The organism is Psychrobacillus insolitus, from assembly GCF_003254155.1.
Taxonomy (GTDB): Bacteria; Bacillota; Bacilli; order Bacillales_A; family Planococcaceae; genus Psychrobacillus; species Psychrobacillus insolitus.
The window spans coordinates 1,095,755-1,211,097 of record NZ_QKZI01000001.1 but is presented as its reverse complement, the minus strand read 5'-3'; the positions used below and the strand labels follow the sequence as shown (position 1 = coordinate 1,211,097).

Genomic DNA, 115,343 nt, shown 5'->3' with positions numbered 1-115,343 from the left:
TAAGCAAACTGCATCAATTATTGCAGAAAGTGAAAAAGAGGATCCCGTTTTAGCAGAGTGGATGTATGGATTAGGTAGAACCATTGCTTTTACTTCCGATTCTACTGGTGAGTGGAGCGGTGATTTTGCGAGATGGAATAACTGGGGAGATTTTTGGAATACGGCAGTTTCTAGACTTTTACCGTCCTATAGTGAAGTTCCATTTACGATTCAGAATGCAAGTGATGGAAGTTATACAGTGACTGATCCAAGTGGAAACTCTTCCTTTATCGAAGTAGCTGCAGTTAATGAAAAAGGAGAAGAGCTACCTGTTACGACAGAGCCGCTTGCACCAGGAAAATCGAGAGTTACAGTGGAAAGTGAACCAGGGCTTGTTTTTTTCCGCATATCAAATGAACAAGCTGCTGTTTACCAAACAGGAATTTCTATTCCATATAGTGAAGAATATAAAGTACAAAGACCAAATACAAATTTACTTGAATTGATAGCTAGTCGAACAGACGGGAAAATATTGACGGAAGCAAAGGATGTTTTTAGAGAAATTGATAAGAAAAGCGCTGAAAAACAATCGATTCAACAACAACTAATACTTGCAGCAATCTTTTTGTTTTTCATCGATATTACAATCAGACGATTTGGATTCCAACAATTAATGGCACCTTTTAGTAAATTAAAGAAGAAAAAAGGAATTGCTGAAACGAATATTTCTGTAAGTAATTTGGAGAAGCTTGTGAAAGAGAAAAAGAAGAGGTAATTAGAAAAAGGGATGTAAGTAAATCATGAACTGAGCCCTATAAAGTAGACAATTTAATAAAAAGAGAGTTTGCAGTTTAAGCTGCGATGAGATGGTTTCGGTATGCTTCCGGAGCCATCTTTTTTAAATCCCATTGCTTTCGTTCTGAGTTGTAATAGTCTATATAATTTCCAATCATCTGTTTCAATTCTTCTAAATTTTGTGCGTCTCTATAATCCACTTCATCTTTTAAATGACCAAAAAACGATTCCATTGGTGCGTTGTCTAAACAGTTCCCACGGCGTGACATAGACTGTGTCAGCCCTATTTCCTTTACGCGTTCTTGATAATCTGGATGTGTATAATGAAAGCCTTGATCTGAATGAATCATCGCTTCTGGATGGACGTTACCTGCTAATGCTTCTTCAAGCTTTTGTAAGGTATGCTCGACAATCACCATCTTCAAGCTCGTTGAAAGTTCATACGCCAAAATTTCACGCGTAGCCACATCTTTTACACAAGATAAATAAGCAATTTGCCCGTTTCTGTGTGGTAAATACGTAATATCTGTTAAAAGAACTTTCCCTGGCTCATCTTGATCAAATTGGCGGTTGAGTATATTCGGTACCGTTTTATGAGCTTGCGTTGCTTTTGCCAATTGACGATACGGATTCACACGGCGGACTTTGGCAAAGAAATTGTATTTGCGCATAATGCGAAGAATTTTCTTATGGTTAATCGGGACTTCTAGCAGCTCTGCTAGTTCCATATAAAGCACACGATAACCGGACTTTCCACGGTGTGCATCATACACGCGCTTCACCAATAAATAGTCTTGATAATCTTGTTCCTCTGAAATCGCACGCTTTTCCGTTGTTTGAAGCCATTTATAATAGCCACTTCGACTAACACTGGTTAGCTCACATAAATAGCTCGTTTTATTCTGAAGTTGATATTGGCGAATCACTTCGTTGATGACTTGGTATTTTACATGTGGTGCTAAAATCGTTTCTTCTTCGCCTGCCTTTCCAGTTCGTCGAGCTTTTTTAGGAGCGTTAATTCAGCTTCTAAATATTTAATACGAGCTTCTGCTTTTTCTAATTTTTTATCCGCTGATAGATTCTCCAGCTTTGGACGCCCTGTGCTTGCTTTTCCTCGACGTTCCTCTAAAAAACCCTGTTCTCCTGTTGTCTGAAAGGATTTGCGCCAACGATTCAGTGCACTTTGAGCTTTCTTTAATCCGATAATATCCAAATTGAAACCATTGTCTTCAAAAATCTGTTTAGGACCTTTTCCTGTCTGATTTTCCTTTACCGCACGAATTTTAAATTCCGCTGTATATTGAATAGCTCGATCAGATACAGATGTGACATTCAGATTGGCTTCTAATAAGCGCTGTTGATGTTCGTTAAAAAGTATTTTACTCATAATGATTTCTCCCGTTCAAAGTTTGTAAATTCTAGTATAACGGGGTTTTGAAAAAGAAAAAACCCCGAATAGCTACACTTTTTCTAAAGTGTCTACTATTCGGGGTTCAGTTCATCAATCACTTACATCCCCTTTTATATTTGGCTCAATTAACTAATACAATACAGCTTGTTAGTGGCCATAAAACTTTTCTTAGGCAATGACAGGGTTTTTCTTTTTAATCCATACGAGTGTGATAGCCCAAGAGGTTAATAATATAGCAGAACCAAGTACAAATGGCATATTAATATTAATATCAAATAACAACCCAGCAAGTGCAGGTCCAATCATACTGCCTAAACTCATATAAGCATTATTCATACCTGCCGCAAACCCTTGTTCATTTCCTGCGAGCTTAGAAACTACGGTATTTACTGCAGGACGAATAAGCGTAGTTGCAGTTGAGAATATAGACGCCACGGTCAATACAAGCCAGAAACCATCTACGATGAAGAAAAGTAAAAATGATATTGCAGCGACTACTAAACTTACTAATATTACATTCAGTTCACCAAATCGTTTAAATAACTTATCTACTACGAGTGTTTGAACAATTACCCCTATAAAACCACCTACTGTTAAAACGATTGCTATATCCTGAGGCGTATAGTTGTATTTATGATCTACGTATAAAGAAAAAGTTGTTTGGAAGTTTGCAATACCAAATGAGAATACAAATATAATAACTAACATCATAAAATAAGGAGTTTTAATTGAATTTTTCATTTGAACTAAAATATTTTCACGTTTTTTCGCTTCTTGTGGACCTTCAGCAACTTTATTTTTAATATCAGGTAGGATTAAGAAAGACACTACTGCCGAAATAATTGCAGCTAAAGAAGCCATATAGAAAGGAAATGTTAAACTGACAGTAGATAAGAAACCTCCCAATCCTGGTCCGATCATAAAGCCAAGTGACATAGAAGCCCCAAGGAATCCCATGCCTTTACCGCGTTCTTTGAGAGTGGTAATATCCGCCACAAACGCCATTGTTGAAGGAATTAAAAATGCTCCCCCAATACCAGTGACAAAACGGGCTACATATAACATCCACTCTTCTGTTGCCGTACCAAACCATAATTGAGAAGCAGAGAAGATAACTAATCCAATAATGATCATCTTCTTACGTCCAAAAGTATCGGATAAATCACCGGCTAATGGAGAAAAAAGAAATTGACCTAAAGCAAAGGATGCGATAATCAATCCAAGTGCTTGACCAGCAACTCCAAAAGTTTCAAGGTATTGTGGCATAACTGGAATTACTAAACCTACCCCAGCCATTGTGATGAACATGTTAAACATTAATATATATAATGCAAACTTACTTGTTTTCTGAGCCATAAATTTCCTTCTTTCTATAAATACCATTATTTGTGTCTATCGATTTTACCACATTCATGACAGAATAAAAAACTTTGAATCTCGAATAACACTTAATTATTTATTTTGAATAGTAAAAGCTAAGATCATCTATTTAAAGATGATCCTAGCTCTAATTCATACCCATTTTGAACTCTAAAAACAGCTCATTATATACGCCAAGCATTTCAAGGCCTAGGTTATTATACACTTCTAAATTATCTCGTAACTCTTCAGAAGGATAAAAGCGTTCATCAGACGTAACTTCCTCGTCCATTAAATCAATTGCAGCAACATTTGGTGTAGAATAACCTACGTAATCTGCATTTTGGGCAGCGACTTCTGCACCTAACATGAAGTTAATGAAGGCATGTGCACCTTCCACATTAGCGGCTGTTTTTGGTATAACCATATTGTCGAACCATAAGTTAGAACCTTCTTGGGGAATAGAGAAATCTAGCTCTTCGTTTTCCCACATCATATCAGCAGCTTGCCCAGACCATGTAAGTGCAACCGCGGCTTCCTCATTAACCATCAGCTGTGTCACTTCATCACCAATGATGGCTTTTACATTAGGAGTAAGCTTATTCAATTTATCTAATGCCTCTTGCAATTCATTTTCATCTGTTGAGTTTAAAGAGTAGCCTAAACTATTAAGTCCCATTCCAATAACTTCTCTAGAGCCATCTACTAATAGAATTTGTCCTTTTAAAGAAAGGTCCCAAAGTGCTTCCCAGCTTTCAAATGTTTGACCATCGAGTAAAGCAGGATTATATACGATACCTACAGTTCCCCAGAAATAAGGGACAGAATATTTATTTTTCGGATCGAACGACAAGTCTAAAAAGTAAGGATCAACATTCGTTAAGTTAGGAATTTTTGAATGATCAATCGGTAATAGTAAATCGTTTTCTTTCATCGTTTCAATCGCATATTCGGAAGGGACTGCAATATCGTATGAAGTACCACCTTGTTCAATTTTCGTCATCATCGCTTCGTTAGAGTCAAATGTTTCATACACGACTCGGTAGCCTGATTCTTCTTCAAATTGCGTGAGTAATTCGGGATCGATATATTCTCCCCAGTTGTAGATAGTGACAGCATCATTACTTGCATTTCCTGAGCTCTTATTTAAATAATCATTCACAAAGAATAAAGCAATACATACTAAGATAATGGCAATGACGGATCTTGTAATTTCTTTCATTTTCTAACCCCCAATCCGACAGGTTTTTTACCACGTTGACTAACAAAGTAATAACCGATTACGAGTAACAGTGTAACAACAAAGATAATACCGGTTAAAGCGTTAATAGTTAAGGTAATTCCTGCGCGAGCCATAGAGTATATCTCAACGGAAAGTGTCGTAAAACCATTACCTGTTACGAAAAAGGTTACAGCAAAATCATCCAATGAATATGTTAGTGCCATGAAGAACCCTACAAAAATTCCTGGTTTGATAAATGGAATAATGACGCGAGTTAAGATATCTTTTCTAGTAGCTCCAAGATCAGCGGCTGCATCAATAAGTGAACTATTCATTTCTTGCAGTTTAGGTAAAACCATCAAAACAACAATAGGAATACTAAATGCAATATGCGAGATCAATACAGATGCAAATCCTAATTTAACACCAATCATCGTAAATAAGATTAAGAAAGATGCACCGATTACTACGTCAGGACTAACGATTAATACATTATTTAGGGATAATATAGAATTTCTTAGAGATTTATTTCGCATAAAGACAATTCCAAGTGCCCCGAAAACGCCAACAATCGTTGCTATTAATGCAGAAAGTAATGCAACAATAACGGTGTTGATTAAAATCATAATAAGTCGAGTATCGGAAAATACTGCAGCATAATGTTCCCAAGTGAAGGTGTCAAATGAATTCATCGTGCCACCACTATTAAATGAATACAAAATTAGATATAAAATTGGTGCATATAAAATGATGAAAACGAGGGCTAAATAAATCTTTGCAAACTTACTTGTTTTTTCCATAAGAAGTAGCCCCCTTTTCGCGTTGACCAGTAATGATCATAATAATGACCATGAAGATGATTAAGAATACCGCTATTGTAGAACCCATTCCCCAGTTTTGTGTAACCAAAAATTGTTGTTCAATAGCCGTACCAAGCGTAATAACTTTATTGCCTGCGATTAATCGAGTAATCATGAAGAGAGAAAGGGAAGGGATAAATACCGCTTGCACTCCAGCTTTTACGCCATTAATTGTTAAAGGAAATATTACTTTTGAAAAGGTAGTCCAATTAGATGCGCCTAAATCTTTACTTGCATCGATTAATGATGGGTTTAACTTATCGAGCGCATTAAAAATAGGCAATATCATAAATGGAATAAAGATATATACTGAAACAAAGATAAAGCTGAAATCAGTAAATAATATTTGTTGTTCACTTATACCAAACACTTGTAAAAATGCATTAATGGGTCCGGATAAACCGAAGATCCCGATGAATGCATACGTTTTTAATAATAGATTAATCCAAGATGGGATAATGATTAACAATAGCCATAATTGTTTATGCTTTGTTTTTGTTAAAAAGTAAGCAGTTGGATAAGCAACGATTAAAGAAAATAAAGTGATTAAAAAAGCATACCAAAATGAGCTAAGAGTCAATTTTAAATAAACAGAAGTAAAAAAGTTTTTGTAGTTATCTAATGTGAAATTTCCACTTAAATCTAAAAAGGAATAATAAGCAATTAATGCGATTGGTGCGATAACAAACAATAAAATCCATACAAAGTAGGGTACCGAATAAATGGATTTTGAATTTTTATTTTGCATAAGCTTCTTCTCCGTATGATTCTAAACGTTTATCGAAATCTTCTTCTGTTTCATTAAGTCGCATTACATGAATTGCTTCTGGATCAAAATTTAAGCCAATGGAAGAGCCCACTTCTGCTTCTTTTGTAGAATGAACAAGCCACTCATTACCAGCTTCATCATAAGTAGAAAGTTCGTAGTGCACTCCTCTAAATAGCTGCGTATCAACTTTTACTTTCATTTTTCCATTTTCAACTGATGTAATTTCTAAGTCCTCTGGGCGAATAACAATATCTACTTTTTCATTAGGATTTAATCCTTGATCGACACAATCAAATTCATTTCCATCGATATGTACTCGGAAATCTGCAACCATTGTCCCAGCAACAATATTGGATTCACCGATAAAATCTGCAACAAATCGGTTAATTGGTTCATCATATATATCTTTTGGCGTTCCATTTTGTTCTACTTGGCCCTCATTTAATACGAAAATTTCATCAGACATGGCAAGAGCTTCTTCCTGGTCATGCGTAACAAATATAAAAGTCTTACCTAATCGTTGTTGTAGTTCACGCAGTTCATATTGCATTTCAGAACGCAATTTTAAATCTAAAGCAGAAAGAGGTTCATCGAGTAAAATAATCTCTGGGTCATTGACGATTGCACGTGCGATCGCGACACGTTGTCTTTGGCCACCAGACATTTCTGCAATTTCTCTATTTTCAAAGCCATCTAAGTTAACAAATTTAAGCGCTTCTATTACTTTTTCTTCTATTACCTTTTTCCCCAATTTTTTAATACGAAGGCCAAAAGCAATATTTTCAAATACATTTAAATGTGGAAATAGGGCATAGTCTTGGAATACTGTATTTACTTGACGTTCATTTGCCGGAACATGATTAATCAACTTGCCGTTTAGATAAATATTTCCACTTGATGGCTGCATAAATCCTGCAATTAGTCGTAGAATCGTTGTTTTTCCACAACCAGAAGGTCCAAGTAACGTATAAAATTTACCGCGTTCTAACTCAAAGTTAATATTGTCTAATACAGTAGTTTCTGAATCATAAAATTTTGTCACATTTTCAAATCGAATGATAGGTGCCTCTAACATAATAAACCTCCATTTTTTTAGCTTGATGCTATTTTTTATCTTTGTTCTTCGGAAGCAACCTACCTGTAAGCAGATAAGGCGCTTGCGCTTTTCTTTATAAATAAGATTGTGTAACTACGTAGATTACTTCGGATTGTTCTTCGGAATTATTTTCAAGCAAATGATAATCAGATGCTTCAAAATAGAAGGATTCCCCTTTATTTGCAATATATTGTTGCTTTCCGAGGGTTAGTTGTACACTTCCTTGTACTATGTATATAAATGTTTCGGAAAGAGAAGGTTCAAATTGTTTAAATTGACCTTTTTTTCCGAGAGTAATATAAACAGGTTCCATTTCATTATCATTTGATTTAGAAATAAGCCATCGAAGTTTATAGTTTTTTTCCTCGTCTTCATATAAGGTTTGCTCATCTTTTTCGTAAACTACCTTTGTAAGTGATACATCGTCATCAAAAAAGTCTTTTGGTTTAGAACCTAGTACATTTAAGATAGAAAAAAGGGTTTCGATCGAAGGCGAGTTCAGTTCCCGTTCTAGTTGAGATATAAATCCTTTACTTAGATCAGTTCTTTCCCCAAGTTCTTCCTGCGTTAATCCTTTTTTTAACCGAAGTTGTTTGATTTTTTTTCCTATTTGCATTTCTATTAGCTCCTCTAGCGGTTAAAACTTGAGTTTTAATTTAACACGAAGTTTATTTTAACACAACTTTAAGTTTACTTTAACACTTTCTTTTAGTATTTCAATATTTTTTATTATAAAATCAAAATTCAATTGGAATGCATACACTAACAAAGGAGTTCTACAGTGAAGGAGAGAAGTATTTGAGGTTAAGAGAGGGGTTACCAGAATTTTCCCCAAATTTACAATGGTTAAATGAGAGGGTTACAAGGGAACAATTAGTAGGTGAGTTGCCAATTCTCGTACATTTTTGGTCAGTTAGTTGCCACTCGTGTAAGGGGGCAATGCCAATAATGAATTATTGGAATGAAAAGTATAATGGGAAATTGAACATTGTAAGTGTTCATATGCCTCGGACAATTCAAGATGTAGATGTCCAAATGATTCAAACAATATCTCGGCAGTTAAACATTCAACATCCCATTTGTTTAGATCATCATTTAGAAGTAACTAAAACATATCAAAATAGATTCGTTCCTTCTTACTTTTTGTTTGATAAAAAAGGATTATTGAGACATTATCAATCTGGAGAAAATGGGATGCGAATGCTTGAAAATAAGCTAATCCGTATGATGGATGAATAAAAATTAGCGAATAAGGTACGACTATTCCTATCATCTTTTTATTACAATGTGTTAAACTATGTTCATTCATAGTGTGTGGAGGTTTTAGCGTGAAAAAAGAATTTGTTGTCATTGGATTAGGCCGATTTGGTGGAAGTATTGTAAAAGAATTAATCGATCAAGGTGCAGATGTTATGGCTATTGATATCCTAACAGAAAGAGTGGATGAATTTGCATCTATTGCTACGCAAGCTGTAGTAGCTGATACAACAGATGAAGCGGTGCTGAAGTCTCTTGGTATTCGAAACTTTGAACATGTTATTGTTGCAATTGGTGACAATATTCAATCCAGTATATTAACAACCCTTATGCTAAAAGAAATTGGTGTTAAAAAAATAACGGTAAAAGCTCAAAATGATTACCATGAAAAAGTATTAAGAAAAATTGGTGCAGATCAAGTCGTCCATCCTGAGCGGGATATGGGTATTCGTATAGCGAATAATATTCTTTCCAATAATGTTCTGGACTATTTGGAGCTTTCAGATGATCACTCTATTATGGAAATTATAGTAAATGAAAAAATTTCGTCTAAATCTATTATTGATTTAGATATTCGTGCGAGGTATGGGATTAATATTGTTGCTATTAAAAGAGGGAATAATTTAATGATTTCCCCCGCAGCTGATGAAAAACTACAATTAAATGATGTTTTGATTATTATTGGAGCAGATGTAGATATTATCAGATTCGAAAAGAAAGTGTTGTCCTAGAAAAATAGGTTGTACAATATATGACGTTGGTGAAATTAAATAAATCCTGATCCACACTGATTTCGTTCCGAGCGGACGCTTTCCGTGGGGCGTGCGGTGAGCCTCCTCGCCGCGAAAACCGCGCTCCTGTGGGGTCTCACCTGTCACGCTAATCCCACCGGAGTCGCCGCTCATAACGAAAATCAGATAAGAGAATAGAGGAAACATAAGGTCAAATTGATAAAGAAAACAAGACTTGAAAAACTACAAAAAAACTGCCAAAGGAAATTATTTCCTTTGGCAGTTTTATTTTTTCTTATACTTCCATGATAATTGGTAGAATCATAGGTCTACGTTTTGTTTTTTCGTATAAATAAGGACTTAATACATCGGTAATTTCACTTTTTAGTTCTGACCATTCGGCTGGTTTATCTTGAATCGTTTGACGTAAATGTTTGTTCAACATTTGCTGTGCTTCGTTAATCATTGTACCAGATTCACGCATATACACGAATCCTCGAGAGATGATATCTGGACCAGAAACAATTTTTTTCTTTTCCATATCAGCACTTACTACAACTATAACTAAACCTTCTTCAGATAAGACACGACGATCTCTTAATACGATATTTCCGATATCCCCAATTCCACTTCCATCAATATAAATGTCCCCAGATGGAATACGTCCTGCTACTTTAGCGGAATTTGCACTTAATGCAAGTACATCTCCGTTTTCCATTATGAACGTATTTTCTTTCGGTACATCACAATCAACTGCAAGTTCCGTGTGAATTTTTAACATTCGATATTCACCATGAATCGGCATAAAGAATTTTGGTTTCATTAAACGTAACATCAGTTTTTGTTCTTGTTGAGAACCGTGACCTGACGTATGAATATTATTAAGTGAACCGTGAATTACTTCAGCACCAGCACGGAACAATAAATTTATCGTGCGGTTAACGCTCGTTCTATTACCAGGTATTGGTGAAGAAGAGAAGATCACTGTATCTCCTGGTTGAATTTGAATTTGACGATGTGTACCGTTTGCAATTCTAGATAACGCAGCCATAGGTTCTCCTTGACTACCTGTACAAAGAATAAGCACTTCGTTTGCAGGTAATCGATTTAAGGCATTTACATCCACAAAGGTTTCTTTTGGAGCAGTAATGTAACCTAGTTCACGACCAATAGTGATGGCGTTATCCATACTTCTACCGAACACCGCAATTTTTCGATTAAAATGCACTGCTGCATCGGTTACTTGTTGAAGTCTATGAATATTCGAAGCGAATGTTGCAAATATAACTCGACCATCTACTTTACGGAAGATAGAATCCATCGTTTCTCCAACTTTACGCTCTGAAATTGAAAAGTCAGGTATTTCTGCGTTTGTACTATCAGATAGAAGACAAAGAACACCATCGCGACCGATTTCTGCCATTTTTGTTAAGTCTGCTGGTTCTCCAACAGGTGTAAAATCGAATTTAAAGTCACCTGTATGGACAATATTACCAGGTGGAGTTTTCACTACAATTCCAAAAGCATCTGGAATACTATGAGTTGTTCTAAAGAAACTTACTGCAGTTTTTCTGAATTTAATAACATCATTTTCTTCGACAACAATCATTTTTGTTTGGCGAAGCAAACCATGTTCCTCTAGTTTATTGCGCAATAATCCAAGTGCAAGTTTGCCCCCATAAACTGGAACATTAATTTTCTTTAATAAATAAGGTATTCCACCTATATGATCTTCATGACCATGAGTGATAAAAAGACCCTTAATTTTATCTTCATTTTTTACTAAATAAGTGTAGTCAGGAATGACGTAATCGATTCCTAACAATTCATCATCTGGGAACATAATCCCCGCATCAATTAAAATAATTTCATCTTGAAATTGAACACCATACGTATTTTTCCCGATTTCGCCTAGTCCGCCAAGAGCGAAAACCGCTGTTTGATCATTCTTTACAAATTTCATAGTTTAAAACTTCTCTACTTTAAAATCTGAACTAGCTTGTTCATATTCTAAATGATTACCTTCTAGTAATTGGATTAACTCAATGTTATAAGAGAGATGTTTTAATATTGCTCGGACTTCACGCTCTGAATCGGCCTCTACATATAAACTTTGAGTGTTTTCGCGAACTGGTACCTCTACTGCATTTTCTTGATAATATACTTTATAAATCATTTTATAGTCTCCTTTTTCACGTTCAATATAAATCTATTCTCTTTATATTATCATGCAACTTATCTAAAATAAAGAAAAGCCCTCCAGAAATAAGAAGGGCATAAGTTTTTATGCGATCGTTTTCTTTCTAAGTATTCCACCGAGACGTCTCAACCATTTCCTTTTCAGGCGTTTCAACATGGCTAATCACTCCTTGACTTCATTATATAGACTAGTAAAAGGTATGTAAAGGATTCTAACTGAAAAGTCAAATAATTATAACTATAAAAGGAGATTTATTTATGGAAAATAAAATTTTGTTTTTTGATATTGATGGAACTATTTTAGATCATGAAAAAAATATACCAGATGGTGTAGCTGAAGCTATTTTTAAAGCGAAAGAAAATGGGCATGAAGTAGTTATTTCTACAGGAAGAGCTCCGTTTACTGCTAAAGTGCTATTAGAGCAGCTAAAAATAGATTCATTCATTTGTAATAATGGGCAGATCGTGCAATTTAGGGGACAAATGATTCACAAAGGTATAATTGATAAGAATGAATTACAAGGGATAACGAATTTTGCAACGATTAGAAAACAACCCTTAGTATATATGGATAGCTATGAAATGGTTTCAAATTTACCTAATCATCAAGATGTGTATGAAAGTATTTCGACGTTAAAAATTAAGTTTCCTAGACAAGGGGAAAATTTCTTTTTAACAAATGACATCCATCAAGCACTAATATTTTGTGATGAAGAAGTTCAAAAAGAATATGAAAAAGTATTTCCAAATTTATCATTTATCCGTTGGCACAGAGTTTCTTGTGATGTCCTTCCAAAAGGGGTTTCTAAAGCAACAGGAATTGAAAAACTGTTAAATCATTTAAACAAAAATCCTATAGACGCAATCGCATTTGGAGATGGTTTAAATGATATTGAGATGCTTAACTATGTTGGGACAGGTGTTGCAATGGGGAATGCGGTAGATATATTAAAAGGACACGCTACTTTTGTAACGGATCATGTATCTGAAAATGGGCTAATAAATGCACTCAAGAAATTAGATTTGATTTAACTTCATTGAAATAAGAAAATACTGAGCCACGCTGATTTCGTTCCGAGCGGACGCTTTCCGTGGGGCGCGCGGTGAGCCTCCTCGTCGCGAAAACCGTGCTCCTGTGGGGTCTCACCTGTCACGCTAATCCCACTGGAGTCGCCGCTCGGAACGAAAGTCAACTAAGAGAATATAGGCAACAAGAATTGGAAAACTACAAAAAAAGACAGCCACAAAAAAAGTGTTACTGACTTTCTGGAAAGTCCCGCGACAAATAAATCAATTATAGCCGTCTAAAACTCCTCACCAACGACATTTGACAAAAAACAAAGACTAGCCGAAATTGCTTCTTCGGCTAGTCTTTTAATAATAGAATAAGTAAGTGTAAGTATTTCATCGACTTGGATTGTCGTTTATACGCTTTTCTTATGGGCGATCGTAAGGTTTTGAATTAGGGACCTGGGCATATGGGTCTTCTTGGTTGATATGATCATAGAACATAATACCGTTCAAATGGTCTAATTCATGCTGGAATGCAATTGCAGTAAGTCCTTTTAAACGTTTTTTGAAAGGAGTACCGTCCGGATAAAATCCTGTAGTTGTAATTCTTGCGTGTCTAGGTACATAACCTTCTATTAACTCATCTACTGAGAGACATCCTTCGCCAGCAGAAATATATGTTTGTTCGACCGAATGACTAATTATTTTGGGGTTAACCGCAACGAAGCTAATTTCATTATCATCCTCATCTATTAAATGAAGAGCAAACATTCTTTTTACTTCATTTACTTGAGGAGCTGCAATCCCGATACCAGGGCGTATATTGTATTTTTCTACCATTTCATCATCTTGACTATTTCTCACATACTCTAACAAGTCATCAGCAAGTTGCAGATCTTCTTTAGATAGTGGGAATGTCATTTCAGTTGTTTTCTTTCGAAGAGTAGGGTGGCCATCTCTAACAATGTCTTGCATTAATATCATTCTGATCGTCCTTTCCATGTGCGTCATATTTATTATATCGAATAATCATGATTTACTAAACAAAAAAGAGCAAAATGGGCAGTTGAATTTGCTAACCAGAACAATTATAGTTGAAATGAAATAGGAGGTTGCTCAATGAAAAAAATAATATTCCTTTCCATCTTATGTATGATTACGTTTTTATCAGCATGTTCTTTTGGTGAATCCACTGAAAAAAAGTTATCCAATATATTAACAGAAATCTATGATTCAGAAAAAGAGTATAGAGATGTTCAAGTCAACATAGCGGAGCTTGAAATAAAAGAACAAAGCAGTTTTTTAAGTATGATGGAACTAACACAAGAACAAAAAGAAAATTTGGTACCATTGGTGGAGCAGACAGCAAGTTTACTCGATGAAAGATTACTATTATTAGAAAGAGAGTCTGCTTCTATTAAACAAGCTTCTGAAAAAGTAAGTAATTTAGAAACGCTTATTTCAGAAACAAAAGAAGAAGCAGTTCAAGCTGAGCTATTAAAAATTAAAGAAGCATTGCAATCTCGTTATACTACTTATGAAGATGTAAAAAAAGAATATACGATATTAGCAAACTTACAAAAAGAATTGTATAACATGCTAGTAGAAAAAAATATTGAAGTGAGTTTAATTCAAGAAAAAGTTAAAAAAGTAAACAAGCAAAATGAAATTGTGCAAAAAAATGTACAACAATTTAACGATTTAACAACACAATTAAATCAAGTAAAGAGTGAAGTATTCTCGTCTATTAAACAAGAGAATAACTAACTTTTTAGAGCAAAAGCAGTCTTTTTAAAGACTGCTTTTGTGTTATATAAAAAGGCTTTTTTGATAGACTGATATAATACAGATGGGTTAATTGACTAATACAGTGTGAAGGATTTTTAATATTCATAAAAAATAAAACCCTTATTATATATGATTGACCGCGGATTTAAACTTGAGTATAATAAAAAAGAATCGTAGTTGTATTATTTATTAAAAACATTTTCATGATACAGAAGAGAAGGAGTGTAGCTATTATGGTTGAAAAAAATACGTCGCAGTTAGACCCGAAGAAAACGCTTCAAGAAATTGAAGAAAAGTTTGAAATGTTTCAGATTTTAAACGAGGAAGGTGTAATCGTTAACGAACAAGCAATCCCAAACCTAAGTGATGATGAATTAGTTGAATTAATGAGCCGTATGGTATATACGAGAATTTTAGATCAACGCTCGATTTCATTAAACCGTCAAGGTCGTCTTGGTTTCTATGCTCCAACAGCTGGACAAGAAGCATCTCAACTTGCATCTCAATTTGCATTGGAAAAAGAAGATTTTATTCTTCCAGGATATCGTGATGTACCACAAATCGTTTGGCATGGTCTGCCATTATGGCAAGCATTCCTATTCTCACGTGGACACTTCATGGGTAATCAAATTCCAGAAGGTGTCAATGTATTCCCACCACAAATTATTATTGGTGCACAATTTGTTCAGGCAACTGGTGTCGCTCTAGGTATGCAAAAACGTGGAAAGAAAGCGATTGCAATTTCCTATACTGGTGATGGAGGATCTTCTCAAGGTGATTTCTATGAAGGAATCAACTTTGCAGGTGCTTTCCAAGTGCCAGCTGTATTTATTGTTCAAAATAACCAATTTGCAATTTCTACTCCTCGTGAGTTACAAACAGCAGCGAAAACAATTGCTCAAAAAGGTATTGCTGCAGGGATTCCAAGTGTTCTAGTAGATGGTATGGATCCATTAGCAGTTTATGCTGTAACTAAAGATGCTAGGGATCGTGCGATTAATGGAGAAGGACCAACGCTTATCGAAACAGTGTGTTACCGTTATGGTCCACATACGATGGCTGGTGATGATCCAACTAGATACCGTACTTCTGAAACAGATTCTGAATGGGAAAAGAAAGACCCATTAGTACGTTTCCGTAAATATCTTGAAACAAAAGGTATTTGGAATGAAGAAACAGAAGCTGCAGTAATTGAAAAAGCAAAAGAAGAAATAAAAGAAGCAATTAAAAAAGCAGATGCTGCTCCTAAACAAAAAGTAACAGATTTAATAAATAATATGTATGAAGTAAATCCATATAACTTAGATGAGCAATTAGCTTACTATACAGAGAAGGAGTCGAAGTAACCGATGGCACAATTAACGATGATTCAAGCAATTACGGATGCTCTCCGTACTGAGCTAAAAAATGATGAAAACGTTCTAGTCTTCGGTGAAGACGTCGGCGTTAACGGAGGAGTATTCCGTGCAACTGAAGGATTACAAAAAGAATTCGGGGAAGATCGCGTTTTTGATACGCCATTAGCTGAATCAGGTATCGGTGGTCTTGCAGTAGGTCTTTCGCTGCAAGGATATAGATCAGTTCCTGAAATCCAGTTTTTTGGGTTTGTATTTGAAGTAATGGATTCTATAGCAGGTCAACTAGCTCGTATGCGTTTCCGTACAGGAGGAGCATTTAATGCACCTGTGACTATCCGTTCTCCTTTTGGTGGGGGAGTGCATACTCCAGAAATGCATGCAGACAGCTTGGAGTTACTAATGACTTCTACACCTGGTGTGAAGGTAGTTATCCCATCAACTCCTTACGATGCGAAGGGATTATTAATCTCTGCCATTCGTGATAACGACCCAGTAATTTTCTTGGAACATATGAAACTGTATCGTTCATTCCGTGGAGAAGTTCCAGAAGAAGAATATACAATTCCTCTTGGTAAAGCAGATGTTAAACGTGAAGGAACAGATTTAACTATTATTTCTTATGGTGCAATGGTTCATGAAAGTTTGAAAGCTGCAGAAGAGTTAGAAAAAGAAGGGTATTCAGTTGAAGTGATTGATTTACGTACTATTCAGCCACTTGATATTGATACGATTATAACGTCGGTTGAGAAAACAAATCGTGCAATTGTTGTGCAAGAAGCTCAAAGACAAGCAGGTATTGCTGCGAATGTAATAGCAGAAATTTCAGAAAGAGCTATCCTTAGTCTAGAAGCTCCAGTTTTACGTGTTACTGCTGCTGATACTGTTTTTCCTTTCTCTCAAGCAGAAACAGTTTGGTTACCGAATTCTAAGGATATAGTAGAAAAAGCTAAGATAGTATTAACGTTCTGATTAATTAATTTTACAAGAAAGGGTGAATAATGTGGCATTTGAATTTCGATTACCAGATATCGGTGAAGGTATACATGAAGGCGAAATCGTTAAGTGGTTTGTAAAAGCAGGAGACGAAGTAGACGAAGATGATATTTTATGTGAAGTACAAAATGATAAAGCAGTTGTCGAAATCCCATCACCTGTAAAAGGGAAAGTTACCGAAGTTTTAGTTAGTGAAGGTACCGTAGCAATAGTTGGTGATATCTTGATTAAAATTGATGCACCTGGATATGAAGACCTTCAGTTTAAGGGAGATCATAGCGACGAAGTAAAAGCGGAAGAAAAAATAGAAGCTCAAGTTCAAGCTACAGCTGAATCTGGACAAACAATTGAAAAAGAAAAAACGAATACTTCCGACCAAGTTGTTTCTTCTGAAAAAGTAACTAAACAAGAAGCGAAAGGTAATGTACGTGTTATTGCAATGCCTTCCGTACGTAAATTTGCACGTGAACATGAAGTAGAGATTGAAGAAGTTAATGGATCAGGCAAAAATGGTCGTATTTTAAAAGAAGATATTGAATCATTTAAATCTGGTGACCAGAAATCACCGGAAGTTACTAGTGAAGCTTCTACTGAAACTACGCAAGTATCAGCGCCAAAAGAAAAAGCTGCTGCTCCAGTTTCGTTTGAGGGTGAATTCCCGGAAACTAGAGAAAAACTTTCTCCAATGCGTAAAGCAATTGCTAAAGCAATGGTACATTCAAAACATACTGCTCCGCATGTAACGTTAATGGATGAAGTAGATGTAACGGAACTTGTTGCACATCGTAAAAAATTCAAAGATATAGCTGCTGAGAAAAATATTAAATTAACATACTTACCATATGTCGTAAAAGCATTAGTAAGTACACTGAGAGAATTCCCTCAATTTAATGTTTCGTATGATGATGAAACAAACGAAGTGATTCAAAAACATTACTTCAATATTGGGATTGCGGCGGATACGGACAGAGGTTTATTAGTTCCTGTTATTAAGCATGCGGATCGCAAATCTATATTTGCCATTTCAGATGAAATAAATGCACTTGCTGTTAAAGCACGTGATGGTAAATTAGCTGCTGCTGAAATGAAAGGCGCATCTTGCTCTATTTCGAATATTGGATCAGCTGGAGGCCAATGGTTTACGCCGGTTATTAACCATCCAGAAGTTGCGATTCTCGGAATTGGAAGAATTTCTGAAAAACCTGTAATAAAAAATAGTGAAATTGTAGCGGCACCTGTGTTAGCATTATCATTGAGCTTCGATCATCGAATGATTGATGGTGCAACTGCTCAAAATGCGTTGAATCACATGAAACGTTTGCTTAGCAATCCGGAATTATTATTAATGGAGGCGTAAAAAATGGTAGTAGGAGATTTCCCAATCGAAACAGAAACATTAGTTATTGGTTCAGGTCCCGGAGGATATGTAGCTGCAATTCGTGCTGCACAAACAGGACAAAAAGTAGTAGTAGTAGAAAAAGAAAATATTGGTGGAGTGTGCTTAAACGTAGGATGTATTCCTTCAAAAGCATTGATCTCTGTTGGTCATCGTTTTGAACAAGCTCAACATGCAGATGACATGGGTATAACAGCTACTGACGTGAAAATTGATTTTTCAAAAGCACAAGCTTTCAAAGACAGTGTTGTAAAAAAATTAACTAGCGGTGTTTCTGGACTATTAAAAGGAAACAATATTGAAGTAGTAATGGGTGAAGCTTATTTTGTAGATGCTAATACAGTTCGTGTTATGGATGAAACATCAGCACAAACGTATACTTTTAAAAATGTAATTATCGCAACTGGATCTCGTCCTGTTGAAATTCCAACTTTTAAATATACAAAACGTGTGATTAATTCTACTGGTGCTCTAAGTTTACCTGAAATTCCAAAAAACCTAGTAGTAATCGGTGGAGGATATATTGGGACAGAGTTAGGGTCAGCTTTTGTTAACCTTGGTTCTAATGTAACAATTATTGAAGGCGGCGATGATATTTTAGCTGGCTTTGAAAAGCAAATGACTTCAATCGTTAAAAAAGGCCTTAAGAAAAAAGGCGTTGAAATTGTAGTAAAAGCTTCTGCTAAAGGTGTGGAAGAAACAGAAAATGGCGTAGTAGTAACTTATGAAGTTGGCGGAGAAGAGAAAAAAGTTGAAGCTGATTATGTATTAGTTACTGTAGGTCGTCGTCCGAATACGGATGAAATGGGTCTTGAAGAACTAGGCATTAAGTTTGCTGAACGTGGTTTACTAGAAGTAGATAAGCAATGTCGTACAAGCATTCCTAATATCTATGCTATTGGTGACATTGTTGCAGGACCACAACTTGCGCACAAAGCATCATACGAAGGTAAAATTGCAGCTGAAGCTATTGCAGGACAAACTTCTGTAGTAGATTATTTAGCAATTCCTGCAGTATGCTTTACTGATCCAGAAATGGCTACAGTAGGATTAAATGAAGCTGAAGCGAAAGAACAAGGCTATGAAGTTGTTGCTGGGAAATTCCCATTCGGAGCAAATGGTCGTGCACTTGCACTTAATGCAACAGAAGGTTTTGTTAAGTTAGTATCTCGCAAAGAAGACGGATTACTTCTTGGTGCTCAAATTGTTGGTCAAGGAGCTTCTGATATGATTGCTGAACTTGGTTTAGCAGTTGAAGCTGGTATGACTGTAGAAGACATCGCAATGACTATTCATGCTCACCCAACATTAGGTGAAATTGCAATGGAAGCTGCAGAAGTTGTTATGGGTCATCCAATTCATATTCTAACAAAATAAACTCTCTGAAAAACCTCTCAAAGCTTAATAGCCTTGAGAGGTTTTTTTGGTTCTTTGTCAAATGACGTTGGTGAAATAAAATCCTCTTCTCGGTCGAACAGGAGAAAGGGATGGAATTTCACTAATGTCATTTTTTTATCAATATCTCTGAAGTTAATAAATACTAATCCACGCTGATTTTCGTTCCGAGCGGACGCTTTCCGTGGGGCGTGCGGTGAGCCTCCTCGTCGCGAAAACCGCGCTCCTGTGGGGTCTCACCTGTCACGCTAATCCCACTGGAGTCGCCACTCGGAACGGAAATCAGATAAGAGAATATTGGAATCATCGGTTCAAATAGATATAGAAAACAAGTGACATTCCCTATAGAAGAAACGTTAGCGTATGATCCAGTATTTAAAACGAATTAAGGGCTGATCAAGAACTTTTAAAAGCTATGTCTGAGAAGGATTTCAAGGCGTTAGAGACTTGTTTAACTAGACCTGTTTCCCCTTACAATAACGGAAGAATTGAAGTAAAAGGAAAAACAACCCCGAATTAAGACTTGCTACAGTCTAATTCGGGGTTGTTTTTGTTGAAAAAGTTTGTTTCTAAAAATGGAGTTGTAAGACCTGCTACTAATGAGTCTATTCTAGAAAGAAGATAGCGTGCTAGTTTACTATGATCAAAATTGCTATCACACATAACAATTAATTCAGAATATCCCTTCATTAGCCCTTTTATCATGATGATCATGTCAACAAGATGATTTTCTATGTCTTCTCCATAAATATCGACTAGCAATGTGCTTAGATTATCGTTTAACTGTGTATCCATTTTTTTCATTAATAAAAATAAATCATTATTATCTGGCTTTGTTTGTTCTCTTAATAACATCAGTATAAAGTTGGAGTAATGATCTGTTTCTTCAAATTGGATACGTAGAAAAAGTTCAAGTTTATCTTTTGGAGAAACTTCCATTTGCAAAGCACTAGAAACTTTTTCTGTAAATTTATCTAAGAAAAGTTGGAATATACTTATAAGTAAACTGTTTTTAGATTCGAAATGGAGATAAAAAGCTCCTTTTGAAATTCCACATGCTTTGGTAATATCCTGGACAGAAGTAGATTCGAATCCGTTTTTCGCGAATAGTTCTACAGATTTATCTATTATTAATATTTTCTTTTCGGACATCGTATCACCCACTATTCTTCTCAGTTGACTTATGACCGACTAGTCATTTACTATTATAAAGTAATGTGACTAAACGGTCAAAATATATAATCTTGGGGGAAAAAAATGAGTTCCATAATTAACTTTGTCATGAAGAATAAATTAGCAGTATGGCTAATAACACTTATTATTACAGCTACTGGTATATATGCTGGTACACAAATGAAACTAGAAACAATTCCAGATATTACAATTCCAATAGTTTCGGTTACAACTGTTTATCCAGGCGCAACTCCAGAACAAGTTGCGAAAGATATTTCGGAGCCTTTTGAAAAAGCGGTAAGTAATTTGGAAGGTGTAAAAACGGTTAGCTCCACTTCTTTTCAAAATGCATCTTCCCTCCAAATTGAATACTCATATGGTATTGATATGGATGATGCAGCAAAAGGTGTGCAAGAAGCATTGGACGCTGTAACTAAGCCAGAAGCTGTTCAAGATCCTTCGGTTACACAAATAAGTATCAATGCTTTTCCAGTTATAGCGTTAAGTATAGCTAATACAGAAAAAGATTTAGAAGCATTAACAAAGGATGTAGAGGGTAGTATCGTTCCTCAAATAACAGGAATTGAGGGTGTCTCCTCTGCAGCTATCACTGGACAACAAGTAGAAGAAGTAAGTTTAATTTTTGACCAAGCAAAATTGGTTGAACTTGGACTTGATGAAGCTACTGTGAAGGCAATTGTACAGGGGACAAATTTAACGATGCCTTTAGGATTATTCCAATTTGAGGAATCAGAACAGTCTGTTGTAGTTGACGGAAAAGTTGCTACGCTAGAAGATTTAGAAAATCTAAAAATTCCAGTAGTTAGTCCTACAGGAATGTCTTCTGTCACATTAAAAGAAGTTGCAACAATAGAATTTATTGGTAAAGCAGAATCTATTTCTCGTACAAATGGGCAAGAAGCAATATCCATTCAAATTGTAAAGGCACAAGATGCAAATACAGTGGAAGTTGTTAATGCTGTAAAAGACCTTATACCTGAATTAGAAAAAGATGATGACGGATTGGTCATTGATATCACATTAGATCAAGGTCAACCAATTGAAGCATCTGTTGAAACAATGGTCAGTAAAGCAGTATTTGGTGCGTTATTTGCAGTAATCATAATCTTGTTGTTCTTACGTAACTTTAAGTCAACGATCATTTCGATTATTTCAATTCCATTATCAATATTAATTGCGTTTATCTTATTAAATCAAATGGAAATCACACTAAATATGATGACACTTGGTGCAATGACAGTAGCAATTGCTCGTGTAATTGATGACTCCATTGTTGTAGTAGAAAATATTTATCGCCGAATGAGCTTACCAAGTGAAAAATTAAAAGGAAAAGATTTAATTCGTGAAGCAACGAAAGAAATGTTCATACCAATATTATCTTCTACGTTGGTTACAATCGCAGTATTCTTACCTCTTGGATTAGTAGGGGGAATGGTTGGAGAACTATTTTTACCTTTTGCACTAACGATGGTGTTTGCTTTACTAGCATCTCTATTAGTAGCGGTAACAATTGTACCTATGCTTTCCCATACATTGTTTAAAAAGAATATGGAAAAGGGTCCTGTGTCCCATAAAGAATCACAAGGTAAACTTGCAGCATTCTATAAAAAAATGTTAACTTGGACATTAAACCACAAAGCGATTACATCAATTGTGTCAATTGTCCTATTAGCAGCTAGCTTATTTTTAATTCCTGTAGTTGGTGTGAGTTTCTTACCAGAAGAAGAACAGAAGTTAATGTATGTCACATATACGCCAGATGCTGGAGAAACTTCAGATGATGTCAGTACAAGTGTAGAACAAGTAGAACAATACTTCTTGGACAAAGAAGACGTAGATATTGTTCAAGTGTCAATTGGTGGGGCAAATCCAATGGCTCCAGGTGCTTCTAATGGATCTCTGATGTATGTTACGTTTGATCCAGATACAGAAGAATTTACAAAAGTGAAAGAAAGTGTACTGGAAGATATCCAAGGCTTTGATACTAAAGGCGAATGGAAATCTCAAGACTTCTCTACTAGCGGATCTAGTAATGAAGTAAGTTATTTTGTTTATGGAAATAATGAAAAAGATATTGTTCCAGTGATAGAAAGTATCGCAACTATTTTAGAAGACAGTGATGATATTAAAGATACAGATACAAGCTTATCTAAATCATATAAAGAATTTACTTTTAAAGTAGATGAAGACAAATTAGCGCAATACGGTTTAACAACTGCACAAATTGGGATGAAATTGAATCCAAACGTTCAACGTGAAGTGTTAACGACTATTACAAATGATGAGCAAACAGTAGATGTATATATTGATCAACAAGTTAAGTCCCAAACATCCGTAGATGATTTGTTGGACGAAACTGTTGCCACACCACTTGGCATTGAAGTTCCTATTTCGGAACTAGTAACAGTTGAAGAAGGAACAAGTTCTGATACTGTAAATCGCCGTGAAGGAAAAATCTTTGCGAGTGTATCAGGTACTTTGACTGTTGACGATGTAGCTAGTGCATCTGCAACTATTCAAGAAAAGGTGGATAAATTAGAAATTCCTGCAGGAGTAGAAATTAGTACTTCAGGTGTTACTGCTGATATTACAGAGGCATTTACACAATTAGGATTAGCGATGCTTGCAGCTATTGCGATCGTGTATTTAATCTTAGTTGTTACATTCGGCGGGGGACTTGCACCATTTGCAATTCTATTCTCATTGCCATTTACGGCAATCGGGGCTTTAGTAGGGTTGTTCATAGCAGGAGAAACATTAAGTGTATCCTCCATGCTCGGTTTACTTATGTTAATCGGAATTGTTGTTACAAATGCAATTGTCTTAATCGACCGTGTTATTCACATTGAGAAAGAAGGACATTCAACACGTGAAGCTATTTTAGAGGCAGGAGCAACAAGACTTCGACCTATTTTAATGACTGCACTGGCAACAATAGGAGCGCTAATACCACTTGCTATTGGAGCGGAAGGTAGCGGATTAATATCTAAGGGCTTAGGTGTTACGGTAATAGGTGGTTTAACAAGTTCTACTTTACTAACACTAATTTTTGTACCACTGGTATATGAATTTTTTGCTAAGTTTAGAAAAAACAAAGGTTTAAATAACTAACTATACGTTAAGAAAGCAGTGTAGAATTTCTCTACACTGCTTTCTTTTTCTCATGTTAAAATAATGAGGAAAGGGTTAGGTGATTGAAATGAATTTATCAAAGTGGTTACTGCTTCTTGCTGTATTATTTGTCCTTTCTGCATGTGGAGTTGCCGAGGAGGAACCCGCTGCTCCAAAAGAAAATGGAGAATCAACAGAATCAATGGTTCTTGAGCCTGTGGAGGAAGAAACGATAGAAGTCGTACAGGATCCGGTAATAACTAAACCTGAAATACTTTATGAGTTAAATCCCGCTAATTGGGCGCTTCAGCCGATTGACGATGCTAATCCCAAGGCTGTATTGTTAACGATTGATGATGCTCCAGACAAATATGCCTTTGAAATGGCGAAAACATTAAAAGCACTAAATGCACCAGCGATCTTTTTTGTAAATGGACATTTTATCGATACCGATGAAGAAAAAGCAAACTTAAAAGCAATAGTTGAAATGGGATTTACGATTGGAAACCATACACAAACTCATGCAAATCTCAAAAATAGTACGGAAGAGCAACAAAGAGAAGAAATAATAAAAGTAAATGAAACAGTAGAAGCCATTATTGGTGAAAAACCAATATTTTTTCGCGCGCCTTTTGGAGTAAATACAGACTTTAGTAGAAATCTAGTTCACGAGGAGGGTATGCTACTGATGAATTGGACGTATGGATATGATTGGGAAAAGCAATATATGGATGCTACTAATCTGACAGATATCATGGTAAATACGGAATACCTTACGAACGGTGCAAATTTATTAATGCATGACCGTAAATGGACAGCGGAAGCTTTAACTGGAATCGTAGAGGGGCTTCGTGCAAAAGGATATGATTTAATAGATCCGCAAACTATTAAAGGAGTTAAATAGTTAATGAAACTCTGTGGAATAAGGTGATTTCACAGAGCTTTCTTAAAAGATAAGGAAGTATCTAAAATTGCACAATTTGTCTAGCGTAAGTCGCCTGTGCTCCTGCGCAAAGCTCGGGGCAGTAATAGGCGCTTGCGCTTTTCTTATTTGGTGTGAAATATTTCCTGTTCTTACAACTTAGGAGGGCTTAAAATTAAAAGTACGACTTTTAAAAATATTATTCTATCCAAATATATAAGAATCATCTTTCAAATAGCCATTTTGTTTTTATTTTCATTGATTGGTACGTTTACTGTAGAGTTGTTGGGGATTAACTTTCCGGGATCAATAGTAGGGTTACTATTGCTCTTAATTTTAATGATGTTACATATTATTCCGGAAGCTCTTATTAAAGATGGAGCAGGGTTTATACTTGCATTTTTACCATTATTTTTTATCCCTGCAACTGTTGGCGTAATGAACTTCCCTGAATTATTGTCTTTTCAAGGTTTGTTGTTATTAGTTGCTGTCATTATTAGCACAATATTAACTATTATTCTTTCAGGAAAGTTATGTCAGTATATTGAAGAAAATGAAATTAGAAAGGAGTCCATTTAATTGCTTGCAATTGGTACGGTTTTAGCTACTATTATTGTTTTTCTATTGATGAAAAAGCTTTATGGCAGATTTTCGACTCCGATTCTATTTCCTGTGTTGACGGCCACTATCGTATTGGTAATCCTATTAACATCATTTTCAGTTTCGTATGATACATATATGAGTGGGGCAAAATGGATTGATGCATTCCTTGGTCCAGCTATAGTTAGTTTTGCTTATCCTTTATATACACAAAGAAATTTAATAAAGAAAAACTTATTTTCTATTATTACAAGCGTCACAGTTGCATTAATTTCTGGCATTATTAGTGTCATTCTATTAGCTAAATTGATTGGAGTTGATCAAGAGATAGTAGCTTCTTTATTTTCAAAATCTATTACGACACCTGTTGCGATGAAAATAACGGAATCGCTAGGAGGAATTCCTTCGTTGACTGTGGTATTTGTTATTTTGGCAGGCTTAACTGGTGCTATTTTAGGTCCATACATTTTTAAAATATGTAAAATTAATAATCCTGTTAGCAAGGGTGTTTCGATGGGAAGTGCATCTCATGCTATTGGGGTTGCCAAACTTTCAGAGTATGGGGAACAAACGTTGTCAATGGGAACTGTAGGCATGACGTTAAGTGCCATAATAGGTGCATTTATTTGCCCGTTATTCGCTTGGTTTATGTTATAAGGTGGCAAGGCGCTGGAGCTAGACAGATACTTTCTTATTATGTTAAAAAGGCAGTTCCATATGGATTATTAATCCGATATGGAGCTGCCTTTTTTAGTTAAAATTATCATGAGTATCTTTAATTACATGAATCGTTTGAAGTGTATCGTCTTCTGGACCTTGTACTGGCAGTCCCGCTTCTAAATTCATTTGGATATAATCGATATTTCCTTGCGTGATTATTTCCCCGGGAATAAAGATTGGGATTCCAGGTGGGTATACCATGACAAATTCAGCAGAGATACGTCCACTTGCCTCTGATAGGAAAATTGTTTCCGTCTCTGCGTAAAAAGCATTACGAGGTGACATTGCAAGTAATGGAATTCCTGGTAATGTCACGGAAGGTTCGATTACAACGGCTTCTGATTCATGTGCAATAACCATCCGTTTTAATGCGTTGATTAGTATATTAACTTCTTTTTTTGAATCTCCAAGTGTAATTAAACAAAGTATATTATATAAATCCGATAGCTCGATTTCAATATTTGCTTTTTCTCTTAGCCAAATTTCTGCATCAAATCCAGTAATACCTAAATCTTTTACACTTATTAATAGTTTCGTCGGATCCATATCAAAAGTCGCGGAAGTTTTTAAGATTTCTTTACCGGCACAACGTAAATGAGGGATCTTATTAATGCGCTCACGTGCGTCTTCAGCAAGGTTTACAGCTTCTCCGATTAAATCCTCCCCGTGAATAGCTAACTGTCTTCTAGCGGTGTCTAGTGACGCTAGAAGAGGATAAGATGTAGAAGTTGTTGTGAGCATGGATAAAACAGATTGAACACGTTTAGAAGAGACAAGACCCTCTTTCACGTTTAAAATCGAACTCTGTGTCATGGAACCACCAAGTTTGTGAACAGAGGTTGCTGCCATGTCGGCACCAGCCTGCATGGCAGATATGGGTAGTCTGTCATTAAAGTGGATATGAACACCATGTGCTTCATCCACTACAACAGGTATTCCCCTTTTATGTGTAATGTCCACAATCTTTTTCAAATCAGCAGCAAATCCAAAATATGTTGGATTAATCACAAGTACTCCTTTTGCATCTGGATTGGCAACTAATGCTCTCTCAACAGATTCTGCCGAAATACCATGAGAAATACCAAAATCTTTATCCACCTCTGGGTGAATAAATACTGGAATTGCACCTGCGAAAACTATTGCAGACATAATAGATTTATGAACATTTCGTGGAACTAATAGCTTATCGCCTGGGCCACAAATAGTTAGAATCATAGTCATGATTGCACCGCTAGTACCTTGGACAGAGAAAAATGTCTCATCTGCTCCGAATGCTTCAGCAGCTAATTGTTGTGCCTGTTTAATGACACCTTTAGGAGAGTGTAAATCGTCTAAAGGAGCGATATTGATTAAATCAATAGAAAGTACATTATCTCCAACGAACTCGCGAAATGCAGGGTCCATCCCTTTCCCTTTTTTATGTCCAGGAATATGAAACTGGATAGGATGACGATTTCGATGCTTAAGTAGTGCATCGAACAAAGGAGTTTCTAATTGTGACAACGCTCATACCACCTCTAATATTATTTTTTTTAAAACAAAATGAATTATAGCACTTTCAAAGTTACGTGACTATTAAAATTATTATTAGGAATTGAATGATTGTCTCAACTATATTAAAATTATATCAACAGGAGGGATTATATTGAATTTTCAGACGAGGGTTACTGAATTATTAGGAATAGACTATCCAATTATTCAAGGGGGACTTGCTTATTTAGCTTACTCTGATTTATGTGCAGCGGTTTCTAATGCCGGTGGTCTTGGACAAGTGACGGCCATGAGTTTGAATACACCACAAGAATTGCGCGAAGAAATACAGAAGGTGAGAAAGTTAACAGATAAACCTTTTGGGGTAAACTTTGCAGTAGGTCAAACTGGGAGACCTTATGAACATATGTTGCAAGTAGCAATCGATGAAGAAGTTCCTGTTATTTCAATGACTGGAGGAAATCCAGCAACTATATTAGATAAACTTGCAAATACATCGATTAAAAAGTTGGTTCTAGTAGCGGCAAAACGTCAAGCTCAAAAAGCGGAGCAATTAGGAGCAGATGCTGTTATGGTTGTTGGTCAAGAGGGGGGGGGCCATTTAGGTAGGGATGATATAGGTTCCATGGTTTTAATTCCTCAAGTGGTAGATTCTGTTGGTATTCCAGTAATAGCTTCAGGAGGTATTGCTGACGGACGAGGATGGATGGCAGCGCATGCACTTGGGGCAGAAGGTATTGAAATGGGGACACGTTTTATTGCAACTAAAGAATGTGTTCATGCTTCCGAGGCTTATAAAAATGCTTTAATAGTTGGTCAAGAAATAGATACAACCATTATAAAAAAATCTATAGGTGCGCCCGCTAGAGCATTAAAAAATGAATGGACAGAAAAAATTCTACGAATTGAAAAGGATACTCCGACATATGATGCTTTAAAGGAATACATCAGTGGAGAAGCAAACAAGCAGTTCATTTATAATGGCGATAGCGCAAATGGATTTGGATGGGCTGGGCAATCAGTCGGGCTGATAGGTGATATTCCATCTGTAGATGATCTAATCAAGCGTATGGTAAATGATGCAGAAGAGGTAAGAAAAAAATGGCATGTATAGGAGGGCTAAAAAATGGAATATACTTATCCATTCTCTATTGATTGGTCCACGAGTGAAATAGTGGATGTTGTTCAGTTTTTTGAGGTCATTGAAAAAGCGTATGAAAACGGTGTCAAGAGAGAAGAATTAATTAAAAAATATAGAAGGTTTAAAGAAATAGTACCTTCTATGGCAGAAGAAAAAACTTATTTTCGAGAATTTGAAAAAGAAAGTGGTTATGCAAGCTTTCCAATTATCAAAATGATGAAAGAAAAAAATGATGGTGCAATTATTAAAGTATAAAGAAAATCCCTCCAATAGTTTGTTTTCTACCAAGCAATTGGAGGGGTTTTACTATTTCATATTAATCATCGTTTTATAAATTGGTAAAAGTGCTTCAAAAGTTTCTTCTGTAAGTTTAAAAAATTCTGCTTCGGTAAATTTTACAGCTTCTTCCCGAGGGATATGAACACCGACTAGAAACTCTCCCTTTTTCACATCACGAAGTCGGGTAAGTAATACATCTAACTCATTTTTCTTGGCAACTTTTAAAGGAGTAGCAATTGGTTTCATATGATCTCCTGAAATAATAAAGTGGTCTGGGACTTTATGGAACATCTCTTTAGCATTTAATAATCGTTCTGCAATAGCTACTTTATCAGGTGCTTCATAAATAACTGCAAGAATAATAAATAAATGGCTACCCCATAGACCAACTTGGAAATGTGGTAATGCCTTATAGCCCCGCTTATAAGGGGCAAATGCTACCCAACTATCTTTTGGAGGATTCACAGAGCGCCTAGCGTGCTTGGCAACATGTGCAAAATATTCATTCCCAAGAACACCTGAAAAGTATAGGCTATATTGTTTTCCTAATTCCTCAAACTTAGGACGGACACGTGTAACAAGTGCTTCCATTCTGTTTTCTAAACCGTCTATTTGAAAGACATCAAAATCTGAGTTTTCCCAAAAAGTTTTATTCATTTTAAAACTCCTTTCACTTTATATGTTTATATTATAAGAAAATTGGGTAAAAATCTTGTATATAAGATTTTTTAGTTGACAAAAATTTCTTTTTGGCATAAATTATAAAAAATCTTCAGAATATTCCGATATTAAAAATAAAAGAAGGGGTGTTATTTATGAGACAGGTTGCTCACGTTATTCGTAAAACAAATGTAGAAAAGGAAAGAATTCAAGGGTTGAAATTTGAGTTGGATTATCAATTAGCTTCTCTATTCGATGCCATGACAAATAAAGATGAGAAAGAGATGGAGGAATCCAAAAAACGATTAAACGAAATTTATCAACTGTTGGAGGAATTAAATGCACTGGGCTAAGTTAAAGATTTATATATACACATAAAAAACACCTGCTAATTAACAGACAGCCGGTGTTTTTTTCTTTATAATAAATAAAAAGGCTTTAGAGAGGTGGATGACCTATCAATATACATGTAATGGATAAATTTGCGAAGTCTTTAATTAAAGAAGCAGCTGGTAGAATCAGGAGTTCATTTTCAAGTGAACTGGTTGTAGAATCTAAATCAGCAGCTAATGATTTAGTTACAAATATTGATAAAGAAACAGAACAATTTTTTATAAAACAAATAAAAAAAGAATTTCCAGATCAACGAATTTTGGGAGAAGAAGGATTCGGAGATGAGATCAGCCATTTAAACGGGTACATTTGGATTTTGGATCCTATAGATGGAACGATGAACTTTATCCATCAAAAAAAGAACTTCGCTATTTCACTTGGAATTTATAAAGATGGAGTAGGATTACTTGGATATATTTATAATGTAATGGACGATGATTTAATATCTGCAACACTTGGAGAAGGTGCATTTTTTAATGATATTAGAATTCCACTTTTAACAGATGGATTATTGGGGCAAGCTATTATTGGCATTAATACTAGTTGGGTTTTGCCAAACAAATATTTAGAACATGAAGGAATAGTGAAACTGTTACAGAAGGTTAGAGGAACAAGATCTTATGGTTCAGCGGCAATTGAAATTGGATATGTTGTGACAGGTAGATTAGATGCGTATATGTCTATGAGGTTGTCACCATGGGATATTGCTGGAGGGATGGTCATTGCAAATGAAGTAGGGGCAATTGTCACTACATTATCTAATCATCCAATAAATCTATTAGTGCAAAATACATTTATAGTGGCAAGACCGGTTGTACATAGTGAAATATTAGATGAATATGTGCGCGTAAAATAAAAAAGATTAGCAAGTTTACCTTGCTAATCTAATTCTTATAATAATCCTTGATCACGCATTTTTTTCTTTGTTTTAAAACCGTATCCCATGACTACAAATAATAGGATAATTCCTAGAATGATCAAAAGAATACTTCTGAATGCGACAGCAATTCCTATAAAAGCCATAGAAAGTATTGCACAAAGAGAAAACAATACGAAAATCCATTTAATATCACGCATTTAACTACACCTCCAATAATTTCTAAAAAAACATTATTACTTTAGATTCACTTATGATATAATAGCACAGTTATGGACTCGAAAAAAGAATATGGAGTGGAAAAATGACAAATTTAAGACAAGATTTAAGAAACATTGCAATTATAGCTCACGTTGACCATGGTAAAACAACTTTAGTTGACCAATTATTACAACAATCAGGTACTTTCCGTTCAAATGAACACGTTGAAGAACGTGCAATGGACTCGAATGATATCGAGCGTGAACGCGGTATTACAATTTTAGCTAAAAATACAGCTGTAGATTATGACGGTAAACGTATCAATATCCTTGATACACCTGGACATGCTGACTTCGGCGGCGAAGTTGAGCGTATCTTGAAAATGGTAGATGGTGTTTTACTAGTTGTTGATGCATATGAAGGTTGTATGCCTCAAACGCGTTTCGTATTGAAAAAAGCATTAGAACAAAGATTAACACCAATCGTTGTTGTAAACAAAGTAGATAAAGATTCGGCTCGTCCACTAGAAGTAGTTGATGAAGTTTTAGAATTGTTCATAGAATTAGGTGCAGATGAAGATCAATTAGAATTCCCTGTTGTTTTTGCTTCAGGTGTAAATGGTACTTCTTCATTAGATGCAGATCCTTCTAAACAAGAAGAAAACATGAAATCTCTATTTGAAATGATCATTTCAGCAATTCCAGCACCAATTGATAACTCAGATGAACCATTACAATTCCAAGTAGCATTACTTGACTATAATGATTATCTTGGTCGTATTGGTATTGGCCGTGTATTCCGTGGGACAATTGAAGTTGGACAACAAGTTTCTTTAATGAAACTTGATGGAAAAGTTAAGAACTACCGTGTAACTAAGTTATTTGGTTTCTTCGGTTTAAAACGTGAAGAAATTCAATCAGCTAAAGCTGGAGATTTAATCGCGGTATCTGGTATGGAAGAAATCAACGTAGGTGAAACAGTTTGTCCTACAGACCATCCAGAAGCTTTAGTTCCATTACGTATTGATGAACCAACGTTACAAATGACGTTTTTAACAAATAACTCTCCATTCGTTGGTCGTGAAGGTAAATGGATTACTTCAAGTAAAATTGAAGAACGTCTACGTGCACAATTAGAAACGGACGTATCTTTACGTGTTGAAGATACTGATTCTCCAGATGCTTGGACAGTTTCAGGTCGCGGAGAGCTTCATTTGTCGATTTTAATCGAAAATATGCGTCGTGAAGGTTTTGAATTACAAGTATCAAAACCAGAAGTAATTGTTCGTGAAATTGATGGGAAAAAATGTGAACCAGTTGAACGTGTACAAATTGATGTACCGGAAGACAGCGTTGGTTCAATTATCGAGTCAATGGGTACCCGTAAAGGTGAAATGATTGACATGATCAACAATGGTAGTGGACAAGTTCGTTTAATCTTTATGGTTCCAGCTCGTGGACTAATTGGTTATACGACAGAGTTTATGTCTCTTACTAAAGGATATGGTATTATTAACCATACATTCGATAGCTATCAACCAGTAGTTTCAGGTCGTGTTGGTGGACGTCATCAAGGTGTTCTTGTTTCTATGGAAACAGGTAAATCAACAACTTACGGTATGATGGGTATTGAAGACCGTGGTACTTTATTCGTTGAACCAGGTACTGATATTTATGAAGGTATGATCGTTGGTGAAAATACGCGTGATGCTGACATTACTGTAAATATTGTAAAAGCGAAACAAAAAACAAACATTCGTTCAGCTAATAAAGACCAAACGAACGTTATCAAAAGACCTCGTATTTTAACGCTTGAAGAAGCAATTGAGTTCTTAGGTGACGATGAGTATCTAGAAATTACACCGGTATCAATTCGCCTACGTAAAAAAGTTCTAGAGAAGAGCGAACGTGAACGTGTTACGAAGAAAAAGAAAAGTGCAGAACTTGAATAGGAACTGAAAGGGTGAATAACCTTGGAGGAAAAGCAATTCGTATTTGGTAGAATGTCTAGTATAGCAAGATATATATACGAAACAATGCCTTCATACGCTATGGCAGGTTATGTATTATTTTTAACTATTTTCTTATTATCTGTGCTTGTATATAAGTTAGGATTCGCTAAGAAACTACGAGTTGGTCAGAACTTAGTTATTTATATTTTCTTACTATTGGGATGCTTAATGTTAACATTTTTAGCGTTTTTCCTTCCTGTAGTGGAAGCTTTATTAGTAGCGGCTTTAATATTAATAATTTATAAAATCCGTTTACGAATTGAAAAAAGAAACAGCTCGACTACTTCTTGAGTAGTTGAGCTGTTTTTTTGCAATCCTATAGCCTCTCGGTCGCTTCCTCGTTTATCCTTTTACCATAAATATTATCCAAAGCTAACCGGAAAATTGTATCTGAAGTTCCTCCCAAAGTAATCCGGAAAGAATAGCGCAGAACTTGTCCGTTTTTGTCGATTTTCAAATGGATTTAAAAATCATTCTCTATTAGTCGAGATCGTTTATAAAAAATGAATTTACCTGTAGCTAAACGGGCATTTGTTCTTTCTTCGATACGATCGTGGCATTCTGGACACATGTACGTATGGATAGGTCTATTTCTAAGTTTTTTTGCTAATGGTAAATCATCTGAAATTTCATCGATACGATCGCAAATTACGCATTTTACTCGCATATATTCAACTCCTATTCGATTCGGAAAGCAGTCACGTTTTTAATAGGCGTGTTTATATTAGAACCGTCTTTTTTTAACACATGGACGGGACCATCTTCACGAAGTGGCTTTCCTTTATGACTAAACTTTAGTAAAAGCGAATCTAAATCTTCTAATAAAAATGAATGTTCATCTTCTATAGTTTCTATTACTAATTTAGTTGCGTCTTCTCTTGGTTCAGCGTTTAGAATAAATGGTTTTAGTTCGACTCCAAATGTACTTGTTAATAGTTTTGTACGTTCAAATTTTTTCTCTGATTTTAATGTAGGTGGAACAGTAGAGCCTTCTATAATTTCGCGAGACCAATGAGCTGAAGTAACTTTTGTATATTCAACTAGTTCATCTTTGTAGACATACTCACCAGCAAAAAATTCATCTAAATCAATTCTACGATCATCAAAAATCCAAACAGTTGGATCGAGTGTAATATTAAACTTGACTGCACCTTTAATAGGGATAATAAATTCCAACGAAATTGCCTCCTCTAAACTTTCTAATCGATATAAGTATACCTTTAAATTTGGTACTTCAAAAGAATAATTAATTATTTAGTTAAGAGGAGTAATAGAACACTTGCAATTTCTCAGAGTAAAAGATAAACTTTATGGAGCTAAACATTTTGAAATAATAGATAATGGGGGCGTCCTCATGGATACTTATTTACAACCATCGTATCAAGAGAAAGCTCTCGGGCTTTTGAAGAAAGATGCAGAGAAAATTGGACAATTGATTAAGGTGCAAATGGATAACTTAACAATGCCACAATGTCCACTTTACGAAGAGGTACTTGATACTCAAATGTTTGGTTTATCACGTGAGATTGATTTTGCAGTTAAGCTTGGACTTTTAGAGAGAAGTGACGGGAAAGAGATCCTTGCTTCACTAGAAAAAGAGTTATCAATTTTACATGAAATCCATACAGAAAAATAACTAAAAAACTCAAACAAACACACATGTTTGAGTTTTTTTTCTAGCTTAAGAAATAGAGGTTTATGAAATGATTCTTTATATTAAAAGGTATTTAAAAAACTTTGATTATCCATTATTTTTTACTTACTTCCTACTTTGTTTATTCGGACTAGTTATGATTTATAGTGCGAGTATGGATTGGGCAGTTAGTCGATACGGAAGGGCACCAGATTATTTTTTTGACAAACAAAAGTTTAATTTGTTAATATCAATACCAGCCTTTTTAATAGCCGCACTTTTTCCATATAAACATTTAAAAAACAAAACGATTATGATTTTTATGCTTACGGTCATGTTTATATTACTTGGTCTAGTACATGTTTTAGGAACGGGTGGAGAAAGTGGTTCACAAAGCTGGATTCACTTAGGTTTTGGTAATATACAACCATCAGAGATAGCGAAGATAGTGCTAGTTTTATATTTTGCTGGAATATTTACAAAAAAATATGAAAAAGGCACTTTAGATAAATTTAATGAATCTGTTGGGCCTCCACTTGTAGTATTGGGCTTAGTAGTATTTTCTATTATGATGGAAACAGATGTTGGAAATACGATGATTATTTGTTTTGTTGCTGTTTCTGTCATTGCAGCAAGTGGTTTGAAGTTTAAATCTTTTGCTAAAATGATAGGTTTAATAGGCATTGTTATTTCAATAGCACTTCTAGCTATTTTCTTATTGAAAGATTCAATCCTTACACCTCGTAGACTTGGGAGACTAGAAGCATTCTTTAATCCATTTGAATATGAATCGGATTTTGGATATCAAATTGTTAATGGCTATATAGCTATAGGTTCTGGTGGATTGACAGGGTTAGGTTTAGGGAAATCCAATCAAAAATTTGGCTATTTACCTGAGCCACATACTGACTTTATCATGGCTATAATAGCTGAAGAACTTGGTTTAATTGGTGTATTAATCGTTCTATGTGGATTGTTTTTTATTGTATTTAAAGCTTTATCAATAGCTTTAAATACTTCAGATCCACAAGCACGTATGATAGCAACAGGTATAGGGAGCATTATTGGTTTTCAAACGTTTGTTAACTTAGGAGGCATGTTGGGAATTATCCCACTTACAGGTGTACCACTGCCATTTATTAGTTATGGTGGTACATCCGTTATATTATTATCTGCAGCAATAGGTATATTAATGAATGTCTCAATGTTTGTGAAATTAGAAAAATCGAAAAAATAAAGGGGATTATGTTGTGGAGAAAATCAAAAAAATATTAATTGCAAACAGAGGGGAAATTGCAATTCGAATTTTTCGTGCTTGTACGGAATTGAACCTTCGAACTGTCGCAATTTATTCAAGAGAAGATAGTGGTGCTTTCCATCGATTTAAATCAGATGAATCTTATCTCGTTGGTGAAGGGAAAAAACCAATCGATGCATATTTAGACATTGAAGATATTATTCGAATTGCAAAAGAAAGCAAATCAGATGCTATCCATCCTGGTTATGGTTTTTTATCAGAAAATTTAGAATTTGCAAAACGTTGCGAAGAAGAAGGAATTATTTTTGTTGGACCAACGTCGAAGCATTTAGATATGTTTGGAGACAAAGTGAAAGCACGTGAACAAGCAGTTAAAGCAGGAATACCTGTTATTCCAGGTACTGATGGGCCGGTAGAAAGTGTAGAAGAGGTTCGTGCATTTGGAAAACAAAATGGTTATCCACTAATGATTAAAGCATCTCTTGGTGGTGGTGGTCGTGGAATGCGTGTAGTTCAAACAGAGGATGAACTTGAAAGTGCTTATGAGCGGGCGAAATCAGAAGCAAAAGCAGCTTTTGGATCGGATGAAGTATATGTGGAACGATTTATTTATCAACCAAAACATATTGAAGTACAAATTCTAGGAGATACACAAGGAAATCTAATTCACTTATATGAAAGAGATTGTTCTATCCAAAGAAGACATCAAAAAGTTGTAGAAATTGCTCCATCCAATTCAATAAGTCCAGAATTACGAAATGAAATTTGTGAAGCTGCTGTGAAACTTATGAATAATGTTTCATACATAAACGCAGGTACCGTAGAATTCTTAGTAACAGAAAATGAGTTTTTCTTTATTGAAGTAAATCCTCGTATTCAAGTAGAACATACGATTACAGAAATGATTACAGGCGTAGACATTGTACATGCACAAATAAAAATTGCGGATGGTATTGCTTTAAATTCGGAAGAGATGGGAATTCCAAGTCAAGAAAATATCCCTCTTTTTGGATTTGCTATTCAATCACGTGTAACAACAGAAGATCCATTAAATAATTTCATGCCAGACACAGGTAAACTAAATGTATATCGTTCTAGTGGAGGTTTCGGAGTTCGTCTGGATGCAGGTAATGGATTCCAAGGAGCTGTAATAACTCCTTATTACGATTCACTTTTAGTGAAAGTTTCTACATGGGGGATGTCATTCCAAGAAGCAGCTACTAAAATGGGGAGAAACTTGCAAGAATTTAGAATTAGAGGGATTAAAACAAATATTCCTTTCCTTGAAAATGTAGTTAAACATCCAAATTTCATCTCTGGAGATTTTAATACTAGTTTTATCGATTCTACACCTGAATTATTTATGTTCCCAAAAAGAAAAGACCGTGGAACTAAGTTATTGAATTACATCGGAAATGTTACAGTAAATGGTTTCCCTGGTGTAGAACAAAAGTCGAAACCAATTTTTGAAACTGCAAGAAAACCTATTATCGATACTTCTAACCCACCGCAAGCTGGAACGAAACAAATTTTAGAACAACATGGAGCAGAAGGCGTTGTGAAATGGGTTAAAGAACAGCAAGGTGTTTTGTTAACGGATACTACATTTAGAGATGCACATCAATCATTACTTGCTACTCGTGTTCGCTCAAATGACATGTTTGGTATTTCAAAAGAATCTGCACAGGGAATGCATAATCTATTCTCTTATGAAATGTGGGGAGGGGCAACATTTGATGTTGCTTACCGTTTCTTAAAAGAAAATCCATGGGATCGATTACTTAAAATGCGTGAAATGATTCCGAATGTACTTTTCCAAATGTTATTCCGTGGGGCAAATGCTGTAGGTTATACAAATTATCCGGATAATGTGATTCGGGAATTTGTTCAAAAATCTGCGGAAGCAGGAATTGATGTATTCCGTATTTTCGATAGTTTGAACTGGATTAAAGGTATGGAAGTTGCAATTGACGCAACTAGACAGTCTGGGAAGATAGCGGAAGCAGCTATATGTTACACAGGAGACATTTTAGATGACTCTCGTGCCAAATATACAGTGCAGTACTATAAAGATATGGCAAAAGAATTAGAAGCTGCAGGAGCCCATATTTTAGCGATTAAAGATATGGCGGGATTACTTAAACCAGAAGCAGCATATCGCTTAATCAGTGAACTGAAAAGTACGATAGATTTACCAATTCATCTTCATTCACATGACACTAGTGGTAACGGAATTTACATGTACGCGAAAGCTATTGAAGCTGGGGTAGATATTGTAGATACAGCGATAGGCTCTATGGCGGGTCTAACTTCCCAACCAAGTGCTAGTACGCTTAGCTATGCGATGAGTGGTGGAACTAGAGAAGTTATTGGTGATGTAAAAGCATTTGAAAAAATATCATACTATTGGGAAGATGTTCGTAAATATTATCAAGATTTCGAAAGTGGCATGATGAGTCCACATACAGAAGTTTATGAGCATGAAATGCCTGGTGGACAATATAGTAATTTACAACAACAAGCAAAAGGCGTAGGTCTTGGAGAAAGATGGGAAGAAGTAAAAGAAATGTACTCTCGAGTTAATTTACTTTTTGGTGATGTAGTAAAAGTTACTCCATCTTCAAAAGTAGTAGGAGATATGGCGCTATTCATGGTACAAAATAATTTAGATGAAATATCTGTCATCACTCGAGGAAAAACAATCGACTTCCCAGACTCCGTTATTGAATTTTTTGAAGGATATATTGGACAACCATTCGGTGGTTTCCCTGAAGAGCTTCAAAAAGTAATATTAAAAGATCGTCAAGCGATTACGGTTAGACCTGGAGAGCTTTTAGAGCCAGTAGATTTTAAAGCAGTGGGAGAAAAATTATTTAACCAACTTGGTCGTCCTGTAACAATTCAAGAGATTCTTGCTTATACTTTATATCCAAAAGTATTTGAAGAATATTCTGTAACAGAAAAGAACTTTGGAGATGTCTCTGTATTAGATACACCTACATTCTTGTATGGAATGAGACTTGGGGAAGAAATAGAAGTGGAGATCGAAGTAGGTAAAACTCTAATTATTAAATTAGTATCTATTAGCGAACCGACACATGATGGAAATAGAATTCTTTACTTTGAATTAAATGGACAACCACGTGAAGTATCAATTCAAGATATGAATGTGGAAGTAAGTCATCTATCTAAACCAAAAGCAGATCTTACAAATGAAAAACATATTGGTGCTACAATGCCGGGTACTGTTCTGAAAGTAGCAATAACGAATGGTAGTAAAGTAAAACGCGGGCAACATTTATTAATAACAGAAGCAATGAAAATGGAAACAACTGTACAAGCTCCTTTCAATGGTGTCATTAAAGAAATCCATGTAGTAGCTGGTGAGGCTATTGCAACGGGGGATTTATTAATTGAAATTGAAAGAGAATAGAAAAAAGCTGTTTGACGGATATCCGTCAAACAGCTTTTTTTCTGGTTGTACAATATATAACGTTGGTGAAATAAAGTCCTGATCCACGCTGATTTTCGTTACGAGCGGACGCTTTCCGTGGGGCGTGCGGTGAGCCTCCTCGTCGCGGAAAACGCACTCCTGTGGGGTCTCACCTGTCACGCTAATCCCACTGGAGTCGCCGCTCGTAACGAAAATCAGATAAGAGAATATAGGAAACAAAAGTCTCAAATAGATATAGAAAACAAGACTTGGAAAACTAGAAAAAAAGACTGCCACAAAAAATCAGTTTTACTGACTTTCTGGACAGTCCTGTGACATAGAACCACTTTTCTTATTTTCGTAATTGACTTCTGGACAAGAGGAGAATCATATAGCATAGTAAACCAAAAAGTAGCGAAATAAATAAAGAATGCAATAAAGAGATATATAAATTTAGTTTTGTCAATACGACAAACATTCCACTACAAACTTGTAAAGAGACTAATATTAATGTAGTGATCCAACCCCAATAAATAGCTCTTTGATCTTTATAATTTTTTATAACATGAATCGCAATAACTAAAATCCAAATGAATATTAAACCAGCTGCGGTACGATGTCCCATTTGAACCCATTCGTATAAATTTGTTGGTAATGAAAAATTATCATTTCTACAAAGTGGCCAATCATTACATACTAAACTAGAATTTGTATGACGAACTAATGCACCTGTGTAAATAACAATATAAGAGTAAAGAGTGACTCCAATAGTATGGATTTTTAATGTTTTACCTATGCTAATTTTGTCTGTATCAAACTTTCTATCAACCTCAAAAATAAGCAACGTTAGTAATAATACAGATGCAAATGAAATAAGGGATATACCAAAATGCAGTGCGAGAATGAAATCGCCTTGTCCCCATTTAACTTGAGCAGCTCCAATAAGAGCTTGTAGTACTAGAAAAAATATTGCCATTACAGATAAAAATTTGGTCTCTCGTACATGCCCTAAAGAACGCCAAGCCCAAATAGCTAAAGCTACGATCAATATTCCCACTGCGCCAGTAACAAGTCTGTGTGAAAATTCAATAAGAACTTCTGCTGTTATTACATCAGGTATTAGTTGGCCATTACAGCCAGGCCAATGTCTACCACAACCCATACCACTTTCAGTTTTTGTTACAAGGGCACCACCTAATAAGATAAGTAACATGCCGAAAGAGGAAGCAACAGCTAACCATTTTAAATATTTATTAATGTGCATTAAGCCACCTACTTTATGTATCTTGCTCGTCTAAAAAGACGGTATCTGCATTTAAGATGATATCGAAATATTGATAAAAATACAATGTTTATCCTTAGAAGACTAAAAGAAGTCTGAAGTATTTCACAAATTGTACATAATTTAGTACTCGAACATTCACAAAAGACAATGTAAAATGACTTACTATTGATACTGTTATACATTTGTTTGAGCCTTCTCAGCACTTATTATTTAGAAATTCTCTTTTAACTATAGAAATCTAAAGAGTTTTTCGATATAGTAAAGAATAGCGGAATATGCTTACAACTTTGAAAGGAGGGGCAGCATGTCAAATGGTAATTCAATCACCGCTACAACAAAGACAGAACCTGAAATAGTAAACACAACTTTATTAAAAGACTTTCTATCTCTAATCAAAATCGGAATCGTTAATTCAAATTTAATTACTACGTTTACTGGTATTTGGTTAGCTTTTCAATTTACTAACCGTAATTTTCTTAAAGAGTTAGATTTGTTATTCTTAACTCTTTTTGGGACAGCATTGATCATTGCTGGTTCTGCAGCTATGAATAACTTTATCGATCGTGATATTGACCCTGTCATGAAGAGCAAAAGAACTAGACCTACTGTAACTGGGAGATTTACACCATCAGCCGTGCTGATTACTTCTTTTACATTATTAGTTGTAGGTGAAATTTTGTTATTTATGGCTTCAACTTCTGCGGGGGTTTGGGGACTGGCAGGAATCATTAGTTACGTAGTTTTATATTCGATGTGGTCCAAGAGAAGATATGTTAGTAATACGATAGTAGGAAGTATCTCAGGTGCCATACCACCACTTATTGGATGGGCTGCAGTTGAGCCAACTTTAAGTCTTGGAGCATTAGCTTTATTCTTAATAATGTTTATTTGGCAACCACCGCATTTTTATGCGCTTGCAATGAAGAGAACAGAAGAATACAGATCAGCTGGCATCCCAATGCTGCCTGTAGTAAAAGGATTTGAACGTACGAAAAGATCAATGCTTTTATGGATTATCTTCTTGTTCCCATTACCATTTTTATTAATGGAACTTGGGATTGGCTTCATTGTTTTAGCCACCGCATTGAATATAGGTTGGCTAATACTTTCGATTAAAGGTTTCCGCGTGAAAGATGATTTGAAATGGGCTACTGGTATGTTTGTGTATTCACTAAATTACATGGTCATCCTGTTTGTTTCCATGATTATCTTTTCCATTTTTGTTTAACATTTGGAATTCTTTCTTATTTTTTAGAATTCAAATAGAACAGAACTACAGTCCAAATGCACATGAATACAACAAAGAAAGAGGGGTTTGATTTAGCTATGATGAAAGGGCTTAAAAAGTGGCGACTTTATTCACTATTAGCAGTTTTAACGATTTTCTTATCGGGTTGTGGGGAAGAATACTTATCTACACTTACACCTGCTGGTCAAGTCGGAAAAGAACAATTTAATTTATTACTACTATCTACTGGCATTATGGCAATTGTAATTGTAGTAGTTTTAATTATTTATGTACTTGCAATCGTGAAATTCCGTCGTTCTAAAGTTGGGGAAAATGTTATTCCTAAACAAGTGGAAGGAAGTATGACGCTTGAAATTATTTGGACAGTTATTCCAATTCTTCTGCTAATCGTACTTGCTATTCCAACAGTAGCTTATACATATAAGCACGCTGATGTGTCAGGAATGACAGCAGTAGATGCAGAAGGAAACAAAGAAGCAGTGACTGTAAATGTAACTGCAAAATTATATTGGTGGGAGTTTGAATACCCAGATTTAGGTATTGTAACTTCACAAGAATTAGTAGTTCCTACAAATGAAAAAGTATACTTTAACTTAAAAGCAGCTGATGTAAAGCATTCATTCTGGATACCAACAGCTGGTGGAAAAATGGATACGAACGTAGAAAACGTAAATCAGTTCTACTTAACATTTGACAAAGAATCTGCAGGCTTAAAAGATGGAGTATTCTACGGGAAATGTGCAGAACTTTGTGGTCCTTCACATGCTTTAATGGATTTCAAAGTGAAAACAATTGATCGTAAAGATTTTGATGTATGGGCTGAAACGATGAAAACTACTGAACATGTAGCACAAGGTGAACTTGCTACATCAGGAGAAGAAATCTTCACTACAAGCTGTATCGCATGTCATGCTACTTCAGGTGCTGGTACTGCAGGTGGAGTTGGACCTAACCTTGCTACATTTGGTGATCGTAACCGCGTTGCAGGTTTTATGGATTTAACAGAAGAAAACGTTAAAAATTGGATTAATGATCCAGAAAGCCACAAACCTGGTAACTTAATGCCGCAGCCTGAAGAAATAAACAATGGCGAAAAATTTAGTGAAGAGCAACTTGATGCTCTTGCAGAATATTTAATGGGACTATCTGTTGAAAAATAAGTTCAATAGATAATTATGAAGGAGGTTAAAGTTGTGAGTTCGATTGCAAAGAAAAAAGGCTTTGGCGCAAGCCTGTGGGACTATTTAACAACAGTCGACCATAAGAAAATCGCTATCCTTTATCTCGCTGCCGGTGGATTGTTCTTCGTAATCGGTGGTATCGAGGCGATGCTTATACGTATTCAATTAGCAAAACCGGATAATGATTTTGTTAGTGCTGGTTTATTTAATGAAATTATTACAATGCATGGTACAACCATGATATTCCTTGCGGCCATGCCGTTATTATTTGCTTTCATGAATGCCGTTATGCCTTTACAAATTGGGGCACGTGATGTTGCATTTCCATTTTTAAATGCACTTGGATTTTGGTTATTCCTATTCGGAGGACTTTTCCTTAACTTATCATGGTTTATGGGCGGAGCACCTGACGCTGGGTGGACTTCGTATGCGTCCTTGTCATTAGCCTCTGAAGGACATGGAGTTGATTTTTATGCATTAGGACTCCAGGTTTCGGGTGCAGGGACATATATAGCTGGTATAAACTTCCTTGTAACAATAATTAATATGCGTGCTCCTGGTATGACATACATGCGTATGCCGCTATTTACTTGGACTACATTTGTTGCAAGTGCTTTAATCTTATTCGCATTCCCACCACTTACAGTTGGTCTTTTCTTCTTGATTTTTGACCGTATGTTTGGCGGTAATTTCTTTGATCATACAATGGGTGGTAATACGATAATTTGGGAGCATTTATTCTGGATATTCGGACATCCTGAAGTATATATTTTAATATTACCTGCGTTTGGTATTTTCTCTGAAATATTCTCTTTATTCTCTAGAAAACGTTTGTTTGGTTACTCTTCTATGGTATTTGCAACCGTATTAATCGGTTTCTTAGGATTCATGGTTTGGGCTCACCATATGTTCACAGTTGGATTAGGGCCAACAGCTAATGCGATTTTCTCAGTTGCTACAATGGCAATCGCTGTTCCAACAGGTATGAAAATCTTTAACTGGCTGCTTACAATTTGGGGAGGAAGTATTAAAGTTACGGTTCCAATGCTGTATGCTTTAGGATTCATTCCATCATTCGTAGCAGGTGGAGTAACAGGTATTATGCAAGCTGCAGCACCACTTGATTATCAATTACATGATTCATACTTTATCGTTGCTCATTTCCACTATGTAATTGTTGGTGGGGTAGTTCTTGCGATTTTAGCAGCGGTACATTTATATTGGCCTTTAATGTTTAATCAAATGTTAAGTGAAAAATTAGGTAAATGGACTTTCTGGTTCTTCTTTATCGGTTTCCACTGTACATTCTTTATTCAACATTTCTTAGGTCTAATGGGTATGCCACGTCGCGTATTTACTTTCGGTGCAGATCAAGGTTGGGATACATTCAACTTAATCAGTTCTTTAGGTGCTATTTTGATGGCGATTGGTGTAATCATATTAGTAGTTAACGTAATTATTACAATTGTTAAAAATGAAAAAGTTGGAAATGATCCTTGGGGAGATGGCCGTACATTAGAATGGGCTATTCCACAACCAATTCCTTTCTACAACTTTAAACAAACACCACTTGTACGTGGACTGGATACTTTCTGGATTGAAAAACAAGAGGGGAATAAAGAAGGTATGACATATGCAGAACCACTTTCTGATATTCATATGCCAAACGGTTCTATCATTCCACTTGTTATGTCATTCGGATTATTCGTAGCTTCTTTTGGAGCACTTTACAATGGTGAAAAGGATTGGGCAATTCCTGTATTAGTATTAGGTTTAGCTATTACTTTTGCTTCTATGGCAATTCGTTCTATCAAAGATGATCATGGTTTCCATGTTCATAAAGAAGATATATTGAAAAATGAAGGGGGTAACAAATAATGGACTTTAATACGAAGTACACCCCACAATCTTGGCCAGATCATCCTGAGCAAGTAACATTAGAAGGTAAAAACAAATTTTTAGGTTTCTGGCTCTTTCTAGCTGGAGAAACTGTATTATTTTCAAGTTTGTTCGCTACTTATTTAGCACTTAAAAACAAAGGACCAAGTGGTATGGAGTTTTCTACTCAAACTTTATTTGAATTGCCATTAGTATTTGTTATGACGATGATCTTATTAACTTCTTCATTAACAAGTGTGTATGCAATGTATCATATGAAAAATCATAACTTCAAAGGAATGCAAACTTGGTTAGCAATTACTGTAATTTTAGGTATAGCATTCTTATGTTTAGAAATTTATGAGTTTAATCACTACGTACATTTAGGATTTACTTATGGACAAAGTGCTTTCTCAACAGCTTTCTTTACTTTAGTAGGAACACATGGTCTTCACGTAGCTATTGGTTTAGGATGGATTATTTTATTATTAATCCGTAATGCGAAACGTGGATTTAGTTTGTATAATGCACCAAAATACTATACTGCTTCTTTATACTGGCACTTCATCGATGTTGTGTGGGTATTTATCTTTACAGTAGTATACTTGATGGGAGTTGTAGGTTAATATGTCACATGACGCTCACGTATATTCGAAATCACAAACTGAGTATGAGTATACTCGCCGCGTAAGAAGAGAGGCAATGCGTGGTCAAGTAACAACATTTGCAATTATGATTTTCTTAACTTTAATTGCATTTAGCGCTGTTGCTGCAGGCTTCTCAGAGTATTTCATTGTACCAATCCTTCTTTTACTCGCTGCAATTCAAGTAGTACTTCAACTTTACTATTTTATGCATATGAGTGAAAAGAACCATGGTATGGCAGCATTCTTTTTATACAGTGGTGCAATACTAGGATTTACTCTCTTTTTAACTTTCTTAACAATTGTTTGGTGGAACTAAAAAAACATACAAAGAGCCGATACTAAGATTTTTCTTAGTATCGGCTTTTCTTAAATAATAAGAAAGTATAAGAATTTCACAATACTGGAATACAGTTTGTACAATTTCTTTTAGTCGCTTTGGACAGTATTATTGCTTACAATTTTACTTAAAAGAAAAACAGTGGCTTAAGAAAGCGACTACGTCACTTTCTTAAGCCACTCCTCTTTTTAGTCATCGTGTAGCTTACAACTGTCCGCCGCTCTCCAAAAATAATCGGAATCATTGTGTGAAAGCTTTGGTTAAGAAGAGAGGAGCCGCATGCTTACCTAAAGAGGACGCCAAAGATGCAATTTTGGCTGTCATGTCTCCTCTTACTTGGATGAATGCTACTCCATTCTTTTGAGACACTCCTACACAGAGTCTTATTTACTCCTAGTATCTTTTGTAGAAAAGGATCTCCTCTTTTATTCCCAAAAGTATTTGCCCTATTTTCTTGAATGTTTTTATCGTTTAACCAGTTACCATAAGTTTCGTCCAAAGCGAACCGTTAAAGTCCATATAGAAAAAGGGCGCTTTAGCGGTTTTCTTATATACATATATTTGTCATAGTTCTTACATTGAAGTTATAAAGCTTGACCTATATAATAGGGAGAGTCACTGAAAAGGAGTGAAGAGGCATATGTCTTTAAGTATATTTGGTTTCCAAGCAAATTGGAGTCCAGTGATGATTGGTGTTTTAGTAGTTTTTACGATATTGTATTTTTTGATTACTGTTAAGTGGCGTGGAGATTTTAAAGTTTCAGAACCATTAACTCGTAAAGAGGCAGCATATTTTTTAACAAGTCTAGTAATATTCTATATCATTAAAGGATCACCTGTGGATTTAATGGCTCATATTATGTTTACCTATCACATGACGCAAATGGCAATATTACTATTATTGATACCACCTTTATTAATAAAGGGTATTCCATGGTGGGTTTGGAAGGCAGTTATTGATCTTCCTGTTGTTCGTAAAGTTTTTCCGATTGTAACGAAACCATTATTGGCCCTCATTGCATTTTCTGGTTTATTTTCTTTCTACCACATACCATTAGTTTTGGATTTTATTAAATTAGATGAAGGCTTGCATGGTTCATACACATTCATCCTATTTTTATCTGCAATCTTTATGTGGTGGTCTGTCGTAGATGTGATTAAAGATAAAGCGACATTACATGGTCTTAAAAAGATTGGTTATCTTATCGCAAGTGCTGTATTGATTACTCCAGCTTGTGCACTTATTATCTTCTCTGGAACGGCTATGTATGAAACATATACTAATGGAGATGCATGGTTAAAGGCAATGGAACTATGTGTACCAGCTAGTACGTTAGCAGGTTTAACGCTCTCGGGTCCTGAGTTATTTTCCAATATGACGGCTCTAGCAGACCAGCAATTAGGTGGAATTTTGATGAAAATTATTCAAGAAGTTATTTATGGGGTAGTTTTAGGATCTATTTTCTTCAAATGGTATAAAAATGAACAAGATAATGCGGAAGAAATAACTCAAAAAGCATTAGATGACTTACAATTTCAATCAAAATTATAAAAATTTAATTATGTGATTTGGGGAGAATGAAAATGAATTTACCACTTTTACCGACGATTAGTACATTTTTTATTGTTTTAAGTGCTGTACTAGTAGCAATCGGTTGGATTTTAGTATCAAAGAAAAAAATTGAAGCACATAAAAAAACGATGTTTGCAGCTGCTATATCAGCTTTAACGTTTTTTATCATTTATGTATCCCGAACACTATTCATCGGAAACACCGCATTCGGTGGACCTGATGATATCAAAGTGTATTACACTGTATTTTTAATTTTCCATATTACTTTAGCTACTGTAGGTGCAGTATTTGGATTAGTGACAATATACTTAGGCTATAAAAATAATATTAAGAAACATCGCAAAATCGGACCTATTACAAGTATAATTTGGTTTTTTGTAGCGATTACAGGATTAGCCGTTTATTTACTACTCTATGTGTTTTACGCTGGAGGAGAAACAACCTCTGTCTTTAAAGCGATTCTCGGTGGTTAATTAAATATATAGATAAAAGCCAACACGCCGTAATGTGTTGGCTTTTATACTTTAAAATTCATTTTTATTATTCCTGATTCTTTAGCTGTTATGAACAAAATGACTAAAAGGGGACCTATTAAAAATCCTAATACACCTAATAATTGAGCACCTATAAACATTGCGATTAATATTGCTAGGGGTGATACTCCCATTTGTGAGCCCATAAGTTTTGGTTCAACTGCTCTTCTAATGATTAATAGAACGATCGCAAGTATGGATAATTTTGTTCCCATTGCTACATCTCCTATTAATAAGTAGTAGGTAGCCCATGGAGCAACTATAATGATTGAACCGAGAATTGGAATAAGATCAATAATCCAAATAACAATGGACATCACTAATGCATATTTGGGAATTATAAATAATAGTCCTATAAAGGATGCACCAAGAATGAAGAGACTAGCTAAAAATTGTGCCTTCAAAAAACCAACTATTACTTTTTTTATCCCTGAATACATAAACTTAACTTTTTCAGCAGTATTGTCTGATAAATATTGAAAGAATTTATATTGCAATTTATTTAAGTCAAGCATTATTAAAAACAAGGCAATGATAAATACAATAAAGCTAATTAAGAAATTTGGTATGTATGTGAGAAGTGCTGTAATATTACTATAGCTAATAATATCGAGTAAAGAATCTTTCAGACTACTAATGGTATCTTCAAATTTATTTTGAATGGATACTACGACTTCTGTAGGAAGCCCTTCCGTATATTTAAACAAATTATTTTGAATGTTTATCCAAACTCCAGTTAAGTCGTTCAAATATTGAGGTAAAATGGTAGTTGTATGAATAAGTTGGCTAATTAGTTTCGTGATTGATAAAAATAAAATTGCGGATATAATAACTAAAAAGAATACAAAGTTTGTTATTACTGCTAGCTTCCGTTTCCATTTGAATGTTTTTTGTGTAAATTTAACTAAAGGTTCGATTAATATGGCAACTAGTAAGGCCAACACAATTGGCACAGATATAGGAAGAATAAAATATCCAATTAAAAACAAGATTAAAAACAGTAGAAAGTACTTAATATATTCTTTCTTTAACAATCTCAAAATGTCACCCCCTGGTAAAGATATTTCAACTAGTATAGACTAAATAACAATTTTTGAACACAAGAAAAATGGCGGTGGGTAGGTCTGTTAGTAACGCCAAATCCTCTGGTATAATACACTTGCGGCTGGTCGAACAAGTTCTTTTAAAAGATTATCCACATATCTAATTCTTCTAGTTTTCTAAGTAGTAAAAAACGTTAGAGAGTATATCTCTAACGTTTCCAAACTCATCTTTTTACTTAAGCATTAATTTTAAAACTCGCTAAATCAGTTTTTAAAGTAGCTAAAGTTTGTTCACACGATTTTAATAAATGATTTGGGAATACTTCCCCTTCACCATACTCTACACCATGTGGGTAGTAGTGTTTACCAATTGCAGGTTTTAGTAATGTGATATTAGCATCATGTGCTCCAACATCACCATCTTTTGTGAAACCAAATACTCGAAGATAGAATGTGCCTTCTTTTATTTCAAATTTCTTGTCATAAGTTACACGTTCGTAATCCCATTGACCTGCACGAACTAAACCATTTTTCTTCATAAGGTCATCTAATAAATTTAGATCAATGACAGTGTTTTCAATACCTGTGTTTTCGAAATACAATGAAATGTCCTCCTTCACGTTCAATTACCATTAATATGTTCTTACTAATATTAATTCAAATTTGAAAATGTTGCAATGGTAACATTGTGTCTATACGTAGAAGCTTGTTATACTAGTGTGAAGAGGATTAAACATTAGGGAGTAAAACTACATGAAAAATCTATTTCGAATTTTAGCTACTGTAGCAATTATACTGGTTATTTTTATTTACTTTGATAATCCAGTTAAGGAAAATGAAACCCTTACAGGTAAGAATAATTCGGAACAGGTTATTACTCAAAATACATCTGAAATGGAAGAGTCAAATAATATATTTACTAGACCAAAAACTGGAGTCTCTACTCTTATAGGAAAATCTACAAGTGAGGTTACGAAAACACTAGGGAAACCCACTCGGATTGAACCAACTGTGTTTGGATATGAATGGTGGGTTTATAATAATTCTTTTTCAACATATCAGTTAATAGGAGTTACAGATGAAACGGTTACTCAGGCATTCATTATTGGGGAAGAAATAGACGTAACACCTTATAAAATGGGCCAATCATTAGAAGATATTTATCGATTTACACTCGTGCAATCCGAAATCACCATCTCAATTGATAAAAGTACATATACGTTTACGTTAGGTGAAAATGATTTTAATAATAGAATTCTCGTACAATTTGATGGTCTATTTGCTATGTTATATATCGATGAACAAGACGGGAAATTAGATGGAATAAGATTTTTAGATGCTAAAACACTATTAGTACACAAGCCATATGATATTTCTTATGATGGTGAAATGATTGATACTAGTACACCGACATCTACACTACAAGCTTCAGTAGATAGAGCTATTGAAAGACAAATAGTTGAAATAACAAATGTCTTACGCGTAAAACATAATCTTGCGGTTTTAGAAACGGATGTCATTTTGCAACAAATAGCCAGAACACATAGTGAAGAGATGGCTAATAATAATGTTTTAAATGAATCCTTAGAGGCTTCAAAGTTTAGTGATAAGTTAGATGAATATTCTATTGTTTACGATAGTGCTGGAGGGAATACCGCAGCATTCTATATAGATGCAGGTGAAGCTGTTGCAGGTTGGATTAACTCAAAAGATCATAGGAAAACATTGTTTGGAAAAAATTATACTCATATAGGCGTAGGAGTATATGGAAACTATTTTACACAGAACTTTATTCAGAAGCCTAATACGAATGAACAAACGGAATAGTTATTCAATGATCTTAGTACCATCACTTTCTTTATACAGAGATCGGATGTGCAAGGGAACTTTGTGAAGAGCGGCAAATATTGCTGCTCTTTTTTGAATTATTTCAACTGGTTCGATGATTACTTTGTGTAATTCATTGTAAGTCATACTTGGTATTAACTGGGCACCCTGATTGATAAAAGGATCTGATGTCATCACCCCTGGAACATCCTTATAAAATTCTACAAGTTCTGCATTTAGATGATGACCATAAACTACTGCAGTTAAATCGCTTCCACCTCTACCCAACGTGGTGAAATTAGAAGTATATTCAGAGATACCTTGAAATCCGGGTACAACGATACAAGAGTGATCTTTAAATCCTTCCAATAAATGAAAAGTATCCACTTGTAAAATTTCGGCATTTCCATAATCATCATTTGTAAATATTCCTGCTTTTTTACCATATAAGATAGTAGCTGGAATTCCTTCGTTATTTAGTTCTGAACTCAAAACACTGGACGATATTAATTCACCGCATGCAGATAGCAAATCTGCTTCAACACGATTATTCGCATTAGGCATTAGTTCTAATAATGTATCTGTTGCATAATGAGATCCTCTTCTTCCCATAGCAGAAACAACAACAAGCACTTTCTGATGGTCGTTGATAGCTTTTTGTATATGAGCAATGACTCGTTGCCTACTTGTGTAGTTTTGCATGGCAACACCACCATATTTTTGTACAATCATAATTTCCTCCACCTCATTCGTGACATTTCAATCATACTGTTCATACGATACAGGGAATTCGTTTTAATTTATGCGAAAAAACAAGAATGGTGTAGGAAGGGGATAGCCATTTATCCTTTAGAAAAGTTATTAGAAGGCTTAGAGTATACGACGACGATGGATATAAGTAATTTACAAGTGCGCGGGTGTATTGATCATTCCAAGCAAGTTGAACCTGGAGATTTGTTTATTTCACAAACATTTAATAGAGAATTTGTGGATGAGGCAATTCAAAGAGGTGCAGTAGCTGTCTTATCAGAGTTTTTTATCCAGGATTGTTTGGTTCCTCAAATTATTATTCCATCCCAGATGCGAGATTTTATAGACAGGGTGTCAGTACTTACTTATGAAATGTATGGGAAAGATTTGAAGGTGATTGGTGTTACAGGAACAAATGGGAAAACAACGGTAACATCATTTATTGGACAGCTATTAATGCAACAACAAAAGTCAGTATGTGTTATTGGGACACTGGGTGTGTATGTCAATGGGGTAAGGATATCTAAATTAATGAGAAGTAATACCACGTTGCCGTTTTTTGATTTGATACAAGTAGTGAAATATTGTTTCGAACAGGAAGTTCAGTTTATTGTGTTAGAAGCTTCTTCTCAAGGCTTACTCGATTATCGTTTAGGTGGCTACCCTATTGATATTGGGGTGTTTTTAAATATAGGTAGGGACCATCTTGAATTTCACGGTGGAATGGTTCCATATAAAAAATCTAAAGAATTACTCGCGCATCAGGCTAAACAACTAGTTATTAACGCAAATGATGAATGGTGCCAATCAGTTGCAGACAAAGCCATCCAATCCGTTTATTTTTTTGGCGACGATACTAATAATGATGTCGTATTTGAAACAACTGATTTCAAACAACAAAATACAATCTATTCGTTTTTAGTAAAAAAACAGCAACTAAAAGTGAAGATGAAAAATAGTGGATATTATAATGGACTAAATTTAGCAGCGGCACTCGCGGTATTAGCTTCACTCGACATATTACCTAATGAAATAAAAGACGTGACGCTTCCTAAAGGAAGATTAGAACAAATCGGTAATAACTTTAACGTGGAGGTTTTAGTGGACTATGCGCATACTCCAGATGCGTTAGAAGCCAGTTTATCAGCTGTAGCTTCATTTGCAGAAAAGAATGTGTTTGTTGTTTTTGGTTGTGGGGGAAATCGAGATAGAAAAAAAAGAAAAGAGATGGGAGAGGTTGCTTTAAAATATGCAACAAAAGCAATTATTACTTCAGATAATCCTAGAGACGAACAACCCGAAGCGATTATTGCAGAGATCGTAAAAGGGTTGAACCCAACTAAAATAATGATCGAAAAAGATCGAAAAACAGCGATTATATTAGCATTATCCATTGCAAGAAAAGGAGATATTGTTTTAATAGCAGGAAAGGGACATGAACAAGAACAAATTATTAATGGTCAAGTTGCCCCTTTTTCTGATCAAGAAGTTGTACGGAATTATTTCGAAGAACTTGGTGGTGTAATAACAAAAAATGACCCTGTAGCATGAGCAACCTTTTTTCCATCAGGCTGAGTCACTGTGCAGGTTAATACTAATGTTTGTCTACCTTTATGTAAATATGTAGCTGTTGCAATTAATGATTTAGCAGTGGAAGCACGTAAATAATGAACGGTCATATTGGTCGTAACAGCTCCTTTGCCTTCTGAATGCAAATCCTTATTTACAAGGAATCCCATTGCATTATCTGCTAAAGTTGCAATAATTCCACCATGTGGCATATCGAAATTATTATAAGAAAGTGGAGTTATTGGTAGTGTGATAATGCAGCAATCATCTTCGTATTTTGTATCGAAATCAAAAGTAGCATTTAGATAATTAGGTGCTTCTTTTTGTTGCATTTTTTGTATGCCTTTTAGAAAGTTATTTATTAAATCAAGTTCCACCTGATTAGCATTTTCAGTTACTTCTTGCATCAATGTTTGTAATTTATTCATTAATTTTACTCCTGTCGATAAGATATTTGATTAACAATTATTTTCAATTTCTGTTATTATTAAATGGATCGGGGGTAGTTAAATGATAATGACAAATGAATGGGTAACTATTATGGATCATTCAGATGATCTATGTAAAATGGTGCTTTCCTCTGAACAGTTTAATCAATACTTTCTAGCACATAGTGCTGTATATACAAATTCCAATCTAGTTAGTGAAATTAATCGTTTCTCTAAACTGAAAGACCAATACGAAGAGGTTCAACGATTCGGAAAATATCATCCAGATTACTCAGTAGTTATGAAGGATATTCGAGTAACCAAAAGAAATTTGGATATGGTAGATGAAATTGCAGAGCTAAAAGTTGCTGAAAACGACTTACAGGACTTATTAGATGAAGTAAGTTTATTAGTTGGTAAATCTGTTTCAGAAGGTGTAAAAGTACCAGTAAGTAATCCGTTTTTTGGTTCTAGTGATTCAAGTTGCGGAACTGGATGTGGAACTGGTGGATCTTGTTCTTGTTCTGCTTAAGAACAGTGCTTGATTAAGTTAGTAAAATAAAAGGATGTGTGCAAAAGCTTAATGGCTTTACACACATCCTTTTTAGTCTAGTTTTAATGCTTCGATTGCCAAATCAGGTCGATCTGTAATTATCCCTTTTGCTCCATTCTTTAGTAGCCTTTTCATCATCACCGGATCATTTATCGTCCAGTAATGCACTGGAATATTTAGTGATGATAAAAACTGAATAAAGCTAGCATGATCAAGTGGAAATCCATTTGATTTAATTGGAAGTTGAAAGACATCTGCTTTTGGATGATATAAATGTTTGAACTGACTGGTATAAGCAGTATAAGCCTTTAATACTTCTCTTTCACCTGCACCAAGTGCAACATTATTTTGTGCATACAAATTAAAACGATCAATTTGTTCATCATAGAAGCTTGTTACAATTACTCGTTTAAAAGCTTGTTTTTCTTCTATTAGTCTCCAGAGCTTGGAAGGCATTAAGCTTCCTTCGTAAGTTTGAGGAGAATCTTTTATATCCATACTAATTAGCATTTGTGGGTATAATTCCAGTAAATCATCAAGTGTCATTATTTGTTGGCCTTTATCTCTAAAAGAGTGTTCTCCATCCAAGCTGATAAAGTGATACCCTAAGTCAGCTACTTTCAGTTGTTCCAATGTATAGTCAGCTACTTTTCCTGAAAAGTTTGTTACACGTTCTAATGTTTCATCATGGAAAACAATAATTTCTTCATCTTTTGTCAGTCGTAGGTCAATCTCAAAACCATGGACTCCCAATTTAGCAGCATTTTCAAATGAAATAGGAGAATTTTCGGGAGCAAGTGCCATGCCTCCTCGATGGGCAAGGATGATCGGTTGTTCATATTTTAATGCCTCATGGTTTAAACGACTTCGAGGTTTAGAAATTGCTTTAGAACTAGCCCAAGCTGCTCCAGTAACTGCCGCAATCGCAATGGCTACATTTGTTTTTTTCCCCATTAAACTGTTTTCCTCCTTTTTCATGAAAGGTTTTCCTTATTATATCTAAACGATACATAACTGTCAGCTACTTGTTGTTGCTATCAATTTCAAGCATATGTTATTCTTGAAGTGAAGAAACGAGGGGAAGAAGAATGACAGAAAGGCAAGGATTAGTTGTCTATGTGCATCACTTAAAACAAGCCAAATCACTTAGGAAATATGGACATGTACATTTTATATCTAAAAGATTAAAGTATGTTGTGTTGTATTGTGATCAAGATCAAATAGAAATTGCTAAACAAAAGATGAAAAAGTTACCATTTGTCAAAGAAATATTAGTGTCTTATCGTCCATTTTTAAAAACGGAATATGAAAACAGTAAACCAGATAAAGCAAAAGAATATGACTACAAAATCGGGTTATAATTATTTATTTCTAATGGTGGTATGAAATGATTTAGACGTAAAATGCCTATTAAATATTGATAGAAAAGTTCACTATCTGCAAATGATGAAGAGTGTCTAATATCCAAATGTACTGCTTTCAATTGGAGCTCATCTAAGGTTTCTATAAAATGCGAGAGTCTTTTAGAAATCGGTTGTACATTTGGGATACCTTCGCTACACATATATATTGGGAAAAAGTTAGCGGCATTTGTTGGTTTTAGGGCAATAGCAATGGAATGATATTCCTTACCATCTTTTTTTGATGAAAAGATAAATGCCCGATGAATGCGATCTTTGTTTACCCGAGCTTGTTCGCAAAGTTCATAAATATCTCCGTAGCCTTTACCAAGTTCAATAATTCGTTGAATCAAAAAAAACACATCCTTTCCAAACTATCTTACCACTTTGTTGGAGGACAATTCTATGAAATTTGTTATAAGTTTTTTATTCTTGATACTCGTTGTAGTAAATAGTGTTCTCCTGTTATTTCAATATCAAGTTTATTCCACAAGCTTAGCAGAGGATGAACCGTCTTATTCATATGAACAAGAAATAGAAGTGAAACTAAAAGAAAATAAAATGATTATTAAGCAGCATTTTGCTAATTTACCCAAAGAAGAAATGGATATTTTATGGCCTATTAATAGTGAAAATAGAAGCTGTGAGTTAAATACAAGCGATGGTTGTAATCGCTTAATAGAAGATTTATCTGCTTTTGCAGCGGGAGAGACAAAAAGACAAAGTATTTCGTTTGAAATTCCAATACCAGAAGGGCTTGTAGATGGAAAAGTTTTTTCTGGACTATTCGCCAAACTAGATCAAGGTGGAGTTTCTTATACAACGCTACATATTACGGATGCACTTAAAAGAGGTGGCATGTGGGTAAGCGGTCTTCCGATGGTCGGTACTACATCACTTGAGCTAATTGACTATTCGCTAGCATATGGAACTGGGGCTGTTACGGAATTATTTTGGCAAAAAGATGATGTCCCTTTAATTTATGAAGATGATTATTTTACTATTTATTCAGCAAAAGATATTCCTTCAGAATGGAAGGAGCAGCTAGGAAAAGTACATATTCCAGGTAGTGAGCATGTTTCCGTTTTATTGAATAATAATAATAAAATCAATTCATCCAGAATAGTAACTATTTCTGCGGGTGATAGACCATCCTTAGAAAGAGAATTACTACATCGAAATGTAAGAGAAGTATATGGGTTAGGGAATGATCAAACCATAATAGTAGATGTCATTAGCAGTTTTTTACTTAATCAACCAATAGGATCTGGAAAAGCAACTGCTATGTATGAAGCATTGAATAATTATTTCACTTCTGAACAATTAGCTGAATGGAATATATTGCTAGAGAATCAAAAGAATAGTCAGCTTAATGCAGAACGGTTAGATCAACTTTTAGAAGAAATTTTCGCTTTAAAAACATCTTTCTTTACTCAAAATGTTCAAGAAGGTGTGGAATATTTTCCATTATTGTTTGAAGATTTAAGAGCAGTCTATATAAACGAGTTGAAACAAGAAAAAATAAGTGTAATTTTAAAAGATAGTAAAGTACTATATGATTTAGAACCATTACTTTCTGAACTGGGCTATACTTTAGAAGTGACAGATGATGGACTGTATATACAAAATGATAAAAGAGCATTCCGATTTCCTATTCAAGAGCCTTTTTATGTGTTAAATAAGAAAAGATACGATACGATTTCAGAACCAATTGAAAAAATTGGGTCTCGATTTTATGTGGAAGAAACATGGATGATTCGTTTATTTTTAGTTGAAATTGAAAAACAAGAGAAACAAATCAATATTACAAAAGCTATCTTTTAAAGCTAGGAGAAATCGTATGAGAGTAATAGCAGGATCTAGAAAGGGTTTACCTTTAAAGGCAGTTCCAGGTACAAATACAAGGCCTACAACAGACAAAGTGAAAGAATCTATTTTTAATATGATTGGACCTTATTTTGATGGTGGGCTAGCAGTCGACTTATTTGCAGGAAGTGGTAATTTGGGGATTGAAGCATTGAGTAGAGGGATTGACTCGTGTATATTTGTTGAAAAAGAACAAAAAGCAATGCAAACAATTATGGAAAACCTTAAAAAATGTCGATTAGAAGAATATAGTGAAGTTTTTAAAATTGATGCAATGCGTGCAGTGAAAGCAATTGATAAACGTGAACTTCAAATTGATTTATTATTTATGGATCCTCCATATAACAAGGTGGAATTTTATGATTTTGCAAAAAAGCTAGTAGAGAGTGGTCGCATGAAGGATACAGGAATTATTGTATGTGAGCATGACAAATTTGTTAAACTAGATGAGGATTTCGGGACTTTTGCGTTAGCTCGTAAAGAAACATATAGTGGTACAAATATTTCTATTTACCGCAAACGAATTGAAGAGGAGAATTAATTTGTCTAAACTTGCAGTCGTACCAGGAAGCTTTGACCCAATAACGAATGGACACTTAGATATCATTAACCGAGGAGCAGCCATTTTCGGAGAAGTAAATGTAGTAGTTCTTAATAATTCATCTAAACAATCACTTTTTTCCATAGAAGAGAGAATGAAATTGATTAAGGATGCAACAGCACATTTGCCTAACGTGAAAGTGGACACTTTTTCTGGGCTCTTAATGGATTATGCAGCGAGTGTAAAAGCAAGTGCAATTATCCGTGGCCTTCGTGCAGTATCGGATTTCGAATACGAAATGCAAATTACTTCCATGAACCGTTTGTTGAATCCTGAAATTGAAACATTTTTTATTATGACAAGAAACCAGTATTCTTTCCTAAGCTCTAGTATTGTCAAAGAAGTAGCGAAATACGGGGGGGACATTGGAAAACTTGTCCCACAGCATGTGGAGAAGGCATTAAGGGCTAAGTATGGCACGAACTAATTTTGTAACATGAGAGTGTACAGTTTGTCAGATTACAATTTAATTTAAAAGAGAAATGGCTTAAGAAAGTGACTACGTTACTTTCTTAAGCCATTTCTCTTTTTAGTAATTGTTTAACTTATGGCTGTCTACTACTCTCCAAAAATAAATGTAATCATGTCTAAGAATCAAATGCTCCGAGAGTTTGTGGCTAAAAGAAGAAAGCACTCCTCAAACGAACCTATCAAAAAAATACTTCCAAACCTCAAAAATGCCCAAACCTCACATACGACATATTTTAAAATAAGTACAAAAACAGTAGAAAAGTCTCTTTTGGCACTTATTTTCGGATAAGTCGTGTAGTCATTTTGCTAAATTTTATAAATCATGATTAGAAAATTAAATCGGCAAAGTCCCTGTGGCAAAATGGTGCTTCCGCTTTTCTCATTGTCTAAAACAAAAAGAAAAGCGGGATAATGAGCATGTGTAAAAAACGAAAGAGGATATATGGTCGGATAGAGATTTTTGCTTTTTGGGCAAGAATAATGATTTGCATGTGAATGCTAATTCCACTGAAAGCGACGATTAATGAAATGATTACTGGTAACAGTGATTGACCAGATAATATATCTCCAGCTAGACTAATGCCTCCTGTCATTTCAAAAAAGGAAGCGATAAAAACTAATAACAGAGGAGAAATGCTAGGATAGATTTCTTTAACCGATTCAAACACGATAATACTAATTGTCGTGAAAAAAACAACGGTAGTTCCGATAAGTAAAAGAATTTGAGAAGTTTCCTTAATACTTTCTTGAAAAGGAGAAGTAGATAATTTCACTTGATTTTGATTCATCTGAATTGGATCCGAAAATAAGATGAACAATAAAAGAAATATAATATTAAAGACGTGAATGATGACTAATAATTTCAAACCTGCAACTTCAGCATGAAAAATTTCAATTCCAACAAATCCAATGACAAACATCGGACTAGGTGCGTGACAAATCGCTAGCAACCAACTAGCATTACGGGCATTTAAGCTACCTATTTCTTTTAGAGAGGAAATAATGGCCGCTCCTCCAGGAAAGCCTCCTAGAGTGCTTAAAAGATAGATATTCGCATATAATTTAAGTTTATTATTACTTTTTAAAAAAGTTTTTTGTGTTCGTATAAATAACTGGGTAATTACTAAATAGGGAAGCAAGTATGGGAGAAGAGCAGTAGTGAAAATACGCATACCTTCCATTGCACCTCTGTGTGCTGTACCTGGTTGTAAAAAAAGTAGTACAATTAGTGCCCAACTTGCTACTGTAACAATTTTATGCAACCTACTTCATCCTTTTTATGTCATTAGTTTTGTCAGAAAAATAACGGAGTGTTAAACTAATTTTTACCGAATAGAAAAGTATATGCTTCATACAGAAATACATGAAATGGAGGAAGAATTTATGAAGAATAGAAAGTCAATCCTTGTATTTCTATTGGTACTAATTGCTGCTTTAAGCTTTTATCCAATGGAATCTTATATTTCCAAACCAGGAGGAGCTTATGAACTAACTCCATTTGTAGATGTGGATGGTGGAGACGAAAATGATGAAGGAACTATGAGTTTACTAACTATTGCATTGGCAAAAGCAACTCCTCTTACATATGCATACGCGAAAATGGTAAACAATCAAAAAATTTACGAAGCTAACGAGATTAGAAATGAAGATGAAGATGAAAAAGAATATAATGTTCGTCAATTAAAGCTTATGTCTACTTCGCAATTTAATGCTATAACCGTAGCGTTCAATCGTGCAAATTTGCCTTATGAAGTAATCAATCAAGGGATATTTATTTTTAATGTTGTGGAAGATAGTGCTGCAGATGGTGTTTTAGAAGCAGGAGATAAGCTAGTAACAATGGATAAGTTAAATGATTTGACAGAAGAAAAGATTAAAACTTATTTAAGTGATAAAAAGGAAGGGGACATCATTCAACTAACAATTGAAAGAGATGAAAAGGAATTTGAAAAGGAAGTTACGTTAAAAACGGTTCCTGGAGTCTTGGATAAACCTGGAATAGGGATTTCTTATACGCAAGATAAAATCGTTGAAACTTCGCCAGTAGTACATATAAATTCCGAAGAAATAGGTGGGCCATCAGCTGGACTCATGTTCACATTAGAAATCTTAAACCAATTATTACCAGAGGATATTTCGAAAGGCTATCATATTGCAGGCACTGGAGGAATAGAATCAGATGGAACGGTAGGCCGTATAGGTGGAATTGACTTAAAAGTAATTGCCGCTGACCGAGAAGAAATGGATTTTATGTTTGCTCCAGATGATGAAATTGATTCTGCAATATTAGCGAATAATCCAGGTCTTACATCAAATTATGAAGAAGCATTAAAATCTGCAAAAAAAATAGGCACATCAATGAAAATTGTGCCTGTTAAAACGATAGATGATGCACTTGCGTATTTAGAACAATTAGAACCGAAAACAACTAAATAATTAATTAATAAATGATTGGTTTGGTGCTATAGTCACTTCCAATCATTTGATGACTAATAGTGGATTGTAAACCAGCATAATATAAATTAGCTGCTTTAATGTCCATTTGAAGTAAAGGATCTTTACTTGCAGCTACTCTACTAACTAAAGGGAGCTGCAAGTCTTTTTTTATGGAATTTAAATAAGTTTGTCCATTTTTACTCATTCCTAAAGGTCGTAAATAAGTCGGGAAATTGACTTCCGCTAATTGTTCCCATGTAAATCCTGTGAAAATATGAGTGAGCATTCTTTGAATACGTGTCCATGTATACCGTTTAGATTTAATAGTATGCATAAAAGTCTCAAATTGTTCACATTTAACTGCCGCATTCCAAATGGCATTTTCCATGCCTTCAGTAACTTCCGCATAATTAGCTAGCTGTTCTTTCGAATGTCTTAAAATTGTAAATCGAAGAAGCGGCCAAAATCGGTCCCAGCTTCCAAAGGTGTGGTGAGTATTAGTCCATTCTGTTAACTGTTGAAAACTTGATTCTGGTAAGAATTTCTGAACTTCCTCTAGATGTTGGTTATCCAATATTAATTTTCGGATACCTGTTGCGCTTGCAATGGTTTCATCTACTTGTGCATCCTCATGGTAGTTTGCCACTATTCGCTGAATCGTTTCAGGTTGGATGGAAGTATTAAATAGTTTAGTGGCTTCTAAGTAATGATACCCTAATATATTATTTGGTTGGGTTAAGTCAAGAAGTGGTTGGGTAGACTCCAGAGAAACAAGTTTATATGCTTCATTCAAAGCTTTAGGATAACTAACTCCTTGTTTCATAAAATTTGAAATAGCTGTATTATATTCTTCCTTTTTGGACGATAATAGACTATAGGTGTGTTGAAAGGCGTTTAAAGTGCCCTCTTCGCTACCGAAACAAAATGACTCACATTTCATCGCATCTAGTAATAAAATAGCTCCTTTGGCGAAATCAGTAGCCTGAGCCGTTGCAAAGGCATAAGGTAACTCAATTACTATATCAACTCCAGCTTTTAGTGCCATTTTCGTTCTAGACCATTTATCGACAAGTGCTGGTTCTCCTCGTTGGAGAAAATTTCCAGACATTACTGCAATGACTACTTCACAATTTGTTTTTTGGCGTGATTGATTAAGGTGATGAAGATGTCCGTTATGAAATGGATTGTATTCTACGACAATTCCTGTGGCTTTCATATTGAAATCAAATCCTTTCTCTTATGTGAGTATAGTGTTAAAATAATCTAGTGACAAGAAATTATCTTGACATCTAATTTCAGTCATTATATAATCAACTTTGTTGTCTTGAGGTGATAATCGTATGAAATGGGCAATTCATCAATTCGCTAAGTATCGCCACGACGGGATGATTGTAGATGAATTCGTTAATCTAAATAATATGATCAAACGAAACCCGGACGTTCGTGATATTTCACCCGTTCATGTAAAAGCGCACTGTACTTTTGGTGCTGCACAAATTACTTGTCGTTTTGAGCTGTCAGGTACTTTGATCTTACCATGTGCTCGCACGTGGGATGATGTAGAGTATCCGTTTGAGATTCAATCTGATGAAATTTTCAGCTGGTCTGAAAACGCATCTGCTGACGGATATGATAATTTTCATATTGTCGAAGGCGATGTAGTTCATGTTGACCCAGTACTAGAAGAACTTGTTCTCCTAGAAATTCCATTGCAAGTGTTTAAAGAAGGTTCCGACCAGTTTAGACATGAAGGTGGAAAAGACTGGTCTTACACAACAGATGAAGAACTAACTGATAAGCAAAAAAATGACGAACCAAAATTAGATCCAAGACTTGCTAATTTAGCTAAGTATTTTGATCGAACAGACGAATAATAGATCTGTAAGGAGGTGCCACCGATGGCAGTACCAGCTAGAAGAACTTCTAAAACTGCAAAAAGAAAGCGTCGTACACATTTCAAGTTATCAGTACCTGGAATGGTCGCTTGTCCAAACTGTGGTGAAATGAAATTGGCTCACCGTATTTGTAAATCTTGCGGTCAATACAAAGGGAAAGAAGTATTGAGCAAATAATTCAGTATTTGTTCTATATAGAAGACTATCAAAGAGACCATGGCTCTTTGGTAGTCTTTTTCTCTACATATTTTTAAAGGGGTGGATTTTATTGACATATTCAATCGAAATCAAAAAAGAAATGTTAATTTTTGAAATTAATAGACCTGCTATTCACAATGCCATAAATGGAGATGTGATGGAAGGGTTTAAACAATTAATAAATAATGTAAAAACAAACGAAGAGATTAAGTTAGTTGTAATTACTGGAGCGGGTGAAAAAACATTTTGTTCTGGCGGTGATTTGGCCGTTTTTCACAAGTTAAAAACAGAAGAAGAGTCATATGGTATGTTAAGTGAAACGGCAAAGATTTTGTATGAATTAGCTACTTTACCAGTACCGACAATTGCGCTTGTAAATGGTACGGCAGTAGGGGGTGGTTGTGAAATTGCGACGCTTTGCGATTTTCGTTTAGTGAAGAAGGATGCTAAATGTGGTTTTATCCAAGGGACATTAGGAATAACATCTGGTTGGGGTGGGGGTACCTACCTTTTTGAAAAAGGCATGAGACATGATTATATTTTACAAATGTTAACAGAAGCTGTTCCTTATTCCACAGATCGGTTAATGTCGATTGGATGGGCTACCGAGATTTATGAAGGGGATAAGTTAAGTGCAGTAAACCAGTTTGCGGAGAAGATGATAATTCCTCATGTAAATGTTCTTAAGGCTTATAAACTTCAGGCTATTCGAAAGTGGGAACAAACAAGGTTATATGATCGAATTATGGATGAAGTGGCAACTTGTTCTGTATTGTGGGCACAAGATGCACATCATGAAGCTGTAGATTCCTTTTTATCGAAAAAGAAGTAGTTTTTAGAGTCTATTTTTATTCCTTTTGCATATAGTATAAAAAAGTGCAAAGGGTGAGAGAATTGACGGTGAAAATTAGAAAGGATAGTTGGTCTTCGGAAGAAGATAATCTTTTAAAAGAGTTAGTTTTGAAAAAAATAGAGCAAGGGCATACTCAGCTGTCCGCTTTTCAAGAAGCTAGCGTTCTATTAGGAAGATCTAAACAAGCTTGTGCTTTTCGGTGGAATAAAAACCTGCGTCCTACTTTAGTTCCAAAAGAAGTTTATCCAAGGGAAGTGCCGGATTCAACGTCCTTGCAAAATCATTTGCAGTTAGCAATGAATAGTTATGATGAGATGAAACAATCCTATGAAGAAATTTTGAAGGCCCATATGTCTTTAAAAAAAGAGTATGAATTACTTGAAAACTGGTTGAAACAAGGCATGACATATATAGGGAAAAGATCTTAGCGAACCTCTTGTGAAAGAGGTTCTTTGATTAAATAAGAAAGTAAAAGAATTTTATTGACTTGGAACACAGGTTGTATGATATTTCTAGATTACTTTGGGCGGGTTCTTAGCTTCTACTTAAAACAAAAAATAACAATAGCAGAGAAAGCGATTGCTTCACTTTCTCTGCTATTGTTATTTTTTGTCATCTTATTAAAATAAGCAGTAAACATTTGAGTTAGCGACTAAGTCACCTTCTCGTCCTTTCTGTAATTTTATAGCTCGCGACTGTCCATTAAATTTTTCACACAAAAAGTATGTACATCTGCTAAAATAAGAGATGTGAAAACAAATATTCCACTATTCTATCAATTTGGTAGATAAGTATTACTAGTGGAGTGTTTTCTAAATCCGTTTAGGGGAATGGATGATTAAACAAAGGGAGGAAGTTATAAAATGAAAAATTTAAAATCTACAATGGCAGGTACAGTATTTACAGTAAACGTAGTAGTGGGGGAAGAAGTAGTAGTCGGACAGGTTGTGTTTGTACTAGAGTCTATGAAAATGGAAATTCCAGTAGAAGCAGAGGTAGCAGGGAAAGTGGCTACAATTATTGTGGGTGAAGGCGATTTTGTTAATGAAGGCGATGTATTACTTACATTTGAATAAAACAACATGCATTAAATAATATATAGCAGTTTAATAAATATCTTTCTTGTAATTATATGGGTTACAGGGGTTGCACTTTTCTAATACTGTCTAGCGCAAGCAGCCTTGCCTGTCGGGGCAGGAATAGGCGCTTGCGCTTTTCTAAATAAGGGGGCTTTACAAAGTGGGAGAAAAAAAGGGCTATAATGAAAGATTAGAAGAAAAGTTAACAACTATTTTTGCGGGTGGACACGCTAAGTATCATGAAAAGATGAATGAGCAAAATAAATTATTTGTCCGGGATCGCTTGGCTCTACTATTTGATGACGGGGAATATATAGAAGATGGTCGTTTTGCAAATGTAGAAGCAGGTGATTTACCGGCAGATGGTGTTGTTACAGCAACGGGTAAAGTAAATGGACAAACAGTCTGTGTCATGGCTAATGACTCTACTGTAAAGGCAGGTTCATGGGGTTCACGCACAGTAGAGAAAATAATTCGTATTCAAGAAATTGCAGAAAAAAATAGAGTGCCAATGTTATATTTAGTAGACTCAGCTGGTGCGCGTATTACCGATCAATTAGATATGTTTCCAAATCGTCGTGGTGCAGGAAGAATTTTTCATAACCAAGTAAGGCTTTCTGGATTTATACCACAAATATGCCTGTTATTTGGACCTTCAGCAGCAGGAGGAGCTTATATTCCTGCATTCTGTGATGTAGTAATCATGGTGGAAGGAAATGCGTCTATGTACTTAGGTTCTCCACGAATGGCGGAAAAAGTAATTGGAGAAAAAGTGACGCTTGAAGAAATGGGTGGAGCACGTATGCACTGTACAGTAAGTGGTGTAGGGGATGTTCTAGTAACTTCTGAGGAAGAAGCAATTGCAGAAGCGAAAAAATATTTAGGTTATTTCCCTGCAAACTATACAGAAAAGCCTAATAAAGTAGAGCCAAAGCAAATAAAAGAAGGAAGATCGTTAGAAGCGATTATTCCTGAAAATCAAAATGCGCCATTTGATATGTACGAAGCAATAGATGCTTTGATTGATGAAGGGTCATTTTTTGACGTAAAAAAATTATTTGCTGCGGAACTTATAACGGGATTTGCCCGAATTGAAGGACAAGCAGTTGGGATAATTGCAAATCAGCCAAAAGTAAAAGGTGGGGTACTTTTTGTGGATTCGGCTGATAAAGCGACTAAATTCATCTCACTTTGTGACGCATTTTCAATTCCGTTACTATTTTTAGCAGACGTTCCAGGATTTATGATTGGAACGAAAGTTGAACGGGCAGGTATCATTCGTCATGGCGCGAAGTTAATTGCGGCAATGAGCTCTGCAACAGTACCTAAAATTTCGGTTATTGTACGCAAAGCATATGGAGCAGGGTTGTATGCAATGGCTGGACCAGCATTTGAACCGGATGTTTGTATTGCACTTCCTACAGCACAAATTGCTGTAATGGGACCAGAAGCTGCTGTTAATGCTGTTTACTCGAATAAGATAGAAGCTATAGAGGATCCAAAAGAGCGAATAAAATTTGTCCAAGAGAAACATGCGGAATATAAAGAAGAAATTGATATTTATAAACTGGCTTCAGAGATGATTATTGATGAAATTGTGTCTCCAAGTGATTTACGCGTCGAACTTTCGAAGCGCCTTCACTATTATGAGAACAAACAGATTTCAGTAGCACCTCGAAAACACCCAGTGCTTCCTGTATAATATAATAAAAATAAGGAGTTGTCTCAAGAATGACTTTGAGACAACTTTTTTTATAAAGTTGAGGGGGATTACTTTGAAAATAGGTATTGTTGGAGCAGGTGCAATAGGGATGTTATTTGGTGCCTATCTGTCACAAGCGAAACATGAAGTTACATTTTTAGTTCGTGATATTAATTTAAATAACCGTTTATACATAGAAAAAGATTTGAATAGTACGGAGCAAATTCACTGTAATCTTGCAAATAACATGGAGTTACTACACTCGATGGACTTAATTATTATTGCTGTAAAGTATCATCATTTAAATAAGTTAAAAGCTGATTTGGATAGATTACCAGTACAAATCCCTCTTTTGTTTATTCAAAATGGCTTACTACATTTAAAATTTATAAATCAATTAAACCAGCATCATATTGCAGTGGGTTCTGTTTTGCATGGTGCAACTAAAGTGAATTCAAATACAGTTCGACATTTAGGTGTAGGTATCACAACAATTGGCGTATATAAAGGCCGATATAAAATGACAAATGAGTTTATACAAAGTAGTTCGAGTGACTTTCCTTTGGAGATTACGAATGACATTGAAAAAGTAGTCCTTCGAAAAGTAGTTTTAAATTGCTTAATAAATCCTTTAACAACGATTGCACAAGTCCCAAATGGAGAATTAGTAAATAACGAGTCTTTTCATACAATCATGCGGAATATATATGAAGAGATCATAGAGGCATTCGGTGAGGATTTTGTAGAATTGTCTTGGGATGCTGTGGTTTTACTCTGTGAAAAAACGAAAAATAATCGTTCATCTATGTTAACGGACTATGAGAATGATAGGGTTATGGAAATTGATACCATTGTAGGTGCACTAATTGGAGAAGCGAAGTTGCGAAATAAAAGATTACCGATTTTGCATACTTTTTATTTATTATTAACGGAGATGAATAGAGTGGGTGAAGATCATCATTAAAATGTTACCGCTTTTCATATTATTTCCTGCAGTATTGTTTATCACAACATTTATTGTAGGGAAATACTTCTTACATAAAAGGAAAAAAGCTCTTGGAATTGCTGTGGATGTAACGACAGTTTTACTTTTTATTTCTGTGTCATATGCATTTTTCTTCGTATTTCAAAAAGATATTATTTTATCTTTGATTATTTGCGCTTTGCTAATAGCGACAGTTTTTACATACATAGATTGGAAAACAAAAAAAGAAATTGAACTTGTTCCGCTTTTTCGAAAAATATGGAGAACTCTATTTCTTTTACTATGCTCAATATATGCCTTTGTTTGTACATCTTTAGTTATCCGATACGTTTTGTTGTATATAAGCTAATAATTTTTACCCGGGTTTGCTAAGTGATATAATTTTAAAATGTTAAGTTGGTGTATAGACGCCAATTATATTTGGCAAGTATTTATAGTAAAGAGGTGGAACAATCGTGCGATTAGAGCAGTACACACAACCATTCGCTTCCTCATTTTATAAGAAATATTTAGGAGACGCGGCTTCCTTATCTTCTTTCTTTCATTATGACTGGAATCAAAAGGCACTTAATCATAGGATCAATGAAACTAACTTTAGTAAACACAAGAGAACTGAATTAGTAGAAAATGTTACAAATTACATGAATCAGTTTGGTATTTCGGAAACTGCTCATAAGCATTTAAACGAATTAGAGGATAATGGAGTCGTAATTATTGGTGGTCAGCAAGCTGGATTACTAACTGGACCTATGTATTCTATTCATAAGGCAATTTCTGTAATTGTTTTAGCTAAACAACAAAGAGAAATATTAGGTGTTCCGGTTATTCCAGTTTTTTGGATTGCTGGGGAAGATCACGATATTGATGAAATCAATCACGTGTACATAGAACGAGGAAGAAAGCTGCAAAAGGCCACATATCCGAGTGCTACTAAAGTGAAAAAAATTGCATCAGCATCCGTTTTAGAAAAAGATTTAATGGAATCCTATTTAGAAGAGGTATTTAAAAGCTTGCCAGAAACTCTTTATACAAAAAAAATCTATGAAAAGGTAACGAACCTTTTGCGCGATTATCATACGTATAGTGATTTTTTTGCTGCGCTAATGAATATCCTTTTTGAAGAAGAGGGATTACTTTTAATCGATGCAGCTTATACTCCTTTTAGAAAACTTGAGAGTGAGTATTTTCAAGTAATGATTAAAAATTCTGCTGAACTTGCTCGATTGGTTTTTGAAAAAGAGGCAGAATATGTTGGAAATGGATATGGGACTCCAATTCAAGCGAAAGAAGCTGCAGCGAATTTGTTTTTTGTAGAAGATGGGGAACGTTTTTTACTAGAAAGACAAGACCATTTATTTGTACATGAAGCACAAGGGATATCTTTTACAGAAGAAGAGATGTTAGAAATTGCCAAAAATCATCCTGAAAAGTTAAGTAATAATGTAGTGACAAGACCACTTATGCAAGAAATGGTATTTCCGGTACTTAGCTTTATCGGAGGACCGGGTGAAATAGCATATTGGGGAACATTAAAATCTGCTTTTGAACTATTTAATATGAAGATGCCTGTCATCATGCCGCGTTTAAGTATTACAGTTGTAAATGCAAAAACACAGTCATTGCTAGATAAGTTCTCATTTTCTGTAGAGGATGTTTGGGACGGTACAGTTGATGCAGTTAAACTACAATATATAAACGAACATAGAAACGAAAATATTCCAGAGCTACTAAAATCTATCAAAAATGACTTAGTGTTAAAATATGAAGAGTTAAGTAACTTACTTCATACAGAAGATATTAAATTAGATCCCTTAATTAATAAGAATTTAAATAATCATGAAAAACAATTAAAGTTTATCGAACATGCAATAGAAGATATTTTTCTTGGTAAACTAGATGCTTCTATTAACAGATATGATCGAATCATGTTGGAGCTAGCACCTAATGGTAGCTTACAAGAACGAATTTATTCGCCACTTCAATTATGTAATGAAGTTGGACCGAGTTTTATACAGGAACTATTACAAGTACCGTATGAATTTAATGGAAAGCATCATGTAGTTTTCATATAACAATTATCCTCCACATTAACTTGTGGAGGCTTTTTTTATAGAAAAAGATGCGCATAATATACTGTGAATGCTTTCTCGGCCATTCCACTTTCAAGGATACGAATGATTAAATACTCCTATGAAAAAGTATAAAAGGGTTTCGCTTTGTCTCAACAAGTACTATTTTCGCATTTTGAAAAATAACAGCCCTAATTCTAGAAAATTAGTGGAGCGAAGTGGGGCGTTGTGGTATGCTTGTGACATAAAGTGGGGTGAGTAGCGTGTTTATGGGAGAATATCAACACAACGTTGACACGAAAGGTCGGTTAATCATACCTTCCAAGTTTCGTGAGCACCTAGAAGACTGCTTCGTGTTAACCCGCGGTCTTGACAATTGCTTATTTGGATATCCTATAAATGAATGGCGAAAACTCGAAGAAAAATTAAAAGAACTACCTGTCACTAAAAAAGATGCCCGAGCATTTACTCGTTTTTTCTTTTCAGGTGCATCAGAAGTAGAAATTGATAAACAAGGCCGTATTAATATTCCGGCTAATCTTAGGAATTATGCAAAAATGGACAAGGAATGTATTATTCTTGGCGTATCGAATCGTTTAGAAATATGGGCGAAAGATGCTTGGGAAATTTATATGGAAGATTCAGAGGATAATTTCAACGAGATTGCAGAGAATATAATTGGATTTGATATATAAGTAAATTCAGCGGCGAGTGTATTTATGCCAGTTGAATTTTAAAAAGGAGGAAATAGGCTTGTTTCATCACACGACAGTATTATTAAAGGAAACAGTAGATGGACTTGCCATTCGACCAGATGGTATTTATGTCGACTGCACGCTTGGCGGAGCGGGGCACAGTGAATATTTAGTCCAACAATTAAATGAAAATGGTAGGTTAATCTGTTTTGACCAGGATATGACTGCTATTGAAAACGCGAAAGAAAGACTTGCTCCATATTTAGAGAAGGTAACATTTGTACATGCAAATTTCCGCTTTTTAAAAGAAGAGCTCTCGCATATAGGAATTGAAAAAGTGGATGGTGTTTTGTACGACTTAGGAGTTTCTTCACCTCAACTGGACACACCAGAACGTGGATTTAGCTATAACTACGATGCTCCACTCGATATGCGTATGGACCAAACGAGCGAGTTGACCGCACACCATGTAATAAACGATTGGCCTTATGAAAAACTAGTGAAAATATTTTTCCGTTACGGAGAAGAAAAATTTTCGAAGCAAGTAGCTCGAAAAATTGAACAGGCTAGAGAAATAGCTCCAATCGAAACAACTTTCCAATTAGTTGAATTGATTAAATTGGGGATACCGGCTGCTGCAAGACGTAAAGGTGGACATCCGGCTAAGCGTATTTTCCAGGCAATTCGGATTGCTGTGAATGATGAGTTAGGTGCAGCAGAAGAATCGTTAGAAGATGCAATTAAAGTAATTAAAGTAGGTGGAAGAGTTAGTGTAATCACTTTCCATTCCTTAGAGGATAGAATAACGAAAACGATATTTAAAGAAGCTTCCTCTTTACCTGAGTTACCTCCTAATTTACCTATAATTCCTGCGGGGATGGAACCGATGTTAAAGTTAATCACTAGAAAACCAATTTTACCTTCTGAAGAAGAATTAGAACAAAATAATCGTTCTCGTTCGGCGAAACTAAGAATTGTAGAAAAACTAATTGAAAAGGGGAGTGTTTAAATGGCTTTACACAATTATGATTCTAGCAAATACATAACTCAAGATACTTTTCCGGATCAGCAACAAACTAAAAAACAATCAAAGAAAATCAAGAATTTTTTATCCAAAGGCGAAAAAACATTATTAGTCGTGGTACTTTCTGTTATTACATTACTTGCTGTTATGAATATTCAAGTCCAGTCAGAGGTGCGTTCAACTAGCACAGATACTTATGGGCTGGAGAAAAAAATCGACGCTACAGCCAAAGCAAATACAGACTTGTCCATACAAGTAAGCGAATTGTCTACCTATGAACGCATTTGGGAAAAAGCGGAAGAGCTCGGTTTGAAACTGAATGAGCAAAACATAAAGGTAGTAACTGGACAATGAATAAAAAGTTTCGTTTTCAGTGGGGAGCCTTTCTTATGTTTTTATTATATGGGGGGCTCTTTTTTCTATTGCTTGGTCGGTTTGTATTTATACAAACAACTGGAACTGCTGAAGGACAAGTGTTGGAGACGATGGCGGAAGATAAGTACAGTAAAGAAAGGGTTTTACAAGCTAGTAGAGGTGAAATTCTAGACACCAATGGCGATGTCATAGCTCAGGATACACTCAGTTATAAATTAGTCGCGGTTATTAGTCCGAAAGCTACAGAAAATAGTAGCAGTCCAAGGCATGTTGTGAATCCGGAAAAAACGGCTCAAGTGTTGTCTGGATATATTGATTTGACAGAGCAAGAAATAGTTAATTTACTTAATAAAAATATAAAAGCTGACAAATATCAAGTGGAGTTCGGTAACGCGGGCAGAGATATCAGTCATGCAGATATGCTAGCGATTAAACAATATAATTTGCCAGGATTATTATTTACACAAGATTTAAAAAGACTCTATCCGAATGGACAATTCGCCTCTCATTTAATTGGATTTGCTTTAAAAGAAGATGAGGGTGGAGAAGGGGAAACAGTCGGGAAGATGGGACTTGAATATATCTATAATAAAGATCTAACAGGTATTTCGGGTAAAGTTGTCTATCAGGGTGATAAAAAGGGATTTTTACTTCCAGATGCAGACGAGATGGTCACGGAAGCCCAAGATGGAAATGACATATACTTAACCATTGATAAAACCATACAAAATTTTTTAGAAGATGCATTAAATCGGGTGCAAGAAAAGTATAATCCTGAAAGATTGACTGCAATAGTAGCTAATCCTAAAACAGGTGAAATTCTAGCGATGTCACAAAGACCAACCTTTGAACCTAATACAAGAGCAGGTCTATCAACTAACTGGTTAAATGAAGCAACCGAACAAACGGTTGAACCAGGTTCAACGATGAAAATATTTACTTTAGCTGCCGCAATTGAAGAAGGTGTCTGGGAACCAAATGCAACCTATAAATCAGGGTCATATACACTTTATGATACGACCATTCGAGATCACAATGTAGATGGTTGGGGATACATATCGTATTTAGAAGGTTTCCAACGTTCATCCAATGTAGCAATGGCTTATTTACTTAAAAGAATAGGAGACGAAACATTTATCGACTATTTACATCGATTTGGTTTTGGTAAACCAACCGGTATTGATTTACCTAATGAAGCAAAAGGTATTATTGCCAACAGTGGGCCTGTCGAACGTGTTACAACAACATATGGTCAAGGTTCTACTGTTACAGCAATGCAAATGGTTCAAGGTATGACTGCTATTGCAAACAAAGGTAAGATGATGCAACCATATGTAATTGATAAAATAGTTAATCCTAATACAAAAGAAGTTGTACTAGATCACGAACCAACAGAAAAAAAATCTCCTATTTCAGCCGAAACAGCAGATTTAGTAAAAGAAATTTTAGCGAGTACAGTTACATCTGAACACGGAACTGCCCAACGATTTAAGCTAGACAGTTATACAACAGCTGGTAAAACAGGAACTGCTCAAATAGCGAAACCTGGTGGTGGATATTATTGGGGGAAAAGAGACTTTTTATATGCTTTCTTAGGCATGGCTCCTGTGGAAGACCCACAGTTAATCGTATATGTATCTGTTCAGAAACCTGATCTAGAAGCAACTGAATCAGGTTCTGGTGCTACATCTGAAATATTCAATAGTGTAATGGAAAGAAGTTTAAAATATTTAAATATTCAACCGGAAAATGTATCGTTAGAAAAAGCGATTGAAATGCCAAAAGTAACTGGTGTAAATGTGATTGAAAGTCAAAGTATGCTTGAATCAAAGGGATTGAAAACTGTAATAATTGGACAAGCGGGAAATGTAGAAGAACAATATCCAATTGCCGGTGAATCTATACTTCCGAATGGAACGGTTTATATAAAAGGACATGGAGAGATCCAACTTCCGAACTTTAAAGGCTGGTCGAAAAGGAATTTGATGATTTACAAAACATTGTCCGAGATTCCTATAGAAATTATTGGAGAGGGCTATGTGACTACCCAAAGTCTTGCTGCAGGTTCCAAAGTTTCAGGGGAAACACCAGTAGTTGTCCAACTTGCAACACCTGATGAAATAAATTCTGCACCAAAAAAAGAAGAGACTATAGAAACAGTTCCACAAGATTAAATAAAAGTGATAGAATAGTTAGGGTCATTTTCTCATATGTTATGTAAAACACATAAAAGGGGAAAATGTGATTTTTAAAGTAAAAGAAGTTATGCGGCTACGGACAATTTGGATTTTGACTATTGTACTGTTTATCGTAGTTCTGTTGAAACTAATTCAACTGCAATTTTTTCAATATGAAGAGCTTACTTCAAAAGCAAGAGAAAGTTGGGATCGAGAATTACCCTACGCATCTATCCGTGGAAATATAATAGACAGACATGGGGAAGTAATTGTAGGAAATAAATTATCTCCAACCCTATTTTATATGCCATCACAAAATGATGAACCGGAAAAAGTTGCAGAACAAATCGCACCTCTATTAAAGACGGAGAAAGCAACTTTGTTAGAACAATTGAGTAAAAGAGCTTCTATCATAAAATTGGCTCCAGCTGGAAAGAATATTACTTCCGAACTAGCAATAGAGATACAGGAGAAGAATATTAAAGGCTTATATGCTGGAGTGGATTATATTAGAAACTATCCACATGGAAGTATGCTTTCTAGATTACTAGGATTCACAGGCTATGATGCACAAGGCCTCGCGGGTATAGAATATCAATATGATTCTATTTTAAAAGGGAAAGATTCGGCTATTCGTTTATATACGGATGCAAAAGGCATACCACTTCCTCATGTAGATGATGGGTGGAAAAGTGGCGAAACAGGTAATCATGTACAATTAACGGTCGATTTGGAAATACAACAAGTAGTAGAACGTGAATTGTCGCAAGCGATGGAAAAGTATGAAGCAACTCAAGGTGTTGCCATAGTAATGGATCCTAATAATGGAGAAATTTTGGCGCTTGCTTCTGCACCAAATTTTGATCCGTTATCTTATCAGGAAGTCGATCAAGCTATTTATAATCGGAATTTGCCCGTATGGATGACTTTTGAACCGGGCTCTACTTTTAAAATTATTACGTTAAGCGCTGCGCTAGAAGAAGATGTTGTAGATCTAGAAGAAGAGCATTTTCATGATCCCGGATATGCAATCGTAGATGGAACAAGGCTTAGATGTTGGAAAAGACAAGGTCATGGCGACCAAACCTTCTTAGAGGTAGTACAAAATTCATGTAATCCAGGATTCATTGAACTTGGTCAAAAATTAGGTGAAGACAAATTACAAGACTATATTCGTAAATTTGGTTTTGGAGAATCTACAAAGTCGGGTATGGCAGGAGAATCAACGGGGATTCTATTTAGTAAAGAGAATTTTGGCCCGGTGGAACATGCCACTACGTCGTTTGGTCAGGGTATTTCTGTAACACCAATTCAACAAGTGCAAGCAGTTGCAGCTGCCATTAATGGTGGATACTTATACAAGCCGTATATTATTAAAGATATATTAGATGGTGAAACAAACAAAATCTTATCGAGTTCAGAACCAGAGATGAAGCGTCAAGTTATTAGCGAAGAAACGTCGGCAAAAGTACGTGATGCTTTGGAACATGTTGTTGCTGAAGGCTCCGGCAGAAATGCGTTTCGTGATCAATTACGAATTGGTGGTAAAACTGGGACTGCTCAAAAAGTTAAGGACGGAAGATATATGGATGGCGAGTATATAGTTTCCTTCATTGGCTTTGCACCTGCAGACAATCCAGAACTCATAGTATATGTAGCAATTGACAATCCTAAACATAGCTCTCAATTCGGTGGAGTAATCGTTGCGCCAATTGTTGGTCAAATTTTAGAAGACACGCTTCAAACGACTGGATCCGCTAATCAAATTGAAAAAGAGTATAGATGGGGAGATATCCCTCAAACTAGAGTTCCGAACCTAATTGGTACAAAGAAAAAGGAAATAACTTCCTATATGTATCCATTTTCGATCGTTTGGCATGGAGATGGAGACGAAATTCTAACTCAGCTACCAAAAGAAAATAGTTTAATCCCAATAGACGGGAAAATACATGTCTATACAACGAAATAAATCAGTACATTTACTGCTGCTTGATAGCATTTAAGGAGATTTTTCATGACATTATTTACTACTATTAGCACAATTATTGTAAGCTTTTTAATATCAGTTATCCTTGCACCGATCCTCATTCCTTATTTAAGAAAAATGAAGTTTGGTCAAAGTATTCGTGAAGAAGGACCACAATCACACTTTAAAAAAGCAGGAACACCTACAATGGGGGGACTAATATTTTTAACGTCCATCATTATTTCTACATTAGCTTTATCTTTTTACTTTGACCAATTAACGACTCAATCAATTGTATTACTTATTGTATTAGTTGGTTTTGGAATTATTGGATTCTTAGATGATTTTATTAAAGTAGTATTAAAAAGAAATCTTGGTTTAACATCCATTCAGAAGCTACTAGGGCAAATAATCATTTCCGTTGTTGCGTATTATTTACTGAAGTTAGGGCCGTTTGATACAGATATTGTCATTCCATTTACTAATACTGCTGTTTCACTTGGCCAATTTTATATAGCATTTCTGATTTTTTGGTTAGTTGGTTTTTCCAACGCGATCAATCTTTCAGATGGTCTAGATGGTTTAGTGTCAGGTACAGCATCCGTTGCCTTTGCAACATTTGGGGTACTTGCACTTACTTACCACCAAACGGATATTGCAATCTTCGCATTTAGTGTAACCGGAGCTTTGTTAGGATTTTTATTGTTCAATAAAAATCCTGCTAAAATTTTCATGGGAGATACTGGTTCACTGGCATTAGGTGGAGCACTAGCAATGGTGTCCATTTTAGTGAAACAAGAGATATTACTTTTATTTGTTGGGATTATATTTGTAGTGGAGACATTATCGGTTATTCTTCAAGTAATAAGTTTTAAAACGACTGGAAAACGGATTTTTAAAATGAGTCCGATCCATCACCATTTCGAACTTTCGGGATGGAGTGAAAGAAAAATTGTTACGATATTTTGGGCTATTGGATTTATCGCAGCGATGATAGTTGTAATTTTGGAGGTTTTATAATATGAAACAGTTACCAATTGTTCACCATAAAAAAATTCTAGTGTTAGGTCTTGCGAAAAGTGGAACAGCTGCGGCAGAAATTTTACATGATTTAGGGGCATTTGTAACTGTAAATGATGCAAAATCATTTGACCAAAATGACAATGCACAATACTTGCTATCGAAAGGATTAACTGTGATTTGTGGGAGTCATCCAGAAGATTTGCTAGACGAAGGATTTAGTTTAGTCGTAAAAAATCCTGGTATTCCATATACAAATCCAGTTATTGCAGAAGCAATAAAACGGGGTATTCCTGTTTGGTCTGAAGTAGAGCTAGCGTACCTAATTAGTGATGCACCGATGATAGGTATTACTGGATCAAACGGAAAAACGACGACAACAACGTTAATTTTTGACATGCTTGAAGAGGGAAATAAAAAGCCATTAATCGCTGGAAATATAGGGACAGTGGCAAGTGCTGTTGCATCAAAAGCTAAGAAAGATGAAGTCATAGTAACTGAGTTATCATCTTTCCAGTTAATGGGCATTGAACAAATGAAGCCGAAGATATCCATCTTGTTAAATTTATATGAGGCACATCTTGATTATCATTCAGATTTCAAAGAATATACAGATGCTAAGTTTTCAATCACAAAAAATCAAGATGCAACTGACTGGTTCATTTACAATGCTGAACAGCAACTTGTATCGGACTATGCCTTGAGAAGTCATGCAAGAAAAGTTCCATTTTACGTAAGTAAGAAAACGGAAGATGGAATTAGTGCAGATGATGAGTATGTGTACTGGAATGGAGAAAGACTGTTTGAAAAATCCATCATTGCTCTTCGTGGAAAACATAACCTAGAAAATGTATTAGCTTCAATTGCTGCTGCGTTATTAATGGAATGCCCACTTGAAAATATTGTTCATGTATTATCTAGTTTCAATGGTGTAAAACACCGTACACAATTAGTTCGGGAATGGAAAAAACGTAAATTTTATAATGACTCTAAAGCTACAAATGCACTTGCTACGAAAAGTGCTTTAGAAGGTTTTTCGGAACCAATCATTCTTATAGCAGGTGGAGTTGACCGAGGACATTCATTTGATGAATTAATCCCTTATTTACATAATGTAAAGGCATTGATTCATTTTGGGGCTACTGTAGATCGGTTGCAACAGTTTGGAGAAGAGCAAGCGATCCCTTCAGTTGTTCGAGTTAGTAACCTAATAGAAGCGGTAGAAGAAGCGGTGAAAGCTTCTGCGGTAGGGGATGTCGTTCTTCTTTCGCCAGCTTGTGCTAGTTGGGATCAATATGAAAATTTTGAACTTCGTGGCGATGAATTCATACAACAAGTAATGGCATTAAAAGAATTGTGAAGGGATGAAATAATCGGGAAATAGTAAAATGATTGTTTTTTTATCGTCCGTCTTTTTTTTATCCGTAATCGGTATATTTTTTGTACATTCTGCTGGATCTTATTGGAGTGAAGTACATTATAAGGATTCCTTACCGTTTGCATTTAAACAAGCCAGTTATTTAGGAGTAGGGATTTTAGGGGCTTTATTCATACGAAATAAACAATTTGTGCGACTGCCTATGTTTTGGAATGGACTATACATTATATCTATTCTCTTGCTGATAGGAGTGATGATTCCAGGGGTAGGGGTTGTACGAAATGGTTCTCAGAGTTGGATATCTCTTGGTTTTATGAATTTCCAACCAGCTGAACTTGCTAAAATTGCTGTTTTAGGAAAAATTGCATTTTCTTTATCAAATGAACATAAGAAAAAGGGAATTATTTATTTAAAGTGTGCTCTTTTTTTATTAATACCAATCAGTTTAATCATGATTCAACCTGACTTTGGATCTGCCTTTGTTTTAGTCGTAGCAGCATTTTTTTTACTATTCGCTGCAGGGCTTCCCATGAAGTTTTTTATTAGTATTGGACTTTCTGGAATAATCGCACTAATATTATTGATTGTTTCAGCACCCTATCGACTTGTTCGAATACAAGCCTTTTTAGACCCGTGGCAAGACCCTTTAGGATCTGGCTTTCAGGCAATTCAATCTTTGCTTGCGATAGGTCCTGCGGGATTATTTGGATTTGGTTATGGAAATAGTAGACAGAAGTTCTTATATTTACCTGAACCACAAAATGATTTTATCTTTTCCATATTACTAGAAGAGACAGGATTTTTAGGTGGTTTAATCGTCATATCTGCGTTTGTTCTATTTTTTACTATTGGTTTCTCTTTGGCAATACGTGCGAAAAAAAGAGCTGGTGGATTTATCATTATTGGTTTTATATCATTATTGACCGTTCAAACATTTTTAAATATGGGTGTAGTCACAGGTTTGTTACCAGTTACAGGTGTTACATTACCTTTTATCAGTTATGGCGGGTCTTCATTAGTTACAACTTGGGGTATAATAGGGGTTATATGGAATTTATCGTCCGAATAATTAAAGGAAGGGAGGCAGTAGAATGGAAAAAGTAATAGATATTGAAGATCGTATACCTACTTTAAAAGCGCGTAGGAGAAAAAGAACAAATAAGAAGTTTTCTATTCTACTGTTACTCTTTATTTCAACTTTATTAATTGTCTTATATTTTCAATCTTCTTATAGCCATATTCAATCGGTAAAAATTAAAGGTGCTTCTCTTTTTTCAGAAGAACAATACATAAAGCAAAGTACACTTCAAATTGGAGATTCTATGTGGGGTTTCCGTGACAAGAGGATAGAAGAGAATATAGAGCAATATGATTGGGTAGAATCAGTCCATGTAAAACGGAATTGGCTAACAGGAGTAGAAATTCAAGTTAATGAGTATAAAACAATTGGTTATGCTGAAAATAATGATCGTTTAGATATTGTATTAGAAAATGGAAAATTTGTTCAAACAGTTGGACAAGTCCTTCCTTTAGATGGACCAATATTTTCTGGATTTGGTGAAGAAAAGATTAGAAATCGCATGATAAGGGAATTGAATAGTTTAGATTCGGAAGTAATAATGACTATTTCACAGATAAATTATAATCCTAGTAAAGAGGATGTATACTCCATTCAGGTTTATATGAATGATGGAAATGAAGTTAGAGCACTTATTCCTTCATTCTCTGAAAAAATGAAGTTTTATCCTTCTATAGTGTCTCAGTTAAAGCCTGGAGTGAATGGAATCATTGACCTAGAAGTTGGTTCTTTCTTTCAAACATATCAAAATGAATATAACGAAAATGAAATGGTAGAGGAGGTTAAAGAGGTTGAAGAAGCGACGCCTTAAAATCCCTTCAAAAGGTAGAATACCTATTTCCATCGTAAGTCTAGTTCTAGGATTTATACTTGCTTTTTCTTATAGTATTTCTTCTGAAAATACCGAAGAATTATCGTTGGTATCTAGTCAGTTTAATGAACAAGAAAAGTATAAAGAGGAATTAATACTTCAAAAAGAAAGAAATAAAGAACTAACCGAAGAAATGAATGATAAACAACAAGCAATAAGAGATATTGAACAATCCCTTGTTGATAGTGAAGGAAATATAGAAGGCTTAGTTAATGAGGCTGAAATGCTTAGGCTACTAATTGGAGATATTACTTCTCAAGGCAAAGGTATTGCTGTCTCGTTAGTAGATGGTGCATATGATCCTTCACAAGAAAATCCAAATGATTATATTGTTCATGAGAGTCATGTGTTTAAAGTCATTAATGAATTGAAGATCTCTGGTGCTGAAGCTATTTCCATTAATGGACAACGACTTCACGCTAATTCCTTTATACGATGTACAGGCCCTGTAATAACAGTTGATGGGAATATATTCCCTGCCCCCTTCACTATTGAAGCAGTTGGAGATCCATCCGTTCTGCTTGCTTCAGTGAACCTTGGAGGAGGAATTGTAGACCAGTTAACTAGTGATAATATTGTGGTAATTGTAGAAGAGAAAAGTAAAATAATGATGCCAGCATTGCGTGATGAAACAAGCTAAATTAGGTAGGGAGGCCGAATAATGAAAAAAACCGTCTATATTCGGTTTACATTTATTTTGTTAGTTGTCGGTTTTATGTTGGCAGTTCAATATAATACAGTTCAAAATCCAGAAACTCGAGATACAAGAGATGTATGGGCAATTAGACAAGAATTAGCGAAAGAAAAGTTGCTACACTCTGAATTACTATCTGAAGTAAGAATCTTAGAAGAAACAACCGGTAAATATGAAAATATGATAAGTGATAGTCCAAAGGCTGCCTTAAATGATACGGTTGAACAATTGAAGAAAGAAATAGGATTGACAGAATTTGTTGGGCCAGGTTTGACCATAACTGTAGAACCAGCAATGGAAAGTATAGCAATTGGACAAACTATCGACGAAATTTCTCCAGATTTACTAATTCGTTTAATAAATGAGATTAATCGATTTAAAGCACAGGCCGTCGATGTTGATGGCAAGAGAATAATTTACTCCTCTGCAATAAGAGATGTTAATGGTAATACAACTGTTAATAATCTAGAAGTAAAAAGAGCTCCATTTACTATAAATGTTGGGGTGACCACGGTTGAAGATGCAAAAAAAATGTATAATCAATTAGAAGCTTCTCCTATTGGAGACGAATTCTTTATTGATAACTTAAGATTAGCAATAGGTGATCCAGTAAATGATGTAATAGTTTCTGCTTTTGACCAATCTGTTAGTAATGAATTTTTACTAGAAACTCCAGAAGGAGAGTAAGAAAATGTGGTTGCCATTATTAGGACTGATACTTGGAATTTCACTCGGTCTATTGACAGAAATTCAAATACCTGAAGTATATGAAAGCTATTTATCTATCGCGGTCTTAGCTGCATTAGATACCTTGTTTGGAGGTATTAGAGCTCAATTACAGCGTGTTTACGATGATAAAGTATTTGTATCTGGTTTCTTCTTTAACATCGCCTTGGCAGCAGCGCTCGCGTTTTTAGGGGTACACTTAGGTGTAGACTTATACTTAGCTGCAATCTTTGCCTTTGGAGTTCGGTTATTCCAAAATATTGCGGTCATTCGTCGTATTTTGTTAACAAAGTGGTCTGAAAGAAAAATAAATAGTTAATAATTGTTTTTATGTGTGTAAAATGTACTATTGTTTAGAAAAATTTAGACTTTATAGGTTTTTTACAATAGAATATTAAATAAAGAGTTTTGGGGAGGTGCCACGGGTTGAATCAATCAGAATTATATGTATCATTAGATATCGGTTCTTCATGTATTAAAGTATTAATCGGCGAAATGAATGATAATTCACTACATGTTATAGGTGTAGGAAATGTAAAATCAAGTGGAATCCGTAAAGGTGCCATTGTAGACATAGAGGCTACCGTGCAATCGATTAAAAAAGCGGTAAGTGAAGCCGAAAGAATGATCGGAATGTCCATACATGAAATTGTATTAGGGATTCCAGCAAATTTAGCGAATGTACAACATGTTAAAGGTGTAGTTGCGGTTAATAGAGAAGATCGAGAGATTACAGATGGAGATTTAGAACGTGTTATTGAATCTGCAGAGGTAATGTCGATCCCTCCTGAGCGTGAACTGATCAATATTGTACCTAAGCAATTTATCGTCGATCATTTAGAAGAAATAAAAGATCCAAGAGGAATGATTGGTACTCGTCTAGAAATGGATGGTACTATGATGACTACATCTAAAACAATATTACATAATGTATTGAGATGTGTAGAACGAGCTGGTCTTCAAATTAGAGAAATATATTTACAACCACTAGCTGGTGGTTATTTTGCATTAACTGAAGATGAAAAGAATCATGGAACTGCCTATGTAGATATTGGCGGTGGCTCTACAACAATTGCTATATTTCATGAAGGCCATTTGATTAATACTTCTGTTATTCCCGTAGGTGGAGATCATATTACAAAAGATTTATCTATTGTTTTAAAAACTCCTACAGAACAAGCAGAAATGATTAAAATAAAATATGGTCATGCCTTTTATGATGATGCATCAGATGATGAGCTGTTTGAAGTACCAGTAATAGGAGCAGACATGAAAGAGCAGTACTCTCAGCGATATATTGCAGAGATTATTGGGGTTCGTCTGGAAGAGTTATTTGAATTAGTATTGGAAGAGTTTTATCGTATGGGGCTACAAGACTTACCAGGTGGAGTGGTATTGACTGGTGGTGTCTCTAAATTGGAAGGTATTGGTCAATTAGCAAGACATATTTTACAAACAAGAGTGCGCTTATACACACCGGATTATATAGGTGTACGTGAACCTCAATATACAACTGCAGTCGGACTTATTAGATATGCCTATAAAGAAGATGTTTTCTATGGTAAAATTGGAGATAGCCATGCTTTAACTCAAATGGTTCCAAGTGATATAGTTACAAGCACGAAGAAACAAAAACAGGCTGGTCATGATACAACAACTGATAACAAAGAAAGTGCAATGACAAAAGCGAAGAAATTTTTCGATAAGTTTTTCGAATAAAAAAGCATTCACATAGTAGAGAGATTATAGGAGGCAAGAGCATGCTAGAATTTGAAACAAACGAAGATATGTTAGCCATCATCAAAGTAATTGGAGTAGGTGGCGGTGGAAACAACGCGGTAAATAGAATGATCGAGCATGGGGTGCAAGGTGTTGACTTCATCGCGGTTAATACAGACGCGCAAGCTCTTAATATGTCTAATGCTGATGTGAAATTACAAATCGGTGGTAAATTAACTCGTGGTTTAGGAGCAGGTGCTAATCCAGAGGTTGGCAAAAAAGCTGCAGAAGAAAGTAAAGAGCAAATTGAAGAAGCATTAAAAGGCGCGGATATGGTATTTGTTACTGCTGGTATGGGAGGCGGAACAGGTACTGGTGCTGCCCCTGTAATTGCTCAAATCGCTCGTGATTTAGGAGCACTTACAGTTGGTGTTGTTACTCGTCCATTTACATTTGAAGGACGTAAACGTTCTACACAAGCTATTGGTGGTATTGATATGATGAAAGAAGCAGTCGATACACTAATCGTTATTCCAAATGATAAATTACTAGAAATAGTCGACAAAAGCACACCAATGCTGGAAGCGTTTAGAGAAGCAGATAATGTGTTGCGTCAAGGGGTTACAGGTATTTCAGATTTAATCGCTGTTCCCGGACTTATTAACCTAGACTTCGCCGATGTAAAAACTATTATGTCGAACAAGGGTGCTGCATTAATGGGTATTGGTATATCTGCAGGAGAAAATCGTGCTGCAGAAGCTGCGAAGAAAGCAATTTCAAGTCCACTTCTTGAAACTTCTATTGATGGAGCAACAGGTGTTCTGATGAATATTACTGGTGGTTCTAATTTAAGTTTGTTTGAAGTGCAAGAAGCTGCGGATATTGTGGCATCTGCTTCAGATGAAGATGTAAATATGATTTTCGGTTCTGTTATTAACGATAATTTGAAAGATGAGATTATTGTAACTGTAATAGCAACTGGGTTTAATGCAGAAATTTTGACTCAAAGACAGCCAAGAGGTGCTGGATTTAGTTCACCTAGATCACAACCAGCTGCTACTCCTCAACGTGAACAGCGTGAACAGCGTGATCAACGTGAACCGCGTAAAGAAGAGCAACCTATACAGCCAGTTCACCAAGAAAGACAAACAACAACGCATCAACAAGACGATGCATTAGATATTCCAACGTTCTTAAGAAATCGTCAAAGAAGAAATTAAATTAGAAAAGCGAAAGCACCTATTACTGCCCCGACAGGCAAATGGGGAATCGCGAGGAGGCAGCTCCTCAGCCACCGCAGCTAGACTTTGAAATATTTATGACGTTGGTGAAGAATTTTAGTCGGCTATCATTGATTGATTTGTCAGGGGACTGTCCAGAAAGTCAGTAAAACTGATTTTTTGCGGCAGTCTTTTTTCTATATCTATTTAAGACTTTTGTTTCCAATATTCACTTTGCTGATTTTCGTTCCGAGCGACGACTCCAGTGGGATTAGCGTGACAGGTGAGACCCCACAGGAGCGCGGTTTTCGCGACGAGGAGGCTCACCGCACGCCCCACGGAAAGCGTCCGCTCGGAACGAAAATCAGCGCGGATCAGAATTTTCTTATTTCATCAACGTCATATATTGTACAACCCCAAAAAAGCACAAGCCATCCGGCAGGTGCTTTTTTTGTCGTAAAAAAAGAAGGGATTGTTCCTTTATTTTGACAAGATTTTAACTGAACTCATGCTACCATTTAGTCAGGAAGGAGGAGAGTTATGTACGCTGAAGTAATGATTGCAACCAATACTTTTTTTAACTACACGGTCTTAGCTTTTGCTAATAGAATTGGCTGGATTGAGAACAAAAAAAGATATTTGTTTCTCTCCGCATTAATAGCTGGGACTATAACTGTCGCCTTTTCTAATCATATATTTACTATATTTATGACGTTTTTTTTAATGATTGGAATAGCATTTTGGAAGAAACGCTCTCAGATGCTTAAAGCAATCTCACTGACCTTGCTTGCTACTCTATTTGCTGGGGGATTATTAACAGCGATTTCTCCCATGTATAGCAAAAGTGGAACTCTATTTATGTTAGTGAACTTTGCCTTAATCGTTATTGGAGGATTGTATTTATTAACAAAAAATGTTTTACGCATTCATATAGATCAATCCGACCGAGGTCTAGTCTTTCAATCTAATTTAACTCTCTTTGGAAAGATGAAAGAATTAAGGCTTTTTATAGATTCTGGAAATGTTTGCAAGGAGCCGATTTCTAATGATCCCGTGCATTTTATTGCAGCAGAAGTTTTACAGGATGTAATTCCAAAAGCTTTGTTCGAGGCTGTTACAAAATGGGAATTCGACAAAAATAAAGGAATGGATGAAATCCCTTCAGAGTTCACAAGTAAATTACGTTTAATACCAATAGCTACGGTACAACAAGAAAAAACTTGGGTAATCGGTTTGAAATATGATGATTGGGTTGTACAAGGCCAAGCATTACCTAAGGGATATATTGTCATGACAAAGTTAAGAGAAAAATTTCCACATGGTGCAGAAGGGATTTTACACAGTTCAGCTTACTATCACTTAAAGAAAAGGAGTGTTACATGATGTTTATGAAATTAATACGTCGTTTTTATTATTGGTTACTTTCATTCAAAAGGAGTGGCGTCCATTACATTGGTGGGAATGAATCACTACCAAAACCACTATCTAGAGAAGAAGAAAGAGAAATGCTACTGGCGTTTGCAGCTGGTGATGACCATGCAAGAGATGTGCTAATTGAACGTAATTTGAGACTTGTCGTATATATTGCAAGAAGATTTGATCAGACAAATACTCATATTGAAGACTTAATAAGTATTGGCTCAATTGGACTTATAAAAGCAGTAGAAACATTTAATATTGAAAAGGGCATTAAACTTGCCACATATGCTTCTAGATGTATTGAGAATGAAATATTAATGCATTTAAGAAAAACAAATCGGATGAAATCAGAAGTGTCATTCGATGAACCTTTAAACTCAGACTCGGATGGAAATGAACTACTCTTATCGGATATATTAGGAACTAGTGAAGATTTAATCATTGAAGATGTTGAAAAAAAAATAGAAAGACAGCATGTGTTTGAGGCTATTAATTTACTAGGAAACCGAGAGAAATATATTATGCAATGTCGTTTTGGGTTAAATGGAAATGAAGAGATGACCCAAAAAGAAGTAGCGGATCATCTAGGGATTTCTCAATCCTATATATCAAGACTTGAAAAGAAAATTATCCTAGATTTAAAAGATTTATTAAACGAACCAATTGCATAATGGTTGAAATTGGATGAACTTTCACTAGCATAAACTTTTAACTACCGGACAAACTGACTAAGAACTATTAAAAAGTCCGGAGGAAGGTTCATGACTAGAACAAAAGTAGAAATTTGTGGGATTGATACATCTAAGCTTCCTTTACTAAAGCACGAACAAATGAAAGAGTTATTTAAGCGTTTACAAGCTGGGGAACATGTCGTTAAAGATGAATTGGTTATGGGTAATTTACGATTAGTTTTAAGTCTTGTTCAACGTTTTGCCTATCGTGGTGAACAAGCAGACGATTTATTTCAAGTTGGGTGTATAGGATTGATCAAGTCGATTGATAATTTCGATTTAAAACACAATGTAAGGTTTTCAACGTATGCAGTTCCCATGATCATTGGAGAAATTAAAAGACATTTGAGAGACCATCATTCTGTTCGAGTTTCAAGATCGTTAAGAGATATAGCATATAAAGCAATGAAAGCAAAAGAGCAATTTATAACAGAACATCTACAAGAACCAACACTCGATGATTTATCTAAAATGATAGAGGTACCGGTAGAAGATATATTATTATCTTTGGATGCAATACAAGATCCAGTTTCATTACAGGAACCAATATTTAGTGATGGCGGCGATGCTATTTATATGATGGATCAATTATGTGATAATGATGTGTCAGAAGAACAATGGGTCACTTTTTTTACCGTAAAGGAAAGCTTTCAAAACTTAGATACTAGACAAAAGACGATCTTATCGAAACGAATCTATTCTGGAGCTACGCAAACGGAAATCGCTATGGACCTTGGTTTATCTCAAGCTCAAATTTCAAGGCTTGAAAAAAGTGCATTGTCTACTATTCAGAGTCAGTTAAATCCGAAAGAATAGTAAGAGTTGTCCAACGTAAATTTAATTAAAAAACGCTTTTTCTTTCTAAGAAAAAGCGTTTTTTTCTATTTTGCTCATATAATGTGATAAGGAGGCGAAGTATGAAATTTTCTGATGCACAGCAAAAAGAAGTAATTGAAGCCACAACTGGGCAATTATTGGGTTTTATAGTGGATGCAGAAATAGATAAGGATACAGGTTTTATCATTTCGTTCGTAGTTGAAGCTCAAGGTGCCTATCCATCGTTTTTTAATAAAAAGGGAGAAACAAAAAAAATAGCTGTTCAAAATATAGCTATTATTGGAAAAGATGTCATAATAGTATCCAAAAGTTTATTCGAGGATTGATTCAACATTGATAAAACGGCTTTTCATTGTTACAATAAATAAAAACATAATGATGAAAAGTTGGTTTATACATGACAAATGTTCAAAATAATTTAATGCATATTCAAACAAATATAAATGAAGCTTGTATACGTGCAAATCGTAATCCTGATGTTGTCACGATTATTGCAGTCACAAAAGAAGTGTCTGTTGAAAGAACACAGGAAGTTATAAAATCAGGCGTTATTCACTTAGGTGAAAATCGACCAGAAGGACTTAAAAAGAAATTAGATGCCATTGATGATAAAATCAATTGGCATTACATAGGTTCCTTGCAAACAAGAAAAGTAAAAACAGTTATTAATGAGATAGAGACACTTCATTCACTAGATCGATTAAGTTTAGCGGATGAGATTGAAAAAAGAGCAACACACATAAAGGACTGTTTCGTCCAGGTTAATGTCTCTGAAGAAGAATCTAAACATGGTCTCCCAATCGGTCAAGTAGAATCATTTATACAAGAGCTTGAAAAATATAGTCGTATCCGTGTAATTGGATTAATGACAATGGCCCCAAATACAGAAGATGAATCAATAATCCGTCATGTATTTAGAGAACTAAAAAAACTACAAGTAAAAATCGCAGAGAAGCAATTATCATATGCACCCTGTACAGAATTATCCATGGGGATGTCAGGAGACTATGAAATTGCAATTGAAGAAGGAGCAACATTTATCAGAATAGGTACAGCATTAGTCGGCAAAGAGAGGGAGGAAATTAAATGAGCATGAAAGGCAAAATAAAAAATTTCTTTTACTTAGATGAAGACGATGAATCTTTAGCGGTACAAAATCCTAATAAACCACAGCAAAAAAAAGTAGAAAATCAAGTAAAGCAACAGACTGTTAAATCTACAAATGTGGAGCGTAAATTCAATTCAACAACTAAAGAAATAGCTACTCCTAATCTTGTCAGCATACAAAGTGTACAAAAGTCTTCTAAAGTAATTTTAGTAGAGCCGCGTGTATATGCAGAAGCACAAGATATTTCCGAACACTTAAAGAGTAAAAAAGCTGTTATTGTTAATTTACAGCGAATTGATAAAGAACAAGGAATAAGAATAATCGACTTTTTAAGCGGAACAGTGTACGCTTTAGGTGGAGATATTCAACGAATAGGCACAGATATTTTCCTTTGTGCACCCGATACAGTAGAAGTAGACGGTGCCATTTCGGATTACTATTACAACGACGTAGAATGATAGAGGTGTAAATTATATTATGGTATTTGTTTTATATTTGCTAAGCCAAGCTGTAACACTATATACGTATGCATTAATTATCTATATTTTAATGTCATGGGTGCCTAGCATTCAGCAATCGAGCTTTGGACAATTATTAGGAAAAATTTGTGACCCATATTTAGAAATATTTAGAAAAGTTATCCCACCACTTGGAATGATTGACATTTCTCCGATTGTTGCAATATTTGTATTGCAACTTGCAATGCGAGGAATGATTTCATTAACAACGTTTCTTTAAACCTCACCAACGTGGGGTTTTTACTATATTAGAGGAGATATTCGTTTATGGAAAATGTATTGCAACATTTTAGAAAAGAAGAGCAACCTTTCATTGAACAAGTTGTTAGTTTGATGAGAGAAGTAGAGGATCGTTATGCACCGAAGCTAACTGATTTTTTAGATCCTAGGCAACAATTCATTGTGGATTCGATCCGTAAGCAATACGTAGATATTGATTCAAGTTTAAATGGTGTTTTAGAAGATCCAGAGAGAAAAAGAGTGCTTTTGTATCCGTCTTATTATGTTCCATCTGACGAAGACTTTTCGATGATTGTAGCAGAAGTAAATTATCCTCGGAAATTTGTTACATTGCAACATAGGGATGTATTAGGCTCGATTATGTCACTTGGGATCGATCGAAGTAAATTTGGTGATATTCGCGTAGAAGATGGAAATGTACAATTTGTTATTGCGCAAGAAGTGTTTGAATACGTGCGTACAAATTTTACTGCAATAGGAAAAGTGAAAGTGCAAGTTGAAAAAGTAGAAGATCCTGCAACCTTTATGAAGCAGTCAGAAGAGTGGATTTCAGAAACATTAACAGTTAGCTCTTTGAGATTAGATACTGTAATTGCAGCAATTTTTAATATTTCCCGTCAAAAATCATCCTCTTTAATCCAAGGGGGCAAAGTAAAAGTCAATTGGTCAGAAAAAGATCAAATATCAGTGGAGCTTCAAGAATCGGATTTACTTTCGATTAGAGGGCTAGGAAGAGTCAAGTTAGTAATGATTGAAGGCAGAACAAAAAAGGACAAAATTAGACTTCAAATTGGTCGTTTAGATCAAAAAAGTTAATCAATACACAATTAAATTCTAATTTTTGATGTTTTCACATAGAGCTAAATGTATAATAGATGATAGAAAGTAAAGGAGATGCAGTAGATGCCATTAACACCACTTGATATAAATAATAAAGAATTTAGTAAAGGATTTCGAGGATATAATGAGGACGAAGTAAATGAGTTCTTAGACCAAATTATGAAAGACTACGAAATACTTCTAGGAGAAAAAAAAGAATTGGAATTTAAATTTCAAACGTCGAGTGAAAAGGTTGGGCATTTCACATCGATTGAAGAAACTTTACATAAATCTATTATAGTAGCTCAAGAAGCAGCGGAAGAGGTTCGTCGTAATTCACAAAAGGAAGCTAAATTGATTGTCAAAGAAGCAGAAAAAAATGCTGACCGTATTGTCAATGAAGCACTTACAAAAGCTAGAAGAATTGCTCTTGAAATAGAAGAATTGAAAAAACAATCTAAAGTTTTCCGCAATCGTTTTAAAATGTTGGTGGAAGCACAATTAGATTTAATCAATACGGATGATTGGGATCATTTAATGGAATATAATGTAGACGCTACTGCTATTGACCGGATTTCTGTAACAGAGGACTAATACATTTCTTGACTGTTGGACTTACTTTTTCTATAATAATTTCATATCATATAAATTTGCGTTGAAAAAGACGTCTAATATTGGATTTGGATAAAGCGACTTGGGGTTGGTGAGAGCTCAGGGCAAAAGGTCTTTATTAGATTATCACTTTTGAGCTAGGACACTGAAAGATTAGAGTAAGTGTTTTCGGATTATGCCCCGTTATGGCATACTAAGCGGCGATTTTTAAGTCAAATCGCAAGTAGGGTGGTACCGCGAGCATTTGCTTCTCGTCCCTTTTTGGGATGAGGGGTTTTTTTATTTTTAAAAGGAGGAATAAAGATGGAATACAAAGATACGTTATTAATGCCAAAAACAGATTTCCCAATGCGTGGGAATTTACCAGTGAAAGAGGTAGATATTCAAGCGAAATGGGCTGAAATGGATATTTATAAGAAAGTGCAGGAGAGAACAGCAGGTCGTCCTTTCTTCATTTTACATGATGGACCTCCTTATGCTAATGGAGATCTTCATATGGGTCACGCATTAAATAAAGTGTTAAAAGATATGATTGTTCGCCAAAAATCGATGACAGGTTACCATGCCCCGTATGTTCCAGGTTGGGATACACATGGTTTACCAATTGAGCAAGCACTCACAAACAAGGGTGTAAAACGTAAAGAAATGTCTTTAGCAGAGTTTAGAAAGCTTTGTGAAGAATATGCATATACTCAAATTAATAATCAACGTACTCAATTTAAACGCCTAGGTGTTCGAGGAGATTGGGATAACCCATATGTAACATTAACTCCTGGTTTTGAATCTCGTCAAATCGAAGTTTTCGGTGCAATGGCTAAAAAAGGGTATATCTATAAAGGACTAAAACCAGTTTATTGGTCACCATCAAGTGAATCTGCACTTGCAGAGGCAGAAATTGAGTATCAAGACAAAAAATCACCTTCTATTTATGTGAGCTTTGCAGTAACAGAAGGAAAAGAAGTACTTGATGAAGGTACTAAATTTATCATTTGGACAACTACACCTTGGACTATTCCTGCAAACTTAGGAATTGCTCTCAATCCAAAAGTAGAATACGCAGTTGTTTTGGTAAATGGTACTAAATATGTGGTAGCAAAAGATTTAGTTACATCTGTAGCAACTGAACTAGGTTGGGAAGAATATACGGAAGAACGCACATTAATGGGGAAAGAAATGGACCGTATTGTTGCGAAACATCCACTTTATGACCGTGATTCACTTGTTATCCTAGGGGACCATGTGACAACTGAATCTGGTACTGGATGTGTTCATACAGCTCCAGGTCACGGGGAAGATGACTTCTACGTTGGGAAAAAATATGGTTTAGATGTTTTATGTCCAGTGGATGATCGTGGTGTTATGACTGCTGAAGCTCCTGGCTTTGAAGGATTATTCTATGACACAGCAAACAAAGCAATTACGGAAGCATTAGATGCTGCTGGGGCACTTGAAAAACTAACATTCTTTACGCATTCATATCCACATGACTGGCGTACAAAAAAACCAGTTATTTATCGTGCAACTGCTCAATGGTTTGCATCAATTGAAGCATTTAGAGAACAACTATTACAAACAATTAAAGATACAAAATTTACGCCTTCATGGGGCGAAACTCGTCTATACAATATGATTCGTGATCGTGGAGACTGGTGTATTTCTCGTCAACGCGTATGGGGTGTTCCGATTCCAGTGTTTTATTCAGAGGACGGGGAGCCAATTCTAACTGAAGAAACGATTTCACATGTTTCTAAATTATTCCGTGAACATGGTTCGAATATTTGGTTTGAAAAAGAAGCAAACGAATTATTACCAGAAGGATATACACATCCTGGAAGTCCAAATGGTATTTTCACTAAAGAAACGGATATCATGGACGTATGGTTTGACTCGGGGTCTTCTTATCAAGGAGTTTTAGTAGAAAGAGATGATTTAGTATTCCCGGCTGACTTGTATTTAGAGGGATCCGACCAATATCGCGGTTGGTTTAACTCTTCATTAATTACAAGTACTGCAGTTTACGGCCATGCACCATATAAAGGATTATTAAGTCATGGATTCACTTTAGATGGCAATGGACGTAAAATGAGTAAATCACTCGGAAACGTTATCGTACCCTCGAAAGTAATCAATCAACTTGGAGCAGACATCGTTCGTCTTTGGGTTGCTTCTGTGGATTATACTGCAGACGTGCGTGTTTCAGATGCTAACTTCAAACAAGTAGCAGAAGTATATCGTAAAGTTCGTAATACTTTCCGCTTCTTACATGGAAATATTAGCGATTTCCACCCAGTAAATGATCGGGTAGAATTTAAAGATCTTCGTGAAGTGGATCAATATATGTACATGAAACTTCAAGAAGTTATTAAAACAGTGAGAGCAGCATATGAACGTTATGATTTCGCTACTGTATATCATGTAGTAAATAACTTTGTATCTAGTGAATTGAGTTCATTCTATTTAGATATTGCAAAAGACGTTGTGTATATTTATGGTACTGACCATAAAGATCGTCGTGCTATGCAAACAGTAATGTATGATACTTTACTTGGCTTACTAAAACTAATGACACCAATATTGCCACATACTACAGATGAGCTTTGGGCTTATTTAGAGCATGTAACAGAAGAAAGTATTCAATTAACAGATATGCCTGATGCTGTAGAGATGCCTGAATATGAAGCAATTGATGCCAAATGGTCGAAAATTATGGTTCTTCGTAACGATGTGTTAAAAGCATTAGAGGAAGCACGTAATGCTAAAACAATTGGTAAATCATTAGAAGCTCAAGTAACATTGTTTGTGAAAGATGAGTACACATCATTATTTGAGTCAGAGAATATTGACTTCGCTCAATTATTCATTGTTTCAAAATTTAAATTAGGTGGAACACAATCTCAAGCTAGTGAAAATAGCTTAGTTCTTGAAAACTCATCAGTAGTAATTGAAAAAGCAGACGGTGAAAAATGTGAACGTTGTTGGACAATTGCAGATACAATTGGAACAGATGAAAAACATACAACTTTATGTGCTCGTTGTGCAGAAGTTGTAGAAAAGAATTACATCTAATCAAAAGACAATTTAAATAAAAGTTGATGTGGTCCGAAATTAGTAGGACCACATTTTTTTATTAACAAAATATAGCATGTACTTTTACGAATAGGCACTTTGTATGGTAAACTATTGTAGATTCTTTTATATCGGGGGAACATGATGTGTGGAAATTTTATGGACTGGCAGCATTTGTTGTTGCGCTTGATCAATGGACAAAATGGCTTGTCGTAAAAAACATGATGCTAGGTGAACGAATTCCAATCTTTGAACCTTATTTTGCACTCCTTTCACATCGAAATCGTGGAGCGGCATGGGGAATGCTACAAGGTCAAATGGGTTTTTTTACAATCATAACGATTATCGTAATAATAGGGATTATTTATTATTTTCATAAAGAAGCACAAGGGAAACCTTTGTTTCAATATGGCTTGATGATGCTACTAGGCGGAGCAATAGGGAACTTTATTGATCGACTAGTTAGAAATGAAGTAGTGGATTTTGTGGATATTTTAATCCCAATTATCAATTATGATTTCCCAATTTTTAATATTGCAGATGCTGCATTAACAATAGGTGTTGTGATAATCATCTTATTCATCCTAAAAGAAGAACGAGCTGAAAAGAAAAAGGTGAAATAATGGAAGAATTAACATTTGTAATTGAAAAAGAACAAGCAAAAGAGAGAATTGACAAAGCACTAGCGTCATTTGAGTCAGAATGGTCACGTACACAAATACAAGGTTTTATCAAAGATGGACATGTATTAGTAAATAATGAACCAGCTAAATCGAATTACAAAGTAAAAGAAGGGGACATTATTATTGTATCTCCTCCTGAAGCAATTCCACTTGATATCTCTGCTGAAAATTTAAATCTCGAAATCATTTATGAAGATGAAGATGTTCTCGTTGTTTACAAACCACGAGGAATGGTTGTCCATCCGGCACCTGGTCATACTACTGGAACACTAGTAAATGGTTTAATGCACCAAATTAAAGATTTATCAGGTATTAATGGAATTTTACGCCCAGGTATCGTACATCGTATTGATAAAGATACGACTGGTCTATTAATGGTTGCTAAAAATGATGTAGCACATGTATCATTAGTAGATCAATTAGTGAAGAAAACTGTTACGCGTAAGTATACCGCGCTTGTACATGGTCGTATTCCGCATGACAAAGGTACGATTGATGCACCAATTGCACGGGATAAGAAAGAAAGACAAAGTATGGCTGTCGTGGATAATGGTAAACATGCTGTAACGCATTTCCGTGTGTTAGAACGTTTTGCAAAATTCACATTAGTTGAATGTCAACTTGAAACAGGTAGAACGCATCAAATTCGTGTGCATATGAAGTATATAGGCTATCCACTTGCTGGAGATCCAAAATATGGTCCAAAGAAAACAATTAAGTTTGATGGACAAGTTCTTCACGCTGGATTATTAGGGTTTATACAACCTAAAACGGAAGAGTATTTAGAATTTTCTTATCCACTTCCAGAGAATTTCACAAATTTAATAGAAGAATTAAGAAAACAATCATTGATAATTGAAGAGTAATACATTATACTGATTGAAGAAAAGTAAATCTTTAGCCAATGGCAATCGTCATGGTACATTTGAATAGTATCACCTTTAATAACAGTCCAGAGAGGCTGAGAAGGTACATGTGAAAGTGACTCATAAATAGGTCTGCGGACTTTTTGCTGAGCTCACACTATTTTTACGCATATACATTACAACCTCTTGGGCATCTTATAGCTCAAGAGGTTTTTTATTTTCTAGAGTTTTATAAAAAGATGTCCAGTTACAGCGCCTTTACATTTAAAAAAGATAGGAGGATCATGATGGCAGAAAAAGCGAGTATTTTAGATGAACAATCGATTAACCGAGCGTTAACACGTATAGCACATGAGATAATTGAACGAAATAAAGGAATTGAAGAGTGCATTCTTGTTGGGATCAAAACACGAGGAGCTTTTCTTGCAAAGAGGCTTGCAGAACGAATTGAAAGTATTGAAGGGAAAGCGATTAAAACTGGAGAACTTGATATTACATTATATAGAGATGATCTTAGTTTAAAAAATGATTCAGAAGAGGCTTTGGTACAACAAGTAGATATTACGCATGATGTAACGGACAAAAAAGTAATTCTTGTAGATGATGTACTGTATACAGGTAGAACAGTTAGAGCAGCAATGGATGCAGTGATGGATTTAGGTAGACCAGCCCAAATTCAATTAGCAGTTTTAGTGGATCGTGGACATAGAGAACTTCCTATTCGAGCAGATTATGTAGGAAAGAATATCCCAACTTCCAGCAATGAAAGGATTGTAGTAAAAGTAACTGAAACAGATGGAATAGATGCTGTCACGATATACGAATAATATTTTTTAAAAGGTGGAATTGAACATGTCAAATGCAGTATTAGATGTAAATGAAAAGCCATCAAATGGGCAATTAATAACCTTAAGCTTTCAGCATATGTTCGCAATGTTCGGTTCTACCATTTTGGTACCACAATTAGTTGGGTTAAGTCCTTCTATTGCGTTACTTACGAGCGGGATTGCAACAATTATTTTCCTACTAGTTACGAAATTTCAAGTGCCAGCATATTTGGGTTCGTCCTTCGCATTCATCGCACCAATAATTATTGCAGTAAATGGGTTAGATGAATCTGGGCAAGCTATTAATCCAGGCAATGCAATGATCGGAGCGGTTTTCGTAGGATTAGTTTATGGAGTAGTATCACTTGTAATCTGGAAGAGCGGTCATAAATGGATAATGAAGCTTTTACCTGCAATCGTTGTTGGTCCAGTCATCATGGTTATCGGACTAGGGCTTTCTGGAGTAGCAGTTGACATGGCAATGAATATAACAAATGCAGAAGGTATAAAAGAATATAGCTTCCTACACTTCTCAGCAGCTCTTGTCACATTATTTACAGCAATAATTTGTACTGTGTACTTCAAAAATATCATCAGCACAATGCCAATCTTAATTGGCTTGGTAGTAGGGTATATTTATTCCATCATCATTGGAATTGTTGATTTTACTCCAATAAAAGAATCGACAATGTTTGCTTCACCTGATTTTTTAATACCTGGAGTACATTATGACTTTGTTGTAACATCTAATATTTTGTTAATAATGGTTCCGATTGTTATTGTAACTATCTCAGAGCATATTGGACATCAGTTAGTACTAGGTAAAGTTGTAGATAGAGATTATATAAAAGAACCTGGATTACATAGATCATTGCTAGGTGACGGTTTGGGAACAATAGTTAGTGCATTAATCGGTGGACCACCAAAAACAACATACGGTGAAAACATTGGCGTGCTAGCAATTACGCGAGTATATAGTGTGTATGTGATTTTAGGAGCAGCAGTAATAGCGATCCTACTTTCATTCTTTGGAAAAGCAATGGCAGTCATTTCTACGATACCTACAGCAGTTTTAGGCGGAGTTTCTATCCTATTATTTGGGATTATAGCAGCAAGTGGACTACGCATGTTAGTCGATGCAAAAGTGGACTTCGGCAACAGCCGAAACTTGGTTATTGCTTCCGTTATCTTAGTAATTGGAATCGGCGGAGCAAAGCTTGTTGTTACAGAATCTCTAAGCATTGAAGGCATGGCTTTAGCAGCAATCATAGGAGTTATACTAAACCTCATCCTACCTGGAAGAAAAGAAGCAGAGGGTATAGATTTACATCAAACTGAATAAAAAACCTTTTAATAAGTTGAACAGTGAGTCAGCAAAAGGTTCGGCTAAATATGTAGGTACTTTACAAAAGTGCATATACTTATTTACGCAAAACGAACCTTCTCGAGACTTTTTAAGAGAAGGTTTTAATTTTATTTGATAGAGGGGGATCTAAATGAAAAACTTAGTATCAATGAAAGATTTATCTGTCGAACAAATAATGGCTATATTAACACAAGCACAAGCATTTCGTGATGGTGAGAGTTCAAATTTAACAAAAAAATATACAATGACAAATTTGTTTTTTGAACCTAGTACACGAACAAAAACAAGTTTTGAAATGGCCGAACGAAAATTACAATTAGATGTACTTCCCTTCGAAACAGGTTTTTCAAGTACATTAAAAGGTGAAACATTATACGATACAGTAAAATCATTAGAATCAATTGGTGTGGACGCGGTTGTCATAAGACATGAACAAAATAATTTCTTTGATGAATTAATAGATAAAGTAAAACCAGTCATTATTAATGGTGGTGATGGAACAGGGAATCATCCAACACAGAGTCTGCTTGATTTATTGACAATCCAACAAGAATTTGGAACGTTAGAAAACAAAGTAATAAGTATTGTAGGTGACATTGCACATAGTAGAGTTGCTAGGTCAAATGCGGATGCACTAATCAAATTAGGAGCAAAAGTAAATTTTGTTTGTCCTCCAGAGTGGCAAGGGGAATTCAATACTGTAAATAATATAGATGAAGTGATTGAATCAAGTGATGTGATGATGATGCTTCGAGTGCAACATGAACGTCATGATGGTAAAACGTCATTCTCAAAAGAAAGTTACCATGCTGATTACGGGTTAACAATTGAAAGAGAAAAAAGGATGAAAGATAGTGCAATTATTATGCATCCAGGTCCTTTTAATAGAAATGTTGAAATCGCAAGTGAACTAATTGAATGTAATCGCTCTAGAATTTTTAAACAAATAGAAAATGGTGTTTATATTCGCATGGCAGTCATTGAAATGATTTTAAAAGGGAGAGAATAATATGACGAAAATTATTCAAAACGTTCAAATAGTAAACAATGAGGGGATTTTAGAAAAAACTTCAGTTGTTATACAAGATGGTAAAATTGCAAAAATAGGTGAGCATGTTACTGCAGAAAACGGACAAGTGATAGACGGCAAAGGAATGCTACTTTCCGCAGGGTTTATCGATGTTCATGTACATTTACGCGAGCCAGGCGGAGAACATAAAGAAACGATTGAAACTGGTACAAAAGCTGCTGCAAAAGGTGGATACACAACCATTTGTGCAATGCCAAATACTAGACCAGTACCAGACACAGCAGAGAATTTCTCCCATGTATTAGGTTTAGTTGAGAAGAGCGCGATAGTTCGCGTATTACCATATGCATCGATTACAATTCGTCAAGCAGGAAAAGAAAGAACGGATATTGAAGCGCTAAAAAGCCTTGGGGCATTTGCTTTAACAGATGACGGTGTTGGTGTTCAAGCTGCCGGAACAATGCTTGAAGCAATGGAGGAAGCAGCAAAATTTAATATTCCAGTTGTCGCACACTGTGAAGATAATACATTAATTTATGGTGGAGTTATGCACAAAGGAAAAAGAAACGTAGAATTAGGATTAAAAGGTATTCCTGCTGTTTCGGAATCGGTACATATTGCAAGAGATATCTTATTAGCAGAAGCAGCAGGGGCACATTACCATGTCTGTCATGTAAGTACGAAAGAATCAGTTCGAGTAATTAGAGATGCTAAAAAAGCAGGAGTACATGTCACTGCCGAAGTAAGCCCACATCACTTATTACTTTGTGAAGACGATATTCCTTCTAACGATGCAATTTGGAAAATGAACCCACCACTTAGAGGAAAAGATGATATGCTTGCTCTACGTGAAGGGTTACTAGATGGTACGTTAGATTTTGTAGCAACTGACCATGCACCGCATTCGGATGAAGAAAAAGCAAATGGCTTTGAAAATGCACCATTTGGAATTGTCGGTTTAGAAACAGCATTTCCACTTTTATATACTCATTTCGTAAAAAATGGTGAATGGACATTAAAACAATTACTAGACTATTTAACAAATAAACCAGCGGATGTATTTGGATTCGAATTTGGAAAGCTTGAAGTAGGAGCTCCAGCTGATTTAGTGTTAATCGACTTAGAAAAAGAACAAGCAATTGATAAAGAAGCATTTTTGTCTAAAGGAAAAAATACACCTTTCAACGGTTGGGTTTGTACAGGTTGGCCACAAGTAACGATTTATAATGGAGAAATAGTATGGCAGGAGGAGCAGGCATGAAAACAAGATACTTAATATTAGAAGATGGTACTGTATTTAAAGGAAACGCATTTGGAAGTGAAGCAGGCACAATTGGAGAAGTCATTTTTACAACTGCCATGACAGGCTATCAAGAATCAATTTCAGATCCTTCGAACTGTGGACAAATTTTAACATTTACTTATCCGATGGTTGGAAACTATGGTATTAATCCAGATGACTTTGAAGCGATTAAGATTGGACTTTCGGGAGTAGTTGTAAGAGAACTTGCTGAGCAACCATCGAATTTCAGAAGTACTGGTACGTTAAATGAATTTTTAGAAGCGAAAAACGTTCCGGGAATTGAAGGAATTGATACAAGAAAGTTAACCCGCATTATTCGTATGCATGGTTCTTTAAAAGGAAAACTTACAAATGCTGGTGAAGAGGTAAACGTGGATCAAGTAGTGAAAGAACTTCAAACTACTGAAATCCCAAGAAACGTAGTAGAACAAGTTTCTATTACTCGTCCTTACCCAAGTCCAGGACGTGGAAAAAGAGTCGTCCTTGTAGATTTCGGTATGAAACACGGCATTTTAAGAGAACTAAACAAACGTGATTGCGATATCATTGTCGTTCCTTATAACACATCCGCGAAAGAAATTTTAGGTATGTTCCCAGATGGTGTCATGTTATCAAATGGACCTGGGGACCCAACAGAAATCCCAGAAGCAATTGAAATGGTAAAAGGAATTATCGGAAAAGTGCCGATTTTCGGAGTATGTCTTGGGCATCAACTTATTTCACTTGCAAGTGGTGCCACATCTTTCAAATTGAAATTTGGTCATCGCGGAGGAAATCATCCAGTAAAAGATCTAAGAACTGGAAGAACAGAATTAACTTCTCAAAACCATGGTTATGCAATTGATGCAGATTCCATTGCCAAAACAGATTTAGAAATAACACATGTAGCGTTAAATGACGGCACTGTTGAAGGGGTAAGACATACAAAATTCCCAATATTTTGTGTTCAGTTCCATCCAGAAGGATCATCAGGACCTGAAGATTCTAAACACTTATTTGACGAATTTATTGAATTAATGAATCTAGAGAGCAAAAAGGAGAATTCTAATGCCTAAACGTAAAGATATAAAAACAATATTAGTAATCGGTTCCGGTCCAATTGTAATTGGACAAGCTGCTGAATTTGACTATGCTGGTACACAAGCTTGTATTTCACTAAGAGAAGAAGGATATAGCGTTATTCTAGTGAATTCGAATCCTGCCACAATTATGACGGATACGGAAATTGCCGATAAAGTTTATATTGAACCACTTACATTGCCGTTTGTTAGTAAAATCATTCGTAAAGAACGTCCAGATGCAATTTTGCCTACACTAGGTGGACAAACTGGCTTGAATATGGCGATTGAGCTTGACGAATCAGGTATTTTAGATGAACTTGGAATCGAAATATTGGGTACAAAACTAGATGCAATTCACAAAGCAGAAGACCGTGATCTATTCCGTACACTAATGCATGAATTAAATGAACCAGTTCCAGATAGTGATATTATCCATAATCTTGAAGAAGCGAAAGCATTCGTTGAACGAATTGGTTACCCAGTAATCGTTCGCCCAGCATTTACAATGGGTGGAACAGGCGGCGGTATTTGTCACAATGATACAGATTTAGCTGAAATTGTGACAAGTGGTTTAAAATACAGCCCAGTTACACAATGTTTGCTTGAAAGATCGATTGCTGGATATAAAGAGATTGAGTATGAAGTAATGCGTGACTCTGCAGACAACGCAATTGTTGTATGTAATATGGAAAACTTCGATGCTGTTGGGATTCATACAGGAGATTCAATCGTAGTTGCTCCAACACAAACATTATCTGACCGTGAAAATCAAATGCTTCGTAATGTATCTCTAAAAATTATTCGTGCACTTAAAATTGAAGGTGGATGTAACGTACAATTAGCACTTGATCCACATAGCTTCAATTACTATATTATTGAGGTTAACCCGCGTGTAAGCCGTTCTTCCGCACTTGCATCTAAAGCAACTGGTTACCCAATTGCTAAACTTGCGGCAAAAATTGCAGTAGGTTTAACATTAGATGAAATGATGAACCCAGTAACGCAAAAAACATACGCTTGCTTTGAGCCAGCATTGGACTATATTGTTGCGAAAATACCAAGATGGCCATTCGATAAATTTGAATCAGCAAAACGTAATCTTGGTACACAAATGAAAGCAACTGGAGAAGTAATGTCTCTTGGACGTACGTTTGAAGAAGCAATTCTTAAATCAGTTCGTTCTCTTGAAACAGGACATTTTCATATTGAGATGAAAAACAGTGAATCAATTACGGACGAATGGATGGAAAAACGCATTCGTCGTGCAGGAGATGAGCGATTATTCTTCATCGGTGAAGCTCTTCGTAGAGGAGTATCGGTTGAGACAATTCACGAGTGGAGCCAAATTGATGAGTTCTTCTTGAACAAACTACAAAATATTGTTCAGTTTGAAAAAGTAATTCAAGCAAATCCATTTGACCAAGAAGTTTTATACAAAGCAAAACGTATGGGCTTTGCAGATCAAACAATTTCAAAATATTGGAATGTGAAAGAATTAGAAGTATATAACTTTAAAAAAGAACATGGCATCGTGCCAGTATATAAAATGGTTGATACTTGTGCAGGAGAGTTTGAATCTGAAACTCCGTACTTCTATGGAACATATGAAGATGAAAATGAATCTGTTCGTACAGAAAAAGAAAGTGTTATTGTATTAGGTTCTGGTCCAATCCGTATTGGTCAAGGGGTAGAGTTTGACTATGCAACAGTTCACTCAGTTTGGGCTATTAAAGAAGCTGGATATGAAGCAATTATCATCAATAACAACCCTGAAACAGTTTCAACTGACTTCTCCATTTCAGACAAATTATACTTTGAGCCATTAACACTTGAAGATGTGATGCATATTGTCGATCTTGAAAAGCCAATGGGTGTAGTTGTACAATTTGGTGGACAAACTGCTATCAATTTAGCAGCTGGACTTGAAGAAAGAGGCGTGAAAATTCTAGGTACTACGCTAGAAGACATCGACCGTGCAGAAAATCGTAACAAGTTTGAAGCTGCCCTTCATGAAATCGATATTCCTCAACCACTTGGTAAAACTGCTGTATCGGTTGAAGAAGCAGTAGTAATTGCCAATGAAATTGGATATCCAGTATTGGTTAGACCTTCTTACGTACTTGGTGGTCGTGCGATGCAAATCGTTTATACTGCCGATGAGATCAAATATTATATGGAGCATGCAGTTGAAGCGAGCCCAGAAAAACCAGTGTTAATTGACCGTTACTTAACTGGAACAGAAATTGAAGTAGATGCAATTTGTGATGGAGAAAATGTATTAATTCCTGGAATTATGGAACATATCGAACGCGCAGGAGTTCACTCTGGTGACTCGATTGCTGTGTATCCACCGCAAAAGCTTTCACAAACACATATTGATACACTTGTGGACTACACAACTCGTCTTGCAAAAGGTTTGAAAATCGTCGGATTAATGAACATTCAATACGTTATCTCCAAAGATGAAGTATATGTAATTGAAGTAAATCCACGTTCAAGTCGTACAGTGCCATTCTTAAGTAAAATTACATCTATACCAATGGCGAATATTGCTACAAAAGCAATTTTAGGGCAATCGATTGTCGAACAAGGTTTCACACCTGGCCTTGCTCCAAATAGTCCAGGAGTATATGTAAAAGTTCCAGTATTTAGCTTTGCGAAACTTCGTCGTGTAGATATTACGCTTGGACCCGAGATGAAATCTACTGGGGAAGTAATGGGTAAAGACATTACACTTGAAAAAGCATTATACAAAGGCTTAGTTGCTTCAGGAATGGTTATCAAGGATCACGGGTCAGTCTTAATGACAATTGCAGAAAAAGATAAAGAAGAAGCAGTAGAAATTGCTAAGAGATTTGATAAAATTGGTTTCAGTATTATTGCTACAAAAGGAACTGCAGAAGCAATTCAAAAAGCTGGCATAAGAGTTGACATAGTTGATAAAATTGGCTCTAAGGGTACTACATTATTAGATGTAATTCAAAAAGGTAACGCGCAATTTGTTATTAATACATTAACAAAAGGTATGCAACCAGAACGTGATGGCTTCCGTATTCGTAGAGAGTCTGTTGAAAATGGTATTCCATGTTTAACTTCTTTAGATACAGCTGAAGCAATGTTACGAGTAATAGAATCGATGACTTTCTCTACAGAAACGATGCAACATCAGGAGGTTCGCGCATGATTAGACAAGGGCAAATGCAAGTCGTAAATCAACAACAAATTGCGACGAACATTTTTGAGCTAACATTAATTGGAGACCTTGTACTGGATATGAAACAACCAGGACAATTTGTTCATATACGTGTGTCTGATCAATTAGAACCTTTGCTTAGAAGACCGATTAGTATATCTTCCATAGATAAAGAAACACAAGAATTTACAATGATTTACCGTGCAGATGGAAGAGGAACAACGCTTCTTTCTGAAAAAAAACAAGGAGACCAAGTCGATGTACTTGGACCCCTTGGAAACGGTTTTCCAGTTGATAAAGTAGAAGCGGGACAAAAAGCGCTACTTGTTGGTGGAGGAATTGGTGTTCCGCCTTTGTACGAGTTATCAAAAAGACTTGTTGAAAGAGGAGTACAACCAATTCATGTACTCGGTTTCCAATCGAAAGATGTAGTCTTTTATGAAAAACAATTCCAAGAACTTGGTGAAACACATATCGTTACGGCAGATGGTTCTTATGGAACTAAAGGTTTTGTGACAAATGTATTGGAAACATTAACAGATGATTTTGCAGTGTACTATAGCTGTGGACCAACGCCAATGCTCGCGGCACTTGAAAAAATGTACCCAGAAAAAGAAGGATACTTATCGTTCGAACAGCGTATGGGTTGTGGAATCGGTGCATGTTTTGCTTGTGTATGTGATACAACAGAAAAAATGGATGTTGATTATGTGAAAGTTTGTTCAGATGGTCCAGTGTTCCCGTCAGGAGTTGTTCAAGTATGAATAGATTAGCGGTCGAATTACCAGGTCTTTCATTGAAAAATCCAATCATGCCAGCTTCTGGTTGTTTTGGTTTTGGTAAAGAATATGCACAATTATATGATTTATCAAAGCTCGGGGCAATTATGATAAAAGCTACAACGCCTGAGACAAGACGCGGAAATCCAACGCCACGTGTAGCAGAAACTCCAGCAGGAATGTTAAATGCCATTGGTTTACAAAACCCTGGATTAACAAAAGTGATGGAAAACGAACTAACTTGGCTTGAACAATATGAAGTGCCGATTATCGCAAATGTAGCAGGTTATACTACAGAGGATTATGTAGCTGTAGCAGAAGCGATTTCAAAAGCACCAAATGTACACGCACTTGAGTTAAATATTTCTTGTCCAAACGTTAAACAAGGTGGTATTACATTCGGTACTGATCCGATTATAGCGGAAGAATTAACCAGAGCAGTAAAAGCAGTTTCCTCTGTTCCTGTGTATGTGAAATTATCTCCGAATGTAACTGATATTGGAGAAATTGCAAAAGCAGTAGAAGCAGGTGGAGCTGACGGCATCACCATGATTAATACACTACTTGGCATGCGTTTAGATACAAAAACTGGCCGTCCTGTTATTGCAAATGTGACTGGTGGATTATCAGGACCAGCTATTAAACCTGTTGCCTTGCGCATGGTTTATGATGTAGCAAAACAAGTGTCTATTCCTATTATCGGAATGGGTGGAATTTCTACAATTGACGATGTAATTGACTTCTTATCTGCAGGTGCGAGTGCAGTTGCAGTAGGAACAGCAAACTTCGTTGATCCATTTGTTTGTCCAAATTTAATCGAACAACTTCCAGAAAAATTAAATGAACTTGGTTTTAAAACAGTATCTGAATTAGTAGGAAGGAGTCATCGACTATGAAAAACAGTCCGATTATTGCATTAGACTTCGCTTCTGCTAAAGATGCATATCAATTTCTAACACCTTTTGAACAATCACTATTTGTAAAAGTTGGTATGGAACTTTATCTACAAGAAGGTCCTTCCATCGTATATAAATTGAAAGAAATGGGTCATGATGTATTTCTAGATTTGAAATTGCATGATATTCCAAACACAGTAGGCCAAGCAATGAAAGGTCTTGCTCGTTTAGGAGCAGACTTAGTAAATGTGCATGCTGCAGGCGGAGTTGCTATGATGATCGCTGCGCGTGAAGGTTTAGAAGCAGGCACAACTGCAGGCAATAAAAGACCTTCTATTATCGCAGTAACTCAACTAACTTCAACTTCTGAACAGCAAATGCAACAAGAGCAACTGATTCAAACGACGATCGACGATTCTGTTGTTCACTATGCAAAACTAGCGAAAAGTGCAAACTTAGACGGCGTAGTTTGTTCCGTTTTAGAAGCGAAAAAGATTGCAGAAGCATGTGGCAATGAGTTTTTAAGAGTTACTCCAGGAATTCGTTTAGCGAAAGGGAATGCACATGATCAAGTTCGTGTTGCAACTCCTGCAAACGCACGAATCTTAGGTTCATCTCATATTGTCGTTGGCCGTGCCATCACAAAAGCAACAAACCCAGTAGAAGCATACAAAACTATCTTAAATATGTGGGAGGAACACGCATGACATTAGAAAACAAAATTGCAAAAGCACTACTTAAAGTAGGGGCAGTAGAAATTAAACCAAATGACCTTTTCACATGGGCTTCCGGTATTAAATCTCCAATCTACTGTGATAACCGCATTACAATGTCATCACCTGCAATACGCAAAAAAATTGCCAAGGGATTGGCTAAAGCAATTGAAAAAAACTTTCCTGGAACAGAAGCTGTAGCAGGAACTGCAACTGCAGGTATTCCACACGCTGCATGGGTAAGTGATGTGCTAGAAATTCCTATGATGTATGTTCGTTCAAAAGCAAAAGAGCATGGACGTGGCAATCAAATCGAAGGAAAAGTAGTCGCAGGCCAAAAAGTGGTAGTCATTGAAGATCTAATCTCTACTGGAGGAAGTAGTTTAGTAGCAGTAGAGGCACTTCAAAAAGAAGGCTTAGAAGTACTTGGCGTAGTAAGTATTTTCTCTTATGGTCTTCCAAAAGCGGAAGAGGCATTCAAAGAAGCAGGCATTTCAGTTGTCAGCTTAACGAATTATGATGCCTTAACGAATGCAGCAAAAGAATCAGGTTCTATTTCAGAAGAGGATCTTCCAATGCTGACTAAGTGGCATAATGATTTAAAAGAAGGATTGTTGAAATAACATAAAAAGACGTCCACCGATTTGTTGGTGGACGTCTTTTTATGTCGATTTATTATTAACTAAAATTTTAACGCAGTCCAAAAATAGAGAAATATAGGCATTTTGCATCATTTACAGAATATTATATATTGTTAGAATTTTAGTGGGGTGAATCAAATGAATATACTAAAAAATGAAATTGACTTATTGAAGGATAAAACAATACTAACTACATCAGCTACATTTGGTCAATTAAGAAAAGAACTTATTAAAAACTTAGGTGTTAAAAGAGCAAAAGGATTTTTATTGCGTAATGGATGGCATTTAGCAGAGAGTCATCTCAAAGAATTAATGCTGGAAGAAAAAGATATTTTGAAGTTAGTGGACAAAGCATCATCTCTACATTTAGAGACAGGACAAATTAGTGGAGTAACAACAGAAAGAACGATTAATTTTACAGAGCAACAAGAAGTAAAAGAAATGTATGCAAAAGGAACTTGGTTCGATTCATTTGAAGCAGAGGAACATTTGAAAAACCACGGAATTTCAGATGAACCTGTATGTCATACTTTAACTGGGTATGCAAGCGGTTACATGACGACAGCTTGTGGACGTAATATTTATGCCAAAGAAGTCACGTGCATGGCCATGGGGCATAAAGACTGTACATTTGAAGTGCGTGTGGAAGAAGAGTGGGGCACTGAAATGCAAGAAGAGATAAAGTATTACGAAGATAAAAGTATTATCGATGAATTAGAATACACATACGAGCAGCTTTTAGAGCAAAGAAATAATGTGGAAAAAATCTCCGGTTTTCACAATACATTAACACAGAAAGTCATAGATGGAGCAACTTTAGATGAAATTATTACATCAGTCTATGAACTCTTAGATATCCCAGTATCAATTGAAGATTTGAGTTTTAAACCCAAGGTATTTAGAGGAATAAGCTATGAAGAGTATGATATTTTAAATGCGGATTTACGCAATTGTTTAATGCAAACAAATAATGGGGAAAATTATTTTTTGAAATATGAAAAGACAAATGTAATAAAGGCTACTATGCATTCTAGGATTATTTCACCTATTATTATTCAAAAACAAATTATTGGCTACATCACGTTTATTTCTACAAAAGGCGTTAATTTTGAAGAGCAAGTAATTTCGTTTATTGAACGAGCAGCAACTGTAGTTTCTTTATGTTTTCTGAATGAAAAAACAACTTTTGAAGCATATGAAAATATGAAAGGCTACTTCTTAGAGCAACTTTTATTAAACCAGTATACTTCTAAATCGAATGTAATCTATAGAGGATACTATGTTGGTATTCATCTGGATGACCCTTTTTATATTGCTCGTTTAATTTGTGAGGGAAATGACAATGTGGAAATTGTTGAAGATGCATATCAGAGTATAATGAAAAGCCTTATACAATATTTAGAGATGCAAGGGTATAAAATATTACTTACCCAATTTGAAGGATCAATTGTTTTGCTGTTACCTCGATTAGAAGGTTTTGAAATTAAGGTAAGAAATATGATTAAGCATCTTAATTCCATATTGCCAAAAATACAGTGTCGCATTGGTTTAAGTAATGTTACAGATGACGTGGGAATGATTAAGGAAAGATTAGAAGAAGCGGATATTGTATTAAGGATGAATCATGCAACGTTAGTAAAGTTTGAAGACATGAGTATTGTCGGAACTTTGATCAATTCTAATAATATGGAAAGTATACGGCGTCTTGCTATTAAAGAACTAAAACCTATTTTCGACTTGAAGGAACAAAAAAAGCAGGAGTTATTGAAGACTTTATATGTTTTTCTAGGAAATGGCGGAAACTTACAACAGTCGATGAAAGATCTATCTCTTTCAATGAGTGGATTAATGTATCGTATTTCAAAACTCGAAGAATTATTAAAAAAGGATTTACGAAATCCCAAGGAATCGTATGATATTTGGATCATGTTAGATGCATTAAAGGTGTTAGGGGATATCGAATTAGAGTAGGGAGAAGTAATAGTGAAAAAGACACAGGCTTTTAATATTATAAAGCAAATGATTATTGAAAATCGATTTACAGAAAAACAAATGCTTGATATTAACCAACTTGCAAATGAGTTAAATATGAGTAGAACACCAATTCAAAAAGCTTTAACACAGCTTGAACAAGAAGGCTATGTAACTATTACACCTCAAGTAGGTGTGTTTATAAAGGCTCCATCATTACGTGAATTGCATGAGAGGCTTTCTTTATCGGTTTCAATAGATGTTTATATGGCTGAGCATGCTGCACATTTTATAAATCAGCAACAATTGAATGAACTATCAATTCTTCTGGACAACATGGAAAATGCTACATCAAATCTGGAATATGAAAAACTTGATCATGCATTCCATATGACTATTTATCAATCATCAAAGAATGAATATGCTTATAAATTAAATAAATCTAACTGGGATTATCTTAATTATGTGCAATTTACGCATGATATTTTTAAGGATCATTATAGAGAACAGTCTCAATTAGAACATCGTTTGATTTTTCAAGCACTTCAGGAAAGTGATGCATTTCTTGTTCGTGAATTAATGGAAAGACATTTAAGAAAAGCAGAAGGCTTCGTTCTAACTGAATTTGCAAAAAGAAAGCATACTAATCCTATATTAGTAAAAGAAGGGTAGTAAAAAATAGTAGTTTCTCATCAATAAACCACAAATAAATAACTGAAAATTTAGAAAGTATTGCAAACGAAAATCTTAAAGAATATTATTGAGTTAGGAAATGAAAACGCTTCATTTTGCCTGACTTTAAATCTTTAAAGTATCTTTGCAATATTTTTTTGCTATTAGTGTGGGTTTAAAATGCTTAGCCAAATTGAAAGGGGCATACTTGATGAAAAAAGGGATTAGTAAAAATTTCTTGAAATTTTTAATCGTTATTATTGCATTCCAGGACGTAGCTGCTGGAGTAGCCGGATCTATTATGGCAGATATCATTGCGGCATTTCCAAATTACAATCCGACAATTGTAATGCTTGTTGCAACATTCCCAGGATTAATTCAAATCGTTCCGGCACTCTTTTATGGTAAACTTTCTCGAATATTCAAGAAAAGAACACTGTTATTCACTGGATTAACTTTATTTATTATTGGCGGTGTAATGCCTTTCTTTTTAGATAGTCTGCCCTTAATTATTGCATTCCGAGGTCTTTTAGGACTAGGTGTAGGGATAACAATGCCACTCTCAGTGGATATTATCTCAGATTTCTTTGAAAATAGAGAACGTGATTTCTTAATTGGTTTTGGTGCTTCTACAATTGCATGCGTAGGTGCTATTTTCTTCCAATTAGTAGGTGGTATTTTGGCTGATGCATACGGTTGGCAATATGGGTTCTTAACATATTTATTCCCAATTTGGATTCTAGCAATTACTTTCTTATTTTTACCAGAACCAGAGAAGAGAGATGAAGTTGAATTACATTCATTGCAGAAGGTTAAGATACCTAAAGTTGTATACGGAGTATCATTTGGTCAGGTGTTTTTCTCAGCATTAATTTTTGGCTATGTTACTAATATTTCAGTAGTTATTCAGGGAGAAAATTTAGGTAATGCTACTGAAGCGGGGCTTGCAATATCTGTATTTACTTTTGGAACCCTTTTAGCAGGGGTGGTTTTTGGAATGATCAAGAGTAAATTTCAAGTCACGTATTTGCCTCTAGCAGTATTTTTAACTGGTATAGGAATGGGGATTTGTTATTTATCCTATAGCCTACCGATGATTTTTGTGGGTAGTGTTATTGGTGGCATAGGTATGGGAATTGGAATTCCAGGTGTGTTTGCACGAATTTCTGATGCTACTCCTAAAGGAGCTAATAATTCATTTGTAGGATTAGCTGTGGCAGCACAAGGAGTAGGTGGCATTATGGGACCATTTGTTTTTGCTGCTATATTAAATGTACTAAATCAAGACATTGGTAGATTCCCATTACTAATAAGTACAGTTGGTTTGTTTATCTTAGCTGTAGTTTGGTTTGTAGCTGTAAAAATACCTACACAAGATGCAACAGATACACAAGTATCTTTTGAGTAACTATTAGGATTTTGTTTAGATGCGCTTGAAGGGTGAATTTTCTTAATATTCGAATTATGTTATTAATTAACTGAATATCTTTGAGCTGGTTATTATAGTCTGCTCAAAGATTCAGTGAAGTAAAATAAGTAAATTTTTTTGAACTAGCTAAAATTTTAGTTTACAAATTTACAAGTGAATTTGAGTTAATCTAGGAAGTTTAATCATATAATAATCAGTCTAAAATTTTAATGGAAGTAGGAGATGAGTCAATGTCAGTTATATCAAGAAAAGTTAAAACGGGAAGTTATGAATCTTATATGCATGAAGGAGGAAATGGAAATTCAGAAACTATTATTTTTCTTCATGGAAGTGGTCCAGGAGCAAGTGCTCAAGCAAACTGGAAACATATATTACCACAACTGAGTGATAAATTTCATGTAGTGGCTCCAGATATATTAGGTTTTGCGGATACAGATCATCCGATTGTCTATCCAAAAAATGGAGCTCAGTGGATGACTGAGCGCGTAAATCAAGTGTTAAATTTAATGGATTCATTAAATTTAGAAAAAGTTCATTTAGTGGGGAATTCGTTAGGAGGGGTTATTGCTTTGCATCTTGCTATGTATGCCCCAGAACGTTTTGACCGCATTGTATTAATGGGTGCAGGGGGCGGATTAACGCAACCAACACCAGAATTAGCAAAACTAGCAAACTTCCATAAAGATCCAAACCCGGTTGCATTTAAAAATCTTCTTCGCTGGTTTTTATATGATGACACTGGAAAAGAAGAGTTAATAGACAATATTGTAGCAGAACGATTACAAATTTTTGAAAGAGAAGATGTACGTAAATCGTATGAAGAAAATTTTTCGAAGTCACAGTTATCGGATATGCTCGTCCCTCCATCTGCATTGAAAAGAATGAAAAATCCATTCTTATTAATCCATGGCCATCAAGATAGATTTGTACCATTAGAAAGTAGTTTATATGTATTAGATTATTTAGAGGATGCAGAGTTACATGTATTTAAAAAATGTGGGCACTGGGCAATGATTGAACAAGAAGAGCAGTTTGTAAAACTAGTCCGTGAGTTTTTTAGCAGAACAGCAGAAGTCACTGTGGAAGTATAAAAAAAGGAGGAATTTGTATGAGTCAAGCAGTAATGGACGTACGTAAAATGTTGGTGGATAAAGCGTCGGATTTGATTCCAATGCTTCGAGAAGAAAGCTCTAAAATTGACGAAAATAGTGAATTATCAAAAAAAGTAGTAGATGCTTTAAAGGAAAATGGTCTACTAAAAGTTTTACGTCCAAAAATGTTTGGTGGCTTTGAAACAGACATGCGTACTTACACAGAAGTAGTAACTGAAATTGCTAGAGGTAACGGTTCAGCTGGATGGTTTGTATCGTTAAGTAATATTCGTGATTATATGATTTCTTATGCCTTTGGAAGAAAAGCATTAGATGAAATTTTTGATAATAGTGAAGAAGTTATTTTAGCTGGAAACTTTAAACCTATTAAGTGTGATATTGAAAAAGTAGATGGTGGCTACCAAATAAATGAAGCACAATGGCCATTTGTTTCAGGAAGTACACTTGCTACTTGGTGTTATTTTGGATTTCCTTTGGATGATGGAAACGGTGGAATCGAAATGGCTATTATGATGGTACCACGAGATGAATTAGTAGTACTAGATGATTGGAATGTTATGGGCTTAAAGGGTTCCGGTAGTAATAGTGTCTTAGCAAAGAATGTATTTGTTCCAGAGCATAGAGTATCGTTAGATCGATTGGCAAACCAACGTCATTATATGATTGATGAATTACGAAATGTCCCACTTTACCAAACACCTTTTGTACCATCATTAACTTTATCGATCATATGTTCTGTGTTAGGTATAGCGCAAGCTGCTATGGATTTACACATGGATCGGGTACAAAAATCTGGGATTGGTAACACATTTTATCAAAAAATGAGTGAAGCACCTTTAACTCATATGCAAGTAGCACAAGCTCAATTGAAAATTGATTCGGCGGAGTTACATTTATATCGTGCGGTGGATAAGTTAGATGACTATTCAAAACAAGGAAAAGAATTGACACTTGAAGATTCAATTAAAATGAAAGCAGATTTTGGATATGTCAATCAATTATGTAAAGAAGCAATTGATTTAATGACTGCAGGAGCTGGATCTGTATTTGCCTATAATACTAATCAGTTTCAGCTAGTTTATAGAGATTTTCTAACGATGCATTTACATGGTTTTATTACACCTTCAAGTTTAATAGAAACGTATGGTCGTGTGATGTGTGGTCTTGAGCCCAACACTTATTTTGTATAAGAAGCTTAAATATATCTAATTAAATGGAGGAATAAAATATGAGTAATCCAGAAATAGCTAAATTAGGTCATTTTGCATTAATCACAACTGACTTAGAGAAATCAAAATGGTTTTTCTCTGAAATATTAGGACTAGAAGAAACAGAAACAGTAGATGGTGTTGTTTACTTACGTGCTTGGGGAGATTTTGAACATCATACGTTATCTCTACAACAAGGCGATGAGTCAAGAATTGATCATATTGCATGGAGAACGAAGCGGCCAGAAGATGTGGATGCATTCGCTAAGATACTAGAGGAATCAGGAACAGAAGTAACGTGGGTAGATGCAGGGGTAGAAGCAGGGCAAGGACGTGCAATTCGTTTCAAACTTCCAAGTGAACATAGCTTCGAACTTTATTACGATGTAGAAAAGCCATTAGCTGCACCAGAAAGAAGATCAGTATTAAAAAATCAAACGTATAAATCTTGGGCAAAAGGAATTTCTCCTAGACGAATTGATCACGTGAATTTATTGACATCTATGCTTGCGAATGAAGTTTCCGACTTTTTGGAGGAAAAATTAGGATTTAAAATGCGTGAATGTGTTCAAGCGCCTGATAATAGCTTAGTTGGAGCATGGTTAAGTGTAACACCGTTAGTGCATGATATTGCTATTAGTCATGATCCACAATCACCAACAACAAATCAAATTCATCATATTTCCTATTGGTTGGATAATTCACAAGATTTACTTCGTGCAGCAGATATTCTTACTGAACATGGAATTGAATTTAAAGGCCCGGGAAAACATGGTATTTCGCAAGCAATGTATATTTATGCTATTGATCCAGGTAGTGGAGTACGTGTAGAGATTTTCACTAATGGATATTTAATCTTCGAACCGGATTGGGAGCCAATCGTTTGGACATTAGATGAAATGGATATTGGTTTTACGTATTGGGGAGATCAAATGGATTCAAAAACAGAAAATAATCCAACAATCAAAGGATAAAAAGAATAAAAGAATATAGGAGGTTATTTGAATGGAAGATCGTTTATTTAGAGACGCAATGGGGAAATTTTCAACTGGTGTTACTGTGATTACAACTGAATTTGAAAATGCACCTCATGGTATGACAGCCAATGCTTTTATGTCTGTGTCACTTGATCCTAAATTAGTAGTAGTTTCAATCGGACATAAAGCTCGGTTTTTAGAAAAAATAAAAACTTCTAGAAAATTTGCAGTCAATATATTAGCTGATAACCAAAAAGAATATTCGATGACTTTTGCAGGGCAAATAAAGGATGAGATTGATATTAAATTTGAAACTTTAGCTGGATTACCAGTTCTACCTGGTGCCTTAGCCCAAGTAAGTTGCGAAGTGGT

The 115,343-nt window shown here is 35.4% G+C and carries 114 protein-coding genes and 1 other annotated feature (2 of these 115 running past the window's edge); of the genes, 89 read left to right on the top strand and 25 right to left on the bottom strand.

Annotation, left to right across the window (positions count from 1 at the left end; all coding sequences use genetic code 11):
- Positions 1 to 754 carry the 3' portion of a VWA domain-containing protein gene (locus C7437_RS06055; protein ID WP_111438719.1) on the top strand. It extends 1,847 nt beyond the left edge of the window, so the window shows 754 of its 2,601 coding nt (coding positions 1,848–2,601); the start codon falls outside the window, past its left edge; the stop codon is at positions 752 to 754.
- Between the two features lie 76 nt (positions 755 to 830).
- Here C7437_RS06055 and C7437_RS06050 read toward each other — a convergent pair.
- From C7437_RS06050 to C7437_RS06020, 7 genes are all read right to left on the bottom strand, one after another.
- A protein-coding gene (locus tag C7437_RS06050) for an IS3 family transposase (protein WP_111438718.1) occupies positions 831 to 2,161 on the bottom strand; the annotation gives its coding sequence in 2 pieces (ribosomal slippage) (positions 831 to 1,783 and positions 1,783 to 2,161; 1,332 coding nt in all).
- A 192-nt stretch (positions 2,162 to 2,353) separates the two neighbouring features.
- The gene (locus C7437_RS06045) at positions 2,354 to 3,541 is read right to left on the bottom strand and encodes an MFS transporter (RefSeq protein WP_111438717.1); all 1,188 of its coding nucleotides are present in this window, start codon (positions 3,539 to 3,541) and stop codon (positions 2,354 to 2,356) included.
- A gap of 151 nt (positions 3,542 to 3,692) precedes the next feature.
- Entirely contained in the window at positions 3,693 to 4,766 is a 1,074-nt protein-coding gene (locus C7437_RS06040; protein WP_111438716.1) for an ABC transporter substrate-binding protein, read from the bottom strand.
- On the bottom strand, positions 4,763 to 5,566 hold the full coding sequence (locus C7437_RS06035) for an ABC transporter permease (protein WP_111438715.1): 804 nt from the start codon (positions 5,564 to 5,566) through the stop codon (positions 4,763 to 4,765). The genes C7437_RS06040 and C7437_RS06035 overlap by 4 nt, the downstream gene beginning before the upstream one ends.
- On the bottom strand, positions 5,550 to 6,374 hold the full coding sequence (locus C7437_RS06030) for an ABC transporter permease (protein WP_111438714.1): 825 nt from the start codon (positions 6,372 to 6,374) through the stop codon (positions 5,550 to 5,552). Before C7437_RS06030 ends, C7437_RS06035 begins: the two co-directional genes overlap by 17 nt.
- Positions 6,364 to 7,470, bottom strand: coding sequence for an ABC transporter ATP-binding protein (locus C7437_RS06025; protein WP_111438713.1), 1,107 nt, complete (start codon positions 7,468 to 7,470; stop codon positions 6,364 to 6,366). The genes C7437_RS06030 and C7437_RS06025 overlap by 11 nt, the downstream gene beginning before the upstream one ends.
- Before the next feature lie 94 nt (positions 7,471 to 7,564).
- The gene (locus tag C7437_RS06020) at positions 7,565 to 8,107 is read right to left on the bottom strand and encodes a helix-turn-helix domain-containing protein (protein WP_111438712.1); all 543 of its coding nucleotides are present in this window, start codon (positions 8,105 to 8,107) and stop codon (positions 7,565 to 7,567) included.
- 332 nt (positions 8,108 to 8,439) lie between these two features.
- Between C7437_RS06020 and C7437_RS17390 the strand changes: the two genes are divergently transcribed.
- Together C7437_RS17390 and C7437_RS06010 are read left to right on the top strand one after the other, a co-directional pair.
- The gene (locus C7437_RS17390) at positions 8,440 to 8,730 is read left to right on the top strand and encodes a thioredoxin domain-containing protein (RefSeq protein ID WP_342767767.1); all 291 of its coding nucleotides are present in this window, start codon (positions 8,440 to 8,442) and stop codon (positions 8,728 to 8,730) included.
- Positions 8,731 to 8,819: 89 nt separating this feature from the next.
- On the top strand, positions 8,820 to 9,479 hold the full coding sequence (locus C7437_RS06010) for a potassium channel family protein (protein ID WP_111438710.1): 660 nt from the start codon (positions 8,820 to 8,822) through the stop codon (positions 9,477 to 9,479).
- 295 nt (positions 9,480 to 9,774) lie between these two features.
- Here C7437_RS06010 and rnjA read toward each other — a convergent pair whose 3' ends face one another.
- Together rnjA and C7437_RS06000 are read right to left on the bottom strand one after the other, a co-directional pair.
- Complete coding sequence (gene rnjA, locus C7437_RS06005) at positions 9,775 to 11,442, bottom strand: ribonuclease J1 (RefSeq protein WP_111438709.1); 1,668 nt, start codon at positions 11,440 to 11,442, stop codon at positions 9,775 to 9,777.
- Positions 11,443 to 11,445: 3 nt separating this feature from the next.
- Positions 11,446 to 11,655: a DNA-dependent RNA polymerase subunit epsilon gene (locus C7437_RS06000; RefSeq protein ID WP_111438708.1), complete on the bottom strand. Its 210-nt coding sequence runs from the start codon at positions 11,653 to 11,655 to the stop codon at positions 11,446 to 11,448.
- 281 nt (positions 11,656 to 11,936) lie between these two features.
- On the opposite strand from C7437_RS06000, the gene C7437_RS05995 reads away from it, so the two are divergent.
- On the top strand, positions 11,937 to 12,710 hold the full coding sequence (locus C7437_RS05995; RefSeq protein WP_111438707.1) for a Cof-type HAD-IIB family hydrolase: 774 nt from the start codon (positions 11,937 to 11,939) through the stop codon (positions 12,708 to 12,710).
- Between the two features lie 405 nt (positions 12,711 to 13,115).
- Here the strand turns inward: C7437_RS05995 and def are convergent, their stop codons facing one another.
- Positions 13,116 to 13,673: a peptide deformylase gene (def, locus tag C7437_RS05990; protein WP_111438706.1), complete on the bottom strand. Its 558-nt coding sequence runs from the start codon at positions 13,671 to 13,673 to the stop codon at positions 13,116 to 13,118.
- 135 nt (positions 13,674 to 13,808) lie between these two features.
- Between def and C7437_RS05985 the strand changes: the two genes are divergently transcribed.
- From C7437_RS05985 to lpdA, 5 genes are all read left to right on the top strand, one after another.
- On the top strand, positions 13,809 to 14,456 hold the full coding sequence (locus C7437_RS05985) for a YkyA family protein (protein WP_111438705.1): 648 nt from the start codon (positions 13,809 to 13,811) through the stop codon (positions 14,454 to 14,456).
- Positions 14,457 to 14,710: 254 nt separating this feature from the next.
- A complete protein-coding gene (pdhA, locus tag C7437_RS05980; RefSeq protein WP_111438704.1) occupies positions 14,711 to 15,823 on the top strand; it encodes a pyruvate dehydrogenase (acetyl-transferring) E1 component subunit alpha in 1,113 nt (370 codons plus the stop codon).
- 3 nt (positions 15,824 to 15,826) lie between these two features.
- On the top strand, positions 15,827 to 16,804 hold the full coding sequence (locus tag C7437_RS05975) for an alpha-ketoacid dehydrogenase subunit beta (RefSeq protein ID WP_111438703.1): 978 nt from the start codon (positions 15,827 to 15,829) through the stop codon (positions 16,802 to 16,804).
- A gap of 31 nt (positions 16,805 to 16,835) precedes the next feature.
- Entirely contained in the window at positions 16,836 to 18,185 is a 1,350-nt protein-coding gene (locus tag C7437_RS05970) for a dihydrolipoamide acetyltransferase family protein (protein WP_111438702.1), read from the top strand.
- A 3-nt stretch (positions 18,186 to 18,188) separates the two neighbouring features.
- A complete protein-coding gene (gene lpdA / locus C7437_RS05965) occupies positions 18,189 to 19,601 on the top strand; it encodes a dihydrolipoyl dehydrogenase (RefSeq protein ID WP_111438701.1) in 1,413 nt (470 codons plus the stop codon).
- Positions 19,602 to 20,135: 534 nt separating this feature from the next.
- On the opposite strand, the gene C7437_RS05960 is transcribed toward lpdA, so the two are convergent.
- A complete protein-coding gene (locus C7437_RS05960) occupies positions 20,136 to 20,771 on the bottom strand; it encodes a TetR/AcrR family transcriptional regulator (RefSeq protein ID WP_111438700.1) in 636 nt (211 codons plus the stop codon).
- Between the two features lie 105 nt (positions 20,772 to 20,876).
- Here C7437_RS05960 and C7437_RS05955 point away from each other — a divergent pair, with 105 nt between their 5' ends.
- The 4 genes from C7437_RS05955 to C7437_RS05940 all read left to right on the top strand — a co-directional run bounded on the left by C7437_RS05955 (position 20,877) and on the right by C7437_RS05940 (position 26,103).
- Positions 20,877 to 23,924 (top strand): efflux RND transporter permease subunit, encoded by a 3,048-nt coding sequence (locus C7437_RS05955; protein ID WP_111438699.1) that lies wholly within the window; start codon positions 20,877 to 20,879, stop codon positions 23,922 to 23,924.
- An 88-nt stretch (positions 23,925 to 24,012) separates the two neighbouring features.
- A complete protein-coding gene (locus C7437_RS05950; protein ID WP_111439009.1) occupies positions 24,013 to 24,828 on the top strand; it encodes a polysaccharide deacetylase family protein in 816 nt (271 codons plus the stop codon).
- A gap of 261 nt (positions 24,829 to 25,089) precedes the next feature.
- Positions 25,090 to 25,425, top strand: a complete 336-nt coding sequence (locus C7437_RS05945; RefSeq protein WP_342767766.1) for a CidA/LrgA family protein — start codon at positions 25,090 to 25,092, stop codon at positions 25,423 to 25,425.
- The gene (locus C7437_RS05940; RefSeq protein ID WP_111438697.1) at positions 25,426 to 26,103 is read left to right on the top strand and encodes an LrgB family protein; all 678 of its coding nucleotides are present in this window, start codon (positions 25,426 to 25,428) and stop codon (positions 26,101 to 26,103) included.
- 93 nt (positions 26,104 to 26,196) lie between these two features.
- Here the strand turns inward: C7437_RS05940 and C7437_RS05935 are convergent, their stop codons facing one another.
- The gene (locus C7437_RS05935) at positions 26,197 to 27,669 is read right to left on the bottom strand and encodes an aminotransferase class I/II-fold pyridoxal phosphate-dependent enzyme (RefSeq protein ID WP_111438696.1); all 1,473 of its coding nucleotides are present in this window, start codon (positions 27,667 to 27,669) and stop codon (positions 26,197 to 26,199) included.
- 142 nt (positions 27,670 to 27,811) lie between these two features.
- On the opposite strand from C7437_RS05935, the gene C7437_RS05930 reads away from it, so the two are divergent.
- Positions 27,812 to 28,771: an NAD(P)H-dependent flavin oxidoreductase gene (locus tag C7437_RS05930; RefSeq protein WP_111438695.1), complete on the top strand. Its 960-nt coding sequence runs from the start codon at positions 27,812 to 27,814 to the stop codon at positions 28,769 to 28,771.
- A 12-nt stretch (positions 28,772 to 28,783) separates the two neighbouring features.
- Positions 28,784 to 29,053, top strand: a complete 270-nt coding sequence (locus C7437_RS05925; RefSeq protein ID WP_111438694.1) for a UPF0223 family protein — start codon at positions 28,784 to 28,786, stop codon at positions 29,051 to 29,053.
- Positions 29,054 to 29,104: 51 nt separating this feature from the next.
- Here C7437_RS05925 and C7437_RS05920 read toward each other — a convergent pair whose 3' ends face one another.
- The gene (locus C7437_RS05920) at positions 29,105 to 29,734 is read right to left on the bottom strand and encodes a YktB family protein (protein WP_111438693.1); all 630 of its coding nucleotides are present in this window, start codon (positions 29,732 to 29,734) and stop codon (positions 29,105 to 29,107) included.
- A gap of 158 nt (positions 29,735 to 29,892) precedes the next feature.
- On the opposite strand from C7437_RS05920, the gene C7437_RS05915 reads away from it, so the two are divergent.
- Positions 29,893 to 30,090 carry a hypothetical protein gene (locus C7437_RS05915; protein WP_111438692.1) on the top strand — a complete coding sequence of 66 codons (198 nt, stop codon included), beginning with the start codon at positions 29,893 to 29,895 and terminating at the stop codon, positions 30,088 to 30,090.
- Positions 30,091 to 30,194: 104 nt separating this feature from the next.
- Positions 30,195 to 30,986, top strand: a complete 792-nt coding sequence (locus C7437_RS05910; protein WP_111438691.1) for an inositol monophosphatase family protein — start codon at positions 30,195 to 30,197, stop codon at positions 30,984 to 30,986.
- A gap of 35 nt (positions 30,987 to 31,021) precedes the next feature.
- Here the strand turns inward: C7437_RS05910 and C7437_RS05905 are convergent, their stop codons facing one another.
- Positions 31,022 to 31,207 carry a YlaF family protein gene (locus tag C7437_RS05905; protein WP_111438690.1) on the bottom strand — a complete coding sequence of 62 codons (186 nt, stop codon included), beginning with the start codon at positions 31,205 to 31,207 and terminating at the stop codon, positions 31,022 to 31,024.
- Positions 31,208 to 31,311: 104 nt separating this feature from the next.
- On the opposite strand from C7437_RS05905, the gene typA reads away from it, so the two are divergent.
- Positions 31,312 to 33,159: a translational GTPase TypA gene (gene typA / locus C7437_RS05900; protein ID WP_111438689.1), complete on the top strand. Its 1,848-nt coding sequence runs from the start codon at positions 31,312 to 31,314 to the stop codon at positions 33,157 to 33,159.
- 21 nt (positions 33,160 to 33,180) lie between these two features.
- Entirely contained in the window at positions 33,181 to 33,510 is a 330-nt protein-coding gene (locus C7437_RS05895; RefSeq protein WP_245909214.1) for a YlaH-like family protein, read from the top strand.
- A gap of 172 nt (positions 33,511 to 33,682) precedes the next feature.
- Here the strand turns inward: C7437_RS05895 and C7437_RS05890 are convergent, their stop codons facing one another.
- Together C7437_RS05890 and C7437_RS05885 are read right to left on the bottom strand one after the other, a co-directional pair.
- The gene (locus tag C7437_RS05890; protein WP_111438688.1) at positions 33,683 to 33,886 is read right to left on the bottom strand and encodes a YlaI family protein; all 204 of its coding nucleotides are present in this window, start codon (positions 33,884 to 33,886) and stop codon (positions 33,683 to 33,685) included.
- An 11-nt stretch (positions 33,887 to 33,897) separates the two neighbouring features.
- Positions 33,898 to 34,395 carry a peptidyl-prolyl cis-trans isomerase gene (locus C7437_RS05885; protein WP_111438687.1) on the bottom strand — a complete coding sequence of 166 codons (498 nt, stop codon included), beginning with the start codon at positions 34,393 to 34,395 and terminating at the stop codon, positions 33,898 to 33,900.
- A 178-nt stretch (positions 34,396 to 34,573) separates the two neighbouring features.
- Here C7437_RS05885 and C7437_RS05880 point away from each other — a divergent pair, with 178 nt between their 5' ends.
- The 3 genes from C7437_RS05880 to pyc all read left to right on the top strand — a co-directional run bounded on the left by C7437_RS05880 (position 34,574) and on the right by pyc (position 39,543).
- Positions 34,574 to 34,855 carry an Fpa/YlaN family protein gene (locus C7437_RS05880; RefSeq protein WP_111438686.1) on the top strand — a complete coding sequence of 94 codons (282 nt, stop codon included), beginning with the start codon at positions 34,574 to 34,576 and terminating at the stop codon, positions 34,853 to 34,855.
- A 67-nt stretch (positions 34,856 to 34,922) separates the two neighbouring features.
- Positions 34,923 to 36,089, top strand: a complete 1,167-nt coding sequence (locus tag C7437_RS05875; RefSeq protein ID WP_111438685.1) for an FtsW/RodA/SpoVE family cell cycle protein — start codon at positions 34,923 to 34,925, stop codon at positions 36,087 to 36,089.
- A 13-nt stretch (positions 36,090 to 36,102) separates the two neighbouring features.
- Complete coding sequence (gene pyc, locus C7437_RS05870) at positions 36,103 to 39,543, top strand: pyruvate carboxylase (protein ID WP_111438684.1); 3,441 nt, start codon at positions 36,103 to 36,105, stop codon at positions 39,541 to 39,543.
- A gap of 352 nt (positions 39,544 to 39,895) precedes the next feature.
- Here the strand turns inward: pyc and C7437_RS05860 are convergent, their stop codons facing one another.
- Positions 39,896 to 40,807, bottom strand: coding sequence for a COX15/CtaA family protein (locus C7437_RS05860; RefSeq protein ID WP_111438682.1), 912 nt, complete (start codon positions 40,805 to 40,807; stop codon positions 39,896 to 39,898).
- A gap of 325 nt (positions 40,808 to 41,132) precedes the next feature.
- Between C7437_RS05860 and cyoE the strand changes: the two genes are divergently transcribed.
- The 7 genes from cyoE to C7437_RS05825 all read left to right on the top strand — a co-directional run bounded on the left by cyoE (position 41,133) and on the right by C7437_RS05825 (position 48,166).
- A complete protein-coding gene (gene cyoE / locus C7437_RS05855) occupies positions 41,133 to 42,056 on the top strand; it encodes a heme o synthase (protein ID WP_111438681.1) in 924 nt (307 codons plus the stop codon).
- 98 nt (positions 42,057 to 42,154) lie between these two features.
- Positions 42,155 to 43,237, top strand: coding sequence for a cytochrome c oxidase subunit II (gene coxB, locus C7437_RS05850; RefSeq protein WP_111438680.1), 1,083 nt, complete (start codon positions 42,155 to 42,157; stop codon positions 43,235 to 43,237).
- Positions 43,238 to 43,270: 33 nt separating this feature from the next.
- On the top strand, positions 43,271 to 45,136 hold the full coding sequence (locus C7437_RS05845) for a cytochrome c oxidase subunit I (RefSeq protein ID WP_111438679.1): 1,866 nt from the start codon (positions 43,271 to 43,273) through the stop codon (positions 45,134 to 45,136).
- Entirely contained in the window at positions 45,136 to 45,762 is a 627-nt protein-coding gene (locus C7437_RS05840; RefSeq protein ID WP_111438678.1) for a cytochrome (ubi)quinol oxidase subunit III, read from the top strand. Before C7437_RS05845 ends, C7437_RS05840 begins: the two co-directional genes overlap by 1 nt.
- 1 nt (position 45,763) lies before the next feature.
- Positions 45,764 to 46,099 carry a cytochrome c oxidase subunit IVB gene (ctaF, locus tag C7437_RS05835; protein ID WP_111438677.1) on the top strand — a complete coding sequence of 112 codons (336 nt, stop codon included), beginning with the start codon at positions 45,764 to 45,766 and terminating at the stop codon, positions 46,097 to 46,099.
- Positions 46,100 to 46,760: 661 nt separating this feature from the next.
- Positions 46,761 to 47,672, top strand: a complete 912-nt coding sequence (ctaG, locus tag C7437_RS05830; RefSeq protein WP_111438676.1) for a cytochrome c oxidase assembly factor CtaG — start codon at positions 46,761 to 46,763, stop codon at positions 47,670 to 47,672.
- Positions 47,673 to 47,704: 32 nt separating this feature from the next.
- A complete protein-coding gene (locus C7437_RS05825) occupies positions 47,705 to 48,166 on the top strand; it encodes a DUF420 domain-containing protein (RefSeq protein ID WP_111438675.1) in 462 nt (153 codons plus the stop codon).
- A 44-nt stretch (positions 48,167 to 48,210) separates the two neighbouring features.
- Here the strand turns inward: C7437_RS05825 and ytvI are convergent, their stop codons facing one another.
- Entirely contained in the window at positions 48,211 to 49,266 is a 1,056-nt protein-coding gene (gene ytvI / locus C7437_RS05820; protein WP_111438674.1) for a sporulation integral membrane protein YtvI, read from the bottom strand.
- Positions 49,267 to 49,505: 239 nt separating this feature from the next.
- Complete coding sequence (locus C7437_RS05815) at positions 49,506 to 49,871, bottom strand: YugN family protein (protein ID WP_111438673.1); 366 nt, start codon at positions 49,869 to 49,871, stop codon at positions 49,506 to 49,508.
- 151 nt (positions 49,872 to 50,022) lie between these two features.
- On the opposite strand from C7437_RS05815, the gene C7437_RS05810 reads away from it, so the two are divergent.
- Positions 50,023 to 51,096, top strand: coding sequence for a CAP domain-containing protein (locus C7437_RS05810; protein WP_111438672.1), 1,074 nt, complete (start codon positions 50,023 to 50,025; stop codon positions 51,094 to 51,096).
- Here the strand turns inward: C7437_RS05810 and C7437_RS05805 are convergent, their stop codons facing one another.
- Positions 51,097 to 51,828 (bottom strand): amino acid kinase family protein, encoded by a 732-nt coding sequence (locus C7437_RS05805; RefSeq protein WP_111439007.1) that lies wholly within the window; start codon positions 51,826 to 51,828, stop codon positions 51,097 to 51,099.
- 156 nt (positions 51,829 to 51,984) lie between these two features.
- On the opposite strand from C7437_RS05805, the gene C7437_RS05800 reads away from it, so the two are divergent.
- Complete coding sequence (locus C7437_RS05800; RefSeq protein WP_170122325.1) at positions 51,985 to 53,397, top strand: UDP-N-acetylmuramoyl-L-alanyl-D-glutamate--2,6-diaminopimelate ligase; 1,413 nt, start codon at positions 51,985 to 51,987, stop codon at positions 53,395 to 53,397.
- Here C7437_RS05800 and C7437_RS05795 read toward each other — a convergent pair.
- Positions 53,346 to 53,843 carry a PaaI family thioesterase gene (locus tag C7437_RS05795; protein WP_111438670.1) on the bottom strand — a complete coding sequence of 166 codons (498 nt, stop codon included), beginning with the start codon at positions 53,841 to 53,843 and terminating at the stop codon, positions 53,346 to 53,348. The genes C7437_RS05800 and C7437_RS05795 overlap by 52 nt on opposite strands.
- A gap of 82 nt (positions 53,844 to 53,925) precedes the next feature.
- Here C7437_RS05795 and C7437_RS05790 point away from each other — a divergent pair, with 82 nt between their 5' ends.
- Positions 53,926 to 54,375, top strand: coding sequence for a YlbF/YmcA family competence regulator (locus C7437_RS05790; protein ID WP_111438669.1), 450 nt, complete (start codon positions 53,926 to 53,928; stop codon positions 54,373 to 54,375).
- 72 nt (positions 54,376 to 54,447) lie between these two features.
- Here C7437_RS05790 and C7437_RS05785 read toward each other — a convergent pair whose 3' ends face one another.
- On the bottom strand, positions 54,448 to 55,350 hold the full coding sequence (locus tag C7437_RS05785; protein ID WP_111438668.1) for a glycerophosphodiester phosphodiesterase family protein: 903 nt from the start codon (positions 55,348 to 55,350) through the stop codon (positions 54,448 to 54,450).
- A gap of 134 nt (positions 55,351 to 55,484) precedes the next feature.
- Here C7437_RS05785 and C7437_RS05780 point away from each other — a divergent pair, with 134 nt between their 5' ends.
- The gene (locus tag C7437_RS05780) at positions 55,485 to 55,757 is read left to right on the top strand and encodes a YlbG family protein (RefSeq protein ID WP_111438667.1); all 273 of its coding nucleotides are present in this window, start codon (positions 55,485 to 55,487) and stop codon (positions 55,755 to 55,757) included.
- Here C7437_RS05780 and C7437_RS05775 read toward each other — a convergent pair.
- Positions 55,739 to 56,149, bottom strand: a complete 411-nt coding sequence (locus tag C7437_RS05775) for a DUF7147 family protein (protein WP_111438666.1) — start codon at positions 56,147 to 56,149, stop codon at positions 55,739 to 55,741. The genes C7437_RS05780 and C7437_RS05775 overlap by 19 nt on opposite strands.
- Positions 56,150 to 56,201: 52 nt before the next feature.
- Between C7437_RS05775 and C7437_RS05770 the strand changes: the two genes are divergently transcribed.
- The 3 genes from C7437_RS05770 to coaD are packed head-to-tail and all read left to right on the top strand — an operon-like array spanning position 56,202 to position 58,690.
- Positions 56,202 to 57,620, top strand: a complete 1,419-nt coding sequence (locus tag C7437_RS05770; protein WP_111438665.1) for a hypothetical protein — start codon at positions 56,202 to 56,204, stop codon at positions 57,618 to 57,620.
- Positions 57,621 to 57,636: 16 nt separating this feature from the next.
- Entirely contained in the window at positions 57,637 to 58,203 is a 567-nt protein-coding gene (rsmD, locus tag C7437_RS05765) for a 16S rRNA (guanine(966)-N(2))-methyltransferase RsmD (protein ID WP_111438664.1), read from the top strand.
- 1 nt (position 58,204) lies between these two features.
- The gene (gene coaD / locus C7437_RS05760) at positions 58,205 to 58,690 is read left to right on the top strand and encodes a pantetheine-phosphate adenylyltransferase (RefSeq protein ID WP_111438663.1); all 486 of its coding nucleotides are present in this window, start codon (positions 58,205 to 58,207) and stop codon (positions 58,688 to 58,690) included.
- Positions 58,691 to 59,120: 430 nt separating this feature from the next.
- Here the strand turns inward: coaD and C7437_RS05755 are convergent, their stop codons facing one another.
- Positions 59,121 to 59,996 carry a hypothetical protein gene (locus tag C7437_RS05755; protein ID WP_111438662.1) on the bottom strand — a complete coding sequence of 292 codons (876 nt, stop codon included), beginning with the start codon at positions 59,994 to 59,996 and terminating at the stop codon, positions 59,121 to 59,123.
- Positions 59,997 to 60,117: 121 nt separating this feature from the next.
- Between C7437_RS05755 and C7437_RS05750 the strand changes: the two genes are divergently transcribed.
- The gene (locus C7437_RS05750; RefSeq protein WP_111438661.1) at positions 60,118 to 61,170 is read left to right on the top strand and encodes a SepM family pheromone-processing serine protease; all 1,053 of its coding nucleotides are present in this window, start codon (positions 60,118 to 60,120) and stop codon (positions 61,168 to 61,170) included.
- A 4-nt stretch (positions 61,171 to 61,174) separates the two neighbouring features.
- Here C7437_RS05750 and C7437_RS05745 read toward each other — a convergent pair whose 3' ends face one another.
- A complete protein-coding gene (locus C7437_RS05745) occupies positions 61,175 to 62,386 on the bottom strand; it encodes a nucleotidyltransferase (RefSeq protein WP_111438660.1) in 1,212 nt (403 codons plus the stop codon).
- A gap of 124 nt (positions 62,387 to 62,510) precedes the next feature.
- On the opposite strand from C7437_RS05745, the gene C7437_RS05740 reads away from it, so the two are divergent.
- The 52 genes from C7437_RS05740 to C7437_RS05480 all read left to right on the top strand — a co-directional run.
- The gene (locus C7437_RS05740) at positions 62,511 to 63,044 is read left to right on the top strand and encodes a YceD family protein (RefSeq protein WP_111438659.1); all 534 of its coding nucleotides are present in this window, start codon (positions 62,511 to 62,513) and stop codon (positions 63,042 to 63,044) included.
- A gap of 24 nt (positions 63,045 to 63,068) precedes the next feature.
- Positions 63,069 to 63,242, top strand: a complete 174-nt coding sequence (gene rpmF, locus C7437_RS05735; protein ID WP_111438658.1) for a 50S ribosomal protein L32 — start codon at positions 63,069 to 63,071, stop codon at positions 63,240 to 63,242.
- Between the two features lie 91 nt (positions 63,243 to 63,333).
- Positions 63,334 to 64,095, top strand: a complete 762-nt coding sequence (locus C7437_RS05730; RefSeq protein ID WP_111438657.1) for an enoyl-CoA hydratase/isomerase family protein — start codon at positions 63,334 to 63,336, stop codon at positions 64,093 to 64,095.
- Between the two features lie 68 nt (positions 64,096 to 64,163).
- The gene (locus tag C7437_RS05725) at positions 64,164 to 64,544 is read left to right on the top strand and encodes a transcriptional regulator (protein WP_170122324.1); all 381 of its coding nucleotides are present in this window, start codon (positions 64,164 to 64,166) and stop codon (positions 64,542 to 64,544) included.
- A gap of 435 nt (positions 64,545 to 64,979) precedes the next feature.
- Positions 64,980 to 65,192: a biotin/lipoyl-containing protein gene (locus C7437_RS05720; RefSeq protein WP_111438655.1), complete on the top strand. Its 213-nt coding sequence runs from the start codon at positions 64,980 to 64,982 to the stop codon at positions 65,190 to 65,192.
- A gap of 163 nt (positions 65,193 to 65,355) precedes the next feature.
- Positions 65,356 to 66,897, top strand: coding sequence for an acyl-CoA carboxylase subunit beta (locus tag C7437_RS05715; protein ID WP_111438654.1), 1,542 nt, complete (start codon positions 65,356 to 65,358; stop codon positions 66,895 to 66,897).
- Between the two features lie 73 nt (positions 66,898 to 66,970).
- Entirely contained in the window at positions 66,971 to 67,861 is an 891-nt protein-coding gene (locus tag C7437_RS05710) for a ketopantoate reductase family protein (protein ID WP_111438653.1), read from the top strand.
- Between the two features lies 1 nt (position 67,862).
- Entirely contained in the window at positions 67,863 to 68,231 is a 369-nt protein-coding gene (locus C7437_RS17440; RefSeq protein ID WP_425450556.1) for a DUF3397 domain-containing protein, read from the top strand.
- Between the two features lie 106 nt (positions 68,232 to 68,337).
- The gene (gene bshC / locus C7437_RS05700) at positions 68,338 to 69,954 is read left to right on the top strand and encodes a bacillithiol biosynthesis cysteine-adding enzyme BshC (protein ID WP_170122323.1); all 1,617 of its coding nucleotides are present in this window, start codon (positions 68,338 to 68,340) and stop codon (positions 69,952 to 69,954) included.
- A 260-nt stretch (positions 69,955 to 70,214) separates the two neighbouring features.
- Entirely contained in the window at positions 70,215 to 70,646 is a 432-nt protein-coding gene (gene mraZ, locus C7437_RS05695) for a division/cell wall cluster transcriptional repressor MraZ (protein ID WP_111438650.1), read from the top strand.
- 58 nt (positions 70,647 to 70,704) lie between these two features.
- The gene (gene rsmH / locus C7437_RS05690) at positions 70,705 to 71,655 is read left to right on the top strand and encodes a 16S rRNA (cytosine(1402)-N(4))-methyltransferase RsmH (RefSeq protein ID WP_111438649.1); all 951 of its coding nucleotides are present in this window, start codon (positions 70,705 to 70,707) and stop codon (positions 71,653 to 71,655) included.
- Positions 71,656 to 72,024 carry a cell division protein FtsL gene (ftsL, locus tag C7437_RS05685; RefSeq protein ID WP_111438648.1) on the top strand — a complete coding sequence of 123 codons (369 nt, stop codon included), beginning with the start codon at positions 71,656 to 71,658 and terminating at the stop codon, positions 72,022 to 72,024.
- 35 nt (positions 72,025 to 72,059) lie between these two features.
- A complete protein-coding gene (locus C7437_RS05680) occupies positions 72,060 to 74,219 on the top strand; it encodes a penicillin-binding protein (RefSeq protein ID WP_111439006.1) in 2,160 nt (719 codons plus the stop codon).
- A 91-nt stretch (positions 74,220 to 74,310) separates the two neighbouring features.
- Complete coding sequence (locus C7437_RS05675) at positions 74,311 to 76,191, top strand: penicillin-binding transpeptidase domain-containing protein (RefSeq protein WP_111439005.1); 1,881 nt, start codon at positions 74,311 to 74,313, stop codon at positions 76,189 to 76,191.
- Between the two features lie 45 nt (positions 76,192 to 76,236).
- Positions 76,237 to 77,208, top strand: coding sequence for a phospho-N-acetylmuramoyl-pentapeptide-transferase (gene mraY, locus C7437_RS05670; protein WP_111438647.1), 972 nt, complete (start codon positions 76,237 to 76,239; stop codon positions 77,206 to 77,208).
- A 1-nt stretch (position 77,209) separates the two neighbouring features.
- Positions 77,210 to 78,568 carry a UDP-N-acetylmuramoyl-L-alanine--D-glutamate ligase gene (murD, locus tag C7437_RS05665; protein ID WP_111438646.1) on the top strand — a complete coding sequence of 453 codons (1,359 nt, stop codon included), beginning with the start codon at positions 77,210 to 77,212 and terminating at the stop codon, positions 78,566 to 78,568.
- Positions 78,569 to 78,596: 28 nt separating this feature from the next.
- Positions 78,597 to 79,655: an FtsW/RodA/SpoVE family cell cycle protein gene (locus C7437_RS05660; protein ID WP_111438645.1), complete on the top strand. Its 1,059-nt coding sequence runs from the start codon at positions 78,597 to 78,599 to the stop codon at positions 79,653 to 79,655.
- A 22-nt stretch (positions 79,656 to 79,677) separates the two neighbouring features.
- Positions 79,678 to 80,475 (top strand): cell division protein FtsQ/DivIB, encoded by a 798-nt coding sequence (locus tag C7437_RS05655; RefSeq protein WP_111438644.1) that lies wholly within the window; start codon positions 79,678 to 79,680, stop codon positions 80,473 to 80,475.
- Entirely contained in the window at positions 80,456 to 81,175 is a 720-nt protein-coding gene (locus C7437_RS05650; protein WP_111438643.1) for a DUF881 domain-containing protein, read from the top strand. Before C7437_RS05655 ends, C7437_RS05650 begins: the two co-directional genes overlap by 20 nt.
- Positions 81,176 to 81,196: 21 nt before the next feature.
- Positions 81,197 to 81,916, top strand: a complete 720-nt coding sequence (locus C7437_RS05645; RefSeq protein ID WP_111438642.1) for a DUF881 domain-containing protein — start codon at positions 81,197 to 81,199, stop codon at positions 81,914 to 81,916.
- A 4-nt stretch (positions 81,917 to 81,920) separates the two neighbouring features.
- Entirely contained in the window at positions 81,921 to 82,274 is a 354-nt protein-coding gene (locus C7437_RS05640) for a small basic family protein (protein ID WP_111438641.1), read from the top strand.
- 107 nt (positions 82,275 to 82,381) lie between these two features.
- Positions 82,382 to 83,674, top strand: a complete 1,293-nt coding sequence (ftsA, locus tag C7437_RS05635) for a cell division protein FtsA (protein ID WP_111438640.1) — start codon at positions 82,382 to 82,384, stop codon at positions 83,672 to 83,674.
- A 41-nt stretch (positions 83,675 to 83,715) separates the two neighbouring features.
- Positions 83,716 to 84,894, top strand: coding sequence for a cell division protein FtsZ (gene ftsZ / locus C7437_RS05630; RefSeq protein ID WP_111438639.1), 1,179 nt, complete (start codon positions 83,716 to 83,718; stop codon positions 84,892 to 84,894).
- Positions 84,895 to 85,434: 540 nt separating this feature from the next.
- Entirely contained in the window at positions 85,435 to 86,277 is an 843-nt protein-coding gene (locus tag C7437_RS05620; RefSeq protein ID WP_111438637.1) for a sigma-E processing peptidase SpoIIGA, read from the top strand.
- 5 nt (positions 86,278 to 86,282) lie between these two features.
- Positions 86,283 to 86,984, top strand: coding sequence for an RNA polymerase sporulation sigma factor SigE (sigE, locus tag C7437_RS05615; protein ID WP_245909233.1), 702 nt, complete (start codon positions 86,283 to 86,285; stop codon positions 86,982 to 86,984).
- Between the two features lie 90 nt (positions 86,985 to 87,074).
- Positions 87,075 to 87,860, top strand: coding sequence for an RNA polymerase sporulation sigma factor SigG (sigG, locus tag C7437_RS05610; RefSeq protein ID WP_111438635.1), 786 nt, complete (start codon positions 87,075 to 87,077; stop codon positions 87,858 to 87,860).
- A gap of 101 nt (positions 87,861 to 87,961) precedes the next feature.
- Positions 87,962 to 88,207 carry a YlmC/YmxH family sporulation protein gene (locus C7437_RS05605; RefSeq protein ID WP_111438634.1) on the top strand — a complete coding sequence of 82 codons (246 nt, stop codon included), beginning with the start codon at positions 87,962 to 87,964 and terminating at the stop codon, positions 88,205 to 88,207.
- A gap of 71 nt (positions 88,208 to 88,278) precedes the next feature.
- Entirely contained in the window at positions 88,279 to 88,971 is a 693-nt protein-coding gene (locus C7437_RS05600) for a YggS family pyridoxal phosphate-dependent enzyme (RefSeq protein WP_111438633.1), read from the top strand.
- Complete coding sequence (locus tag C7437_RS05595; RefSeq protein WP_111438632.1) at positions 88,968 to 89,447, top strand: cell division protein SepF; 480 nt, start codon at positions 88,968 to 88,970, stop codon at positions 89,445 to 89,447. The genes C7437_RS05600 and C7437_RS05595 overlap by 4 nt, the downstream gene beginning before the upstream one ends.
- Positions 89,448 to 89,466: 19 nt before the next feature.
- Positions 89,467 to 89,727 carry a YggT family protein gene (locus C7437_RS05590; RefSeq protein WP_111438631.1) on the top strand — a complete coding sequence of 87 codons (261 nt, stop codon included), beginning with the start codon at positions 89,467 to 89,469 and terminating at the stop codon, positions 89,725 to 89,727.
- A gap of 47 nt (positions 89,728 to 89,774) precedes the next feature.
- Positions 89,775 to 90,563: a YlmH family RNA-binding protein gene (locus C7437_RS05585; RefSeq protein ID WP_111438630.1), complete on the top strand. Its 789-nt coding sequence runs from the start codon at positions 89,775 to 89,777 to the stop codon at positions 90,561 to 90,563.
- A gap of 87 nt (positions 90,564 to 90,650) precedes the next feature.
- The gene (locus C7437_RS05580; RefSeq protein WP_111438629.1) at positions 90,651 to 91,160 is read left to right on the top strand and encodes a DivIVA domain-containing protein; all 510 of its coding nucleotides are present in this window, start codon (positions 90,651 to 90,653) and stop codon (positions 91,158 to 91,160) included.
- 52 nt (positions 91,161 to 91,212) lie between these two features.
- Positions 91,213 to 91,440, top strand: a binding site (T-box leader).
- Positions 91,441 to 91,481: 41 nt separating this feature from the next.
- The gene (ileS, locus tag C7437_RS05575; protein ID WP_111438628.1) at positions 91,482 to 94,244 is read left to right on the top strand and encodes an isoleucine--tRNA ligase; all 2,763 of its coding nucleotides are present in this window, start codon (positions 91,482 to 91,484) and stop codon (positions 94,242 to 94,244) included.
- Between the two features lie 146 nt (positions 94,245 to 94,390).
- Positions 94,391 to 94,867: a signal peptidase II gene (gene lspA / locus C7437_RS05570; protein ID WP_111438627.1), complete on the top strand. Its 477-nt coding sequence runs from the start codon at positions 94,391 to 94,393 to the stop codon at positions 94,865 to 94,867.
- Entirely contained in the window at positions 94,867 to 95,793 is a 927-nt protein-coding gene (locus C7437_RS05565; RefSeq protein ID WP_111438626.1) for an RluA family pseudouridine synthase, read from the top strand. Before lspA ends, C7437_RS05565 begins: the two co-directional genes overlap by 1 nt.
- Positions 95,794 to 96,080: 287 nt before the next feature.
- Entirely contained in the window at positions 96,081 to 96,620 is a 540-nt protein-coding gene (pyrR, locus tag C7437_RS05560) for a bifunctional pyr operon transcriptional regulator/uracil phosphoribosyltransferase PyrR (protein WP_111438625.1), read from the top strand.
- 25 nt (positions 96,621 to 96,645) lie between these two features.
- Entirely contained in the window at positions 96,646 to 97,962 is a 1,317-nt protein-coding gene (locus tag C7437_RS05555; RefSeq protein ID WP_111438624.1) for a uracil-xanthine permease family protein, read from the top strand.
- Between the two features lie 154 nt (positions 97,963 to 98,116).
- On the top strand, positions 98,117 to 98,995 hold the full coding sequence (locus tag C7437_RS05550; protein WP_111438623.1) for an aspartate carbamoyltransferase catalytic subunit: 879 nt from the start codon (positions 98,117 to 98,119) through the stop codon (positions 98,993 to 98,995).
- A 1-nt stretch (position 98,996) separates the two neighbouring features.
- Positions 98,997 to 100,277, top strand: a complete 1,281-nt coding sequence (locus C7437_RS05545) for a dihydroorotase (protein WP_111438622.1) — start codon at positions 98,997 to 98,999, stop codon at positions 100,275 to 100,277.
- Positions 100,274 to 101,374 carry a carbamoyl phosphate synthase small subunit gene (locus C7437_RS05540; protein ID WP_111438621.1) on the top strand — a complete coding sequence of 367 codons (1,101 nt, stop codon included), beginning with the start codon at positions 100,274 to 100,276 and terminating at the stop codon, positions 101,372 to 101,374. The genes C7437_RS05545 and C7437_RS05540 overlap by 4 nt, the downstream gene beginning before the upstream one ends.
- Positions 101,367 to 104,564 (top strand): carbamoyl-phosphate synthase large subunit, encoded by a 3,198-nt coding sequence (gene carB, locus C7437_RS05535; protein WP_111438620.1) that lies wholly within the window; start codon positions 101,367 to 101,369, stop codon positions 104,562 to 104,564. Before C7437_RS05540 ends, carB begins: the two co-directional genes overlap by 8 nt.
- Positions 104,561 to 105,337 (top strand): dihydroorotate dehydrogenase electron transfer subunit, encoded by a 777-nt coding sequence (locus C7437_RS05530; RefSeq protein WP_111438619.1) that lies wholly within the window; start codon positions 104,561 to 104,563, stop codon positions 105,335 to 105,337. Before carB ends, C7437_RS05530 begins: the two co-directional genes overlap by 4 nt.
- Positions 105,334 to 106,248 (top strand): dihydroorotate dehydrogenase, encoded by a 915-nt coding sequence (locus C7437_RS05525; protein ID WP_111438618.1) that lies wholly within the window; start codon positions 105,334 to 105,336, stop codon positions 106,246 to 106,248. The genes C7437_RS05530 and C7437_RS05525 overlap by 4 nt, the downstream gene beginning before the upstream one ends.
- Positions 106,245 to 106,955, top strand: coding sequence for an orotidine-5'-phosphate decarboxylase (gene pyrF / locus C7437_RS05520; protein ID WP_111438617.1), 711 nt, complete (start codon positions 106,245 to 106,247; stop codon positions 106,953 to 106,955). The genes C7437_RS05525 and pyrF overlap by 4 nt, the downstream gene beginning before the upstream one ends.
- Entirely contained in the window at positions 106,952 to 107,584 is a 633-nt protein-coding gene (gene pyrE / locus C7437_RS05515) for an orotate phosphoribosyltransferase (protein ID WP_111438616.1), read from the top strand. The genes pyrF and pyrE overlap by 4 nt, the downstream gene beginning before the upstream one ends.
- Before the next feature lie 156 nt (positions 107,585 to 107,740).
- Positions 107,741 to 109,573, top strand: a complete 1,833-nt coding sequence (locus C7437_RS05510; protein ID WP_111438615.1) for a V4R domain-containing protein — start codon at positions 107,741 to 107,743, stop codon at positions 109,571 to 109,573.
- A 12-nt stretch (positions 109,574 to 109,585) separates the two neighbouring features.
- The gene (locus C7437_RS05505; protein WP_111438614.1) at positions 109,586 to 110,245 is read left to right on the top strand and encodes a GntR family transcriptional regulator; all 660 of its coding nucleotides are present in this window, start codon (positions 109,586 to 109,588) and stop codon (positions 110,243 to 110,245) included.
- Between the two features lie 211 nt (positions 110,246 to 110,456).
- The gene (locus C7437_RS05500) at positions 110,457 to 111,653 is read left to right on the top strand and encodes an MFS transporter (protein WP_111438613.1); all 1,197 of its coding nucleotides are present in this window, start codon (positions 110,457 to 110,459) and stop codon (positions 111,651 to 111,653) included.
- A 251-nt stretch (positions 111,654 to 111,904) separates the two neighbouring features.
- The gene (locus C7437_RS05495) at positions 111,905 to 112,765 is read left to right on the top strand and encodes an alpha/beta fold hydrolase (RefSeq protein ID WP_111438612.1); all 861 of its coding nucleotides are present in this window, start codon (positions 111,905 to 111,907) and stop codon (positions 112,763 to 112,765) included.
- A gap of 17 nt (positions 112,766 to 112,782) precedes the next feature.
- Positions 112,783 to 113,976: an acyl-CoA dehydrogenase family protein gene (locus tag C7437_RS05490; RefSeq protein WP_111438611.1), complete on the top strand. Its 1,194-nt coding sequence runs from the start codon at positions 112,783 to 112,785 to the stop codon at positions 113,974 to 113,976.
- Between the two features lie 38 nt (positions 113,977 to 114,014).
- Positions 114,015 to 114,968 (top strand): VOC family protein, encoded by a 954-nt coding sequence (locus C7437_RS05485; RefSeq protein WP_111438610.1) that lies wholly within the window; start codon positions 114,015 to 114,017, stop codon positions 114,966 to 114,968.
- Between the two features lie 31 nt (positions 114,969 to 114,999).
- Positions 115,000 to 115,343: the 5' portion of a flavin reductase family protein gene (locus tag C7437_RS05480; RefSeq protein WP_111438609.1), read on the top strand. Its footprint extends 136 nt past the window's final position; the window shows 344 of its 480 coding nt (coding positions 1–344); it begins with the start codon at positions 115,000 to 115,002; its stop codon lies off the right edge, out of view.

Coding starts and splice junctions, on each gene's coding strand:
- C7437_RS06045 (WP_111438717.1), bottom strand. CDS start 3,541: ATGGCTCAGAAAACAAGTAAGTTTGCATTATATATATTAATGTTTAAC.
- C7437_RS06040 (WP_111438716.1), bottom strand. CDS start 4,766: ATGAAAGAAATTACAAGATCCGTCATTGCCATTATCTTAGTATGTATT.
- C7437_RS06035 (WP_111438715.1), bottom strand. CDS start 5,566: ATGGAAAAAACAAGTAAGTTTGCAAAGATTTATTTAGCCCTCGTTTTC.
- C7437_RS06030 (WP_111438714.1), bottom strand. CDS start 6,374: ATGCAAAATAAAAATTCAAAATCCATTTATTCGGTACCCTACTTTGTA.
- C7437_RS06025 (WP_111438713.1), bottom strand. CDS start 7,470: ATGTTAGAGGCACCTATCATTCGATTTGAAAATGTGACAAAATTTTAT.
- C7437_RS06020 (WP_111438712.1), bottom strand. CDS start 8,107: ATGCAAATAGGAAAAAAAATCAAACAACTTCGGTTAAAAAAAGGATTA.
- C7437_RS17390 (WP_342767767.1), top strand. CDS start 8,440: ATGAATTATTGGAATGAAAAGTATAATGGGAAATTGAACATTGTAAGT.
- rnjA (WP_111438709.1), bottom strand. CDS start 11,442: ATGAAATTTGTAAAGAATGATCAAACAGCGGTTTTCGCTCTTGGCGGA.
- C7437_RS06000 (WP_111438708.1), bottom strand. CDS start 11,655: ATGATTTATAAAGTATATTATCAAGAAAATGCAGTAGAGGTACCAGTT.
- C7437_RS05995 (WP_111438707.1), top strand. CDS start 11,937: ATGGAAAATAAAATTTTGTTTTTTGATATTGATGGAACTATTTTAGAT.
- def (WP_111438706.1), bottom strand. CDS start 13,673: ATGATATTAATGCAAGACATTGTTAGAGATGGCCACCCTACTCTTCGA.
- C7437_RS05985 (WP_111438705.1), top strand. CDS start 13,809: ATGAAAAAAATAATATTCCTTTCCATCTTATGTATGATTACGTTTTTA.
- pdhA (WP_111438704.1), top strand. CDS start 14,711: ATGGTTGAAAAAAATACGTCGCAGTTAGACCCGAAGAAAACGCTTCAA.
- C7437_RS05975 (WP_111438703.1), top strand. CDS start 15,827: ATGGCACAATTAACGATGATTCAAGCAATTACGGATGCTCTCCGTACT.
- lpdA (WP_111438701.1), top strand. CDS start 18,189: ATGGTAGTAGGAGATTTCCCAATCGAAACAGAAACATTAGTTATTGGT.
- C7437_RS05960 (WP_111438700.1), bottom strand. CDS start 20,771: ATGTCCGAAAAGAAAATATTAATAATAGATAAATCTGTAGAACTATTC.
- C7437_RS05955 (WP_111438699.1), top strand. CDS start 20,877: ATGAGTTCCATAATTAACTTTGTCATGAAGAATAAATTAGCAGTATGG.
- C7437_RS05950 (WP_111439009.1), top strand. CDS start 24,013: ATGAATTTATCAAAGTGGTTACTGCTTCTTGCTGTATTATTTGTCCTT.
- C7437_RS05925 (WP_111438694.1), top strand. CDS start 28,784: ATGGAATATACTTATCCATTCTCTATTGATTGGTCCACGAGTGAAATA.
- C7437_RS05920 (WP_111438693.1), bottom strand. CDS start 29,734: ATGAATAAAACTTTTTGGGAAAACTCAGATTTTGATGTCTTTCAAATA.
- C7437_RS05915 (WP_111438692.1), top strand. CDS start 29,893: ATGAGACAGGTTGCTCACGTTATTCGTAAAACAAATGTAGAAAAGGAA.
- C7437_RS05905 (WP_111438690.1), bottom strand. CDS start 31,207: ATGCGTGATATTAAATGGATTTTCGTATTGTTTTCTCTTTGTGCAATA.
- typA (WP_111438689.1), top strand. CDS start 31,312: ATGACAAATTTAAGACAAGATTTAAGAAACATTGCAATTATAGCTCAC.
- C7437_RS05890 (WP_111438688.1), bottom strand. CDS start 33,886: ATGCGAGTAAAATGCGTAATTTGCGATCGTATCGATGAAATTTCAGAT.
- C7437_RS05880 (WP_111438686.1), top strand. CDS start 34,574: ATGGATACTTATTTACAACCATCGTATCAAGAGAAAGCTCTCGGGCTT.
- C7437_RS05875 (WP_111438685.1), top strand. CDS start 34,923: ATGATTCTTTATATTAAAAGGTATTTAAAAAACTTTGATTATCCATTA.
- C7437_RS05860 (WP_111438682.1), bottom strand. CDS start 40,807: ATGCACATTAATAAATATTTAAAATGGTTAGCTGTTGCTTCCTCTTTC.
- cyoE (WP_111438681.1), top strand. CDS start 41,133: ATGTCAAATGGTAATTCAATCACCGCTACAACAAAGACAGAACCTGAA.
- coxB (WP_111438680.1), top strand. CDS start 42,155: ATGATGAAAGGGCTTAAAAAGTGGCGACTTTATTCACTATTAGCAGTT.
- C7437_RS05840 (WP_111438678.1), top strand. CDS start 45,136: ATGGACTTTAATACGAAGTACACCCCACAATCTTGGCCAGATCATCCT.
- ctaF (WP_111438677.1), top strand. CDS start 45,764: ATGTCACATGACGCTCACGTATATTCGAAATCACAAACTGAGTATGAG.
- ctaG (WP_111438676.1), top strand. CDS start 46,761: ATGTCTTTAAGTATATTTGGTTTCCAAGCAAATTGGAGTCCAGTGATG.
- C7437_RS05825 (WP_111438675.1), top strand. CDS start 47,705: ATGAATTTACCACTTTTACCGACGATTAGTACATTTTTTATTGTTTTA.
- C7437_RS05810 (WP_111438672.1), top strand. CDS start 50,023: ATGAAAAATCTATTTCGAATTTTAGCTACTGTAGCAATTATACTGGTT.
- C7437_RS05805 (WP_111439007.1), bottom strand. CDS start 51,828: ATGATTGTACAAAAATATGGTGGTGTTGCCATGCAAAACTACACAAGT.
- C7437_RS05800 (WP_170122325.1), top strand. CDS start 51,985: ATGGATATAAGTAATTTACAAGTGCGCGGGTGTATTGATCATTCCAAG.
- C7437_RS05795 (WP_111438670.1), bottom strand. CDS start 53,843: ATGAATAAATTACAAACATTGATGCAAGAAGTAACTGAAAATGCTAAT.
- C7437_RS05790 (WP_111438669.1), top strand. CDS start 53,926: ATGATAATGACAAATGAATGGGTAACTATTATGGATCATTCAGATGAT.
- C7437_RS05785 (WP_111438668.1), bottom strand. CDS start 55,350: ATGGGGAAAAAAACAAATGTAGCCATTGCGATTGCGGCAGTTACTGGA.
- C7437_RS05780 (WP_111438667.1), top strand. CDS start 55,485: ATGACAGAAAGGCAAGGATTAGTTGTCTATGTGCATCACTTAAAACAA.
- C7437_RS05770 (WP_111438665.1), top strand. CDS start 56,202: ATGAAATTTGTTATAAGTTTTTTATTCTTGATACTCGTTGTAGTAAAT.
- rsmD (WP_111438664.1), top strand. CDS start 57,637: ATGAGAGTAATAGCAGGATCTAGAAAGGGTTTACCTTTAAAGGCAGTT.
- C7437_RS05750 (WP_111438661.1), top strand. CDS start 60,118: ATGAAGAATAGAAAGTCAATCCTTGTATTTCTATTGGTACTAATTGCT.
- C7437_RS05745 (WP_111438660.1), bottom strand. CDS start 62,386: ATGAAAGCCACAGGAATTGTCGTAGAATACAATCCATTTCATAACGGA.
- C7437_RS05740 (WP_111438659.1), top strand. CDS start 62,511: ATGAAATGGGCAATTCATCAATTCGCTAAGTATCGCCACGACGGGATG.
- rpmF (WP_111438658.1), top strand. CDS start 63,069: ATGGCAGTACCAGCTAGAAGAACTTCTAAAACTGCAAAAAGAAAGCGT.
- C7437_RS05720 (WP_111438655.1), top strand. CDS start 64,980: ATGAAAAATTTAAAATCTACAATGGCAGGTACAGTATTTACAGTAAAC.
- C7437_RS17440 (WP_425450556.1), top strand. CDS start 67,863: ATGTTACCGCTTTTCATATTATTTCCTGCAGTATTGTTTATCACAACA.
- ftsL (WP_111438648.1), top strand. CDS start 71,656: ATGGCTTTACACAATTATGATTCTAGCAAATACATAACTCAAGATACT.
- C7437_RS05680 (WP_111439006.1), top strand. CDS start 72,060: ATGTTTTTATTATATGGGGGGCTCTTTTTTCTATTGCTTGGTCGGTTT.
- C7437_RS05675 (WP_111439005.1), top strand. CDS start 74,311: ATGCGGCTACGGACAATTTGGATTTTGACTATTGTACTGTTTATCGTA.
- mraY (WP_111438647.1), top strand. CDS start 76,237: ATGACATTATTTACTACTATTAGCACAATTATTGTAAGCTTTTTAATA.
- murD (WP_111438646.1), top strand. CDS start 77,210: ATGAAACAGTTACCAATTGTTCACCATAAAAAAATTCTAGTGTTAGGT.
- C7437_RS05660 (WP_111438645.1), top strand. CDS start 78,597: ATGATTGTTTTTTTATCGTCCGTCTTTTTTTTATCCGTAATCGGTATA.
- C7437_RS05655 (WP_111438644.1), top strand. CDS start 79,678: ATGGAAAAAGTAATAGATATTGAAGATCGTATACCTACTTTAAAAGCG.
- C7437_RS05645 (WP_111438642.1), top strand. CDS start 81,197: ATGAAAAAAACCGTCTATATTCGGTTTACATTTATTTTGTTAGTTGTC.
- C7437_RS05640 (WP_111438641.1), top strand. CDS start 81,921: ATGTGGTTGCCATTATTAGGACTGATACTTGGAATTTCACTCGGTCTA.
- ftsZ (WP_111438639.1), top strand. CDS start 83,716: ATGCTAGAATTTGAAACAAACGAAGATATGTTAGCCATCATCAAAGTA.
- C7437_RS05620 (WP_111438637.1), top strand. CDS start 85,435: ATGTACGCTGAAGTAATGATTGCAACCAATACTTTTTTTAACTACACG.
- sigE (WP_245909233.1), top strand. CDS start 86,283: ATGAAATTAATACGTCGTTTTTATTATTGGTTACTTTCATTCAAAAGG.
- sigG (WP_111438635.1), top strand. CDS start 87,075: ATGACTAGAACAAAAGTAGAAATTTGTGGGATTGATACATCTAAGCTT.
- C7437_RS05605 (WP_111438634.1), top strand. CDS start 87,962: ATGAAATTTTCTGATGCACAGCAAAAAGAAGTAATTGAAGCCACAACT.
- C7437_RS05600 (WP_111438633.1), top strand. CDS start 88,279: ATGACAAATGTTCAAAATAATTTAATGCATATTCAAACAAATATAAAT.
- C7437_RS05595 (WP_111438632.1), top strand. CDS start 88,968: ATGAGCATGAAAGGCAAAATAAAAAATTTCTTTTACTTAGATGAAGAC.
- C7437_RS05590 (WP_111438631.1), top strand. CDS start 89,467: ATGGTATTTGTTTTATATTTGCTAAGCCAAGCTGTAACACTATATACG.
- C7437_RS05585 (WP_111438630.1), top strand. CDS start 89,775: ATGGAAAATGTATTGCAACATTTTAGAAAAGAAGAGCAACCTTTCATT.
- C7437_RS05580 (WP_111438629.1), top strand. CDS start 90,651: ATGCCATTAACACCACTTGATATAAATAATAAAGAATTTAGTAAAGGA.
- ileS (WP_111438628.1), top strand. CDS start 91,482: ATGGAATACAAAGATACGTTATTAATGCCAAAAACAGATTTCCCAATG.
- C7437_RS05565 (WP_111438626.1), top strand. CDS start 94,867: ATGGAAGAATTAACATTTGTAATTGAAAAAGAACAAGCAAAAGAGAGA.
- pyrR (WP_111438625.1), top strand. CDS start 96,081: ATGGCAGAAAAAGCGAGTATTTTAGATGAACAATCGATTAACCGAGCG.
- C7437_RS05555 (WP_111438624.1), top strand. CDS start 96,646: ATGTCAAATGCAGTATTAGATGTAAATGAAAAGCCATCAAATGGGCAA.
- C7437_RS05550 (WP_111438623.1), top strand. CDS start 98,117: ATGAAAAACTTAGTATCAATGAAAGATTTATCTGTCGAACAAATAATG.
- C7437_RS05545 (WP_111438622.1), top strand. CDS start 98,997: ATGACGAAAATTATTCAAAACGTTCAAATAGTAAACAATGAGGGGATT.
- C7437_RS05540 (WP_111438621.1), top strand. CDS start 100,274: ATGAAAACAAGATACTTAATATTAGAAGATGGTACTGTATTTAAAGGA.
- carB (WP_111438620.1), top strand. CDS start 101,367: ATGCCTAAACGTAAAGATATAAAAACAATATTAGTAATCGGTTCCGGT.
- C7437_RS05530 (WP_111438619.1), top strand. CDS start 104,561: ATGATTAGACAAGGGCAAATGCAAGTCGTAAATCAACAACAAATTGCG.
- C7437_RS05525 (WP_111438618.1), top strand. CDS start 105,334: ATGAATAGATTAGCGGTCGAATTACCAGGTCTTTCATTGAAAAATCCA.
- pyrF (WP_111438617.1), top strand. CDS start 106,245: ATGAAAAACAGTCCGATTATTGCATTAGACTTCGCTTCTGCTAAAGAT.
- pyrE (WP_111438616.1), top strand. CDS start 106,952: ATGACATTAGAAAACAAAATTGCAAAAGCACTACTTAAAGTAGGGGCA.
- C7437_RS05510 (WP_111438615.1), top strand. CDS start 107,741: ATGAATATACTAAAAAATGAAATTGACTTATTGAAGGATAAAACAATA.
- C7437_RS05500 (WP_111438613.1), top strand. CDS start 110,457: ATGAAAAAAGGGATTAGTAAAAATTTCTTGAAATTTTTAATCGTTATT.
- C7437_RS05495 (WP_111438612.1), top strand. CDS start 111,905: ATGTCAGTTATATCAAGAAAAGTTAAAACGGGAAGTTATGAATCTTAT.
- C7437_RS05490 (WP_111438611.1), top strand. CDS start 112,783: ATGAGTCAAGCAGTAATGGACGTACGTAAAATGTTGGTGGATAAAGCG.
- C7437_RS05485 (WP_111438610.1), top strand. CDS start 114,015: ATGAGTAATCCAGAAATAGCTAAATTAGGTCATTTTGCATTAATCACA.